Here is a 112,935-nt window from a genome sequence, read left to right as displayed (position 1 = left end):
GATCCTGCTCGTACGAATCGTTGGCCTGCGCGCCTTTTCGAAGATGACCGCGTTCGACTTCGTGACGACGATTGCCACGGGGTCGCTCATCGCGCAGGCGGGCACCCGCTCCGAGTGGCCGGCATTCGCCCAGTCGCTCGCGGCGATCGCCGGCGTGTTCCTCGTCCAGTGGCTGCTCGCAAAGGCGCGGCTCTCGTCGGAGCGTTTCCAGAGCGTCATCACGAACAAGCCGGTCCTCCTGATGGAAGATGGCGTATTCATCGAAAGGGCGATGAGCGAGACCCGCGTATCCCGCTCCAGCATCATGGAGAAGCTTCGCGCGGCAGATGTCAGCAGCCCGTCCCGCGTCAAGGCAGTCGTCCTGGAGACGACGGGCGATATTTCGGTGATGAAGTCGGAAGAGTTCGACGAGTGCCTGCTGGAGGGCGTGGAGCGCATGGACTAGCGCACTGTTTGGCCGCACCTCTATCGGCAAAGGTTGTAGCGCAGCCCGAGCGCCCGCCGGTGACCGCCGTTCGGGGTCCGTACATCCCGCCGCTGCAAAGTGAACAGCGTAGAAGGAGAGCGTGAACTTGGTGCTACGCAGAAGTGTCCTGGCGATCGCAGTGGCCGCCACCATTCTAGGCCAACCGTCCGCGGCAATCGAGCAAATCGCTGTCCCGCCCAGCCGGCAGCAAGGACTGGACATGATCCTCATCGACGAGGACGCGATGCCGCCGGAGCCGGAGCTGGCAAGAGCTTCCGCTGCGGAGGAGGACGTGAGCTGGAGCGGGGCGGCGATCGATCTACGCTCCCCCGTTCACCACCTCTATGGCGACATGCGGCGACATCTGGAGCGCTATCGCGATCGTTGGGGCCAGTTGCCGCAAGTTCTCGTGAGCTCGCAAGGGCCGGCGATCGGTACGGGTTCGGCGGACCCGCGTATCCCGGCCTTGCGCCATCGGCTGGGGCTGCCTCGCCAAGGCGGGTTCGATGCGGCTCTCCGCAGCCGCCTCAGCGAATACCAGCAGGCTCATGGCCTTCGTGCGGACGGCAAGGCGGGCCCCGAGACCATCGCCTCGCTCAACAAGGGCGCCGCTCACTTCGAGCGGGTTATCCTGGTCAACATGGAGCGCGCCCGCCGCCTCCCTGCGCCCGGGTTCGCCGGCAGGTACCTGCTGGTGGACGCCGGATCCGCGCGGCTGTGGATGTACGAAAACGGTCAGCCGGTCGGAAGCATGAAGGTGGTTGTGGGCGCACCGGACTCGGAGACCCCGATGATGGCCGCGCTGATGCGCTTTTCGAGCGTGAACCCGTATTGGAACGTCCCGACGGACCTCACGGCGAGATTGATCGCCCCGCGCGTTCTCGCGGACGGCCCCACGTATCTCGCTGATCGGGGCTACCAGGTGCTGGATGGATGGACCGAGGACGCGGGCCTTGTCGACCCGGCAACCGTCGACTGGCGTGCCGTTGCCGCAGGCGACGTGGAGCTCCGCGTCCGCCAGCTTCCCGGCGGCGGCAACTCGATGGGCGAGATCAAGTTCATGATGCCCAACGAATACGGCATCTATCTGCATGACACGCCAGGCAAGGCGCTGTTCGACAAAGACGAGCGCTGGGTCAGCAATGGGTGCGTACGGGTCGAGGACGCGCGTCGGCTGGCCAAGTGGCTCTATGGGTATATGCCGACGGGCCGTTCAGCCGACCGCGAGGAGCGCGTGGACCTCGAAGATCCGGTGCCGGTCTATATCACCTACTTCACCATCGCCGCCGACGGTGACTCCCTGTCTTTCAGGAACGATCGCTACGGCCGCGATGCTTCTCTGCTGGCGAGGTTCAGGGCTGAAGATAGCCGCATGGTCGATCCGGATGAGCAGTTTCGGCGCGCCATGACCCTCTAGAACTTGGCCGGCAGGCCTCATCGCCGCCGGCAGTTCTTATCGCTGGGCCTCGACAGGCTCCGCGTCCTGAGGAAGCTCCTCGTCCGGTGTCGGGATAGCGGGGGCAGGGCGGGGCTCGATCCTCGGGGCGGCCGGCCCGGGCAGGTCGACGACCGGAGGAACCGCGACGATCGGAACCTGCGCCGTCGGACCGTCGAGCGGCCGCGCGATGGGCGCATCCTCGCCCGCGAGGCCCTGCTCGACATCGTACTCGCGGCTGACCACCGGCGCGCGAGCGGCGGATGGCGGTGGCGGCATCTCGCGCGGCGCGCGGGCGGGAGCCGGCGCTTCATCCGCCGGGGTCAGCGCCCGCGTCATGAAATTGCGCCAGATCGCCGCCGGAACTCCGCCGCCTTGCGCTCCGGGCATCGGCCGATTGTCGTCGTGGCCGATCCACACGCCGGTAATCAGGTCACCCGAGAATCCGATGAAGTAAGCGTCCCGGCTGTCCTGCGAAGTGCCGGTCTTGCCGAAGGCTTGCGTGCTCAGGCGGGCGCCGCGGGCGCTGCCCTCGTTCACCGCCGCCCGCAGCAGTTCAAGCATCTGCGCGCGCACCCTGGGTTCCATGGCGGTGGTGCCGTCTGCGACATTCTCGCGCGGGAGCCCGTGGGGACGCACCGGATGGCGGCCGGCGGAAACGGCCGCGTAGGCGGCAACCAGGTCGATCAGCGACACGCCCGAAGTGCCGAGGGCCATGGTCGGCCCCCGCTCCAGCTCGCCGCGCATGCCAAGATCACGGGCCGCCGCGATGACCTTGTCGCGCCCGACCTCTTCGGCCAGCCGCACCGCGGCGACGTTGCTGGAGACCGCGAATGCCTCCCGCAGCGTGATCTCGCCCCGGTACTCGTCGTTGTAGTTGGCAGGCGTCCAGTTCCCTATCCGCAGCGGTCTGTCCTCCACGCGCGTACCGGGCGTGTAGCCTTCGCGCAGGGCGGCGAGGTAGACGAACAGCTTGAAGGTCGAACCCGGCTGGCGCAGCGCCTGCGTGGCGCGGTTGAACGGGCTGCGTTCATAGCTATTGCCGCCGACCATCGCCACGACCCGCCCATCCCGGCGCATCGCCACCAGCGCAACTTGCGCCCCGCCGGTGCCGACGTTGCGGATCGCCGCGACCGCCTCGCGCTGAAGGCGATCCTCGAGCGTGGTTGTGAGCGTGTGGGCGGGGTACTTGTCATCGAGCGCCGCTTCGGCTTGCGCGAAGGCCCAGTCGGCGAAGTAGCTGCCGCTCGGCACTTCCGGCAGGCCTCCGACGTCGAGCGTCACCTCTGGTAGTTCTTCGGCCTCCGCCTTGCTCAGCATCCCTGCGTCGACCATCGCTGCGATCACCACCGCCGCGCGCTCGCGCGCCCCGTCGAGGTTGTCGGTCGGCGCCAGAGTGGAGGGGGCCTTCAGCAGCCCGGCCAGCATCGCCGCCTGCTCGACGCTGAGCTCCTCGGGCTCGCGGCTGAAGTAGTGCCGCGCCGCCGCCCGCAGGCCGAACACGTTGTCGCCGAAGTAGACGCTGGAGAGATAGCGCGAGAGGATCTCGTTCTTGCCCAGCCGGGCTTCCAGCCAGAACGCCAGCACCGCTTCCTGCAGCTTGCGCCAGATGGTCTGCTCGGGCGACAGGAACGACAGCTTGGCGAGCTGCTGGGTGATCGTGCTTCCGCCTTCCACGACCTCGCCTTCGCGCAGGTTGGCGAGGAATGCCCGGGCGAGGCCCTGCGGATCGACGCCGAAGTGACCGAAGAAGCGCCGGTCCTCGATCGCCAGGAACGGCTGGACGACATGGTCCGGCAGCTCTGCAGCGTCGACCGGCCCTTCGACCACGGCTCCGCGGCGCGCGATGGGCGCGCCCTCGGCCGAAAGCAGCGTCAGGCTGGGGGCCGTGATCGGTTGCAGCGACTTCGACAACGGCGCCGTGATCACGAGCACGAGGATCAGTGCGAGGAACGCCCCGACGATGCCGAGGCCTGTCCACTTCAGCCGCTCGCGCGTAATCCATCGTCCAGGGGGAGGCGGACCTGGTGCATACGCGAGGGACGGTTCTGCCGCCGTGTCCTCGAGACCGAGCGCTTCGTCGCTATCGGGGCGAAGATGCGGATCCCTCAGCACGGAGCGGAGGGGCGCTGCTGGAACGAACGGATCGGAGGCATTGGGAAGTTGTCGAGCAGGTCCATGTCGCCCCACAACGACCCTGCGCGCCGCTGGTTTCCCAGCACCTGCACGGCTGAGCGTCAGCCGCGATCAGATGACTCCATCCTTCTTCGCAGCGGTCGCGGGGGCGCTAACGCACCCCATTAAGGTTCACCGCCGCGCTCCGGGCAGGAGCCGCCGTTGCCAACTGGGTGCTGAAGGTGTCGTAGATCGCGCGTGCGGCGGTGGCGATCACTGCCGGGCGGTTTTCTCCTCCGCGGGCGAAGAACGCGACTGCGACGCGGCGTCCATCGGGGAGGGTCAGGAAGCCGACATCGCTGGTGTACTGGTTGAGAGTGCCGGTCTTGTTCTCGACCTTGGCTCCGTAAGGCATCAGACCTCTGATCCGGTTCGAGCCGGTGGCGCAGCGGCGCATCATGTCCAGCAGCAGGGCGCGGCTTTGCGGCGCGAGCGCGCGATCGCTATCGATCAGGCGGAGCAGTTCGAGCATCGCAAGGGGCGTGCTCGAGTCCCGGATGTCCCATAAGTCACGGCGGTCGCCGAGAAGCTGGGCGATATTGCGGTCGACGCGAATGCCGCTCAGCCCCTGGGCGCGCAGCCAATAGTCCACCGCGCCCGGGCCGCCGAGCGCGCCGATGAGCAGATCGGTGGCGCGATTGTCGCTGCGCACCATCATCCGGTCCATGAGGCTCAGGGCCGATGCGCCGGCGATATGATCGTAAAGCGAGCGGCGGCCGGCATCGACATCCGCCAGGTAAGCCGCTGCGACCGCGATCTTCATCGTGCTGGCCATCGGAAACGGCCGCTGGCCGTTGACCGAGATCGCGCGGCCGGTCGTAAGATCGAGTGCGGCGATGCCGTACTCGCCCGGGTTTTCAAGCGCGGTGGCCGTGAGCCGCTGTTCGAGATGCTGGAGTTCCGGGAATCCCGATGCCGCAGCAGGCTGGACGGCGAGCAGGCTGGCCAGCCAAACGGCGACCACGGTTTTCCACATAGCATCTCTCCACCATTCGGTCCCGCGAAGGATCCGCAGATCGGTAGCTTACTCCAGTTTGCATCGTGAACGAAGGCTGATCGAGCGGCTTTTGCGGCTTTCCCGACTGCGCGTTTCTGTCCTTCTGACATATCGCTCGCGACGCATCTCGCGAACTTGCTCGAGATGTGGAACCGGCCCAGTAATCGAGCGTTCAGATTTCAGCTGGTCTTATACTAGCAACGGTTCACCGCAGAGAACGGAGATTGCAATGTCGCCTGGATGCTTCCGCAGTAGTCGCCCTGACGCCTGGTCCGTTCCGCGGCCGTACAGCGATGCGAACCTTCGCCTGATGAAGCATGGGCCGATTAGACCCATGGAAGACGAAAGTGGCATTTTTTGGCGTCTCTGGAGGAAGTGAGAAGCCTGGCTTCGCTGCGTACGATCGGGCCGAGTAATAGCGTTGCCAGGAAAGGGCACAGCCATAGCCAGTGAAAACATCGCTTCGCACGAGCGGAACGCGGGCCTCCTCCTGATCGCGGCGGCCGGCCTCGCGCTGGTTCTGGCGAACACGCCGGTCGGAGAAACGTACCACGCCATTCTCCACGCGAAGCTGGGCCCACTGACCGTCCACTACTGGATAGCGGACGCTCTGATGGCGGTGTTTTTCCTGCTGGTCGGCCTGGAGGTGAAGCGGGAGTGGTTCGACGGGCAACTCGCGACGGCGTCGGCGCGCCGCTTGCCGATGGTTGCCGCTGTCGGCGGCATGGCGGTCCCGGCCTTGGTCTATCTCCTGATCGCCGGCTCCGACGCGGCTTTGACCAACGGCTGGGCTATCCCGGCAGCCACGGATATCGCTTTCGCGCTGGGTGTACTGGCCCTGATCGGAAGCAGGGCTCCCGCATCGATCAAGCTGCTCCTCGTCACGATAGCGATCATCGATGACATCGGTGCGGTTGCGATCATCGCAGTGTTCTACACAGCCGAGCTGGACCTCGTTGCCCTTCTCGCGAGCGCGCTCATCCTCGGGGCGATGTTCGGCCTGAACAGGGCTGGGGTGTGCAAACTGTGGCCATATCTCGTCGGCTTCGTTTTGCTCTGGCTGGCGGTCTACCAGTCCGGAGTTCACGCAACGATAGCGGGCGTCCTGGCGGCCCTCACTGTTCCGCTTGGCCAGGGCCAAGCCCACAGCCCCCTCAAGAAGCTGGAGCACAAGATCCACCCGCTCGTGATGTTCGGTGTGGTGCCGCTGTTCGGCTTCGCAAGTGCCGGTGTTACGATAGGCAGCGGAAACTCGCTGTTCTCCACCCTGCCGCTTGCCATCGCTTCGGGGCTTTTCCTCGGGAAGCAGCTCGGTGTGCTGGGAGCAGTGTGGCTCGCGCACCGGACTGGCTTTGCCCGCAAGCCGGCGGAGCTGGGCTGGTGGCACATGTATGCCGCAGCGCTGCTATGCGGCATCGGCTTCACGATGAGCCTGTTCATCGGCGATCTGGCCTTCGATGACAGTGCCCTCGTCGATGCCGCGAAGATAGGTACGCTGGCAGGATCAGTGCTCGCCATTGCGGCGGCGATCATCGTCTTGCGCCTGGCGCCTGCACGCGTCTCGGCTGTCTCCGACCAGGACGAGGCGGACGAGATCTTCGGAGAGAATTTCCCGGAGGAGCCGCAACTCGATCAGACGTGACTTCGAGCGTCTGCAGCCGCGGTCTGCCGGCAGGAGAGTCAGAGCCTCAGCGAATTCATCACTGCGTGATAGCGCCGGCTCATCAGCGTGCCCAGTTGACGCAGCCTGCTGCCCTCGTGCGGGTCGCCGTAATGGAAAATCACAGTGAAGCGGCGCTGTTCGCCGATGCATCGCGCGTTCGAATGGAGCGAGGTGTGGCCGATGAAGAGGTAGCCTTGGCCGGTTCTCATCGGCAGATGGGCGGTTCGGCCATCGTGGACTGCGGAGGCCAGCCTCTTCTGCATGAAGCGCGTGTCGCAGAGCGCCTTCTGAACGGCGCTGACGATGTAGGGCTGATGCAGTGGGCGGGCATTGGGCAACAGGACGAACTCGCCTCCCAGGCCGTCGGCCGGCATCAGGATCGGGACGATCAGGCTGATCACGTAACTGTCGAAGTGATAGTATCCCGCAAGCTTGTTGTGGGATGCGCCGGCCAGGAACCGTGACGACTGCCGGATGCGGGTTGGCGCCCCGGGCCGGCCCAGGATCGCCTCGAACAGTTCCCGCAGGAAGGGGTCCAGATCGCTGTGAAGCTCCGATAGCAGGTATCCCGAAAGGCCGTTCTGTCCTCCCTTGAGGACCGATTCGTTGCCGTTTTCGACGACCAGCCGTTCCGCGAGTTCGGAGGCATGGCGAACATCCTCGTCCGTCACGAGCTTGTCCAGCACGGCACACCCGTGCGTCTTCATGGCGCTGGCGATAAGCGCGATCTCGGAGGCGTGGAGGCGCTGCCAGTCGAACACTGTTTGTGGCTGCTCTGCCTTGCCGAGGGGCCGCTCTTCCATCTGAACCTCCTGCGCATCGCATTCAGCCTGGAGAGGAGCGATGAGCGATCCTGTATCCTCAAGAGTTCGGCGGTCAGTGCCGCTGCTGGCGGTTGCCCGTCAGCGTCTTCGTTCAGGCCGCCTCAGCCGTGCCCGCTTGCGCTCGATAGCTCCGGGACAGGTGCCTTCTTATCCTGGATAACAACTCACCTTGGCCGTGCGGGAAGCGAGGCGCGCCGATACTGTGATCCAGCCTCGGCCTTGCAGTATGCGCGCCTGGTCCTTCGCCCGGCCTGGCACCCGAACATCCGCTCTCCCTCCGATGATCGCAACGGCGCAACGGGGGTAGCGCCTGTCAGCTTCGGCTAGCTCTCGACCGGCCTTCGATGATTCCGAGGGAAGGGGTTGGGATTACCTCGCAAGAGGAAGCTGCGATGGCTTTGGTCGCCTCTGCAACAGCTTGCGGAGGCTGGCGCCAGTTCCCGCGACAGATTCGGTTGACGCCTCGTCCGAGAGTGCTGCGGAACGGACCTAAAAGCACCGGCATGCCCGCCAGCGGAGAAGTCCTCCATCCGCGGCCGCTTCCCGCCCGACGTAGCCAGGTTCGCTGAACAGCGGGAACGAGGCTGCCCGGGGAACGGTGCCGCTGCAAATGTCCGGCAGTTGGGGTTTCACAATGTTTGCGGAGCCGAACCGCAATGAGGCCTCCCGGACCGGCCAAATCTCGCGAAGAAAGATTGCATGACCGAGCGTGCCATGTTCAGAAGGAGCATCCATCCAGCTTAAGCCCGGAGATTCAAGCGCATGCGCGACGCCACAATCATCCCTGCGAGCGAGTCAGAGCGCATCGCCGCCGTGCGCCGCTATGACATCCTGGACACGCCGCCAGACGGCGCTTTCGACCGTATCACAGCCCTTGCGGCGAGACGCTTCGGCGTTCCCATTTCCATCATCAGCATCGTCGACGAGGATCGCATCTGGTTCAAGTCGCGCCACGGAGTGCCGGTTGAACAGATTGGGCGAGATCCGGGGCTCTGCGCCTCGGCCATTCTGGCTGACGACCCTTATGTCCTGACCGACGCGAGCGTCGATCCTCGATCGCTGGCCAACCCGCTTGTTGCAGGGGAGTTCGGTCTGCGCTTCTACGCAGGCGTGCCCCTCACGACGGCCGATGGTCACAACCTCGGGACCTTGTGCGTCATCGACAAGGAGCCCAGGCCGATCGATGACGCGCAGATCGAGGATCTGAAGGACCTTGCCTCGGTGGTGCTGGACCAGATGGAGATGAGACTTGCCGCTCGGCGGGCAGTTTCCAAGGCCGAGCTCTTGGCGAAGGAGATCGATCATCGTGTGATGAACAGCCTTCAGTTCGTCTCTTCCTTGCTTTCCATGCAGAGCCGATCGGCCGACGTGGGAGAAGCAGCCCATCACTTGCGGTTGGCGGCCAATCGAGTTGCTGCCGTTGCGCAGGTGCATAGGCACTATACGTTCGAAGGCGCCGACGTGACCTCCTGCATCGCCTTCCTGCGGAAGCTCTGTTCAGATCTCGAGCAAGTGCTGGGGCAGCCAATCTCCGTCCAGGGGGACGAGGGCGACGTGCCGACCACCGCGATCCAGCCGATCGGTCTGCTCGTAAACGAACTGGTGACCAATGCCGCGAAGCACGGCGGTGGGACCATCGAAGTCGGCTATTCGGTGAACGGCGGTGTTCACCGGCTGAGCGTTTGCGATGGCGGGAAAGGCCTGCCGGCCGATTTCAGCCTGGCCGAGGCAAGGGCCAGCCTCGGCATGCGCGTGGTCAGCGTGCTGGTCAGCGAGCTTGGGGGCGATCTCCGGGCCGGCCCCAGGCCGGACGGCTCGGGAGCCTGCTTCACGATCTCCTTCGTCCCCGGCGCTCCGCGGCCCAGCACGTTGCAGTAGGTACGCGGGGGGCGCAGCCAATCGGCCGCCCGAAGGGCTCGGACGACGATCCTCTTTCCGGCGGTTCCCAGGAGGCTGCTTCCGCGGCCCGCTCGGTAGCCGGGGCGCAGGATCGTCGCCGCCATGCTATGTTCGGTGTGAGGAAGACGGGGGCTCCCGCGTCTTACCTGTGAATTCGCCGAATGAGAGCACGCGCGATCATGAGGAAGGCAGAGGCAGACCCGCTTGCACAGTTCCACAGGGAGTTTCGCCCTGCGCTCATGGCGTTCTTCCCCCGGCGCAGCCAGAGCCACAGCGAGGCCGAGGATCTCACCCAGGAGGTCTTCATCCGCATCGCCGGCAAGTCCGACGTCAGCTTGCGATCGGCCGAGGCCTACGTCTTCCAGGTCGCCGCGAACCTGCTGCGGGACCGCGGGCGGCGGGCGAAAGTGGCCGCACCCCCTCTGATCCCCCATTGGTGCCCCGCCAGAAGGCGGTTCTCAAATATGCCGTCTAAGTCATTGAAAAATGGTGCCGGCTGCAGGATTCGAACCCGCGGCCCCCTGATTACAAATCAGGTGCTCTACCAACTGAGCTAAGCCGGCATCGTTGCGCCTTTGCGCTATGCGGCGCCGAAGGTCCAGCCCTCGGTGCGGGCGATTTGGGGGGTGAGGGCGTTCGGGCGCCACAATTCCTCGCGCGGGGCGGCGGTGCGGAGCCAGGCGGCGGCGAGGAGGGCGTCGGCGCTGTGGTCGTCCAGCGGGCCTGTTTCGCGCACGGGGGGCGAGCCGAGGACGGCGAGGGCTTCGTTCAAGTCGGCGTAGGAGTTCATCTTGCTGCGGGCCGCGGTGCGGCCACCGGCCATGGCGGCGATCGCGGTGTAGATCTCGACCACCACGGGACCGCGCGGCGGCACGGGATCGAACGGCCAGATCGCCACCTGCCCGGCCAGCCGGTGGAGCACGCGCATGCCGGTGAGGCTCGACTTGCCGACTTGCGCCGCGCCGACGAGGTTGAAGTTGGAGTAAGGCTTGCAGCCCATCGCCGCCTGCGCCTGTTCGGTCACGCGGAAGCGGCCCTGCCGGTGGGCGGCGTCCCGGTGGTGGAACAAGGCCCCTTCGCGCCCCCCGTGGCGGCGGAAGTAGCGGCTCGCCTGCTCGTGATCGACGAAGCTCGACGCGGCCAGGTGCGGGTCGTCGCGGCAGATCTCCTCGACCAAGGCCCAGAGGGAACGCGCATCGGGCGGGCTGTCGGCCCAGCCCGGGAAGAACGCGCCGCAGTCGGCGAACGGCAGCGAGGCGCCGAGGTCGAGGCCGGCGAGCGTGCCCGCGGGCATCTCCTGGAGCAGCCACTCGAGCACCTCCGGGCGCGACCAGCGGTGGCCCGGCCGCACCAGCCGCGGCGCGTCGCCGCCGGCCTCGCAGATCGCTACCGCGATGCCCTTGTGCCGCTCCCCCACGGCGCCCGACCAGTCGATCGCCGCGAAGTGCGCGAAGCGGTCAGCCACGTTGCTCGCGCAGCTTGTTCCAGTAGGCGATGCGCTCCTTCACCTGCCGCTCGAAACCGCGCTCGACCGGCTCGTAATAGGTCTGCGGCTCCATCTCCTCGGGCCAGTAATTGGCGCCCGAGAAGCCTTCCTCCGCATCGTGGTCGTAGGCATAGCCTTTGCCGTAGCCGATGTCCTTCATCAGCTTGGTCGGGGCGTTGAGGATGTTCTGCGGCGGCATCAGGCTGCCGGTTTCCCGGGCGCTTTTCCACGCGGCCTTCTGCGCCTTGTAGGCGGCATTCGATTTGGGCGCGGTGGCGCAGTAGAGGCAGGCCTGGACGATCGCCAGCTCGCCTTCGGGGCTGCCGAGGAACTGATAGGCTTCCTTGGCCGCAATGCACTGGGCGAGCGCCTGAGGGTCGGCCAGGCCGATGTCCTCGACCGCCGCGCGCGTCAGCCGGCGCAGGACGAACAGCGGCTCCTCCCCGGCGACCAGCATCCGCGCGACGTAGTACAGCGTCGCCTGCGGATCGGAGCCGCGCAGCGCTTTGTGGAAGGCGCTGATGATGTTGTAATGGCCCTCGCGGTCCTTGTCGTAGACGGCGACGCGGCGCTGCAGGAACGCGCCGAGCTCGGCCGGGCCGAGCGGCTCAGGAATCTGCGCGGAGTAGAGCGTTTCGGCCTGGTTCAGGAGGAAGCGCCCGTCGCCGTCGGCGCTGGCGATCAGCGCCTCGCGCGCCTCGGGCGTGAGGGGGAGGGGTCCTTCCAGGGCCTCGGCCCGCGCCAGCAGCTGCCCGAGCGCTTCGGCGTCGAGCCGGTGGAGGATCAGCACTTGCGCGCGGCTCAGCAGCGCGGCGTTGAGCTCGAAGCTCGGGTTCTCGGTCGTGGCGCCGACCAGGGTGACCGTCCCGCGCTCGACATAAGGCAGGAAGCCGTCCTGCTGGGCGCGGTTGAAGCGGTGGATCTCGTCCACGAACAGCAGCGTGCGCTGCCCTGCGGCGCGCATCCTCTCCGCCTCAGCGAAGGCCTTCTTGAGGTCGGCGACGCCGGAGAACACCGCGCTGATCGCCACGAAGCGCATTCCCACGGCATCCGCGAGCAGGCGGGCCATGCTGGTCTTGCCGGTGCCGGGCGGGCCCCACAGGATCATGCTGGAAAGCTTACCGGCCGCCACCATTCGCCCGATCGCCCCTTGCGGTCCGGTCAGGTGGTCCTGCCCGATCACCTCGTCGAGCGAGCGCGGGCGCAGGCGGTCGGCCAGCGGTGCGTCCTCCCGCGCCACGTCTTCCGGCGCTGCGGGAGGGAGGTCGTCTGCGAACAAGTCAGCCATCGCCGCAGGAGATAGGCGCTGGCGCCGCGCCGCGCGAGCCTCTTGTGATCCGGGCATTCCGTCGGTGAGGGGCAGAATTGAGGTCCCCGCCAAGACCGTCATGCTGAACTCGTTTCAGCATCCATCTCTCCCCCCGCGCCGACGGTGCCTGAGGAGAGATGGACCCTGAAACAAGTTCAGGGTGACGAGCAAGAGGTAGGCGAGTTCCCTTTGCCGCGATCGCGTGGTATTCTCGCCCCCGGGTCGCGCATGAGGGGAGAAACTCATGAACGCCACTGTTGCGCCCGAACGGGCAAGCGTTCCCTGGCATCTCTGGGTCATCGGTCTCGTGTCGCTCTGCTGGCACGGCTTCGGCGGATACGACTATATCCAGAGCCAGCTCGGCAATCGGGAATACATCGCCTCCATGACCGAACCCTTCGGCTATGACGCCGATACGGCGGTCGCATATTTCCAGAGCTTCCCGCTATGGGCCGACACCGCCTGGGCCCTGGGCGTGTGGGGAGCGGTTGCCGGTTCCGTCCTGCTGCTGCTGCGCAGCCGCTTCGCCTTCCATGCCTTCGTGGTGTCGCTGGTGGGGATGCTGGCGGGGATGGGCTACCAGTTCATGAACCCGCTGCCGGGGGCGACCACTTCGGCGGTCGCGGTCAGCTTCACCCTGCTGATCCTCGCGGTCATACTTCTGCTGATCTGGTACGCGAAGCGGATGACCGCCCTCGGCGTGCTACGCTGAGGCGCGGGCTTTCCGCGCCTCGATCAACCGCCGGTAAGTGTCGGCCACGGCCTGGTTGATCGCGTCCCAGGAATAGGCGCGGCTCTTCTCCTCGCCGGCCCGGCCGTGCGCGGCGCGTTGCGCCGGGTCCGCGACGTAGCGCGCCAAAGCGTCGGCGAATCCGGCGATATCGCCTGGTGATACCAGCGTGCCGTTCACGCCGTCGGCGACCAGGCTCGTGCTGCCGGTCGCCCGCGCGGCGACCACCGGAACGCCGCAGGCCATGGCCTCCAGGGTCACGTTGCCGAACGTCTCCGTGATGGAGGGATTGAACAGAACGTCCATCGCCGCCACCGCGCGGCCCAGGTCGGCGCCTTGTTGAAAGCCGACGAAAGCGGCGCCCGGCAGCTGTTCCTCGAACGCGCTGCGTGCCGGACCGTTGCCGATCACCAGCACTTTGTGGGGCACGCCGCGGCACCGCAGCTCGGCCATCGCCGCAGCGAAGGCGTCGAGTCCCTTCTCCATCACCAGGCGGCCGAGAAATCCGATCGCCACGTCGCCATCGGCAATGCCGTGCTCCCGCCGCCAGGCATTGTCGCGCCGTCCGGAGTTGAACAGCTCGCGGTCGACGCCGCGCTCCCACAGCGTGATATCGTCGTTCATGCCCTGCTGGCGCAGGATCTCGACCATTCCGGCCGAAGGCGTGACCAGGGCGTCGCAGCGCCGGTAGAGGCCGCGGATCCAGCTCTCCAGCACGCCTTCGAGGAAGCCCAGCTTATAGTAGCGCGGGTAGGTTTCGAAGCGGGTGTGGACGGAGGCGAGCACCGGCGTGCCGCGTTGCCGCGCCCAGCGGACCGCGGCGCGCGCGGCAAAGTCGGGCGAGGCGATGTGCAGCACATCGGGGGCGAACCGCTCCAGGTCCTGGCGAACTTCGCCGGAAAGGCCCAGCGCCAGGCGGTATTCCGCCCGGGTGGGAATGGCGATCGACGGGACGGAAACGAGCGTACCTTGCGGCTCGAACGCGGGTTCGTCGCTCGTCGGCGAATAGACCCGCACGACGGCGCCCTGGCGCTGCAGGAACTCGACCAGCCGGTTGAGCGCCTTGTTCGCGCCGTCCACGGTCATGTTGTAGTTGCCGCTGAACAGGGCGATGCGCAGGCCGTCGATCGTCATCGCAGGGGGCAATAGGGCGGTTGCAGGCGCTTGGCGAGGGGGTGAAACGACGCTTCTCCCCCCTGGCCCCCGCGGTCGGTGCCGATCCGGTGTGTGTGACACGTACGCAACACAGTTCCCTGCACGGAAGCGGTTCCGCTCAGGCCGATTGAGTCGGCCTCGATAGGCCACTATTCCGCGGCGGCGATAACGGGGCGCCGGGCGACGGACGGGCTGCAATTCCGTCCGCGTCATAGAACAGACGGGAGAACACGAAGTGATCAGCTTCAACACCGGCGTGGCCGGCCGATTCCACACATTCCTGATGAGCAGCGCCGCCACGGCGGCGCTTCTGGTGCCCGGCGCAGCATTCGCGCAGGACGAAGCGCAGCCGGTCGAACAAGCCGCAGCGTCCGCCGACGACTATGCCGCCGGCGAGGATTCCAGCACCGGCAACCAGATCGTCGTCACCGCCACCAAGCGTGAGCAGACCCTGCAGGACGTGCCCGTCGCCGTAACCGTCACCACGGCCGAAACGATCGAGCGTGGCCAGATCCGCGATCTGCGCGACCTGCAGACCGTCGTCCCCTCGCTGATCGTCGGGCAGCGGCAGAGCGTCGCCAATACCAACTTCTTCATCCGCGGCTTCGGCAACGGCGCCAACAACGCCGGGATCGAGCCGTCGGTCGGCGTGTTCGTGGACGGCGTCTACCGCTCGCGCACCGCGGCGCAGATCACCGACCTGCCGGACGTGCAGCGCATCGAAGTACTGCGCGGGCCGCAATCGACCCTGTTCGGCAAGAACGCCTCGGCCGGCGTGATCTCGATCACCACCCAGCGGCCCGCGTTCGACTTCGGCGGTTCGGCCGAACTGACGTACGGCAACTATGACGCGGTCATCGGAAAGGCATATGTCACCGGCCCGATCAGCCAGGACACCGCCTTCAGCCTCGCCGCGGGCTTCAACAAGCGCGACGGGTTCTACCGCGATCTCGGCACCGGCGACCGGACCAACGAGCGCGACCGCTGGTTCACCCGGGGGCAGCTCTACTTCGATCCGGGCACCGATATCACCGTCCGCCTGATCGGCGACTATGACCGGATCGACGAGAACTGCTGCGCCGTGGTCAACATCCAGAGCGGCCCGGCTACTCTGGCGCTGCAGGCGCTCGGCGGACGGGTGAACGCCCCGGCCGACCGTTTCGGCAATGTCGTCTACAACAACTTCAACTCGACTAACGATATCGAGAACTATGGCGGTTCCGCACAGGTCGACTGGCAGCTCGGCGGGGCGACGGTCACGTCGATCACCGCTTATCGCGGCACCGACGCCGTCAGCGACCAGGATCCGGATTTCACCAGCGCCGATCTGGTCTATCCGAACTTCGGCGACCTGAAGATCGGCACGTTCACGCAGGAACTGCGCCTGACCAGCGAGCTGTCGCAGGGTGTCGACCTGCTGCTGGGCGCGTTCTACATCAACGAGCGCGTCGATCAGCAGAACCTGCTGCGCTACGGCACGCAGTTCCGGCCATACGCCAACATCCTGATCAACCAGGCTTCGGGCGGGGCGCTCAACGTCAACACGCTGGAGCAGACTTTCGGCGCGCTCGACGGACGGAGCTATGCCGGGCAGTTCTTCGCCGCAGGGCAGGGCTTCACCGAAGAGTACACCCTCAAGAGCAATGCCCTGTCGCTGTTCGGCCAGGTCGATTTCGAAGTGGCGGACGGGCTGGTGCTGACCCTCGGCGGCAATTGGACGAAGGACCGCAAGCGGTTCCGCGCCGATGTCGAAGCGACGGACGTGTTCTCCGCGCTCAACTTCAACGCGCCGCAGTATGCGCCCTTCCGGCGGCAGCTCCTGCTCGCCGGTGCGCTGCAGCAGGCTGGGGTCAATCCCGCGGATCCCGCGGCAGTGTTCGCGTTCGCGACCAATCCTGCCACCGCCGCTACGTTCGCCGCTTTCCAGGCTTTCGCTGCCGGCAATGCGAACAATCCCGCGGCCAACCCGCTCAACCCGCTGCGGGCGCTGCAATTCCTGCCGCCGTTCCAGAACATTCCCAACGCGGTGGAAGATGGCGCGACCAGCGACAGCGACTTCAGCTACACCGCCCGGCTCGCCTACGATCTGAACGACCAGTTCAACATCTACGCAAGCTACGCCACCGGCTTCAAGGCCAGCTCGATCAATCTCTCGCGCGACAGCCGGCCGACCGCCGCCGATCGCCTGGAGCTGATCTCGCGCGGTCTCGCCGTGCCGAACCTCACCTCCGGCAGCCGCTTCGCCTCGCCCGAAGAATCGCGCGTGATCGAAGCCGGCGTGAAGGCCAACCTCGGTTGGCTCTCCGCCAACCTCGCGGTGTTCGACCAGGTCATCAAGGGCTTCCAGTCGAACATCTTCACCGGCGCGGGCTTCGCCCTGATCAACGCCGGCAAGCAGAGCACCTTCGGCGTGGAATTCGAGAGTCTCGCCACGATCGGCGAGGCGCTGACCCTGAACTTCGGCGCCACTTACCTCGATCCGACGTACGACAGCTTCGTCGCTTCGGCGGTCGGCGACATCAGCGGGCGGCGCCCGGCCGGCATCCCGAAGTGGAGCGTGATCGTCGGCGCGCAGTACCAAGCGCAAGTCGGGCCGGGCACGCTGGTGCCGCGCGTGTCCTACTTGTTCCAGTCGGACGTCCAGGTGGAAGACGGGCTGCCGCGCTTCGCCGTGCGCGGGCCGGACGGTTCGATCGTCAACCCCGCGCCGGCGCTCGCTGCCGCGGAGCCGTTCCGGCGGGAGGTCAACAACCTCACCGCTTCGCTCGGGTACGAGCTGGATTACGGGCTGACGCTGGAAGTCTGGGGCCGCAACCTGCTCGACGACCGCAACCTGGAATCGATCTTCGATTCCGTGGCTCAGCCCGGCGGGGTCTCTGCCTATCCCAGCGAACCGCGCACTTATGGCCTGACCGGCCGCTTCAAATGGTGAACTGACGGAAGGGGGCTTTGCGGCCCCCTTCCTCTTACAGCGTCCGCAGGGCCTGCGCCGGCCGCGCCTGCAGCAGCGGCAGCGAGGCGCCAAGCGCGAACGCGAGCACCAGCGCCACGCCGGCGCCGAGCACGCCCAGGATGCGTGGCCAGTCCGGCAGCCAGTCGAACTCGAACATCTGCACCACCACCAGCCAGGCCAGCAGCGAACCGAGACCCAGCGCCACCAAGGCAAGCACGAGGCTCAGCGCACCGAACTCGGCGAGCTGCAGCAGGAGCAGTTGCCTCCTGCTCGCGCCGAGCACGCGCAGTATGACGCTGTCGTAGAGCCGGGCCGCGCGCGCCGCGGCGATCGCGCCCAGCAGCACGGCGATGCCGGCCAGCACCGCGACCGACGCAGCCGCGAGGATCGCCAGCGAGACCTGGTCGAGGATGTCCCGCGCCTGGGTCAGCAGCGGCCCGACTTCGATCACGGAGCTGGCCGGGAAGGCCCCGACGAGATCGCGCAGCAGCGATCCGGCGGTCTGCCCCTCCGGCAGGTCGATCGTCGCCGCGAGGTTGTGCGGCGCGTCCTGCAGGGCGTTGGGAGAGAACACGAGCACGTAGTTGAAGCCGAGGCTCTCCCAGTCGATCCGCCGCAAGCTGGCGATCCGCGCGGTGCGCTCGACACCGAGTAGGCCGATGGTCAGGTAGTCGCCGACTGCCAGTCCGGTTGCTTCGGCCAGTTCCTCGTCGATCGAGACCAGCGGCTCGCCCGAATAGTCCCGGGGCCACCACTCGCCGGCGGTGACCGTGTTCCCCGGGGGGATCGCTTCCGCGTAAGTCAGCCCGCGCTCCCCGCGCAGCGCCCAGGCGCCCTCGGGCAGCTCCTCCAGCGTGCTCACTCGGATCATCGAGTCCCTCGGGCCGTACGCCAGGATCGCGCCGCGCAAGGTCGGGACGGCCTGGATTTCAGCCTCGGGCGCGTGCCGGCGCACCATTGCCTCGAATTCGCCTGCTCCGGTGCGCGGCACGTCGAGCACGAAGTAATCGGGCGCACGCTCCGGCACGGAGCGGGAGATGTTGCCCTCGAGGCTGGTTTGCACGCCTGCCAGCAGCACGAAAGCGCTCAGCCCGAAGCCGAGCGCCGTGACGAGCGCGGCGGTCGAGGCGCCGGGGCGGTGCAAGTTGGCTAGCGCGGAGCGCAGCAGCGGGTCCGCCGGGCGAGGGATCTGCGCTGCGCCCTTGCGGATCAGAAAGCCGAGCAGGGTGAGCAGGCCGAGCAGGGCCACCGCGCCGCCGAGGAAGGTTGCTGTCAGCAAGGGCTGCGGCGCGCCGAGGAAAGCGAGGGCGGCTATTCCTGCAAGGCCCAGCGCCACCGGAACCGTCCCCCCGCGCCCGAGCTGCTTCAGCGGCGAGACCCGCGCCCGCATCAGCGCCATGGCCGGGTAGCGGCGGGCGCGCGCCAGCGGCGGCGCGGCGAAGACCAGCGCCACGAGCAGGCCGAACAGCGCCGCGCGCAGCAGGGCCCAGCCGTCCACCACCAGCCCGCTGCGCACCGGCAGGAGCTCGCCCAGAGCTTGCGCGAACAGCGGCGTCACAAGCACCCCGGCGGCGAGGCCGGCGAGTGCGCCTACCAAGGCCGCGGCGCCGAGCTGCAGGGCGTAGATGCGCGCGATATCGCCGCCCGTCGCGCCGAGGATTTTGAGCGTGGCGATGCTCGTCCGCCGCGCTTCGAGGTACGACGAAACGCCGCCGCCGATGCCGATCCCGGCGATCGCCAGAGCGGCGAGGCCGACCAGCGTCAGGAACTCGCCCATGCGGCTGACGAAGCGCTCGGCTCCCGGTGAGGCCCGCTCCCGCGTGCGCGTGTCGAAGCCGGCCTCCGGGAACTCGGCTTCCAGCGCTTCCTCGACCGCCTCCGGATCGGCGGCGCCGGCGAACCGCACGCGCGTCTTGGATTCGTACATCGATCCCGGCGCGGTCAGCCCCGCGCGCCCGGGCACGTCCAGCGGCACGATGACAGTCTGGCCGAGCTGGAAGCCTTCGCTGAGGCGGTCGGGCTCTTCGCCGATGATCCCGCCGACAGTGAGCGTGGCGGTGCCAAGGGTGAAGCGGTCACCCGGCTCCAGGTCGAGCCGCTCCGCCGCGCCCGATGCGAGCCAGGCCTGTCCTGCGGGCGGAGCCGCCGACTCGGTCCCGTCGGCCAGGGTGAAAGTGCCGTAGAGCGGCCAGCGCGCGTCGACGGCCTTCAGTTCGACCGGCGCGGCAGCCTCTTCGCTGCGCGCCATCGCCTGCAGGCGCAACCCCTCCGACAACTCGCCGTAGCGCTCCAGAAAGGCGCGCTCCTCCTCGTTCAGAGTGCGCTGCCAGACCTCGACCTCGAGATCGCCGCCGAGGATCGTGCGCCCCTGCGCATCGAGCTCCCCGCGGATCGCGGAAGTCAGCGTGCCGATCGCGGCCAGCGCGCCGACGCCCAGGAACAGGCACACCAGCAGCAGCCGCAGCCCGCGGAACTGCCGATGAAGATCCCGCCGGGCGATCGTCCAGGCGGTGGACCAGGGGAGGGCGGTCATCAGATCCTCCCCGGGACGGGGAGGACTTTGGAAGCCTCACTCACCACTATCGCTCGCGATCCGTCCATCGGCCAGCGTCACGATCCGCTCGCAGCGCTGCGCAAGCGCCGGATCATGGGTGATAACGATCAGCGTGGCGCCGGTTTCTGCACGGCGGGCGAAAAGCAGGTCGGCGATCTGCTCGCCGGTCACGGTGTCGAGATTGCCGGTCGGCTCGTCGGCGAAGATCAGCGGCGGGCGCGGAGCCATCGCGCGGGCGACGGCGACGCGTTGCTGCTCCCCGCCCGAGAGCTGCGCAGGATAGTGCGACAGCCGGTGGCCCAGGCCGACCGCTTCCAACTCGGCAGCAGCGCGTGGCCAGGCATCGCGCTCTCCGGCCAGCTCAAGCGGCGTGGCGACGTTCTCCTGCGCGGTCATCGTCGGCAGCAGGTGGAAGGCCTGCAGCACGATGCCGATGCGGCCGCGCCTGGCGCGGGCGAGGGCATCCTCGCCGAGCCGCTCGAAGTCCTCCCCCGCCACGTTCAGCGATCCGCTGCTCGCCCGCTCCAGGCCGGAGAGCACCGCCATCAGCGAGCTTTTGCCGGAGCCTGAAGGGCCGAGCAGCGCCAAAGTCTGGCCTTGCGGCACGTCGAGATCGATGCCGCGGAGGATTTCCACGGCGGCCGCGCCTTCGCCGAGCGTGAGCCGGACGTCGCGAGCTTGGATTACGGGGGGGCTTGTCACACGTCAGCGATGGCATAGCTAAGCCGGCCCAACAAGGAGCCCTCGCCGATGCGCAACACACTTTGGTCGATCTTGCCGCTGCCCGCGCTGGCCGCTTGCGGCGGCGATGCGCCGGCCCCGGCGCCGACGGAAACCGCCGTGGCGACGGTCCCGGCGGCGGCGGCCGAGGTCACCGGACCGGAGCGGCGCATCCTGGCGTTCGGCGACAGCCTGTTCGCCGGCTACGGCCTGGCCGAGGACGAGGGATACCCCGAAAAGCTCGAAGCGGCGCTGCGGGCGCGCGGCATCGACGCGCAGGTGACCGACGCCGGCGTATCAGGCGATACCACGGCGGCGGGCCGCCAGCGGATCGGCTTCGTGCTGGACTCGCTGGCGGAGAAGCCCGACCTTGCCCTCGTCGAGTTGGGCGGCAACGATCTGCTCCGCGGGCTGAGCCCCACCGAGGCGCGGGCCAATCTCGCCGCCATCCTCGACGAGCTGCGCAAGCGCGAGATACCCGCGGTCCTGTTCGGCATGCGCGCCCCGCCGAATGCCGGCCCGGAATACCAGGCGGAGTTCGACGCGATGTACCCCGCGCTGGCGAACGAATACGGCGCGGCACTGGTGCCGTTCTTCCTTGAGTCGGTCTACGGCCGCCCCGAGATGATCCAGCAGGACCGTGTCCACCCGACCGCCAAGGGCATCGACGCGATGGTTGCGGCGACCGTCGACGAGGTGATGGCGGCGCTGCCCGAGGTGGAGGTGGAGTAAAGGCGCTCGCAGAGGCGCAGAGGCGCGGAGTACTCTCCCGCGAAAGCGGGACCCCATGACCGAACAGTGCCTGAGTCTCCGCGTTCGCGGGGATGACGAAGGGTAGGGTGAGACCCTCTGCGCCTCCGCGCCTCTGCGTGTGAAAACCCTCAGCCCACCGGCTCAGCCACACCGCCGCTGACCCGCCAGACCGCTGCCTCGCCTTTGATGCCGGCGAAAGGAGCCAGTTCCGTGCCGGTCAGCCAGACCTGAGCCTTGCCCGCGCGCAGGCGGTCGAACAGGGCTTCGCGGCGGATCGGATCGAGGTGGGCGGCGACTTCGTCGAGCAGCAGGAGCCCGGGACGGCCGCCGGCGGCGAGGCCGGCGTGGGCCAGGGTGATGGCGATCAGCATCGCCTTCTGCTCGCCGGTCGAGCAGCTTGCGGCAGGCATGGCCTTGCCTGAGAGGGTGACTTCCAGATCGTCGCGGTGCGGGCCGGTGAGCGTGCGCTGCGCCGCCCGATCGCGCGCTCGCTGCCGCGCGAATTCGCTCAGCAGGGCGTCGCGCTCGGCAGGGCCGCCGGGGGCGAGGGACAAGGCCGGGCGGGCGAACGGATGGTCCGGCAGAGTGACGAGCTCGGTCGAAAGCCGCTCGACCAGCATCGCGCGCCCTGCCGCCAGCGCCGCGCCGGCTTCCGCGAGCTGCGCTTCGATCGAATCGAGCCACTGCGGGTCAGGCTCCATCTCGTCGGACAGCAGCCGGTTCCGCTCGCGAAGCGCCACGTCGTAGCGCGTGGCCTGGCGCGCGTGGGCGGGATCGAGCGCCAGCGCGAGGCGGTCCATGTAGCGCCGCCGGGCGCCCGCGCTGTCGGTGAAGAGCCCGTCCATCGCCGGGGTGAGCCAGCCCACCGCGAGCCATTCGCCCAGGCCGACCGCGCTCGTCTCGGCGCCGTTGACCTGCACGATCCGCCGGTTCGGGCGATCGGGGCGGGTGCCGGTGCCGAGCATCACGGGCTCGTTCCCATCGCCGCTGTCGAGCGCGGCGCTGACCGAGAAGCCTCCCGGGCCGCCGCTGCCGGCCATCTCCGCCAGGGCCGCCCGGCGCAGCCCACGGCCGGGGGCGAACAGCGACAGCGCCTCCAACACGTTGGTCTTGCCGGCGCCGTTTTCGCCCACGAGCAGGTTGATCTGCGCGGCACCGTCGAGCCGGCTGGCCGTGTGATTGCGAAAGTGGCCGAGAGTGATGCGGTCGAGCGTCATGGAATGCCGCAGGGTTAGGGCAGCAGGGCCCGGCGTTCTATCGGAAATGTCCGATCCTGAAAGTTGGTGGGGAATCCCAAAGTTGCGCGGAGATGTTCGGAGCGTTGCGGGAAGAAATTTACGAAGACCGCGGATTTCCGCGGTTTTCCGCATTTGGCACGCCTCATGCAAAACATCGTTCATCGGGCAGACAGGCTGCTCGGAGATTCCAAAGGGGATTAGACATGAATGCTTCCACCACTTTCGGCCAGCGCGTTCTCGCCGCCGTCGCCGCTTTTGGCATGACCACCTTCCTGGTCGTCGTCAGCTTCTCCACCCCCTCGGCGTTCATCGTCCAGGGCATCGTTGCATGAGCGCGCTGCAGCACGGCAACTCGGGCGGGGCACCTGCCGGTTTCCAGCTCGACAAGCAGAACGGCAAGCTGATGGGCGTTTGCGCCGGGCTGGCCGACTACATCGGGATGAGCCCGCTCGCCTGGCGGCTGATCTTCGTCGCCGGCACGCTGATCGGCTTCGGCAGCTTCATCCTGATCTACCTTGCGATCGGCCTGCTGGCGGACTGACCGTCAGCGGGCCATCGCCCCGCCGCTGCGGGCGAACGGCGAGAAGTCGGTATCGGTGTCGAATACTTCGACCCCCTCGCGCCGCTTGAGGAAGCCGACGACCGCGTAAGTCACGGGGGTCAGCAGCGCTTCCCACGCGGTCTTGATCAGCCACTGCGACAGCACGACCTGCCAGAGCTGCTCGATCGGCCAGCCGGCCAGGCCGTAGAACGCCAGCGGGTAGAAGATCAGGCTGTCGAGCCCCTGGCCGACCACGGTCGATCCGATCGTCCGCATCCACAGGAAGCGCCCGCCGGTCATCACCTTCATTCGGGCGAGCACGAAGCTGTTGGCGAACTCGCCGGCCCAGAACGCCACCATCGATGCGAGCACGATGCGCCAGCTGTTGCCGAACACGAACTCGTAGGCGCTCTGCCCGGGCCAGCCTTCAGCCGGCGGCAGGGCTACCACGACCGCGGCCATGAAGGCCATGAACAGCAGCGCCGCGAAGCCGGTCCAGATCACCCGCCGCGCGCGGGCATAACCGTAGACCTCGGTCAGAACGTCGCCGATGATGTAGCTGACCGGGAAGAACAGCACTCCGGCGCCGAACGACCACTGTCCGCCGCCCGGCAACAGGATGTAGCTCGGCTTGGCTGCCCCGATGATGTTGGACAGCAGCAGGATGGCGACGAAAGCCGCCATGACCAGGTCGAAATAGCGGAAAGGCCGCGCCGCCCCCTCCTGGCTGTCGATCCTGGCCGGTTCCCCCGTCATGCCTGTGGACTATCGCGATTTGCGGCGCGCGCAAAGCGCGCTATGCACGCCCCGCGCGCGCCCGTAGCTCAGCCGGATAGAGCACGAGCCTTCTAAGCTTGGGGCCGCAGGTTCGAGTCCTGCCGGGCGCGCCATAAGCCTCTGACTTTGTGATAAAGTTTTTGATTTCGACTCTTGGCTGTCCCGGCTGGTATCCTTCCGGGACAAGGCAGGGACAAGATCACGACTAATGAGCATCATTCACGGGCTTACTGACCAACAGGTGCGGGCACTGAAACCGAGGAACAAGCGGTACGAAATCAAAGATGGGTATTACCCGCTCTATATCATCGTGCAGCCATCTGGAGCGATATCGTTCCAATCGAGATACGGCGGAAAAAGGCGGAAGCTTGGAGACTTCGGAGCCCTCCAACATCAGGTATCGCTCCGTCAAGCTCGCGAGGCCGCGCTCTCCATCAAAGCGGCAAGAGGTGAGGTCCCGAACACGGTAGCGGCAGCTTTGCCAATTAGCCCATCGTCGTGGCGGGCGGCTCAGACGCTCGAAGATTGCTATCGGCTTTATATGGCGGATGTGAGCCCGAACCTAACGGAAGCCGTGGTGAAAGAACGGTGGCGGCTAATGGAGAAGGACCTGCCTCCCGGCTTGCGATCTCAGCCCATCAGCGATGTAACGGCGGACGAACTGGCTGTTGCTGTGCGGGCCAAGTTCGACGCCCTCAGGAAGCGGCCTAATGGCAAGGGGGTTGGGGCTAACCGACTCCATACTAATCTCATGACCTTCTTCCAGTGGTGCAGACGAGAGGGTAGACCGTTGCTCGAAACGAAACTCACGGCCAATCCAATGACTGAGGTACCGAAGCCCCTCAGGCACGAGAAGCCGCGGGACCGTTGGCTAGAGCCGCACGAGATAGTGTGGCTTTTTCGAGCGCTATCCGAGATGGGAACAACGCGCTGGAACGATCAGAGCGATCTACACGCGCGAGCAATCGAGGGCCTGCTACGGCTCGTCGCTCGCCGGGGCGAGGTGTATTGGGCTCGTTGGGACTGGGTCAAAGGAGATCGCTTGATCGTCCCTGAGACCAAGAACAGCACTCCGAACCTCCTGTGGCTTCATCCGTCAGTTCTCGCGCTCTTCGGCGAGCGGCCCGACGTCCCGGAGGCCCGCATCCTGCCGGTGTTCCCAACCAGCAAGCCCATTGCTCGTTTACGGCAGGCGATGAACCGGATCGCGAGCGAGGCAGGCTACGCCTATGACTACAATGACCCCTCGCGACCGGAGTATTGGACCCTACATGACCTTCGGACAACGGCGACCACGCTCCTGGCTGGCGAGGTCAAATTCTTCCGCAATAAGGATGAGAGCCCGAAAGTTTCAGCGGACACGCGCGACCGCCTACTTAACCACAAGGATGTGACGGTGCGGGGCAGGCACTACGACTTCCACGACAGCTATCCGCAGAAGCGAGCGGCGCTTCTTCTCTGGAACGACTGGCTCGACGAGTTGAAAGCGAAGGCGACCGGCAGTTCCAAAGATTCGTCTCTGGCAGCGAACGACAATTTCGACTTCGGCACTCCGAATCAGGTATAAGATAGGGATGCTAATCACAGAGCCCCAGCTTCGTAAGAAGCTCCAAGTCAGCCGACAGACGCTATTTCGATGGCGCACTGACCCCACACGGAAATTCCCGAAGCCGGTGGAGGCTTATAGGCGCAGCCTTCGCTGGGTTGAAGCAGAGATTGACGAATTCATCGCGAGTCTACCTCGGCGCGCATACTGACAATCGTACCGACCGAAAAGGTCAGGTGCGCAGAGGAATGTTGGTGAGGATCACTCTGTCCACTGCGTCGAATACACCGACAGATTTCAGTTCGGCGATCAAAGCTTGAGCAATGGCGTGGGCGTCAGGAGAGGGGCCAACCAGGACCCGGTCCAGTATTTCGGGTATCGTCGCGCCTACGAACCCCTCATCAGGATAGTTTTTGAACGGAATCGCGTGAACGCGCTGTGGCACTCCGCCTATAGTCCTGATGTCCTCCGGAACTCGTTCAAGCTGCTGTTGCCAAACCGGCGGGTCGGACCGGAGCATAGTAGGGTTATAAATGATCCGCCATTCTCGTTCCTCACGAAAAGCAGGGTGCTTCGTTGATTGAGTTGCGAACCTGAACGCGCCGATGAGAAGCTCTAGAAGAAAGGCACCGCCTAGTGGTGCGACAATGTCCATGCACGATTCCAGCCCATCTACCACTTCCGCGAAATGTGGCTCGAAAGATTCTGGGGTTGCGTACACTACCGGGCTTGTGAATGCATTCAGCGCATTGCTCTCCGTCACAAACGGTGAGTTATTGAACACGAAGGCGACACCGTTACGGTTTGCGTAAGCTCGCCACATGGAGAGTCGCCCGAACTCGTCTTCGAATTCGTCGCCGTGTTCCCGATCACCATGCTCCGACACTGACAGGAGATAAGTGTCACTTTTCATCGCAGAGAATATTTGGCTGTAGGTCTGCGCGAAGAGGTCGGGCAGGTCGGCTTGCACACCGCACATGAGGGAGTTCAGCTTCTCGCCAGCGGAGGAGTTAAGCTGGGCGTGAGCCAAACAGGCCCTGCCATGCTCAACCTCGGAGAAATCGTTCAAGAGCGATGAATTTCGAAGTAGCATGCGCCCGGACCGAAGGATTGCGACCGCGCTCTCCGCACTGGTGTAGTGCACAAATCGAGTGCCATCCTGGCGGATACGCGTGACCTGCCTGTCTGTCTCCGGATGCAGCGCCTTCCAGATGCGGTCATAGTTGTCTTCGCTCATGGGCTCGCTGTCAGTCGCCCAGCAAGAAAGGTCAACTGGAACAGCGGCGAAAAGCGTGAATTCCGACGCGGCAATTGAGCACGAGACCTCATTTCAATTTCGACTTTTTGCGCCGCGATCCCGCATAAGCTTGAAATGAAGCGATTCCTTACCTTGCGCAGCATGCCGATTGCTGGACGGCCCTTAGCACTTCAAAGCCCGATAAACACTTGTCCTTCCGATCTGAAGCAGAGCAGCGATCTCGCTCGGCGACACACCCTTGTCATGCAGCTTTCGAACTTGCGCGTAGTTGATGCTTGGCGAGCGACCGCGATATTTGCCGGGCACCTCACGAGCCTTCGCGATGCCTTCACGCTGACGTTCGGCACGAAGATCAGTTTCGAAGGCTGCGACAGCGCCGAGGATCGCCAGCACCAGCTTGCCGGTGCTGTTTGTTGTGTCCACCCCGCTCTGGGCGAGACAAGTGAAGCCGACACCTTTCTCGTCCAGCCGAGCGAGCAGATTGTGCAGGTCTTGGGTGGACCTCGCCCACCGGTCGAGCCGAGTGACCAGAATGGTGTCCCCGGACCTCGCGAACTCGATAGCCTCTTGCAAGGCAGGCCGATCCGAGGCGCTTCTCCCAGAGCGTTTCTCGCTGAAAATCCGATCACATCCAGCCGAACGCAGCGCTTCTTCTTGGACGGCAAGGTCCTGACCAGTGCTGCTGACCCTAGCGTATCCAACGAGCATCTATTGTTCCATTTTCTTCTAAGACCCAATAGGCATGTTCCGCTAGGGTCGTACTGTCAACACAATTCGGAACAAAAACCGAACACTCGTGTTGCCGCCAGAACAGTATACTCAATCGGCGCACCACTGAGAGCACGCCTAAATACCCGCGGGAACAGCGGAGTGGGCGCGTGATGGAGTGGGACGGCATTCTAAAGGCTACGGGGCGTGAGCGCTTCGCTCGCCTGCGGCAGGCACTACGCGACCGGCGGTCAGCCGCTGCTGACGCCTTGTCTGCGGAGTATTCCAGTTGCGGCTCCAAGTGGAAGGGTCGTTACGAGTGTGGCTCCCCTGGCTGTCCCGACTGTCGTCGGCGCATGGGGAGCCGAGAGGGCGCGCGCGCTGTGCGTGCGTTCACGGGAGCCGATAATGAAGACCTCGGACTCCTCACGCTGGTTCATGCCGCTACTCTAGATGTCGAGGAGATCGGTGATCTCCAGCGCAAGAGCCACGACGTTATGCGAAAGCGCATAGGCACGCTGCGAAGCCCTTGCAGTCCGTTCAACGGGTTTGCTGCGAACGGGTGGTTCGAAGTCGATGCGGTCTCCGCTGAGCACATGGCCTACCTCTTCCCTCAGCGCAGGCAACTCCTAGAGGAGCTTGCCATTCCACTGCGCTACAGCGACCCAACATGGATCGTGACTTCTCACAGCATCGTCTACCTCAACGGCATGCCGCTCGCGGAGGTGAAGAAGAGCCTCTCTACGATGTGGGAGTTGCCCTCCCAAATGGACCTGCGCGGGCTGCGCGATTGGAATCGCGTCGAGGACAACCTTGAGGGCATCGCTGGCTACGCCACGAAATTCTGTTGCACAGTAGAGCTAAAGGCCGACGTGGAGGGTGGTAAGGTGTTCATGCCTTGGCCGATGAACTGGGAAGCTGACCTGTGCGCATGGATGAACAGTTACCAGCGCGACACACGTGAGCTTTTGAGGTTTAGCATTGGGCAGGCTAGAGTTCCTGTTGAACCTGCTTCTGTGCCGTTGATAGAGCCTATGCCATTCACATGGTCTATTTCCTGACTTCCCACGCATATATTACTGGTATGGCGATGAATCCGTTCGACTGGTCCTTCGTTGACAAGATCTTCATGCGGAGGGCAAAAAACATCGTCGTCTGCGTGGTCCTAAGGGACTGGGAGCAGCTAGATGAAGCGACTGGCTGGTGTGATAACATGTGGCAGGAGAGAGGACTCAAATGGAGTCGGTGCACGGACCGCGAGCGTGAACAGGCTACTTTCATGTTTGATGATGATACGCATGCGGTAGAATTTAGGCTCCGATTTGGATGATTTTAGTCAACCGAAAATAAAAGGTGAGGTGTTTAGTCAACTAAATTAGTAAAAAGCCGTTGACGTCATGCAATTCGTCTAATTAATAGGCTGCGTTTCTCAAGCGAAAGGAGATTCGCATGGCTGGTTACAATTACGCTATCACAGATATCGAGTGGGACGCTCCCGAGGGGCACGGCCTTCCGGGCGAAACGAACGTGATACTCCCGTCGTGGCTCGTCTGCGCGGATGGCGATGTCGATGACAGTGAGTGGGAAGAAGTGATAAACGAGCGTCTGCTCGCGAAGCACGGCCACAAGGCAAAGGACTTTGGCTTTACGCTCGACGAATAATCACCTTCACTGGCGAGCGTCGGCGAGGCTACTCGGCGGGTTCGGCGCTCGCTTTCACCAGAGCAGATTTAGCCCGCGCCTCAGAACGATGCGCCTCTCCTGAAGCTGCATTGAAGGACCGCCTGGCGGCGCTCCCTTCTTCCGGGTTCCCCGACCGGACCGCCCTTTGTTGGCGGTCTTGGCACTTGCGGAAGGCATCGGTCTGTTTCTGCCGTGAGTGCTGTAGGCGCTCTCTGGTCAGCCTCTCCTTCTGCTGGACCTTGGCGGCAGCATCTGGTGAGACCGAGCTTGTCGCCTTTACCGGACCCTCGATCTCGAACATTCGCACATTGTATTTAGCTGCCGAGGCCCCATGCGGGACAACTGGTAGACCGCTATTCTGAGCGGAAAGCGGCAGGGCAGCGGATCGATGTCCCAGCCGAACTCCGGGTTCAGCGAAATCGGCTTAGCTGGTGCCTACAGCGCCTTTACCATTGCGGAAGTTCGTCGCAGCCTTAGGATAGTGACCGAAGAGGGGAGCCCATGCGCGAACGATTTGAACTTTTTCGGTTGTCCTTGTTACAGAGGCAACAAATCGACGCCTTCGAGGCAAGGAGAACGCGAGAAGAGTATCTCCGCGCAGTCTTCTTGGACCGTTGGGTTTTCGAGTATTACGGCAACGAGTTCCACTACGTCCCTGATGAGCAACAACCACGCTCTGACGTGATCCTCGCGCGGATTGGCCGCAAGCTCACCACTACAGAGAACTTGCCGCCGGACGAGGGGTTCGCCGACACGCTACATCAGGGCTGGAAGGCCCTTGCAGTTCTTATAGACCCGCGAGAGCACCGAGACGGCCAGAAGGCCGCCGTCGCTCTGAACGAGCGCGTGGGTAGCCCTCAGCGGCTCATCGCTGAGGTGGTTCGGACCATCAACTCGAAACTGCCCAACACGGACTGGCACATAGAGGTGGAGCCGATCCCGGATACGGAGTCCTTCTGGCAATATGCGCGCAAGCACGAAGGGGAGATAACTAACCTCGCCTTCGAATTCGTCCCGCCGAACATGTTCGGCGGATCAGACGACCTCTCCGAAGAACTGCGGCAATTCCGGAAAGCGGAGCACGCTGAGAAGGTGACACTCATCCTGAAGGCGCAGGAGGGCCTTGATGCGGTCACGAAGCGGACGAAGGAGGCGGTTGACTACATCTCGAAAGCTGGAGGCACAATACGTGCACGGTCAAAGCGTGGGCGCGCGTTCTCCTCAACCCGCAAAACGGCTACAACCAGAATAGACGAGCCTGATGTTCCGGAGGAGACTAAAGCCAGCGCGCTGGCAAGGCTAGCTAGCAGGATCCTTGGCCATGAGTAGGCTCCTGGCCCGCTCCACGATGCTCTTGGCGATCTTCGCTTGGCTGCTGGTCTCACTCAGGCACCCTGATCTTCTGAGCGACCGCAACACTTTCCTAAAGAGTCTCGTCGGCCCCGATTTGTTGGCGGTGCTCGGAATCATGGTCACGATTGCCCTTGGATCGGCGGCGAACATCCACTTCGAACTTAACAAGCTTGAGGAGCGAGCGAAGAGCAAAGGCAGCTTCCCCAAAGCTCGGCGCGCGCTTCACCGAAGTGCCTATTCGCTGATCCTCCTGTTCGTCGCGGCAGTCGTTTTGCTCGTGGTAAAAGGGGACCTCTCCGCAAGTCAGTCGGCTCAGCAGTCGTTAGTGAACGGCGGCGCTCTGCTGATCGTGTTGTTCAATGCGCTCGTGCTCTTCGACATAACCCGGATGGCTTTCGTGATGGGTCCTCAACTCGGGACGAGGGCGGACGACTCTACTGGGACAACGGGGACAAGTCCGAGCGATACTCACTGAGACACGGTGGGACCTAGAGGGATCCACATGCAGGGAGACGGCGCGACTCACCGTCTCAGGTTGTCTCACTTGGCACCCGATCTTTCCCTTCTAAGCTTGGGGCCGCAGGTTCGAGTCCTGCCGGGCGCGCCAGCCTTCCCATGCGTAGTTTCATGGGACGCGCTGGTCGGGAACCGGTGCAAGTTCAACCGCCTACCGTCCGGCCAGTGGGTCAGATCGCGTTTGCACTGTTGGTCATCTCACCTTACGCTCCCGCTGCGAGTGCATCGTTCGTCTCCAGGAACAGGGGAGGTGACATTGGATAACCAGGGAGCGCTTGTCGGCTGGCATCATCAGGATCTCGGCGACCGGGTCCTGCTTGCACTGCAGACCCGGCAAAGAGCGGGCGATCCGGACGATTTCGATGTGCTGCGGGTGCTCATGACCAAGAACCAGGCGGCCGTGCTCGGCAACTACCTATTCCAGGTGTCCGGACAAACTCCGCCGTCGGCTGACGAGCGCAGCTGGTTTCGTCGGATGTTCGGCTGAACATCTGCCGCCGTGGAGGCCGCGCCGGCACGATTGCAATCGAGGTTACACGCCGGCCTTGCGGTGCGCGCCTCGGCTTGAGGCCGGCCTCAGGCCAGGGCGGCGATTACGATGATCTCGACCTTGTACTCGGGCGCTGCAAGCTTCGCTTCGCCGGTAGCGCGGGCGGGCGGATTGGCCATGTCGACCCAGGTGTCCCAAACGCTGTTCATCTCCGCGAAGTCCGCCATGTCCGCCAGCCAGATCGTGGCGGAGAGGATCGTGGACTTGTCGGTGCCGGCTTCGGCGAGCAGCGCGTCGATCTGCCCGAGGACGGCCTTGGTCTGAGCCGCCACGCTTTCGCCGGGGGCGCCGACCTGGCCCGCCAGGTAGACGGTGTTCCCGTGGACTACGGCCTGGCTCATGCGGGCGCCCGGCTCGATTCTGCGGATGGTCATGCAATTTCCTCCCATGGGCCGGGCCTGCTGGCCGCTGGACGTCGGCCTGCTGCGCAGCTCAGTTGCAAGCCGCCCCCATACTGCAGCGCGCGCGCCGGTCCAGTGCAACAATGCGAAAGGCCCGGCCTGCAGTCAGAAAAGATGATGGCAGTGCAGGGGCCTTTTGCTTTCGCTTAACCATCGCCCGGTAGCACGGACGCCATGACAGCGATCGGGGCCTGCAATGAAGCATCGGATTGATCCCACGGACGTGGTGCTGGGGATGTATGTCTGCGGCTTTGGCGGCTCGTGGTTCGATCACCCGTTCTGGCGCGTCAAGTTCGTGCTCAAGACGCCGGAGCAGCTCGCGCGGGTGCGGCAGTCCGACGTTCCGTTCGTCGAGATCGACGACGAACTGGGCGCCGGGCCGGCAGCGCAGGCGGCAGCGGATGAGCCTGAGCGCACCTCCGCCGCACAGGCGCTGGACAGCGATCGCCGCAAAAGCGGCGATTGCTGCGCGCAAAGCCCCGCGAAGGCGCCTGCCCCCGCTGCGCCCAACGCTTCGGAGCGCCAGCGCGCCCGGGCGCTCGTCTCCCGATCGCTGAAGGTGGTCAAGACCGCGTGCCAGGATGTTCGGCTCGGCCGGGCCGTGCGGCTGGGCGACGTGAACGCGGTCGTCCACGACGTCATCGAAACGGTCGAGCGCAGTCCGCGCGCCTTGCTCGACGTCCTGCGCCTGAAGCGAAAGGACGAATACACCTACCTCCATTCGGTGGCGGTGTGCACTTTGATGATCAACGCCGCCGTTCATCTGGGCAAGAGCGCGGCCGAGACGCGGGAGTATGGCCTCGGCGGCCTGCTGCACGACCTGGGCAAGATGGGCACCCCCGACGAGATACTGAACAAGCAGGGTCGCCTTACAGACGGCGAGTTCGCCGCGGTGCAGGCGCATCCGGAATTCGGCTACCAGGTGCTTGCGCAGTCCGAAGGCATGCCGGAGGTGGCCCTGGACGTGTGCCGCCACCATCACGAGAAGATCGACGGAACCGGTTACCCGTTCGGCCTTGCGGCGGACTCCATCTCCGAAGTCGCCCGGCTGGGCGCGATCTGCGACGTCTACGACGCGCTGACCTCCGAACGGGTGTACAAGAGCGCCGTGCCGCCGCTCGAAGCACTCGCCGAGATGTGGGGCTGGAAAGGCCACTTCGATCAGCACCTTCTGTTCAAGTTCATGCAGAGCGTCGGGTTCTTCCCCCCCGGTCTGCTGGTCCGCCTGCGGAGCAACCGCATGGCTTTCGTACGCACACCCAAGGCCCGCAAGCCAGCCACCCGGCTCCTGGCATTCTACGCCACGCGGGAGAACCGCCCGATCCCGCCGCAGGAGATCCTCATCCAGGAAGACCTCGCGAACGACAGCGTCGTCGCGTTCTCGGAGCTCGCGGCCTGGCACCCGGCCGACCTCCAGCCCGCGCTGGACCTTCTGACACCCGAAGAACTCGACGCGGTCGCGAGGCTCAACGGCTAAGCCCGATCCGCGCCTTGCGGCCAAACCGCTGGACTCGCTTTCAAATCTATTACATACCGCTCGATATGGAAAAGGTTGCCGTGAGAGGACGCCCGCGCGAGTTCGACGTGGAGGAGGCGCTTGCCGCGGCGCTGCGCGTGTTCTGGACCAAAGGCTATGAAGGCGCTTCGCTGAGCGACCTGACCGAAGCGATGGGCATAACCCGGCCCAGCCTTTACGCCGCTTTCGGCAACAAGGAAGCGCTCTTCAAGCAGGCGCTCGATCTCTACGAGCGCGAGAAGCTCGCCTATGCCCGCAGCGCGCTGGAAGCGCCGACCGCGCGGGGCGTGGCCCGGCGCATGCTGGACGGGACCATCGAGAACATCACCAGCGAATGCCGCGGCTGCCTGGGCGTGATCGCCTCCGTAAGTTGCAGCAACCCGGATTCGCCGATCGGCCAGGAAATGCGCGACCGCACGCAGCACGTGCGCACAGCGCTAGTGGAACGCCTGCAGAAGGCGATCGACGATGGCGATTTTACAATCCCCGTCGAAGCCGAAGCGATGACTCGGTACTTGCTGGCGGTGATGCAGGGCATTGCCGTGCAGGCCGGGGCCGGCGCGAGTCGCGATGAGCTGCAGGAGGTTGCGGAGGCCACTTTGGCGATTTGGCCGGGCCGCTGAACCCGTTGATTTTGCTGCACTGCAGAAAAAAGTATCGAGCGGTATAGAAGTATCGCTTGTACCTGAACCTCAGATAACATACTTAGCGGTACAGAACGCTGCAGGCGGCGTGGCGCACGGGCATATTCTCACCCGGTGACCCGCTGCTCGGCGCTCGCCGAAAACCACAAGCCCGGGTGTCCGGGCCATCAATGCCGGATCATATCGCTTTTCCCGAAGCCCTCGCTTCCGGGTGCGGCGATCTGCGCCCGGCGAAACGACGCCGAAGCAAGGACCGTCCGATGAACGACCTCTCTCCCATTGAGATGCACGAGCTGCGCAGGCTCGAAGAAGCAGAACGGCCGCAGAAGGGACGGCGGAGCCGGATCCTGTGGATCGTGGTGCTCGCCGCAGCGGTAGCGCTCGCCTGGTACATGCTGCGCGGCGGAAGCGCCCCGGCCGCTGCCCCGCCGCCCCCGGTCGTCACCGTCGCCGTGCCGCTGCAGCGAGAGATCACCGAATGGGACGAATACATCGGCCGCTTCGAGGCGAGCCGCAGCGTCGAGCTGCGTCCGCGCGTCTCGGGCCAGCTCACTGCGGTGCACTTCCGCGACGGCGACTTCGTCCGCCAGGGGCAGCCGCTCTTCACGATCGATCCGCGCCCCTACCGCGCCGCCCTGGCCGAAGCGCAAGCCGGCGTTGCCAGTGCCCGCAGCGATCTCGCGCTCGCCCAGGCAGACCTCGCCCGGGCACTGCGCCTGGTCGAGGATGACGCCGTCGCCAGGAGCGAGGTCGATGCGCTCCGGGCGCGGGTCACCGCGGCCCAGGCCGGTCTCGCTGCCGCCCAGGCGCGGGTCCGCTCGCGCAGCCTCGATGTGGAGTTCACCACAGTGTGCGCCCCGATCAGCGGGCGGATTTCCGACCGCCGGGTCGACCCGGGCAACCTCGTCGCCGCCGGCGACGGGCCCGCGGCCACCCTGCTGACCACGATCAACGCCACCGACACGCTCTACTTCACCTTCGACGGTTCGGAAGGGCTGTTCCTGAAGGCCCGGCGCGAGGGGCTCAGCCGCGGCGCGCAAGTCGACATCCGCCTGCAGGACGAGACCGAGTATCGCTGGCACGGCACGCTCGATTTCACCGACAACGGGCTGGACCCCAACTCCGGCACGATCCGCGCCCGGGCCGTGGTTCGCAATCCGAGCAACTTCCTCACCCCCGGCATGTTCGGCAACATGCGCCTGGCGACCGGCGGGACGGAGAAGGCCCTGCTCGTGCCCGATACCGCCGTCCAGGCCGACCAGACGCGCAAGCTGCTGCTCGTCGTGGGGCAGGACGGCACCGTCGCCGCCAAGGAAGTCGTGCTCGGCCCCGTGATCGCCGGCGGCCTGCGCGTGGTCCGCAGCGGTCTCGCGCCTGCCGACCGCGTGGTGATCGAAGGCACCCAGATGGCGTTCCCCGGCAGCAAGGTGACCGCGCGGCGCGGCCGGATCGACCGGCCCGAAAGCGCGGCCGAGCCCAAGGCAGCCAAGGCCGCCGCACCTCCCGGCAAGGCGACGCTCGCGGGCTGACGCCGTCCCAATCCGACCTGAGCCGCCCAAGCCGACCCTCGATTCCAATCGGAGCCCGAAATGCGCCTGTCCCGCTTCTTCATCGACCGGCCGATCTTCGCCGCGGTGATCGCCATCATCATCACGCTCGTCGGCGCGATCTCGTACTTCTTCCTGCCGGTGTCGCAGTACCCCGAGGTCGTGCCGCCGACGGTGACGGTCACCGCCACTTACCCGGGCGCCTCGGCCGAGACGGTGGCGGACACCGTCGCCAACCCGATCGAGCAGGAGATCAACGGCGTCGACGGGATGCTCTACCTCTCCAGCCAGTCGACGGGCGACGGGCGGGTGACGATCACCGTCACTTTCGAGCAGGGCACCGACCTCGATGAGGCGCAGGTCCTGGTGCAGAACCGAGTCGCCATCGCCGAGCCGCGCCTGCCCGAAGAGGTCCGCCGCCTCGGCATCGTCACTCTCAAGACGACGCCCGACTTCCTGCTGATCGTCAACCTCATATCGCCCGACGGCTCGCTGAGCCGCGAGTACATCTCGAACTACGCGCAGACCCAGATCCGCGATCGCCTCGCCCGCATCGAAGGGGTCGGCGACGTACGGCTGTTCGGCCAGCGCGAGCTTGCCATGCGCGTGTGGATCGATCCCGGCCGCGCCGCCGGGCTGAACCTTACCGCGGGCGACATCGTCTCGGCATTGCGGGCGCAGAACGTGCAGGTCGCCGCGGGCACGCTGGGTCAGCCGCCGAGCGCGGGCAGCGCCTTCCAGCTCAACGTCGAGACGCAGGGCCGCTTCACCGATCCGCAGCAGTTCGAGGACGTGGTGATCCGCACCGACGCCAGCGGGCGCCAGGTCCGCGTCGGCGACGTGGCGCGGGTGGAGATCGGCGCCGCGGACTACAGCACCTCGGCCTATCTCGACGACCGCGACTCCGTCATCGTCCCCGTGCTGCAGGAGCCCGGCTCCAACGCGCTCGCCTCCGCCGAAGCGGTCCAGGCAGCAATGGAGGAACTGTCCGCCGAATTCCCCGCGGGCCTTGAATACCGCATCGTCTACAACCCGACCGAGTTCATCCAGCAGTCGGTCGACGCGGTGGTCGAGACCCTGCTCGAAGCGATCGTCCTGGTCGTGCTGGTGATCGTGGTGTTCCTGCAGAAGTGGCGCGCCTCGCTGATCCCGGTGCTGGCGATCCCGGTCTCGCTGATCGGCACGTTCGCGGTGCTGGCGATGCTCGGCTACTCGCTCAACAACCTCTCGCTGTTCGGGCTGGTGCTGGCGATCGGCATCGTCGTCGACGACGCGATCGTGGTGGTCGAGAACGTCGAGCGGAACCTCGAAAGCGGAATGAGCCCGCTCCAGGCGGCGCGCACGTCGATGGACGAAGTCGGCGCCGCGCTGATCGCCATCGTCCTCGTGCTCTGCGCGGTGTTCGTGCCGACGCTCTTCATCGGCGGCATGTCGGGCGCGTTCTACCAGCAGTTCGCCGTGACCATCTCGGCGGCGACGGTGATCTCGCTGATCGTCTCGCTGACGCTCTCCCCGGCGCTGTCCGCGATCCTACTCCGTCCGCACGAGCGTGCGCCGGACGGTGCTTACTGGCGCCAATTGGCCGAGCGAGCAGGCGACAAGTTCAACCGCGCGTTCGACCGCTTCAGCGAAGCCTATGGCCGGCGGACCGCCAAAGTCGTGGCGATGCCCCGGCGCATGATGGCCGCTTATGCCGGCCTGATCGCGCTGACCGGTGCGGCGCTATGGATGACGCCGACGGGCTTCATCCCCCAGCAGGACCAGGGCTACTTCCTGACCGTGATCCAGCTTCCGCCGGGCTCCGCCACTTCGCGCACCGACACGGTGATGAAGAAAGTCGCCGAACGCATGCTGCCGATCGACGGCGTGAAGGGCACCGTCATGCTCTCCGGCTTCGACGGCACGTCCGAGACGCAGTCTGCCAGCGCCGCCGCAGCGTACTGGATCCTCGACGATTTCGAGGAACGGGGCGCCAAGGGCCAGACCGTCGATGCGCTGATCGCCGAAGCGCAGAAGGCCACCGCCGATATCAACGAAGCGCGCCTGATGATCGTCAAGCCGCCGGTGATCCGCGGCATCGGCTCCGCCGGCGGCTTCCGCATGATGATCGAGGACAAGAATGGCCAGGGTTACCGCGAGCTGCAGGACATGGTGAACGCGGTGATCGCCGAGGCCAACCAGCAGGAAGGCCTGGCCGGGGTCTACACGTTCTTCGACACCGGGACCCCGCGCGTCCGCGCCGACATCGATCGCGACAAGGCGCAGATCCTCGGCGTGTCGCCTTCGCGCGTGTTCGAGACTCTGCAGGTCTACCTCGGCTCGGCTTTCATCAACGACTTCAACCTGCTCGGCCGCACCTACCGGGTGACCGCACAGGCCGATGCACCATACCGTGAGAGCGCTTCGGACATCGCCAACCTGCAGACCCGTTCCGACAACGGCTCGATGGTGCCGATCGGCTCGGTCGCCACGCTGAGCGACACCACCGGGCCGTACCGCGTGACCCGCTACAACCTCTCGCCCGCGGTGGCCGTCGACGGCGACACGGCTCCGGGCTTCTCCACGGGCCAGTCGCTGGAGACGATGGAAAGAGTGGCGGACGAGGTGATGGCGCGCGGGTACGACCACGAATGGACCGGCATCGCCTACCAGCAGAAGTATGCCGGCAACACCGCCGTGCTGGTCTTCGCGCTCGCCGTGCTGCTCGTCTTCCTCGTGCTCGCCGCGCAGTACGAAAGCCTGGTCATGCCGCTGGCGATCATCCTGATCGTGCCGATGTGCATCCTGGCGGCGATGGTCGGGGTGAACCTGAGAGGCATGGACAACAACGTGCTGACCCAGATCGGCCTCGTTGTGCTGATCGCGCTGGCGGCCAAGAACGCGATCCTGATCGTGGAGTTCGCCCGTCAGGGAGAACTGCAGGACGGGCTCACCCCGGCTGAGGCCGCGGTCCAGGCGGCCAAGACCCGGCTGCGGCCGATCCTGATGACCAGCTTCGCCTTCATCCTCGGCTCCGTGCCGCTGGTAATCGCGACCGGCGCTGGCGCGGAGCTGCGCCAGGCGCTCGGCACGGCGGTCTGTTTCGGCATGCTCGGGGTCACCGGCTTCGGCCTGATCTTCACGCCGACTTTCTACGTCGTCAGCCGCGCCCTGGGCGACCGTATCGACCGCCTGCGCGGCGGCAGCGGCCGCCACCAGGCCGTCCTCCAGCCTGCCGAATAGGTGCCATGATGAGATACCGCCACTTCGCTCTCGCGTCCCTTTCCGCGCTCGCCCTTTCGGGGTGCGCGGTGGGGCCGGACTATGCTGCGTCTTCCCCCCGCCCAGCGTCTTCCGGCCCCTTCATTTCCGCCGGCGATCCCGCCTTCGCCGCCGCGCCGCTGCCCGCCGACTGGTGGCGGCTCTACAACGATCCCGTGCTCGACACGCTGGTGGCCGAAGCGCTGGCGGCGAACACCGATGTCCGCCAGGCGGTCGCCCGCATCGAGCGAGCGAGGGCCGGCCTGCGCGGCGCGCGCGGTGACCGCCTGCCGCAGGGCTCGGTCGGGGCGGGCGCAAGCTACGGCCGCGTTCCCGAAAGCCAGGTTCCGGCCGGCGCCGATCGCCAGGACTGGTCTTACGACGCCGGGATCGACGTCGCTTACGAGGTCGACCTGTTCGCCCGCGTCAGCCGGGGCGTCGAAGCGGCACGCGCCGATCTCGCGGCCAGCGAAGCCGAGGCCGATGCCGTGCGCGTCATGGTCGTCGCCGATACGACCCGCGCTTATGCCGACGCCGCATCCGGGGCGGCCCGGCTGCGCGTGGCGCGGGAGATCGTCGAGCTGCTGAGCCAGTCGCTCGAGCTTACGCGCAAGCGCCATGCCGCCGGGCTCGAAAGCGGCCTGGCCGTGGCCCGCATCGCCACTTTGCGGGACCAGCGCGCCGCCGACATTCCCGCGCTGGAAGCGGCCCGCGCCGCCGCGCTGTTCCGCCTCGCCACGCTGACCGGCCGCGCGCCGGCGGAACTGCCGCCGATCGCCGGCGAGCGCAGCATCGTGCTGGAGATCGAGCAGGCGATCCCGATCGGCGACGGCGCCACGCTTCTCGCGCGCCGGCCAGACATCCGCTCCGCCGAACGGCGCCTCGCGGCCGATACGGCGCGGATCGGGGTCGCCACGGCGGACCTCTACCCGCGCATCACCCTCGGCGGCTCGCTCGGTTCGACCGGGCCTGACATCGGGGACATCTTCACCGGCGGCCCACTGCGCTGGCTGGTCGGCTCGCTGCTGAACTGGTCCTTCCCCAACCAGGAGGCGATCCGCGCCCGCATCGATGCGGCGGAGGCGGACACGCAGGGCTCGCTCGCCGCGTTCGACGGCGCCGTGCTGACCGCGCTGGAGGAAACCGAAACCGCCCTGTCCAACTATGTCCACGCCATCGAGCGCCGCGCGGCGCTCCAGTCCGCCAGCCAGGAAGCCGAACGCGCCGCGCGCATCGTCCGCGCCCAGCAGCGGGAGGGCACCACCAACTCCCTCGACCGTCTCGACGCCGAGCGGACCCTGGCGGAAGCAAGGGCCCAACTCGCCGCGCAAGATGCCGAAGTCTCCCGCGCGCAAGTCGACGTGTTCCGGGCGCTGGGCGGAGGGTGGTCGTAGCGGGGCGATCCGTCGCCGCTGGGGCGGAGTTTTGCTGATGGGCAAGGCGGCCCGCTCGTGCCCGTCCGGGCGCACCGGCCCCGGCTGAGGGATGGATGCTGAAACAAGTTCAGCATGACGGGTTGGGGAGGGAGGTGAGGAGGGGCGGCACCCTGCTCGCCTATCGTCACCTAGTTCCCTCCTCGTCACCCTGAACTTGTTTCAGGGCCCATTTCACCGCTGGGGCGGAGCTTGCTCATGGGCAAAGCGGGACCCGCTCGAGTTCGTCCGGCACACCGCTAGCTGAAGGCCGTGTCGGAAAACCTTACAACCATTCCGCCGGCCCCCATCGCGTTAACCATCGTCATCCGCGGAAAGGCTGGGGAGCTGCAGCCTGGCACGCACCGTGCTACTATAGAACCGTCTTCGACAAGAGGCGGGGCTGCTCCCTGGTTACGCGGCTCCGCCTCCCCGAAGCCACCGGACACAAAAAAAGCCCCGCGGAAGCGGGGCTTTTTGTTTGCGGAGGCGAAGCGGTCAGTTGGCCTTGGTGACCTGCTTTTCCTCGAGCAGTTGCTTCAGCTCCCCGGCCTCGTACATCTCCATCATGATGTCGCTGCCGCCGACGAACTCGCCCTTCACGTAAAGCTGGGGGATCGTCGGCCAGTCGGAGAACGCCTTGATGCCCTGGCGGATCTCGCTGTCCTGCAGCACGTCGACGCTGTCGAAGTCGACGCCGCAATGCTCGAGGATCGCCACGGCGCGGCTGGAGAAGCCGCACTGCGGAAACAGCGGGGTGCCCTTCATGAACAGGACGACGTCGTGCTCGTTGACGATCTTGGCAATGCGTTCGTTGGTATCGGACATTTTGTTTACGGCCCCGGTGGGTTAGTGACTGGTTGTCTGTCAGTTGGGGACGGCGGTTGTCAGTTGCAAGGCGTGGAGTTCGCCGCCCATCCGCCCGCCGAGCGCTTCGTAGACCAGCTTGTGCTGCTGGACGCGGCTCTTGCCCGCGAAGGCGCTGCTGACGACGTGCGCGCGGTAGTGGTCGCCGTCGCCGGCGAGGTCCTCGATCTCCACTTTCGCATCAGGCAGGGCCGCCTCGATCAGGGCCTGGATCTGCGCGGCGGGCATCGCCATCAGGCTTCGCCCATGAGCTGCCGGCGGGCCTCGACGGATTTCTCTTCCAGCACCGCGCGGACTGTCGCTTCGTCGACATCGCAGCCGGCGCTGGTAAGGTCGCCCAGCACTTTGCGGATCACGTCCTCGTCACCGACTTCCTCGAAATCGGCCTGGACGACTTCCTTGGCATAGGCGTCGGTCTCTTCGGGCGTCAGGCTCATCTTCTCGGCTGCCCAGTGGCCGAGCAGGCGGTTGCGGCGGGCGGCGACGCGAAAGGCGGTTTCCTCGTCCATCGCGAACTTGCGTTCCTCGCCGCGCTCACGATCCTTGAAGTCGGTCATTTTGGCCTCGCTTTGAATGGACGGAATAGGGTGGCTGGACTCACGCGGCCAGTGACGTTCCGCGGGCGATCCAGGGCATCTCTGCCTGCTGGCGCGCCTCGTATGCTTCGATCTGTGCCGCGCGGCCGAGCGTCAGGCCGACTTCGTCCAGCCCTTCCAGCAGGCAGTGCTTGCGGAACGGGTCGATTTCGAACGTGAAGCGGTCCTGGAACGGGGTGGTCACCGTCTGGCTGTCGAGGTCGATCGCGATCGGATCGGTCTCCGCCACTGCCAGCAGGCGGTCGACGGCCTCCTGCGGCAGCGCGACGGTCAGGATCCCGTTCTTGAAGGCGTTACCGGCGAAGATGTCGGAGAAGCTCGGCGCGATCACCGCCGTCACGCCCATGTCCAGCAGCGCCCAGGCGGCATGCTCGCGGCTCGATCCGCAGCCGAAGTTGTCGCCGGCGATGATGATCGGCGCACCGGCGAAGCGCGGATCGTCGAACACGTTGCCTTCCTCGCCGCGCAGCGCTTCGAAAGCCCCGCGGCCGAGGCCCTCGCGCGTGACGGTCTTCAGCCAGCGCGCCGGGATGATCAGGTCGGTGTCGACGTTGTTGCGGCCGAACGGGTAGGCGCGGCCTTCGACTTGGCGGAGCGGTTCCATCAGTCGGTCTCCGGCGGTTCGCCCGAGGGGATCGGCGGAAGCTGGTCCGGCGTCTTCTTCTTGCGCCGGTTCGCATAAAGCAGCGCCGCGGCGATCGCCGCCGAGCCGATGGCGCCGGCGATGGCCGCTTTGCCTGAAGTCGGGATGCGTTTGGTCATGGGAGGATTTGTGGCGCTGCGCGGCTCCGGAGACAAGGGGTCATGGGAGGAATTCGCCTATCGCGCGCCACAGCCTGCGTTTCTCGGCCAGCGGCATGGCCGCGTAGGCCGGGCTGGAGGAGGGCAGGGGAAGCAGCGCCAGCCCGCTGTTCGCTAGCAACACGCCGGCGATCCTGGCCGACGTCGCGCCGTTGAAGGCGACGGCGCGAAGTTGGGGCAGCGAAGCGGCGAGATCGGCAAGCGGATTGTGCTCCGCCTCCCGGATCGCGGCATCCAGGCTGCCGCTGCGCTGCGCGGAGGCGACGGTGTCCCACAGCCCGATGCGGGCGGCGAGCAGCGCGGCCAGCCGTGCGTCGTAGTCGAGCACCTCCAGGTCGCGCCCGATTACCTCGCCGATCAAGCGCCAGAACAGGTTGCGCGGATGGGCATAGTATCGCTGCTCCGCCAGCGAGCGCTCCCCCGGCAGGCTGCCGAGGATGAGCACCCGCGTGTCCGGCGCCACGACCGGCGGGAAAGAGGACTTGCGGATCATTGCTCGCGAAACGCCCCGGGCACCCTTGCCGGCGCCCGGCTCAGGTGTCGGAGGTGAAGCGCTTCACCTTAACCGGCAGCTTCTTCCCCTTGGTCCGCCGCGAGGGGATCTGCACCGGGTTCTTCTTCTTCCACTCCGCCCAGGTCATCGGCCCGTCCGGCGTTTCGACAATCTCGTCATCCAGCGCCATGTCTGCTCCTCAAGATCGTGCCGGCCGGGCCCTGTGCCAGCTTACTGGTGCATGTAGATGGCCCGCTCGTGCGAGAAGGCCTTGAAGCCGAAATAGCCGTGATAGCTGCCCGTGCCGCTCTGGTTCACGCCGCCGAACGGAAGCTGGTTCTCCAGGTAGTGCGAGAACACGCCGTTCACAGTCACCCCGCCGGAGGAGGTGCGGCTGAGGATCTTCTGAACGTTGCCCTCGTCGTTGCTGAAGATGTACAGCGCCAGCGGCTTGTCGCGCGCTGCGATGTAGCTGATCACCTGGTCGATGTCGTCGTAGGTCATCACCGGCAGGACCGGGGCGAAGATCTCTTCCTGCAGGATCTTCATCTGCGGCGTGACGTCGGTCAGCATCGTGGGGTGGATCGTCAGGTCGTCCTCCTCCAGCTCGCCGCCGGCGGCCACCGTCGCGCCCTGGGCCACCGCATCGTCAAAAAGTGCCTTCACACGGGCAAAGTTGCCTGCGTTGACGATCTGCGCGATGCTTTCCTTCTTGATCTTGCCGTCCTCGTAGAGGTTCTTCACGACGTTGGCTTTGAAGGCTTCCACCAGGCGGTCCTTCTGGTCTTCCCGAACGAAGACATAGTCCGGGCTGATGCAGGCCTGGCCGCCATTGAACTGCTTGGCGGCGGCGAGGTGAGCGGCGATCTCCTCGACGTTCGCGCCCTCGTCGACGATGACCGGGGACTTGCCGCCCAGCTCCAGCGTCACCGAGGCGAGGTGCTTGGCCGCCGCGGCCATGACGATCTTGCCGACGCGTGTGCTGCCGGTGAAGAAGATGTGGTTGAACGGCAGCTCGAGCAGCTCCTGCGCCACTTCCACGCCGCCTTCGAACAGGGCCACTTCGTTCTCGTCGAACACTTCGCGGACGATCACCCCGGCGATGCGGGCGGTGTTGGGGCAGAGGTCGGTGAGCTTGACCATACAGCAGTTGCCGGCGGAGACGGCCGCCGCGAGCGGGCCGAAGGTCAGGCCAAGCGGGAAGTTCCACGGGCCGAGGATCAGGCACACGCCGCGCGCCTCGTAGGCGATCATCGCCTTGTCGTTCGGGTTCTTCGAGGGGGTTACCTCGGTCGGCTTCATCCAGTCGTCGAGGCTGTCGATGTTGAGCTGGATGTTGGCCACGACGTTCATCACTTCGGTGACGCGGATCTCGCCTTCGGGCTTGCGGGTGTCCTCCCGCACGGCCGCGACGATGTCGTCGGCGTGGGCTTCCACGGCGGCCTTCAGCTTCTGGAGCTTCGCCCTGCGCTCTTCGGCGGTCGAGGCTTTCACATCCCACTGATGCTGCTGCTGCAACGCGAACACGCGCGCCAGTTCCTGGGAGCTTGCCGGGGCGGTCTGGGTGATAGTGGACATGGGTCTTCTGCCTATGATTCTGGGGGTTGGGCGCCTTGTAGGTGGTCCCTCCACAACAAGACAAGAGACGGTTTCTTTTCGGCCCCGGCCCCTCCGACACCTCATCCTCGCGCGAATAGGTAGGAGGGTGAGAGCCTGCGCGCCACCCCGCTTCCGTTCGTGGTGAGCTTGTCGAACCACGACCTGGCGCGTGCCTCGCGTCCTTCGACAGGCTCAGGACGAACGGGACCGAGGCATGACGCTCGAATGGCAGCGCCGCTCCGCATGAAAAAGGGCCGCGGGGATTGCTCCCCACGGCCCTGATTTTCGCTCCTAAGGCTTAGCCTTAGTCGTCCTTGAGGAACGCGGGCATGTGATCGGGATCGCTGCCGCCTTCCTTGTCCTCACGCGGGCCGCGGTCGTTGCGGGGACCACGGCCACCGCCGCCACCGCCGCTGCGACCACCACGGTCGCCGTCACGGCGCGGACGGCGATCGCCGTCGCCGCGGGGACCGCGATCGCTACGCTCGCCGCGCGGTTCGCGCGGTTCGCGTGCCGGACGCGTGTCTTCCAGCTCTTCGCCGGTTTCCTGGTCCACCACACGCATCGACAGACGGACTTTGCCGCGGCTGTCTACCTCGAGGACCTTGACCTTCACTTCCTGGCCTTCGGAGACGACATCGGTCGGCTTCTCGACCCGCTCATTGCGCATCTCGGACACGTGCACGAGACCGTCCTTGCCGCCCATGAAGTTCACGAACGCGCCGAAGTCGACGATGTTCACGACCTTGCCGGTGTAGACCTTGCCCACTTCGGCTTCCTCGACGATGCCGAGGATCCACTTCTTCGCGGCTTCGATCTGGTCGAGGTCGGAAGAGGAGATCTTGATCACGCCTTCGTCGTCGATGTCGACCTTGGCGCCGGTCTCCGCGACGATCTCGCGGATCACCTTGCCGCCGGTGCCGATGACGTCACGGATCTTCGACTTGTCGATCTGGATCGTCTCGATGCGCGGGGCATGGGCCGAAAGCTCGCTGCGAGCCGAGCCCAGGGCCTTGGTCATCTCGCCAAGGATGTGCGCGCGGCCGGCCTTCGCCTGCTCGAGCGCCTTGGTCATGATCTCCTGCGTGATGCCGGCGATCTTGATGTCCATCTGCAGGCTGGTGATGCCCGCTTCGGTACCGGCAACCTTGAAGTCCATGTCGCCGAGGTGATCCTCGTCGCCGAGGATGTCGGAGAGGACTGCGAACTCGTCGCCTTCCAGGATCAGGCCCATCGCGATGCCCGAAACCGGGCGTTCGATCGGCACGCCGGCGTCCATCATCGACAGACAGCCGCCGCAGACCGTCGCCATCGAACTCGAGCCGTTGGACTCGGTGATGTCGGACAGGATGCGGATCGTGTAGGGGAAGTCCTCATGCTTCGGCAGGAGCGGGTGCAGGGCGCGCCACGCCAGCTTGCCGTGGCCGATCTCGCGGCGCCCGGGAGCACCGAAGCGGCCCACTTCACCAACCGAGTAGGGCGGGAAGTTGTAGTGCAGCATGAAGCGCTGGTAGCTCAGCCCTTCCAGCCCGTCGATCATCTGCTCGGACTCCTTGGTGCCGAGCGTGGTCGTGCAGATCGCCTGCGTCTCGCCGCGGGTGAACAGCGCCGAACCGTGGGTGCGCGGCAGGAAGCCGACCATCGCTTCGATCGGGCGGACCTGGTCGAGCGCGCGGCCGTCGATGCGGCTGCCGTCCTTGAGGATCGCGGTGCGGACGACGTCCGCTTCGACCTTCTTGACCAGCTTGTTGGCGGTCATGCTCGTCTGTCCGTCGGCGTCGGCGTAGTGCGCCTTCACTTTGGCACGGGCTTCGTTGAGCGCGTTGGAGCGGGCCGACTTGTCGGTCAGCTTGTAGGCGGCGGCAATGTCGTCGCCGATCAGCTTCTTGATCTCGGCCTTCATCGCCGAGTTGTCGGTGGTGTCGAGTTCCCACGGATCCTTGGCGGCCTGCTCGGCCAGATCGATGATCGCGCCGATGACCTTGCGCGATTCCTCGTGCGCGAACATGATCGCACCGAGCATCTCTTCTTCGCTCAGTTCGCGAGCTTCGGATTCCACCATCATCACCGCGTCTTGCGTGGCGGCAACGATGAGGTCGAGACGGCCTTCGGAAAGCGCGGCGTCCTGCTTCGGGTTGAGCACGTACTCGCCGTCGACGAAGCCGACGCGGCAGGCGCCGATCGGGCCCATGAAGGGCACGCCGGAAATGGTCAGGGCAGCGGAAGCGGCGACCATTGCCACGATGTCCGCCTCGGTCTCGCCGTCATAGGACAGCACCTGGCAGATCACGTTGATCTCGTTGTAGAACCCTTCGGGGAACAGCGGACGGATCGGACGGTCGATAAGGCGGCTGGTCAGCGTTTCCTTCTCAGTCGCCCCGCGCTCGCGCTTGAAGAAGCCGCCCGGGATGCGCCCGGCCGACGAGAATTTTTCCTGGTAGTGAACGGTCAGCGGGAAGAAGTCCTGGCCTTCCTTGACGCTCTTCGCGGCGGTGACGGCGCACAGCACCACGGTTTCGCCGTAAGTGGCGAGGACCGCGCCGTCTGCCTGACGGGCAATGCGGCCGGTTTCCAGAGTGAGGGTCTTGCCGCCCCACTCCAGCGATACGGTTTTCGTGTCGAACATTGGATTTCCTTCGTGAACCCGCCGTGCCCTATTGCAGGGCGGGGCCTCTGTGCCGGGGTTTCCGTCCCGGTCCGGTGCGGGGCCTTTTCATGCCCCAAAGGCCCCTCCGCCGAAATGCGAAGGACGACCCTGTCACGTGGTCGCAGCGCGGAAGCGGAAATCCTGTTCCCGGCTTTGCGCTGGTTCCATATGCGAAAAGGGCGGCCCGATTGAGCCGCCCTTCGCTAAACTCTTACTTACGCAGACCCAGCTTCTGGATCAGCGCGTTGTAGCGCTCGACATCTATCTTCTTGAGATAGGCGAGCAGGCTGCGGCGCTTGTTGACCATCATCAGCAGGCCGCGGCGCGAATGGTTGTCCTTGTGGTGGCCCTTGAAGTGCTCGGTCAGGTTGCGGATGCGCTCGGTGAGGATCGCGACCTGGACTTCGGGGCTGCCCGTGTCGTTCGGATCGCGTGCGTGATCCTTGATGACTTCCTGCTTCTTTTCAGCTGTAACCGACATTCTCTTACTCCGCGGTATCGGGAAGGTTGAATCCCCTGACGACTTTCGCCGTCCCCTCGGAAAGCTCCATCAGCGCCACCGGAACAGTGCCGGCCTTGGCAAGATAGAGCCCGTCGGGTTGGGGCAATCCGGATAGGACCCGGCCCTGGCGGGCCGCCTGCGCACTATCCGGATCGAGGGGGAGGGCCGGGATACCGTCCAGCCCCGCCTCGAGCGGCAGGAGGTGGTCTTCAAGGCGCGCGCCCTGACCGATCGTGTTCAATTTGTCCAGCGAAATCGCCTGGGTTTCACCGAACGGCCCGGCCCTGGTGCGGCGCAGGAACGTGACGTAGCCGACCGTCCCGAGCGCATGCGCGATGTCGCGCGCCAGGCTGCGGATATAGGTGCCCTTGCTGACATTCGCCACCAGGGTGACGCTGTCGGCGAGTTCCAGCGGCATGCGCGGGTCGAACGGATCGGGCCGCCCGGCGGTGGTGGCGAAAGTGGACCAAACATCCTCCCCGGCACGGGGAGGGGGACCAGCTGCAGGCTGGTGGAGGGGGCCCGCCGCCAGGTGCTGCGCTTGCGGCAAGCCCCCTCCACCACCGAGTTCTGCCTCCGGCAGAGCTTCGCTTCCGTCGGCGGTCCCCCTTCCCGTGCCGGGGAGGATCTCCAGCGAATGGATCGTCACCCGCCTCGCCACCATCTCGACCTGCTCGCCGGCCCGGGCGCGGTCGTAAGCGCGCTCGCCGTCGATCTTGAGCGCGGAATAGGCCGGCGGGACCTGCTCGATCTCGCCAGTGAAGTGCTCCAGCACCGCGGCGACGGCGGCCAGCGGCGGCCGGCGGTCGCTGGTGAGCACGACCTCCCCTTCGGCATCCAGCGTGCTGGTCTCCGTGCCGAACTCGATCGTGAACTCGTAGACCTTGCTGGCATCGAGCATGCGCCCGGCCAGCTTGGTCGCTTCGCCCAGCGCAATCGGCAGCACGCCTTCGGCCAGAGGGTCGAGCGTGCCGCCGTGGCCGATCTTCACCTTCGGGTAGCCGCCCTGGCGCAGATTGCGCTTCACCGCGGCGACCGCTTGGGTCGAGCCGAGGCCGCGCGGCTTGTCGAGGATGAGCCAGCCGTGCGGCGCCGGCTTCGCGGCGTCAGGCACCGGCGAACATGTCCGCCAGCGACAGATACTGCCCCAGCGCCCAGTTGACCGGCGGGCCGATCGTGTTCTCCAGCACGCCAAGCCCGGGTGCGAACCAGGTCAGCGCAATCAGCGCGACGAGGAGCAGCATTCCGAACGGGCGCAGCCGCTCGTAATGATGGACCCACCGGCGAGGCAGCGCGCCCTCGACGATGTGCGATCCGTCGAACGGCGGGATCGGCAGCAGGTTGAACATGCCGAGGAACACGTTGGTTAGGATGAAGTAGAACAGGCCGGTGGCGAAGAGATCGGCGGTGCCGTCGGCTCCCCCCAGCATCGACAGGCCGGTCTCCGTGCCCAGGAACTGCGCGCCGAGGGGCAGCGTCAGGCCCAGTGCCACAGCGGCGATGGCGGCGAGTACAAAGTTTGTGCCAGGCCCGGCCGCGGCGACCGCCATCATCCCGAAGCGAGGATTGTCGAGGCGCCCTTTCACCACCGGCACGGGCTTGGCCCAGCCGAAGATCGGACCGCCAACCAGCGCGAGGAATCCGGGCACGAGCAGCGTTCCGATCGGATCGACATGGCGGATCGGATTGAGGGTGAGGCGGCGCCGCTCCTTCGCGGTCGGATCCCCGAGCGCGAGCGCAGCCCAGCCGTGGGCGACTTCGTGGAAGACGATGGCGATGACCAGCGCCGGGATCAGCACCATGGCGGCGACGAGAGTTTCGTTCATCGGCAGGCAGATAGGCAGATGCGCCGGCGGGTGCCAGCTTTCTCGGCCCTGCGGACGCCGGCTACTTCTCGCCCAGGTCCCGCGCCACGCGCGGGTTCGACAGCAGCCGATCGATCTTATCGGCCACGTCGAAGCTCTCGTCGTTACGGAACTGGAGCTTCGGCGCGAACTTGAGGCCGAGCCGCTGGGCCACTTCGCGCTGGAAGAACGCGGTGTTCCGCTGCAGCGCCTTGAGCACTACCGCCTCGTCCTCACCCAGCAGGGGCTTCACGTAAGCGGCGGCCTGGCGCAAGTCGGGCGTCATCCGCACTTCGGTGACGCTGACCGAATGGGCGCTGAGCGTGTCGTCGTGCACTTCACCGCGGGCGAGCAGCTCGGACAGGATGTGCCGCACGCGCTCACCCACCTTGAGGACGCGAACCGACTGCTGTTCGGGTTGTCCGGCCATGTTCAATCTCCCATCTTCTGGAGCATTCGCCGCAGCGAACGCAAGTTGCGCGCGGTGGAGCGGAAATCGAAGAGCTTGGTCCTGGCCATGGCCTGGGTCAGCTTCGAGTTGCCGACCCCTTCGCGGAAATCGACGAAGAACTCGCGCTCGCCGGGGGCGATCCGCTCCGGCCCGGTATAGCCGGCGGCGAAACGTTCGAACGCCTCCCGGTCGAGCGGCCGATCGAGAAACACCGTGTGCACCTGGTTCTCCTCGCCGTCCGCTACGAAAGGATTGCCCTCGATCGCGGCCTCCAGCTCGTCTTTGCTCCGCACGGCCGCGAAGGTGTCGATGTCGAACCGGTCCTTGACGATCCAGGCGAGCATCTCGGCCAGGCCGTCGGACGGCCGTTCGTCATACGAGAACAAGATGTTCCCGCTGGCGACGACCGTCTCCACGTCCTCGAAATCCTCGCGCTCGAGCGCCTCGCGCAATTCGCCCATCGTGACGCGGTTGCCGCCGACATTGATGCTGCCGAGCAGGGCCAGATAGCGGGCCATTGGTTGCAGTTTCCGGCGTTACAGCGTCCGTTCGCGCTCCTCGACCTCGAACACCTCGAGCATGTCGCCCGGCTTGATGTCGTTGGTGTCGGCCAGGACCACGCCGCATTCGAGACCGGAGCGGACTTCGTCCACATCGTCCTTGAAGCGCCGCAGCGAAGCGATCGTCGTCGCCGAGACGATGACGTCCTGGCGGGTGAGACGGGCGTAAAGACCCTTGCGGATCGTCCCTTCGGTGACCAGCAGACCGGCAGCCTTGTCCTTCTTGCCGGCCGGGAAGACCTGCTTGACCTCGGCACGGCCGAGCACGTTCTCGATCTTGAGCGGGCCGAGCACGCCGGCCATCTCTTTCGCGATCTCGTCGGTCAGGTGATAGATGACGTCGAAGTACTTCATCTCCACCTTGTCGCGGGCGACGAGCTGGCGCGCCTTGGGGTTGGGGCGCACGTTGAAGCCGATGATCGGCGCGCCCGTGGCGGCCGCCAGCGTAACGTCGCTCTCGGTGATCGCACCGACGCCGGCGTGCAGCACGCGGACCTTGATGTCGTCGTTCGAGAGGTTGTGCAGCGCGGTGTTGATCGCTTCGACCGAACCCTGGACGTCGGCCTTCACCACGACGGGGAACTCGACCACGTCGCTCTGCAGGCTGGTGAACATCGTATCGAAGTTCGTCGGCGCCAGAGCGGTGCGCTTCTCGGTCGCCTTCTCCTGGCGGTACTGCGCGGCTTCGCGGGCCCGCTGCTCGTTCTCGACCACGGACAGCTGGTCGCCGGCCATCGGCACGCCGCCGAGGCCGAGGACCTCGACCGCCATGGACGGGCCGGCTTCCTTCACCTGCTTGCCCTTGTCGTCGATCAGCGCGCGCACGCGGCCGCTCTCGGTGCCGACGACGAACACGTCGCCGCGCTTGAGCGTGCCGCGGGTGACGAGTACGGTCGCGACCGGGCCGCGGCCCTTGTCGAGCTGCGCTTCGATCACGGTCGCTTCTGCGTCGCGATCCGGGTTGGCCTTGAGCTCGAGCAGTTCGGCCTGGAGCAGGATCTTCTCGATCAAGTCGTCGAGGCCCTGGCCGGTCTTGGCCGAGACTTCCACGTCCTGCACGTCACCGCTCATCGCCTCGACCACGACTTCGTGCTCGAGCAGGCGCTCGCGGATGCGCTTGGGATTGGCTTCCGGCTTGTCGATCTTGTTGATCGCCACGATCATCGGCACGCCCGCCGCTCTCGTGTGATTGATGGCCTCGATCGTCTGCGGCATGATCCCGTCGTCGGCCGCGACGACCAGCACGACGATGTCCGTCACATTGGCGCCGCGGGCACGCATTTCGGTGAATGCCGCGTGGCCCGGAGTGTCGAGGACGGTGATCTTGTCCTTGCTCTTGGTCGTGATCTGGTAGGCGCCGATGTGCTGGGTGATGCCGCCGGCTTCTCCCTTGACCACGTCGGTGCCGCGCAGCGCGTCGAGCAGCGAAGTCTTGCCGTGATCGACGTGGCCCATGATCGTGACGACCGGCGGGCGCGGCTGCAGCGTCTCTTCCGGATCGACATCCGTCGTCGTGTCGACGTCGGCGTCGCTTTCGGACACGCGCTTGATGTTGTGGCCGAACTCTTCGACCAGTAGCTCCGCGGTGTCCTGGTCGATCGTCTGGTTGACGGTCACCATCATGCCGAGGTTGAACAGCGCCTTCACCAGGTCGGCGCCCTTTTCGGCCATGCGGTTGGCCAGTTCCTGCACCGTGATCGCCTCGGGAACGACGACGTCGCGGACCTGCTTGTCACGTGCCTTGGCCTGGCCGCCGAAGTGGGCCCGGCGTTCCTTCTCACGGGCGCGCTTGAGCGCTGCGAGCGAACGGGCGCGGGCGCCTTCGTCCTCATTGAACGCGGTCTTGACCGAAAGCTTGCCGCCGCGGCGCTTGTCCGCGCGGTCGGGAACGCGGGCTTCGACACGGCCCGGCTTCTTTTCTTCGCGCTTCTTCTCCGGGCGCTTGACCTCCGGCCGGGCGACCGGGGTGAAGCGGCGCGGGGCGGGGGCGGAAGTGGCTTCCTCGCCACCTTCCGCCGGCGTGGCCGCCGGTGCGGCAGCCTCAGGCTCCGCGGCCTGCGGTTCGGGCTGCGCTTCGGCTTCCTTCGCAGCGGGCTCTATGGCCGCGGGTGCTGCGGGAGCTTCTTCGGCCATGCGCTTTTCCTGCGCACGGCGCTTCTCTTCCTCGATCGCGCGGGCTTTTTCCTCTTCCTCGCGGCGGCGCATTTCCTCGGCCTGGCGCAGGCGATCCTCTTCGGCCTCGCGCTGCAGGCGGGCGACGCGCTCCTGCGGCGTTTCGGCGGCCGAGCTGGCCGGCACGCGCCGGGGCGGGGGGGCCGGAGCGGGAGCCGGGGCTGCGACCGGAGCGGGCGCAGGCGCGGGCGTGGGTTCAGGCGCCGGAGCGGCGGCTTCGCCGGGCTTGCTCAGCTTGCGGCGACGCTTCACCTCCACCGCCACCTTGTTGGTGCGGCCGTGGCTGAAGGTCTGCTTGACCTCGCCCGCATCGACCGCGCGCTTCAGGCCGAGCGGCTTGCGGGGGGCGGGGGTCTCGTTGTTGTCGCTCATACGCGTTTGTCAGTCCTTCAAAATCAGTTCGTCGTCACGGCCATGCGCGCCGGCTTCGCCAGCCGCTTGCTTGCCGCATCCATCGGCCGCATCGGCAGCCCCCAGAAAGTTCAACAGGCGCTGGAGCGGGGCCGCAACCCGCTCGGCCGACTTGGCGTCGGCCAGCGCCAGATGGACGACATTGTCGCGGCCCAATGCCACAGACAGTGCCGTGCGGTCCAGTGGCAGTCGGATGCCGCAAAGGCCAGAGCCTTCGGCGTCCTCGCCCACGCGCCACGCCTGGTCGAGCTTGCGGCTGCCGTCGTCGCTCGCGTCGGCCGCATGATAGAGAGCGGCGATAGCGCCGCTGCGCGCCTCGCCGGCGATCCGGTCCGATCCCAAGATAAGGCTTCCGGTGCGCATTTCGAGCCCCAGCCGGTCCAGGAAGGCGCGGCGCAGGGCGTTCTCGATCATGTCCGGCAAGGCTTCGGGAATCGCCAGGCGGCCGCTCTTGAAGGCGCGCTGCAAGGCGCCCTTCAGCTTGCCGTTGTCCAGCGCAGCCTGCAGCTCCGGCTTGGTGACGCCGATCCACGCGCCGCGCCCAGGGGCGCGGGCAAGGGCGTCGGGCAGCACGTCGCCATCGGGCGAGATCGCCAGACGCACGAGTTCATCGCGCGCAGCGGTTCGCCCAGTCAGGACACAGCGCCGCTCGGGCGTGTCGCCACGCCCTGCGGTGCCGTCGATGTCAGGGTCGGCTAGCGGCTCATTGCGAGGATTCCGCATCGGCGGCCTCCTCTGTTACGGGCGCTTCGGAAGCGGCCGGAGCCTCTTCCTTGCCGTCGGACACGCCGTCTTCGTCGTCGAACCAGTGGGCGCGGGCGGCCATGATGATCTCGTTGCCCTGCTCTTCCGAGAGGCCGAATTCACCGAGCACGCCGCCCTTGTCTTCCGTGCGCTGCGAATTGCGGCGCAGCGGCGGGCCGTCGGCGGCGGGCTGGCGCCGGCGCGGCGCTTCGCGCTTCTTGGCGATCAGTTCGTCCGTGGCGAGATCCGCCAGGTCGTCGAGCGTCTTGATGCCGGCCTTGCCCAGCGCCACGAGCATCTGCTCGTTCAGGTGCGGGATTTCGGCCAGCGCGTCCTCGACACCAAGTTCGCGGCGCTGCGCGCGGTGCGCTTCTTCCTGCCGCTCGAGCGCATCCTTGGCGCGGTTCTGCAGTTCTTCGGCCAGTTCGTCGTCGAAGCCTTCGATGCTGGCGAGCTCGTCGAGCTCGACATAGGCGACTTCCTCGAGTTCGGCGAAGCCTTCGGCCACGAGGAGCTGCGAGAGCGTCTCGTCGACGTCGAGCTCTTCCTCGAACATCTTAGAACGCTCGGAGAACTCGCGCTGGCGCTTCTCCGAGGCTTCTTCCTCGGTCATGATGTCGATCTGGCTGTCGGTGAGCTGGCTGGCCAGGCGCACGTTCTGGCCGCGGCGGCCGATCGCCAGCGAAAGCTGGTCGTCGGGCACCACCACCTCGATGCGGCCTTCTTCCTCGTCGAGCACGACGCGGCTGACGGTGGCCGGCTGAAGCGCGTTGACCACGAACGTCGCGGTGTCCTCGCTCCACGGGATGATGTCGATCTTCTCGCCCTGCAGTTCCTGCACGACCGCCTGGACGCGGCTGCCCTTCATGCCGACGCAGGCGCCGACAGGGTCGATCGAGCTGTCGTGGCTGATCACGCCGATCTTGGCGCGGCTGCCCGGATCGCGGGCGGCGGCCTTGATCTCGATGATGCCGTCGTAGATCTCGGGCACTTCCTGCGCGAACAGCTTCTTCATGAAGTCCGGGTGCGCGCGGCTGAGGAAGATCTGCGGGCCGCGGTTGTTGCGCTCCACCTTCATGATCAGCGCGCGGACGCGCTCGCCGACGCGGGCGGCTTCGCGGGGGATCTGCTGGTCGCGGCGGATGACGCCCTCGGCGCGGCCGAGGTTGACGATCACGTGGCCGAATTCGACCGACTTGATCACGCCGGTGATCACTTCGCCGGCGCGGTCCTTGAACTCTTCGTACTGGCGCTCGCGCTCGGCATCGCGGACCTTCTGGAAGATCACCTGCTTGGCGCTCTGCGCGTCGATGCGGCCGAGATCGACCGGCGGCAGCGGGTCGACGATGAAGTCGCCCACGGCGGCGCCGGGCTGGAGCTTCTCGGCCTGCTTCAGGTCGACCTGCTTGAAGTAGTCCTCGACTTCCTCGACCACTTCCACGACCCGCCACAGGCGCAAGTCGCCGGTCACCGGATCGAGCTTCGCGCGGATGTCGTTCTCGGCGCCATAGCGGCTGCGCGCGCTCTTCTGGATGGCTTCTTCCATCGCCTCGATGACGATCGACTTGTCGATCATCTTCTCGGAAGCGACCGCAGTTGCGATCGCGAGCAGTTCAGCCTTGTTGGCGGAAATCGGACTGGCCATCAGTCGTCAACCTTCTCTTCGTCTGTGAATTCTTCGATTTGCTCGGCGCCGCTCGTATCGAGCGGCTTCGTCGCGGCGATCAGCCTGTCGGTCAGAACCAGCTTGGCCGAGTTTATCTGGGTGAATGCTACCGCAAAACGCCCGTGCTTGCGATCTTCGATCTGCACTTCGCCGTCTTCGACGCCGAGCAGGTCCCCGCGCAGCTTGCGGTGGCCGCCCACCGGCTCGGTGAGCGAGATGTTGACCTCGTGCCCGGCCCAGTTCTCGAAATCCTTGGGGCGGGTCAGCGGGCGGTCGATCCCGGGGGAGCTGACTTCGAGGTGGTAGGCGCCTTCGATCAGTTCCTCGCCGCTTTCCTCGATCGCGTCGATCGCGTCGGAGATGCGGCGCGACAGCGCCATGCACTGTTCGACGATCATCTGCCCGGTCGCCGGATCTTCGGCCATGACCTGCAGCGTCCGCTCTTCGTCCGTGCCCATCAGCTTTACCCGCACGAGTTCGAAGCCGAGCGCTTTCGCTTCGGGTTCGATCACTTGTGTCAGGCGCTCGATGTCGGCCATTCGGACTCCAGATTAGCACATCATGTCGGTCAAAGCGCTTGTGGGCCGGCCCCCGAGGGCGCCAGCACCAGACCTTGTAACGACAATGTCGGGATGAACGGCCAAATAGGCGCGAGTCCGCCGATTTGCAACCGATATTCGTTCAGTTTTGCCCGGCGGCGAAGCGGGCCGCGGTTTCGCGTACGAGGGCGATCATGTTGGGCACGCCCTGGGTGCGGTTGGAGCTGAGCTGGTTCCTAAGATCGAACGGCGCGAGCGCGGCCATGATATCGGTCTCGGCCACTTCGGTGGCGGGCTTGTCCTGCACGGCGGACAGCACCAGCGCGACGATTCCCTTGGTGATCGCGGCGTTGCTGTCGGCGAGGAAGTGGAGCTTATCGCCGTCCTGCACGGGGTAGACCCACACGCTGGCGGAACAGCCGCGGACCAGCGTGGCATCGGTCTTGAGCGCGTCCGGCATCGCGTCGAGCTCGCGCCCGAGTTCGATCAGCAGCCGATAACGTTCGTCCCCGTCGAGGAACTCGTATTCTTCGCGAATGTCTTCGAGGCTGCGCATGGGACGCGGCCCTTACCGATTTCGTCACCCCAGCGAAAGCCAGGATCGCGTCATCCCGGCGAACGCCGGGATCGCTGGCCTCCCAGGTCGGACCCAGCGGCCAGCGGTCCCGGATCAAGTCCGGGACGACGCAAGTCGAAGTGGCGGCCGGCGGTCCCGTCATCCCGGCGAACGCCGGGATCGCTGGCCTCGCAGGTCGGACCCAGCGGCCAGCGGTTCCGGATCAAGTCCGGGACGACGTAAGCTAAAGATCCACTCCGCTGGCGATCGCCTCCAGCTTGCGGATACGCTCCTTGAGGTCCGCGAGCTCGATCCGCGCCGCGCCTTCGCCGGCGCCGCCTTCGATCTCGCGCGGGGGGCGGGCGACCTGCAGCTCGCGATCCTTGAGCGCCAGCCAGCCCTGCCAGCCCTTCAGCACGGTCGCGGCGATCACGGCCAGGCCGAGGAGGGCGCAGGCGGCGATCAGAAGGTCCTGGGTCAATATCATCCGGTTCCTCCCTTCGAAGTCACTTGTCCCGAAGCTTCTCGATCTCGTCCGACAGCAGGCGCGTGTCGCGCCCGTCGGTGGCGATGCGCTCGAGCACTTTCACCCGCTCGCGCAGTTCCTCGACCTCGCGCTTGAGGGCCGGGTCTTCACGCTGCGCCAGGGGTTGGTGCTCGGAACCGTCCGCCACGCTCCCGTGCCGGGCGCGGTGCTTCGCCTTGAGCACTTCCGCCACGGCCAGGATCGCCACGATAACGACGATGGCGGTCCAGAAGCTCATTGCACTTTCTCCCCTTGGTCGCGCAGGCGCTCGATCTCGTGTCCGATGTGATAGCCGCTGTCGGTGACGATCCGCTCGACGTTGGCCATGCGGTCCTGCAGCGATCCGATCTCGGCCCGTAGCTGCGCGTTCTCCTGGGTCAGCAGCTTGATCCGCTCCTTCGCCTCGGCATCGGTGCTCGGCCGCAAGGCCTGGCCCCACATACCTTCCAGCGGATAGCCGTGCTTGATCTTGAGCTTGGTCGTGTGGACCCAGCCCCAGGTGCCGGCCATCGCCACAACGAAACCGCCGCCGATCAGCCAGGGCAGGTACTCGAGCAGAACTTGCGGCTCCATCAGTTCAACTCCTCGCTGGTCGCCTTGGCCGGCTCGAGCCGGGCTTCGACCTGGCGCTGGTCGCGCAGCGCCTCGATCTGCAGGGCGACGTCGTAGCCGCGGTCGGTCACGATGCGTTCGAGGACCTGGATGCGGTCCTCCAGTTCGGTGATGCGGCTGGCATATTGCGCCGCCTTCTCCGCGCTGTTCTCCGCTGTCACGGCGATGCGTTTTTCCTCGAGCTTGGCCTGGCTTTTTACCCAAACGATACCGATCACCATCAGGAACGGCGCAAGCGGTATCAGAATCCCAAGGTCCATCATCTCAGTCCTCCAGTCCGGCGCCGCTCAGCGCAGCCGTTCGATCTCTGCCGAAAGGCGCGGGTTGCTGCTGACATAGTGGCTTTCGACTTCCGCCAGGCGGCGGTCGATGTCGCGAAACCGGGCGCGGATCTCCCGGGCCGTGCGCTGTGGCGACTGGCGGACGCGCTGCCAATACCTCTGCTCCTGCGCGTCGACGTAGAGGTGCTCCGGCTTCTTGTTCAGCAGGATCCCGGCGATGAAGTAGAGCGGAATGCCGAAGCCCGTGCTGAGCGTCAGGACCACGGCGCCAAGCCGGATCCAGATCGCGTCGATCCCCGTGTAGTCGGCGATCCCGGCGCAGACGCCCATCAGCTTGGCGTTCTGCTTGTCGCGGTAGAGCCTGGTGCGTTCGCTGGTCACTTGCGGCCTCCCTTCTCGGCGAGCATGCGGTCGAGCTCGCGCAGCGGCTGGTTGTCGATTTCGCGGTCGGCCTGGAGCCGGGCCGGGCGGAACTCGGGATTGTCGCTGGCGACGAGCCGCTCGACCGTGTCCATCCGCTCGTCGAGCCGCTTGGCGAGCTGGTAGAGCTCTTCCAGCAAGACCTCGTCGTCGCTGGTGATGGTCGCAGCCGTCTTCCACTTGGTGATGTAGTGCATGATGACCCATGGGAGGCCGATGAAAAGCACCGCCACGATGATGATTGCTTCGAAGTCCACGGATCAGTCCTCCTGCCTGTCGGCCGTCGCACCCTTGCCGAGCGCGCGCTTCATTTCCTCGAGTTCGGCGTCGATCTTGTCCGCTCCTTCGAGAGCGGCAATCTCGTCGGCCAGGCTCGCCTTCTCGTTCCCTTCGGCGATCGACAGCGCGTCGGCGCGGCCTTCCGCATAGTCGACCCGGCGTTCGAGCTGGTCGAAGCGGGCCAGCGCATCGTCCACCCGGTCGCTGGTCATCAGGCTGCGCAGCTTGACCCGGTTCTCGGCGCTTTCCAGCCGCGCGGCGATCTGGCTCTGCCGGCTGCGCGCTTCCCGCAGGCGGTTCTGCAGCTTGGCGATGTCCTGCTCGTAGGCGCGCAGGGCATCGTCGAGCACGGCGATTTCCTGCTTGAGCTGATCGGCCATATCGGCGGCCTTCTTCTTCTCCATCAGCGCCGCGCGGGCGAGATCCTCGCGGTCCTTGGACAGCGCCAGCTGCGCCTTCTCGCCCCAGTCCGCCTGGAGCTTGTCCAGCTTCACCGTGTGGCGATGCATCTCCTTCTGGTCGGCGATGGTGCGCGCCGCGCTGGCGCGGACTTCCACCAGGGTTTCCTCCATCTCCATGATGATCATGCGGATCATCTTGGACGGATCGTCCGCCTGCTCGAGAAGCTCGTTGAAGTTGGCCGCGATGATATCGCGGGTACGCGAGAAGATACCCATCCAGACGCCTCCGGCAGAAAGGGAATTACGAGTAGGGGTCGGGCTCGTCCGCAGCCGTTCGATCTCGAGATCGATCCGGCTTGCGGCCGACCGCCCGCGCCGGCGGGAACCGAGGGGATCGTCCGCCTCGCCGCTCATGCCAGCACGACCAGCGCAATGCCGACGGACGAAGCGCCAGCGGTGCTCGCTCCGGCGGCCCCGCCGAGCTGAGTGCTCAGCGCGTAGGCGTTGAAAGCGAGCATCATGGCCACGCTTACCAGCGCGGATGCTCCGAGCTTGCTGGCGAAGAAGTGGCGATCGAACATCGGGTTTCCTCCTGATCCAAACCTTATGTTCACCTATCAGCAAGGGGCATGCCAGTTCGCAAAACCGGCGGATTTCCAGCAGTTATACGGGTCTCGGACCGACAGGCACATGGCAAATGTTGCCAGTTGTTGGGAATTTGCGCTAAACATCGGGCGTGGAACGGGGCAATCAGTTCATTGGCCAGTCCGGGGCCTTCCTCGACGCGGTAGAGCGGGCGAGCCGCGCCGCCCCGATGCGCCGGCCGGTGCTGGTGATCGGCGAGCGCGGGACGGGCAAGGAACTGATCGCCGAACGCCTTCACCGCCTGTCTCCCCGCTGGGACGAGCCGCTCGTCACCCTCAACTGCGCGGCGCTTCCCGAAACGCTGATCGAAGCCGAGCTGTTCGGGCACGAGGCCGGCGCGTTCACCGGAGCTACCAAAGCGCGCGCCGGGAGGTTCGAGGAAGCCGACCGGGGTACGCTGTTCCTCGACGAACTGGCTACTTTGTCGATGGGTGCGCAGGAGCGCCTGCTGCGCGCCGTCGAATATGGCGAAGTCACCCGCATTGGATCCTCGCGCCCGGTCCAGGTGGACGTGCGGATCGTCGGCGCGACCAACGAGGATCTGCCGCGCCTGGCGGAGGAGGGCCGCTTTCGCCCCGACCTGCTCGACCGGCTGAGCTTCGAGGTGATCACCCTGCCGCCACTGCGCGTGCGCGAGGGCGACATCCCGGTGCTGGCGGACTACTTCGGGCGTCGCATGGCGGCGGAGATCGGCTGGGAGCACTGGCCGGGTTTCGCGGAACATGTTGCGCGGCAGATCGAAGAGCATCACTGGCCGGGCAATGTCAGGGAGCTGCGCAACGTCATCGAGCGCGCGGTCTATCGCTGGGATAGCTGGGAGGAGCCGATCGGACACGTCCAGTTCGATCCGTTCGACAGTCCCTGGAAGCCGGTCGGGGAGCGGCGCCCGAAAAGCGACGAGGGCGATCGCCCGGATACCCCGCCACCGCAGCGCGCTCCGGATTACGACAGCATCGCCGACTTGCGCGCGGCGGTGGAAGCGCACGAGCGGGCCATCGTCGAGCACCACCTCGGGCGCAACCGATGGAACCAGCGGCAGACCGCCAAGGCGCTCGGCCTGACCTACGACCAGTTGCGGCACTGCATCCGCAAGCACGGGCTGGCGGATCAGGAGTAGCATGCGGCGGCAGCTGTTCCTCGCCGCCGGCATCGCCAGCGTGGCGCTGGGGGCGGTGGGGGCGGTCCTGCCGGTCCTGCCGACAGTGCCGTTCCTGATCCTGGCGGCGTTCTGCTTCGCCCGCAGCAACCCCCAGTGGGAGGCGCGCCTGCTTCAGCATCCCCGTTGGGGCCCGCCGATCCGCAACTGGCGCGAACGGGGCGCGATCTCGCGCAAGGCCAAGTGGGCGGCCACCGTTGCAATGACCGGCAGCGCCGCGCTCGCCCTGCTGACTCTCCCATGGCCCTGGGCCGCACTGCCGCTCGTCCCGCTCACCATCGCCGCCGCCTGGATCTGGTCCCGGCCCGATTGAGCATCGCACCGGCAACCCAGGCTTTGGTCGGCCCAAGATAGGCCTGCCTTGCCTTGGCCGCGCGCTCGCGCCATCTCCTCGCCATGACCGGAAAACCCCGCACCCTCTACGAAAAGATCTGGGACGCGCACGTGATCGAACGGCGCGACGACGGCACTTGCCTGCTGTTCATCGACCGCCACCTGGTTCACGAAGTGACCAGCCCGCAAGCGTTCGAGGCGCTGCGGCTGAACGGGCGCAAGGTCCGAAGGCCGGAACTGACTCTGGCGGTTCCCGACCACAACGTTCCGACGACCGCCCGCATAGATGCCGACGGAAACCGCATTCCCATCGCCGATGCCGAAAGCCGCCAGCAGCTCGAAGCGCTCGAGCGGAATGCCCCTGCGTTCGGCGTGCGATACTTCGGCGCCACCGCCCGGGAACAGGGCATCGTCCACGTCGTCGGGCCGGAGCAGGGGTTCTCCCTGCCGGGCACGACGATCGTCTGCGGGGACAGCCATACGGCGGCCCACGGCGGCATCGGCGCGCTGGCCTTCGGCATCGGCACCAGCGAAGTCGAGCACGTGCTCGCCACCCAGACGCTGCAACTGCGCAAGTCCAAGACGATGGAGATCGTCGTCGATGGCGAGCTCGGCCCCGGGATCACCTCCAAGGACCTGATCCTGCACATCATCGGGACGATCGGCACGGCCGGCGGCACCGCTCACGTGATCGAGTACCGCGGCGAAGTGTTCGAGCGGATGAGCGTCGAGAGCCGCCTGACGGTGTGCAACATGAGCATCGAAGGCGGCGCCCGCGCGGGCATCATCGCCCCCGACGAGACGACGTTCGCCTACCTCAAGGGCCGTCCGCTCGCGCCCAAGGGCGAGGAATGGGACAAGGCGGTCGCCTACTGGCGCACGCTGAAGACCGACGAGGGCGCCACGTTCGACAAGTCGGTGCGGATCGACGCGGCCGACGTCGAGCCGACCGTGACTTGGGGCACCAGCCCGGAAGACACGGTCGCCATCGGCGGCACCGTGCCCGCGCCCGAAAGCTTCGCCGATCCGTCCAAGCAGAAAGCCGCCCGGGCCAGCCTGGACTACATGGGCCTCGAACCCGGCCAGCGCATGGACCAGGTCGAAGTGCAGAACGTCTTCATCGGCTCGTGCACCAACAGCCGGATCGAGGATCTGCGGGCCGCGGCCGCGGTGCTGAAGGGCCGCAAGAAGGCGGACAACGTGAAGTGGGCGATCGTCGTCCCCGGCTCGGGCCTGGTGAAGGCCCAGGCCGAGGAAGAAGGGCTCGACCGGATCTTCACAGAAGCCGGCCTCGAGTGGCGCGAGCCCGGCTGTTCGGCGTGCCTCGGCATGAACCCGGACAAAGTGCCGGCGGGGGAGCGCTGCGCTTCCACCTCGAACCGCAACTTCGTCGGCCGCCAGGGCCCCGGCGCGCGCACGCACCTCGTCAGCCCGGCGATGGCCGCCGCGGCGGCGGTCACCGGCAAGCTCACGGACGTCCGCGAGCTCACCGGCTGATCGGCCTCAGGCAGTCGGCGCCTTGATGCGCAGGGCGCCGAGGTAATCCAGCTTGCCGACCTGCACGCCCTTGGCGCGCAGCACGCCGTAGGCGGTCGTCGCGTGGAAGTAGAAGTTCGGCTGGCTGAAGGTCAGCAGGAAGTCTTCCGCGGTGAACGGCAGCTTCTTCTCACCGATCTCGAAGCGCATGTCGCGGCCGACGAACGATTCCAGCTCGTCCTCGGTCACGCCCTCAAGGAATGCGATGGCACCGTCGATCTTCGAGCGCAGCTCGGCGATCGAAGTGGGCAGGGGCTCGCCGAACTTGGGCGTGAACACGCCGGCGCGAAGGCCCTCGATCGCGCCCTGGCTGTGGTTGGCCATTGCCTTCATCTGGTAAGCGAACGGCAGCATGTCGTCGATCAGCCGCGCCTCCAGCAGCTCCGTTTCGGCGATGCCGCAGGTCTCGGCCTTGTCGAGCCAACCGCGGCCGGCGCCGAGGATCTGGAGGAAGCTGGGGATGGTGGCGGAGTGAAGCGAAATCGGCATGTCGTGGTCTCCCTTGGATGACGTGTCACCGGGCCCATAGACGGGCGCGGGTACCTCTGCCAAACCTCTTCGAAACAGCATTGGGAGAACACATGCCGATCAGCAGCTTCGAAGGGAAAATCGCGTTCGTCACCGGCGGGGCCAGCGGCATAGGGCTGGGTATCGCCAAGGTGCTGGTGGAGCGCGGCGCCCAAGTGGTCCTGGCCGATCTTCGGCAGGACCACATCGAGGATGCCCTGGCCGAATTCGCCGGGAACGGCAGGTCGAACGCGGTCAGCGCGCTGCAGCTCGATGTCACGAATCGTGAGAAATACCGCGAGGCTGCGCGGCGGATGCAGGACGAGTTCGGCGGCATCGACATCTTGGTGAACAATGCCGGCGTCGGGCTTGAAGGGCCGCTGCTCGAAGCGACGTATGCCGACTACGACTTCGGGTTCGGGGTGAACCTTGGCGGCGTGATCAACGGCTTCACCGAGTTCCTGCCACAGATGGTCGCGCACGGCCGCGGAGGGCACATCGTTTCGACTGCGAGCCTGGCCTCGGAAGTGGTCATGCCGCCGCACCTGGCGATCTACGCGGCGAGCAAGGCGGCGGTGTGTCATTTCTGCGAAGCGGCCAAGGCGGAACTGGCGGAGCACGGCATCGGCGTGTCGATCCTGCTGCCCGGCCCGGTAAAGAGCCGTATCCACGAAACGCACCAGAACCGCCCCGATCACCTGCGCGAGGCGAGCGGCTTCAAGGCGACCGAGCAGAAGCTCGCCCGGCGGATCGTCGGCGAAAACTGGATGGAAGCGGAGCAGGTTGGGCGCCTGGTGGCCGACGGCATCCTCGCGGACACGACCTACATCGTGACCCACGGCTACTACAAAGACGGGATGCGCGCCCGGGCGGAAGCGGTGCTCGCCGCGACGCCGGATACGCAGGAAGAAGCGCCCGACTTCGGGCAGTTTCGCGAGGACTAAACCCTCCCCGGGACGGGGAGGGGGACCACCCGAAGGGTGGTGGAGGGGGCGGCCCCCCTCCGTCAGTCGCTCCGCGGCTGCCACCCTCCCCCAAAGGGGGAGGATTGTTTGAGAATGGGAGAAACAACATGCAGGACCTTACCGGAAGAGTCGCTTTCATCACCGGGGGTGCCAGCGGCATCGGCCTGGGCATGGCGCGCGCATTCCTGGCGGAAGGGATGAAGGTCGCGCTGGCCGACTGGAACGATGCGCACATCGCCGGCGCCAGGGAGCAGCTCGCGGGGAACAACGCCGCGCACTTCATCAAGACCAACGTCGCCGACCGGGACTCGCTGCGCGCAGCCGCCGCCGAGACCCTGGAGGTCTTCGGCAAGATCCACGTGCTGTGCAACAACGCCGGGGTGAACGGCGGCGGCACCGCGGCGAGCGAGGACTTCGACGACTGGGACCGGGCGCTGTCGGTCAACCTCGGCGGCGTGGTCAACGGAACCAAGATCATCGTGCCGATCATCCGCGCGCAGGGGGAGGGCGGCCACGTGGTCAACACCAGCTCGATGGCCGGCGTCGTCCCGCTGCCGGGCCTGGCGGCCTATTCGACGGCCAAGTACGCGGTGCGCGGGTTCTCGGAGAGCCTGCGGATGCAGCTCGCGCCCAAGGGCATCGGCGTCTCCTGCCTGTTCCCCGGCGCCACGCGCACGGCGCTCGTGCCGCTGCCGGAGGACGATCCGGAGAACATCCGGGAAGAGGGCGCTCCGCAGTTCCTGAAGGACCTGTGGGATGCGATGCGCGGTGCGATAGACCCGCTCGATACCGGCAAGGCGGTCGTCGCGGCGATCAAGGAAAACCGCTTCTACATCTTCACCAACCGGGAGTTCCTGGAAGAGGTGAAGCAGCGCCACCGCGAGATCGAGGAGGCGTTCCCCTCCGACGAGCCGACGCCCGGCCGCGTCAAGTTCGAGAGCATGCGGGCCGAGATGGTCCGCAATCTCATGGCTCCCGGCAACCGCCCGGTGCCGCAGGAAACCGCCGAGGACATGAAGCTGGACCTCGGCTCGCGCAGCCCCGCCGGCGGGCAGTGAGGTAGCAAGGCCCGGCGATTGCCGGGCATGAGCGGGGCCGCCCCTTGCGGAGCGGCCCCGCTGCCGTAGCGTCTTAGAAGCGAACGCCTACGCCGGCTACGACCTGGTCGGTCGTCGCATTGCCGTAAGTGCCGTCATTGACGTCCTTGTAGCGCGAGCGGCGGTATTCGACCCGGCCCTCGAGCGGTCCGGGCAGCTGGACCTGCAGGCCGCCGCCGAAGCGCAGGCCGCCGGCGTTGTCCTCCAGTTCGTCGAGCGAACCGGAAGAGGTGAAGGCCTTGGTGTCGAGCGCCGTGTAGCCGACCTTGCCGTAAGCAGCGATGCCCGGCGTCAGCGCCACGCCGGCGCGGGCGCCGACGTAGTACTGGCCGCCGGATTCGAGGCCGTCGCGGGCGCCGGAGAAGCTGTCGGGAAACTGGGTGGAACCGTCGCTGGTCGACAGTTCGCCCTCGACGCCGACAAAGGCGCTGCCAAGGCTGAGATCGTATCCGCCGTTGATCCCGTAGACTGCGGAATCGGCGTCGGCGGTGACAGAACCATCGGCGGATTCGACATCCAGACCCTCATAGCCGCCCAGGACGCCCACATAGAGCCCGCCCGGTGCGCTGCTCTGCGCCAGGGCCGGGCTGGAAGCCAAGCCGGCGGCGAGTGCGGTCAGTGCGATGATTTTCTTCATTGCCATTCCTTCTGTCCTATCATTTGTAACCCCCGTGCGGCGCGTTCGGCCCTGACGGCTTGCGCTGGGATGAACCGCGCGACGGTGCGTGCCCGGAACGGGAGAGAAGGCGCTGGCCTTTTTCGGCCGGAACAGGAAGGATCGGCGGCGGAGAGGGGATTCGACCCATGACAATGAGTTTCAACGAGGCGATTTCGCGCGAACCGCTCAAGGCGTTCTCGGTGGCGACGTTCGCGATCTGCCTGCTGGTGCTGATCTGCGACGGAATGGACGCGCAGCTGCTGGGCATCGTCGCGCCCAAGGTGATCGAGGACTTCGGCGTCGACCGCGGCACGTTCGGCATCGCGATGAGCGCCGCTTTGGTAGGCTTCGGCTTCGGCTCGTGGGGCGGGGGATGGCTCGGCGACACGATCGGCCGCCGCTGGTCCCTGGCGCTGGCGACGGTCGTGTTCTCCCTCGCCACGATCGGCGCGAGCTGGTCCGAAGGCGTGTGGGACATGGCCGCCTGGCGGCTTGTCGGCGGGCTGGGCTTCGGATCGGCTTATGCCAATGCGATAACCCTGGCCGGCGAATGGCTGCCCGAGAGGTGGCGTTCGGTCGGGGTGACCACGCTTTCGGTCGGCACGCCGGCCGGCGGGCTCGTGGTGGCCTCGCTCGCCCCCACGCTGGTGGACGCATTCGGCTGGCGCGGGTCGTTCGTGGCGATCGGGGCCGGCACCTTCCTGGTGGTGTTCCTCATCCTGGCGCTGCTGCGTGACAGCCCTTCGTACCTGATGGCCCGCGGCAAGCCGGACGAGGCCCGCCGCGCTGCCGGCAAGGTGCTGAGCGGCGATGTGGAGCTGGCGCCGGACCGGCACCACAGCGACCGCGGCGGGGCCGCCGTCGGCGTGTTCGACGCCAGCAACCGGCGGCTCAATCTGGGGATCGGCATTGCCTTCGCGGCCGGCACCCTGGTGGCCTACGGGATCCTCAACTGGTCGACCACGTTCCTCACCGCCCAGGGCTTCACGTTCGAGCAGGCGTCCTACGCCGTGTCGGTCGCGGGGCTGACCTCGATCGCGTCCTCCATCGCCGCCGGCCTGCTGGTCCAGCGCTTCGGTTCGCGCGTCGTGGTCGGCGGCGTCAGCGCGAGCTTGTTCTTGACGCTGCTGGTGCTGGCCTACGCACTGGAGGCAATGCCTGCGGTTCCCGGCGAGAGCTACCGCTACATGGTCGTGGCGCTGATCGGGCTCTCGGCTGCGATCTTCAGCGCCGGGATCGCGAGTTTCTATGCGATCATGACGTATGGCTACCCGTCGTCGTGCCGCTCCGCCGGGATCGGCTTCGGCATTTTCGTCGGCCGGGTCGGCGCGATCGCCGCGAGCGGGCTGGGCGGGGCGCTGATCGACCTCGGCGAGGGGAGCTTGGTGCCGTTCTTCGCCGTGCTCTGCCTCAGCGCTCTGCTGATCTCCGCGGCGGCTTTCGTCGTCGACCGGCACGTTCCGCCGGCGCGGGTCACGAAAAAGCCCGCTGCCCTTGCAGGCAGCGGGCTTTCCTAAGCCTCGGGTTTCTCTGCCTTAGCGGACCCGCGGGCCGCCGAACGGCAGCGGCGGCGGGGGACGGCGGGCGCCGCGCGGAAGCTGCGCCTGATAGGCCCGCCCGCAGTGCTCGACGCAGTACGGGAAGCCGGGGTTCACCTTCTCGCCGCAGAAATGGAAGTCGGGCTCCCCCGGGTGGCCCATCGGCCAGCGGCACACGCGATCGTTGAGATCGAGCAGGCTTGTCTTGTCGGCGATCTCCGGGCTCGGCCGGGCCGGGACCAGGCGGCGCGGCGGAGCCGGCGGGATCGGCGCCTGCTGGTCGCCGGGGCCCTGGCGAAGGAATCCGCCGGGACCGACGGACACGATCTTGGGCATTCCCGCGCGCGGCTCGGGCAGCGGCTGGCTCGGCGTTTCGCCGGCGGGCCGCGCCACGGGCGCGGATGCCGGAGCCGGAGCGGCGGCTGCAGGGCTTTCTTGCGCCTCAGTGCTGGAGGGAGCGGGGGTGGGCGTGGGAGCCTTGGGCCGGGGCTTGGCCTTGATCGGCGGCGCCGCCGCCTCCTTCTTGGCGGTGTCCTTGACTTCGTTGGCCTTCACCGGCGAAGGGCGCGACTTCAGCCCCAGGCGATGGGCCTTGCCGATCACCGCATTGCGCGAGACGCCGCCGAGCTCGTCGGCGATCTGGCTCGCGGTCGCTCCGCCCTCCCACATCTTGGTCAGTGTGGCGATGCGTTCTTCGGTCCAGCTCATCGAGTATCCGTTACCTTACAATAATCGCAAAACGTAGCCCAACAGCCGCGCGCGATGCCTGGCAGCGCTTGCCAGCATGCGGCGCAGCCGATAGTCGGCGCCCCATGGCCGATCAAGCCCAACCCACGCTGCCTGCCGGGCCCGGGAACACGCCGGGACCTGGCGAAACAAGCAGGAACACGCGACGCCGGTTTGCGCCCAAGGGGCAGCCGCTCATCACCGGGATCAACCGGATAGGGCTGTGGAGTCTCTATATTAAGGAGGTCCGCCGTTTTCTCAAGGTCCAGACGCAAACGATCTGGGCTCCGGCGGTCACCACCCTGCTGTTTCTGGTGATTTTCTCCGTGGCGATGGGCCGCGGCGGGCGCGAGGTGCTGGGCGTCAACTTCGCCACGTTCGTGGCGCCCGGGCTGATCATGATGGGCATGATGCAGAACGCCTTCGCCAATTCCAGCTTCTCGCTGCTGGCCGGAAAGATCCAGGGCACGATCATCGACCTGCTGATGCCGCCGCTGAGCGAGGCCGAGCTGATGATCGGCATCATCGCCGCGGCGATCACCCGCGCAGTCATGGTCGGCGGTGCGCTGGCCCTGGCAATGGCGCTCTGGCCTGGCGTCGACATGCAGGCCGCGCACCCTTGGGCGATCGTCTGGTTCGGCCTGATGGGATCCACGTTCCTGTCGCTGATCGGCCTGCTGACCAGCCTGTGGGGCGAGAAGTTCGATCACAACGCGGCCGTGACCAACTTCGTCGTGACCCCGCTGGCTCTGCTTTCGGGCACGTTCTACGTGATCAGCAACCTTTCGCCGCTGTTTCAGACGATCAGCCGGGCGAACCCGTTCTTCTACATGATCAGCGGCTTCCGCTTCGGCTTCCTCGGGCAGAGCGACATCGGCAACACCAACGAAGCGGTGATCGGCGCCGCCGTAGGCGTCGGCATGCTCAACCTGGTGCTCGGCGTGCTGACTTACCGCATTCTCAAGAGCGGCTGGAAGCTGAAGAGCTGATTCCCCGTTCGCGGTGGACGCGAACCTCAGTGAGTCAGGCTGCGGCGCAGGCGGTAGCGGCCGTCCGCGAAATCGTCGAACAGCTCGTCCACGCTCGGATGGCCGATCGGCCCCCCTTCGCTGTCTTCGAGCAGGTTCTGCTGGCTGACATAGGCAACGTAGGACGAATCCTCGTTCTCGGCGAGCAGGTGGTAGAACGGCTGATCGCGCCGCGGCCGCAGTTCCTTGGGGATGGCTTCGTACCAGTCTTCGCTGTTGGCGAAGACCGGATCGACGTCGAACACCACCCCGCGGAAGTCGAACAGCTTGTGGCGGACGACGTCGCCGATGCCGAAGCGCGCCTCGGCATGGCGCGGAGCTTCGATCCGGCGGCCGGCTTGCGGCGAGTAGAAGTGGGAGCGGTCCATAGGCACAGGATATAGATTACCGAAGAGGCGAAACAAGGTTCCCCCCGGCGCAATGCACAGCGATCTTCGCCATTGCCGCCCGGGACGCCACAAAAAGGCCGACGATGGGCTTGGCAAGCCGCGGCGCTTCCGCTAACCGCCGCGCCCAGCCGACCGGACGCCGATGCGCGTCCAACGCGCGCCGCGGAGAGGTGCCGGAGTGGTCGAACGGGACGGTCTCGAAAACCGTTGTGCCCTCACGGGTACCGTGGGTTCGAATCCCACCCTCTCCGCCATTACTTTCCCTAAGGCACTGTATTTCCGGGGATTATTCCCTGGCCTGTCAGCGAGCCCCACACTCACCCCCACATCTCCAGACCGGCGGCGATGCTCGGCTGAGTACGACTCGATTGTCGCTGGCGGTTTGGCCTGTGCGTGCTCTCGCCGCTGAAGGCTCCTCATCTCGGCCCGCCAGACGACCGGCGACACCGTGGTGGGCGAATTCCGAGAGACGGGAGTACAGTTGATCGAGGTCAGCAGCTAGCCGCGATGGCTTTTGGACCGATGCGTCCGCCAACCGGGCGCCCGGCGGACATGGGGCTGCCAGAGGGGCTTCTCGAGCCGCCTTCATCGCTAGCCTTTACTTCGGCGAAACAGAAGGACTACGCCAGCGGACACACCGGCGAACACGGCCGCTTTCGTCAGAAAGCCTTGGCGGTTGTGCTCCCATTCAGCGCGGGCGCCCATTTCCGCGGGGACGTTGGGCACTTTGCCCCGGGCGAGATCCTCCACCAGGCCTTCCACGACGTTCACCCGGTCCGCGCCCATCAGCATCAGCCAATGCAGCCAGTGGGATTCGCTCCACCTGAAAGCGGCTCGGCGGATCGCGCCGCTGACGCCGCGAGGCGGCACGGTGGTGCCGTAAACGGCCGGGAAGTGCTTGTATTCGATCGACTGCAGCACCTCGACATCGGAGCGCTGCTGGGTCGGCCGCTGCCAGTCGGTCGACAGCCCGTGGTCGCGGCTGCGGTCGCGGTATGGATAGGTCGGATCGTTCTCCGGATCGGCATCGACTCCCCACCCGGCGATCTTCGACGTGTCGACGGGGGTGCGGGCGGTCCTCGCTTCGGACATGGCGTTCCTCTTCGGCATCAGGCGCCCCCCGGCACGAGAACGGGCTTGATGCATCCATCGAGCTTCGCCGCAAAGATGTGATAGGCATCCGCGACGTCCTCCAGCGGCACCCTGTGCGTAATCAGCGCCTTCGGGTCGATGTGACCCGCGCGGACGTGCTCGATCAACCTGGGCAGCAGGCGGGCAACCGACGCCTGGTTGGCGCGGATGGTAAGCCCTTTGTTCAAGACATTGCCGATGGGCACCATATTCCCGGTCGGCCCATAGACCCCGACGATGGAGACGATGCCGCCCTTCTTGGCCGAGTTGATCGCCCAGTGCAGCGCGATCGCACTGCCGGCTTCGAGCTTGAGCTTGTTCCCGAACAGGGTGTGCAGCGCGTTGCCCTTGGCGTCCCCGCCGACGGCGTCGATCACCACGTCGGCGCCCAGGCCGTCGGTGGTGTGCTTCAGGAACGTCACGACATCGTCGAGCTCCTTGAAATTGTACACTTCGGCCGGCGCGTAAGCCTTCACAAACTCGAGCCGGTAGTCGAAGTGATCGATGACGATGACCCGGCCCGCGCCAAACAGCCAGGCGCAGCGCGCGGCCATGATGCCGACCGGGCCGGCCCCGAACACGACGACGGTATCGCCCTTCTGGATCCCTCCCATCTCGGCCGCCTGGTAGCCGGTGGGAACCACGTCGGTCAGCAGCACCGCGTCGTCCGGATCCATCCAGTCCGGAAACACCATCGGGCCGACGTCCGCGTAAGGCACGCGCACATATTCGGCCTGTCCGCCCTGGTAGCCGCCGGCGGTGTGCGAATAGCCGTAGATCCCGCCCACCGCAGTGGCGTGCGGATTGACCTCGTGGCAGTTGCCGAACAGGCTCTGCTTGCAGAAGTGGCACTGCCCGCAGGCGATGTTGAACGGCACGAGGACGTGGTCACCGACCTGCAGGTTCGACACTTCGGGGCCGAGTTCCTCCACGACCCCGGTGAACTCGTGCCCGAACGTGCTTCCGACGCGCGTGTCCGGAACCATCCCGTGATAGAGGTGAAGGTCGGATCCGCAGATGCACGAGCGCGTGACCCGTACGATCGCGTCTTGCGGATGCTCGATCCGCGGCATCGGTTTTTCCTCCAGCCGCACTCTGTAGGGTCCGCGGTAATCCATCGCCAGCATGGAGCTTCCTCTCCTCGGATCCAAAGTGAACCGGAGGAAGCACGCTTCGTTCCCACGGCCGGAACGCACTGCTCGGCCGCGACAGTTCGGCAGCTCGATATCGAAGAGCGCACCGCCGGCTGGAGCGGCCGTTTTTTCAACACCCCTAGAACTTGAGCTCATTCCTGACTGGCCGGTTACGCCAGAAGCGGTGCGGCAGCCCCTCGGCTTGAGCGGGCGTTCAAGGCGCTGTTTCTCGTTTTCTCGTTCCGGATCGGTGCTCGCTGTGTGGGGGATCGATCTCGGAGCGCTTCTCACCAGCGCCAGCCCCCTGGATATCGTGCGAGCTCAAGTCCGCCGCGAAATGGGGCGTCATGATCGGCTGCGGCTCGAAGTTGACAAGCAATTGCAGAACGTCTGGCCTGGCGTAGTGACCAGCCGCGTCCGAGACGTACTTGAAGTGCGCTATCAGCGAGAGATCTAGCTCCGCGTGAAGGATGGCTTCATCATCACGGTTGGGGCCGGCAAGGATCTGCCCCGTGGGGGCAATGATGGCGGTCCAACCGCCTCCTTCGCGGACCATTTCCGGCCGCCCTTCGAAGCCGAGATCCTTGACGGTTGCGGCATCGAGGCACGATTGAACGTTGATGACGAAGCACTGGCCCGCTGCCGCGTGATGCCGTGCAGCGGCCTCGGTCAAATCGTCGAACACTCCGGAACTTGGGTCGTGGGTCACTGCGGAACCGGCTGGCCAGGCGGCGATATGGATCTGCTCGCCTTGGCTGGTCAGAGCGTAGCGGGCGAGATCCATGGAGTGCTCCCAGCAGATCAGCCCACCCAGTTTGCCAAAGGGTGTCTCGATCAGTTTGAGGCCTGAACCGTCCCCACGGCCCCACACCGTCCGCTCAACGCATGTAGGTACCAGCTTTCGGTGCTTGCCTACGATGCGGCCGGAATCGTCGAAGTAAAGCAACGTATTGTAGAGCGTTCCGCCGTCCCGCTCTGAGATGCCGACCGCCACCCACGCGCTGGCCTTTCGGGCCGCGGCCCCGATCCGATCAGTTGCTTCGCTCGGCACCACGATACTGTTGGCATACAATCGGATGAAAAACGCAGAGCCCTGGGCAGGGGTGTGGGTCCATATCCACACAGGATAACCCGGAATGAACGTCTCCGGGAAAACGATCAGTTCGGCTCCACCAGCTGCGGCTTCGGCGATGAGGGCACAGGTCTTTTCCACACCGGCTTCGCGATCCAAAAAGGGCGATGCTGCATGGACAGCTGCTACTTTCACCTTCGGAAACTGATCGCCCATCTTCGACTCTCCCAGTCAGCAATGTTGTTGGTAGCCGCGTTGATCGCGGCACGCGTCAATTCTGGGCCGAAGTAGCGCGACGCGCAACGCAGGAGACCACGATCTTCCGAGGCTCGTCAGGACGAAAGATGAGCGAGCGGCCATCGGTGCTGACGCGGTGGTGGATGTCCGGCAGGCCAACTCGGCTGGGCTCTACTCCACCGTAGCGAAAGCATGACTGTCGGATGCGCAATTCCTGCGCTGCCATGAGAGCATGGCTCTGCGGCCCCAGGCAGTTCGACCTTCGCACAAAGCTGACAAAGCGGAAGCCGGCGGCTTGGCTGCCGGAGTTTTGCCCGCGACAGGCGCTAACAGCTTACTCAACTTCTCTGATCCCGCAGCTGCAGTAGTCTCAAGGGAGCCGCTCGGGGCTTGAGGTTTGCCGCAACTGCGTTGTGAATGGTGACACACTCTGGCTCGCCGGCGAGAAGATCGGGTTCACCGCCATCGACACACCGGAGATCAACGGGAAGTACGCCAGCGAGGACGAACTAGCGAAATAGCCTTCTCGAGCTCCGATTGTTAGCGGGACCAGATCTCCGGACCACTACAGTGTTCGGTGTTGAAGTTTCTGCTCCCACATTCCTGACACTTGAGGCGCTCATTAAGCCGATCGAGCCGGGTGCTTGCTCTCGCACGCGCTAGCCGTTCAAGCAGCTTCAACGGATCCACCCGAGCTGTGTGGCCGCACTCGCAGATCAGCTTTACCCAGTAGCCATGCCGAGCAACGTCAGAGAGTGACTCGAGGCGATATCTGACCATGAGGCGGGCTAGAACATACACGGAACATTCCGCAAGGGTTGCTCCGTTAACCAGCGCGAGTCTGGGCGCCTTTCCACGGCCACGGCTCGGCAATTTCGCTGACCATCAGCTCTGGATGCGAACGGCACACCACAGTGGAACCGCCTGGAGACCCGCTCAACCAGCCCGACCAGTCATGCCCCCAGAGGGTCAGTGGCACGTGATCATTCACTTCGCCACATGGATGCAGGCTCAGTCCACGAGTGATAGGCAGGCTCCGCCCAGTGTTGGAGCGGAGTTCCCGCGCCCACAACGGTTCCGGGGCGATGTGGCTGTTGGCGTCTCGTTCGCGATGTCGACAGCTCCATCTCAGATGATGACGAGGCAGTCCTTAGGTGTCATCATCCCTCCAGACCCAAACAGGGCGCGGAGAGGATGTATGAGATTTTCTACGGGTTGGGCAGCTGCTTGCGTTCTAGCGCTTCTCGCGCCGGCGGCGCAGGCACATCACAGCATGGCGATGTTCGACAACACCAGGGAGGTTAAGGTCTCCGGGAAGGTTCGCGAGTTCCAGTGGACAAACCCGCACGCGTACATCCAAGTGGTTTCGCAAGACGGATCGGGCAAGAGCGTCGAGTGGAGCCTCGAGATGGGCGCTCCGATGTACCTCTATGCGCGAGGCTGGCGACCCAAGACGCTCAAAGCCGGCAACGATGTCGTGGTGACGATCTACCCGCTGCGCAACGGCCACCCTGGCGGGGTGGTGCTCGACGTCACGACACCGGATGGCAAGAAGATCGGAGGGAAGGTCTAGGATGAGCCGCGCAAACGTGCTGGCCGGCGCGCTGCTCCTCGTCTGCGGCAGCGCCGCAGCCGGGCAGAGCTCGCCGCCAAGCCGCGTCGAGACCTTCGCCGATCTGCCCTATTGGCCGGGCTACTGGGTCAGCGAGTACACCTTGGGCACTGAGATCAGCGGTATCGCTCCGTCAATCCGCCAGGCGCGCGAAAAAGGCGAACCATTGCGCAACTTCATGAACCTCGCCGGTGCGAGTGCCCCGTGGAACGAGGAGGGCCGCAGACGCTGGGCGGAAGTGCGCGAGATCGCCCGCGGCCGCAAAGCGCAAGGATGGGGATTTCCGATGATGATGAACGCCGCGACGCCGGTGCAATTTCTCATCACACCGGAAGAGGTGCAGATCTCCAACTCCTACAACGAAGTCCGCCACATCTACACCGACGGCCGCGCCATGCCGCCCGAGGCGGATATGTGGCCCACGGTCTACGGAACTTCGATCGGGCGCTGGGAAGGCTCCACTCTGGTGATCGAGACCGCAATGGTCAGCAACCCGTCCGATTACTTCCACGGTGCGCCGCCGTTCTCCGAACAGGCGCGTTATCTCGAGCGGATCCGGCTCGAAGATGACCGGCTCGTTGCGGACGTGACGGTGACCGATCCCCTGACTTTGCGCGAGCCGTGGACCGTCACCGTCTCCTGGCTGCGAGACGCGGGCTTCGACCGGATGATCCAGATCGACTGGAACAACGACCGGACTAGTTTCGACGGCGACTACAACACGATCGAGGCAGAGGTGGTGGAATGATCTTGCAACGTATCAGCATAATGGCCGCAGCTCTGTCTCTCGCGGCTCCGGCAGCCGCGCAGACGCTGCCGGGTGAAAAGGCTGCCGAGATTTCAGCCATCCCCGGTGTGGTGGCCGACGGAGCCGAGTGGCGGATCGCCTGGTCCGGGCCGATGACCGCCGACGGGATGGCAGTCGCCGCCGACGGCCACCTGCTGTTCGCGCAGGAGCAAAGCAACGCGATCTGGAAGCTGTGGGCCGACGGACGCGCATTTGTCGAAGTGCCCTATGTGCTCGGCGCCGGAGCGGCGTCGGTCGATGGCCGAGGCAACATCTACGCGGTGGAGCGCGCTTGCACCGATCCTGGGTTGAACAAGCTGGAGTGCAACCGCCCCCCGGCCGTCATGCAGCTCACGCCGGAGCGCACGGTGTTAGCGGACAAGTTTGCCGACGGCAGCGGGCTTGGCCGCCTAAACGACCTGATCGTAGACGGCCGCGGCGGGGCCTATTTCACGCAGGGCGCGCTCTACCACACGACGGCCAATGGCAACGTAACTAAGGTCATGGATGCCGAGGCGTTCACCAATGGGGTTGTGCTCAGTCCGGACGGCGACACGCTCTACGTCACCGACATGCGCGATGTGATCGCGTTCGATCTCGCGGAGGACGGTACGCCGTCGAACAAGCGGACCTTCGCGACCCTTTCGCAGGATACCCAGGGCTTCGGCGGCGACGGCATGGCGGTGGATTCTCAGGGTCGTCTTTACGTCACCGGCGATGCGGGCATCTACGTCTTCGCCGAAGACGGCGCGGAGCTCGGCCTCGTGCCCGTGCCCCGCCGCGCTATCACACTTGCTTTTGCGGGGCCCGAGAGGAAGATCCTCTATGTCGGCGCGATGGGTGCAGTCACGCCGGATGCGGCAGCATGGCAAACCCCTGAAGGTGTGCGCAACGTAGCGATGACGATCTACCGGGTGCCGGTGCTGACGGCAGGGCCGCGGTAGAGGCGCCCACAGGACTGGCGGAACTGCCGGAGGGCAGCGACGCGCCGCCCATATGGGCTGGTGATGTCGCCGGGCGGGGCATTGCCAGAAGGGCGACGGATTACCCGATCCTCCGGTGCCGCTGCTTGCAGCGTGCGCATCATCCAGTTTCCGGCCATAATCCGACCGGGCACCATAGTGGCGGCTCTCGGTTCTATCGCTAATGTCTGGGAACAAACTTCTCGGCGAAGCCGCCGAACCGCTGCTGCAAGTGGACCGGACAGTCCGCAGCGTCTTCCTGCCTTATCGGGGCACTCTCCCGGTGAGAATCCTCTCCTGGTTCAGCGGGCTGGGAGATCAGCCGCAACTGCGTCTGCTCGCAGGGGGAATGCTCGCCGCCGGGCTACTTCGTTCAGATCCGCGCATGGCGCGCGCAGGTGCACGCATGCTCCTCGCGCACGAGGCGGCGACCAGTGCAAAGGACATGATCAAGGAAAGGATCATCCGTTCGCGGCCCCGCCATGCAAGAACGGAAGCCGAGCAGGAACCGCGCCCCGGCCGTGACGAACGCAAGGAGCAGTCCAGCTTTCCCTCGGGTCATACGGCAGGCGCTGTCGCGGTAGCGCGTGCGTTTTCCGCAGAGTACCCGGAGCATCGGCAAGCCGTGATCCGAGGTGCGGGCCTGGTCGCTCTCGCGCGCGTTCCTGGCTGCGCTCACTACCCGACCGACATTGCCGCTGGCGCTTTCATTGGGGCGGTGGCCGAAGCTGCCTTGGGGATACTCTGGCAATCTGCGATCCGCTTGTTCTCGCGCCAAGAGGGCGCTTCCAACAACCATGAATGTTGAAGTGGCCGCCCGGCGTTGCAGCCCTCGCTCTGCACTCTCACGATGGTGCTGTGCGAGTTCCAAACCCGGTTTAGGGGGCATTCCGTCGGCGACCGCCGGTCGCGGAGCTGCGAAAAGAAAGCAGAGCGACTGACGGCCGGAGAGCGGGGTTGTACGTCCGCCCATTTTCTATTCAGCGAGATCGCCCGACACAGTGTCACGCAATGTATGGCGCGACCTGCCTTAGTGGGTTCTCTGCGCTAGCACTGCCGTAGATCGACAAATTCCATACCTGAGCAACCAACAAGCACTTTGGATTTGCGTCGGCTGTCCGTGACGGACACCCTTCGTTTCCGGGATCTCTGAACGGGGGTTCCGATGAGGCACCAGAGGCACACCCGCTGCAGAGCGAAGCGAACCGCGCGGAGAAGGATCGGTTAGTTGAACTGCCGGATGCACATGTCCCGGGCGCTCAATCCTCCCCGACCCCGCCGTTCCTCCCGCTTCATGCAGCCGAGCACTTGTTGCCAAGCCTGCCGGTACGACAATGAGTTTGCTCGTGCGTAGTCGGCGACCCACTCGGGCGAGGGAAGGCTGAAGAGACGCTCACTTTGCGGCTCGGCAACATTCGTGATCGGATCGCCGCCGCAATGCTGACGGAGTTCTCGCACGTCTGGGTCGGAGTCGTCGATAGAGTTTGGCCCTGGCCAGGAGCCGATCTCCCCGATCCTGTAGCGCCGGCTCTCGTCCTCGCTCGACACGACCAAATACCCTTGATCGTCGAGGCCGAGCTGCGTTTGCCGGCCGAACAAGACGAGAGGGCCACGCTCGTCCGACCGACGAGGCTGTAGCCGAAAACAACCGTCCTCGAGAACGATGCGCCCGCTGTATCCACCGGTCAGCTGAATGCCCTTGGCTTTGCTCTCGCGTGGAAAAACTCGAACGTGCCGGGCCAGTGAAGGCTCCGCGAACGCTGGCGGCCGCGGCTGCGGGAATATCAGCTTCAAACTCGGGCCGAGCTCCCAGCCACGTTCCGCGGCAATCCTCCGGAACTCGGCCTCCTCAACCGCTGACCCGATCTCAAGCATGCCGGTGATCGGATCGATCGCCAGCATGTTGATGACATCGCCTCCGTCCATCCGGCCGGCCCACAGCGATCGAAGATGCTCCTGTTCGGCGCGGCTGACGCCGCCTTCGTGAGGGCGGAACAATGGATTGGAAGTGTAGCGCGCAAGCGTCGCTACTGCGTCGTGCTTGAACCAAACCTCGGCTGCCACTTCGGGCTCGCGCACTATGCGCAGCTCTACGAAGTTTTCCGCCTCTCGAGCCGCGAGGACCTGCATCAGCCGCTGAAGTTCCTGCTGGAATGCGGGAGAGCCATTCGCACTTTCCCAAGCTCTCGCCCTCACCTCCGGATCGGCGGAGCTCGTATCGCGCGCTAGGCCGTCTACCGCCCGGGGTTCTGGAGGCGGATCATCGGGCCAAGGCGAGGGTGGTACTTCGTCGATCGTAAGAAAACCGGCGGCGGACAGGCGAGAGGCGGTGGGCAGGTGCCTCTCTTGCACCAAAGATGGGTCGCCTGGAGCCGTAGAGGCTACACATGCGGGCGCAAGAAGTGCAGCGAGCAGTGCAGAGGCGCGGCCGATCACGGCCGATCAACGGTATAAGCTGGAGTCAGGTTCCTCAGCAGCGGACGCGGCTTGCGGCGCCTGATCCTGCAGTCTGCCCGCGACGACAAGGTCGTCGGAGCCGTTCGGTGCCTCGGCCGTTTTTCCGCAAGGCGCTCCGCCGTTCTCATGCTTGTCTTGCTGCCTCTCGCCGCCTGCACAGCCCCTGCAGACACCACCGCGCCGCCGGAGACCGCGGCCCCGACGCCGCGCATCACCGCCGAGATCGCCGACGACGGCACCTTTTTGCGACGGATCGATCCACTGGGCGGTCAGTGGAAGGTCGGACAGCTGGGAGAAGCAGACTATCGTCGCTTCGATGCCTGGATCGGGTTCAGCGGCGGCGGCTTCCTGAACCTTGGCGCCGGCTGCGGCGGCGGGTACCCGGCGCTCTACCGCCTCGAGGGCGCAGATATCTCCGTCACCCGGCTCGAGTCGATCCGCACGGGTAAGTGCGCTGGATCCGCCGAACTGGCCAGCGGTTCGGCTGCAGCGCGCGAAGCCGCGGCCGAGAGCGAGCGCCAGCTGGGCGCCTTCATCGATCAGCTGAGCCGTTGGGAGCGACACGGCAACACGCTGCTCCTGGTTGCGCGCGACGGCACCCGTGCCGTGCTCACCAGGCCTCACGAACCACACCCGGAGCTTGCCGGCCGTTGGCGCATCGAGAGCATCGGCGGTGAGCCGCTGGTGACGGAGCGGCGCCCGGCGACCCTGTCGATCGGCTTCAATTCAATCAGCGCACATGCGGATTGCAACAGCATGGGCAGTTCATTCACGACGCCTGCGCCCGGGCGCATCTCGGCCTCCGCCGTTCGGCGGCTGAGCGGCGAAACCACGTGAACGGCGAGTGGCCGCTTTACCAGGGGATGCGGTCTTCAGTAACCGGCTTCACGTCGCTCATCTTCTCGTGGGCGATCAGCCACAGGCCGCCATGGTTGCGCCACATGGTGCTGAATGTCTGCCGCACCGGTATGCCATCTTCCTCCCAACGCAGCTCATGAGTCGTGTAAAAGACGTGCTTCGCCTGTTGGTTCGTGCTTACGATCCGCTCCACCCTCAGACGTCTGTCCGCTTCGGAATAGGGTGCATCCCAGTCCTGTAGGTGCCGCGCCCAGTCCACAACCATCTTGCGCCCCCGGTGGGTGCCAAATGGGCCTTCCAGGACAACGTCCGGAGCGTAAGGGTCGACGAATCCCGCCAAGGTCTTGCGCTCCCAGGCGGCGGCCATATCGAACAGCTGCCCCGAGACCGCATTTGAGGCCTGGAAATAGTCGGGAGACGCCCCCGATGGACGCCGACGCTCTTGCTGCCGGGGAGCGGTGGTTTGCGGTTCCCCTGAGAGTACTCGACCCTTTTCGGCGGTTCGCGCCAGTCGCGCAGCGAGGCCATCTACCCCGCAGCCGAGGCGGCCGAACTTGTCCTGCCCGGCGTGCATGATCACGAACAATCGCGACGTCCCCTCACACTTCGCAGCATGATCGTAGGTGTCCTCCGCCCAAAGCTCTTGCCTGTGGAGGAGCCGGTTGATCTCCAGGCCGAGCTCAACCGAGAGCCGCTTGGTCTCCCCTGAGCGCATCTCGTACCAGCCGTATTCGTCTTTGATCAGCAACCTTGGCGGCCTTTGAGATCCTTCTTCTCCGACGAGGATGAACCCCCAGGTCCTCCGCCAATCCCGCAGCTTTTCGATCAGGGCGATGTCGCCGAACGCAGCGCGGGCGCGGTTCTCGAGACCTTCCCGCTTGTCCATCATGATGATCTGTTCGAGTGTGGGCGGCGCTACCGTCGCCTGAACCGGTAAGGTGAGGCCCAGCGCTGCTAGTGCAGCGACCAGTGAGGGATGTTTAGGCAATCATTCGGTCCCGTGCAGCCGGCCTTGAGACATACTTTGCGTGTCGCGTACTGAACCGGGCCTGAGCTGGAGTTCACCCTCAAGGCTCAGCCAAAGTGCCTCGAACGCTTCAGCTACCTTATCAAGCTTGCGCTACATGCCGCGCCGCCAGGCGAAGTACTCGTCGAGTGCCGCTAGCCGCTGAGCTCCGGGAAGCGGGATCGGCTTGGCCTCAGCGCCGAGCTGCATTACCGTCTCGCGTCCTGCGGCGAATTGTGGCCACAGCGGCAGGCCAGCGCCGTTGGGATTGCCGGTCTTGGCAAAGTTGATCCAATAGCTCTGCAACTGGCGGCTGAGCGCGCGGTCCTCTGCGGTCCAGGCGGTGCGCCGCGCGTCCTCGTTGCCAAACACCAGCGCCACTTCAGCGCCGTGAGCTGAACCGTCCGGGCTCTGTGCGGTCGGCCGATGAAACCAGTAGGTGAAGACCGGCGCCTTGCCGTTCCCGCTCTGCAGCCGCGCCCACGTGTAAGCGGGCCACAGGAAGGTGCTGTCGCTGTTCAGCATTCCGGTCGAGCGCTGGGCCTCGGCATCGGTTGCGTGCGGGTAGGCTCGCAAGACCGCCTCGGCGCGGTCGCCGTAGTTGGTGCGCACCATCTGCTCGAACGCGGCGGGAGTGATGTGCGTACGAGAGGGGGCTTCAAACGAGTTGGCGCCGAGCAGCACCGGCACGTCGTTGAACTTCTTGGATTTCCAGAGTTCGTAATGATCCCCCGGGATAAGGTTTCCGTCAGCCACCGGAGCGAAGCGCGGAGATCCTTGTGCTCGTTGCGCTTCGTCGAGCGCGGCCGCCGGAAATGCGCGGGCCTCGGCAAGCGTGCGCACGCCGAGCCGCTCGAGCCAAGCTTTGCCGCCCGCTTCAGCGAACGGAAGCGCGGCGATAATTGCTCCGCCCCAGGGCGCGGAAGTCTGCACCGGCTGGAAGCTTGAGCCGCTTTCGGCGATGACTTTGTGGAACAGACCTCGGGCGAGCGGCGACGCTGCGAGATTGCTCACCGCCTGCCCCCCGGCCGAGTGCCCCATCATCGTGACGTTGGTAGGATCGCCGCCGAAGTTCGCGACGTTGTCCCGCACCCACTCGAGACCCCTGATCTGATCGAGCAGACCGTAGTTGCCCGAACCTTGACCGCCTTCCGCGCTGAGCTCGGGCGTGGCTAGGAAGCCGAACGGCCCGAGGCGGTAGTTGATCGAGACGAACACAATGCCCTGCCGAGCAAGGTTCGCCCCGTCATAAAGCGGCACGCTGCTCATGCCCGAGTTGAAGCCGCCGCCGTGAATCCAGGCGATGACGGGCAGCTTGTCCGTGGCTGCGCCGGCCGGCGTCCACACGTCGATGTAGAGGCAGTCCTCGCTGAGCGGGGCTGTTGAACCCATCTGCCGGGCCAGCGTCTCGCCCTGCATGCAGGCGGGGCCGAACTCGACCGTGCGGCGCACGCCGACCCAAGGGATCACCGGCTGCGGCGCGCGCCAGCGGTTGGCACCCGCGGGCGGCGCGGCGAACGGGATGCCCTTGAACATGGACAGGCCGTTTGCAGATTCGCCTTCGACAGTGCCGCCGGTCGTTGCCGCTTGCTTGATCTCGGCCGCAGCCGGGGCCGCTAAAACCGTCAAAGCCAACCCTGCCCAGAAGCCCCTCATCCACGCTCTCCCCTTCTTCTTGAGAGATGATCTGCCTGCGTGCGAAGGCTGACGCCAGCCTGAAATGACGCTCCCCAATGTAGAGGCACGAACCGCCACCAAAACCATGAGTGTCAATCTGCGTCGGCCGCCGCAAGTTACGAGTCCCCGCCGAATATTCGTTCGCTGACCAGCACGCTGACCACGCGCATGCCGAGGCTGGCCCTTGCCTCGGCCAGGCTGAGCTCGGCCGGCAGGCCTTTCCCCCCATCGCGAACGCTCAGCCGGTGACCACCGTCCTTCACCGAATAGCCGACTTCGATGGTCCCTCGACCCGAGGCAAGGTCCTTAAGATCCTCGATCTGGGCCTCGTCGATCGGCCTGGGCTCCTTGTCGATGACTCGCAAAGTCCCGAGGTTGTGACCATCGGCCGTCGTGAGGGGCACGCCTGCGTAGAAGCGCAGACCGAACTCCCCTGCAACGAGGGACTTGCGCGGACCGGAGCGGGAGGTGAGAAGCGCGGCGCTGACTTGCGGGGCCCGAGGAAGTCACCCCGATCGCCTTGGACGTCTTTGGGCTGCACGATCTGGCGACCATCTGCTTGGGCAGCTCGACGCGCCCCGCTCAGCTTTTTCGCAGCGTATGCGCGGTCTGCGTGGACGAACATCAACCGCTGCAACTTGTTTCCAGGACGATATCGAAACACGCGCTGGGCATAACCTTCGTGAAGTAGAACTCCTCCGCTTCATGCCACTGCCGCTCCCAGCGTCCGATCTGTCCCTCCCTAGTGGCCAGTCGGGCCTCGCGAACTGCGTCGGGCACGAGGAGCAGCACTCGCACATTCAGCAAATCACTTAGCTCCGGGCGTGCTGCGTAGACACCTTCCAAGATCACGATAGACTTTGCTTCGACAGTCGTTAGCTCGTTGCGCAGCCGTCCGTCAAAGGCGTCCCAATCAAAGGCCCGCCAAGCGGCGTCACGCCCCGCCGCCAACGCCTCCAGTATGGAGCGCTGGCGCGTCCAATCGATACAGGCGGCGGCGCGCGACTCTGGACCATCGCTTCGGAGCGCAGCGCCGCCAGCATAGAAGTCGTCTCCCTCGATCAAGGCAGCACCGAGCCTGTCCGCAAGCATCAGCGCCAGTGTCGACTTGCCCGCGCCACTCCGGCCATCGAGAGCAACTAGCAGGGGGCGGGGCGAGCGAAGTGCGCGCGCGGTGATCAAGGTCGAGACTTCATCCGGGTTGCTTGTCCACACGCTCATTTCAGGCGCGCTCATTCAGAGGTGCGATGTGATCAGTGAAACCAGTTCCACTTGGCCGCGCGCGCCTGTCTTATCGAATATACGCTTCAGGTGGGTGCGTACAGTTCCAGTGGAGATGCCACACAAGTCGGCAATGCGCTGCGGCGACTTCCCCTGTGCTAAGTAGCTTGCGATGAGCGCCTCAGTCGGGGTTAGAGCGAAAAGTTCCCTCCCGAGTGACATCACTAGCGCGTCGCGTTGGCGCGGCGGTCGGGCAATGAGAAGCACGTTTGCTCGGAACGGCAGCGCGTGTCTGGCGGGAAGCCGCAGCACCTCCAAGTAGAGAGGAATACCAAGGTCGTCGCGCACCACCACCGCATCCTGATCGTTTGCGCCACTCACGGACGATAGAGCCGAAAATAGGCTCTCCTGCGAGGACAACTGAGCTGCGGCAAGTTGGCCGTTTCGGGCTGTTAACCACCGACCCTCGCTCACCAACTGTTCGGCCGGTGCCGACATGCCAAGGATCTTGCCCTCACTGGTGCATATGAACGCATGCGCATCCATGGCGTCGAAGGTGCCGGCGAGTATACTTGCTTGCTGACCTTCGAGGGCGATCTGCAGCCTGATGGATCGGCGTAGAGCGCCTGCGAGATGCGCGAAGGCACGCTTCTCCTGCGCCGTCATCGGGTCCTGCGAAGCGTCGCGGAAGATTGCGGCGCCGACTACAAGATCGTCGTGCTTGAGCAGGTTCGTGATGCAGGTGTAGCCGATCGCGTACCTGTCGATCCACTCGCCAAACTCAGGCGATCGTTGCCGATCCTGCTCAAGGGTGAAATCGCGATCGTCTAAGATCGCCAGTTCGGGGGCAGCGACACCCAAGCGCACTCGCGAGTTTATCCACGGGTCTGCGCCGCCCGCTTCTTGAAATTCAACCGCAGCTTCCGGCGGCATATTGGTCATGAGATTGTACGGTAGCGTAGATCGGCTACCAATGCCGATCAGCTGGCCATTACGTGAGTTCAAGGTGGTCGCGAAGGACTCGATCGCACGGTCCCACCCCGCCAGTCCCAGCGCCGCATCATCGAAAAGTTCAACGGTATGGCAAAGGTTTCCCTCAGCAGCTCTCAAGGCGCGCCCCCCAGCAGTTCGCGTTGTTAAAACAATCTGCTGCGCCCGAAGTCCAGAGCGAAAATCGTCTTGGGTATACCATTTGAGAGACGACGCGAGCTTCGCGCCGCGGCAGGAGCGGCGCCTCGACTTAACGCGACGGGGGGCTGATCTCCCTCGTCATGGGGGACCATCAAAATGTCGCTTTCTGCAAAATCTCGCCTGCTCGCAACCAGCGCCGTCGCCGGACTGTGCGTCTGGCAAACTCATCTGCCCGCCGCCGCTCAGGATGCATTTGGGATACACGTCGACACGCCGGAAGGGCAGGTCATCGTGATCGAGAACGGAGAGATCGTCGAGGGCGATAGGATTGGGGTCTATGCCGAACAAGGCGCACTGGATCTGACGGTTGAAACAGGCGCCCGCGTGCGTGGCAACGGCTTCTACGACGGCTTCGGCGCGCCGCCGGAGGCGGGTGTCACGATCGCCACGGCAGGATCGAGCGTCGATAATTCGGGCAGCATTTCTGGTGCGGGTGCGGGTATCACCACTGCATACGTATACGACAGCGCGGCCGACATGCTGGTCGGGCAAGCGATCGGCACGGTGGTCGTCAATAACGGTACGATCGCGGGCGACAGCAACGACGGCGTCCGCCTGATCGGCGGCGGCAGCGTAACCAACAGCGGCACGATCCTGGGTGCGAACTGGGATTTCGCCGACGGCATCTCGATGTACGCCTACGCCGACCAGGCGAAGGAGGACTACAGCGCGCTCGTGACCAACGAGGCAGGGGGCGAGATCGCCGGTCAGCGTTTCGGTGTGATCCTCTCGGGCGGCGGCGACGTCGTCAACGACGGCGATATCACCGGCGTCGCCGGCGGCGTCCTGGTCCAGGGAACTGCTCTCGACAGCGAGGAGCGCAGCGGATTGACCGCCAGTGTGGTCAACAGCGGCACCATCAGTGGAACCGGCAGCTTTGGAGGCACCTACACAGGTGGGCAGGGTGTCGCCTTCGGCAGCGACATGGCGGCCGCGACCCTAGTCAACAGCGGCACGATCACCAGCGCGTTCGCCGAAGCGGTCAGCCAGGGTTCGCTCGCTGACCTCACGATCACCAACGAGCAGTCGGGCGTGATCGAAGGCGGCACCTCCGGCATCTACGGCGGATCGAGCGGCACGATGAGCATCATCAACGCCGGGACTATCCGTGGCAACGGCTCTTACGACGGCTTCGGCGCGCCGCCGGACGCGGGGATCACCATCGCCACGGCAGGATCGAGCGTCGATAACTCGGGCACCATTTCCGGTGCGGGTGCGGGTATCACCACTGCATACGTATACGACAGCGCGACCGACACGCTGGTTGGGCAAGCGATCGGCACGGTGGTCGTCAATAGCGGTACGATCGCCGGCGACAGCAACGACGGCGTCCGCCTGATCGGCGGCGGCAGCGTAACCAACAGCGGCACGATCCTGGGTGCGAACTGGGATTTCGCCGACGGCATCTCGATGTACGCCTACGCCGACCAGGCGAAGGAGGACTACAGCGCGCTCGTGACCAACGAGGCAGGGGGCGAGATCGCCGGTCAGCGTTTCGGTGTGATCCTCTCGGGCGGCGGCGACGTCGTCAACGACGGCGATATCACCGGCGTCGCCGGCGGCGTCCTGGTCCAGGGAACTGCTCTCGACAGCGAGGAGCGCAGCGGATTGACCGCCAGTGTGGTCAACAGCGGCACCATCAGTGGAACCGGCAGCTTGGCCAGCGGCGTCGCGTTCGGCAGCGATATGGCAGCCGCAACGCTGGTCAACAGCGGCACCATCAATGGCGCCGCGGCAGGTATCGAAGCCTATTTCAGCGGCGCGTTCTCGCTCGCTAACACCGGAACCGTCACCGGGGAAAGCATCGGCGTCGACAGCGGTGCGCTTGGTGCAGTGACGTTGAACAACAGCGGCTCGATCACTGGCGAATCCGGCCCTGCAGTTGTCTCCGCCTCGCAGACGACGCTGATCAATTCGGGCTCGTTGCACGGTGCTGGAGGAGTGGCTGTCCAGCTCGCTGAGTACGATGACAGCGTGACCTTGCGCACCGGCAGCTCGGTTGTGGGTACCATCGACGCCGGAGATGGTACCGACATCCTGATCCTGGAGGGCGACGTTCTTGGGCTCACCTCCACGCAGGTCATCGGAAGTGCTGAGAACTTCGAGACCTTGCGCGTAGCCACGGGCTACTGGACGACCGCCAGCTACGTTGGGGACTTCGAACAGGTCGCAATCCTTGAGGGAGCGTCGCTGCAGGTCAATGAAGTCACGGTGGACGCGCAGGTCACCTCCCCGATCCTGACCTCCGATGTTCTCAACGACGGCACGCTTGTCCTGAATTTCGATCACGTAGAAATCGACGAACTGGCGATCTCCGGGTCCGGAGGGGTCACGCTCATCGGGGAAGCGGTGTACGAGGTGACCGGCAACTCGCTGACGTACACCGGTGACACGGTGATCGCGAACGGCGGCGTGATCCTGTCTGGATCCCTCGATAGCGACGTCGTAACCCAGGGCGACGGGTTCTTCACCCTTGGCCTCGGCGGAACCGCAGGGACTTATGTCGGCAGCATCGTCAACAACGGCGTGTTCAATTTCGACCGGTCCGACAACTACGAGTTCCTCGGCGACTTCTCGGGTTCGGGTACGCTGAACAAGTTCGGCGCCGGCACGCTGACCTTCAGCGGCCTCTATGATTTCGGGGGCACCACGACGATCAACGCTGGCGCGATCGCTTTTGCCGGTCAGCTCGCGGAAGACACGCAGCTCGACCTTTCCGAGGGCGGCACATTCGACCTGTCCCAGATTGAGAGCGGGGAACAGACGATCGCCGAGCTATCGGGGACGGGCGGCACCCTGCTCCTTGGTGATACAGACCTCACCGTCCAGCAGACCGCCGACAGCGTGTTCGCTGGTGCGGTTACCGGCACCGGGACCCTCTTGAAGGACGGCTCGGGCGACCTCAAGCTCAACGGCGATGGCACCGGGTTCACCGGCACCGGGCAGGTCGATGGCGGCACGCTTTCGGTCAACGGCGACTTCTCCAACGCGAACTTCCTCGTCAACGACGGCGGAACTCTCGGCGGCGCGGGTACGCTCGGCAGCACGACGGTGAGCGGCGGTACACTCGCGCCGGGTAACTCGATCGACACCATCACGTTTGTCGGCGACCTGACGCTCACCGCTGCCTCGGTTTACGAAGTCGAGGTCGATCCGGCCGGCAACTCCGACCGTACCAACGTCACTGGCACGGCAACGCTCGGCAATGCCACGGTGAACGTGCTGGCGGAGAGCGGACTCTACGGGCCGGCCACCGATTACACGATCCTTACGGCCGAGAACGGCATCTCCGGCCAATTCGGCGAAGTGCAGACCAACCTCGCCTATCTCGTGCCGCTGCTCAGCTACACGGTCGATACCGTCTCGCTGCGGCTAAGCCGCAACGACATCGACTTCTCGACTTATGCTGCCACGCCGAACCAGGCTACCGTTGGCGCCCTCATAGAGGGCCTCGAGTTCGGTACGCCCCTGTACGACGCCACGCTCGTCCTCGCTCGTGATCAGGTGGCTACCAACTTCGAGACGCTCACCGGCGGCGTGTATCCGACCTACGGTGCATCGCTGGTCGAGACCGCCTACATGTTGCGCCGCCAGGCCGCACCGCAGCCGCAAGCGGCTGTCGGAGCCTTCGTCTGGGGTACAGGCCTTGCAGGTGAGCTTAGCGCTTCAGGCAGCGACGGTGTCACGGGCTTCAAAACCGACAACGCCGGCGCGGCTGGCGGTCTGGGCTACGCCGCCGATGGGTTCGACTTCACGGTTGGGCTGGGCAAGCTCTGGCAGGACCCGGACCGGAGCCAGATCAGCGACAGCGACGTGAAGTTCGCGCTGGCACAGGCATCTTATGCGAGCACGATGGGCCTGTCGGCCCGCGCCGGCGTGCAGTTCGGCTGGATCGATGGGGCTGCCAGCCGCAACACGAGGCTGGGCACGATCTCGGCGACCGTCAGCAGCGCGTTCGAAGGAGAGTACACCTCGTACTACGGCGAAATCGGCTATGCGCTTCCGATGGGTGTCGCTTCGATCGAGCCTTTCGCTGGGCTCAATCACGTCTCGCTGGACATGGACCGGTTCACCGAGGTCGGCGGCGCGACGGCGCTGACTGTCGACGGCCTGGACCGTGACGTGACGTTCGCCGATCTTGGTCTTCGTCTCGCAGCCAACCCGGTCGGCGGCGTCGCGCCGTATCTCTCGGGCGCATATCGGCGCGCCTGGGGCGACCGCATGTCCGAGGCGACGATCGCCTTCACCGGCAACTCGGCCGGGGGAACGATCACCGGCCTGCCGATTGCCAGGAGCGCTGCAGAACTCGAGGCGGGCGTTCGTTATTCGGGAGGCGTGGTTGATCTCGAGCTGGGATACACCGGCAGCTTCTCGAAAACCTTCGACAGCAACAGCGTGAAGGTCTCGGCGTCGATCCACTTCTGAGTTTCAGAAGCCAGGTGCCCCGCCGTGCTGCCTTGCACGGCGGGGCACTTTCGTCATGTGCGTTGCTGACATCGAACCGAGCCGAAGTCGGCGTACCCTTCGGCGTGTCCGGCGGATCTCCCGACGGACTTCTGGCTAACTTGGCCTCGCCAGCACCGGTGTCCGCTTCTTAGCGGTCCTCACTGCTAGCGAATCCGCCGGAGTTGGGCGCTTAGCTGCCCGGCGGCTCAGCCATGAGCAGCCTGGCGGCTCCTGGGCCGTAAGCGGACGGCAGCTTTCGGACTTATGGCGCGGAAAAGCGGACTGGCGGGAGCCGACCAACAGCGGACATTTCCCTGGTTGGATGCTATGCGAACTGCTCAATCGGAAGGAAGCGGATGATCAGATTCGCATTTGCAGCCTGTCTCTTGCTTGTGACCGGAACGACCGCAGCGGCCGAGCGCCTGCCAATTATCGACATGCATCTTCACGCGCGGCACGTAAGCCAATACGGCGACAATCCTATGGCGCTGTGTGCGCCTTTCCTTGTCATGCCCCGGTCTGATCCGCAGAACGGGGTCGAGGCGGGAATGGCCATGAACATCGACCCGCCTTGCGCGAACCCCATTCCGGCGCTGGACAGCGACGAGCAGGTGATGCGGGAAACGGTTGCGATCATGGAGCGGCATAACATCATTGGCATGGTCAGCGGTGAGCCCGGACTAATGCGGGTATGGCGAGCCGCTGCGCCGCGTCGCATCATTCCCGGCATCGACTTTCGGCTGCCGGGAACTCCTTGCTGCCGATACGTGGAACCGAAATCAGTTGCGCAGCTCCGGAGCCTCCACGCCAGTGGAGAGCTTCGCGTGCTCGGTGAAATCAACGCGCAGTACGAAGGGGTGGTCGTAACTGATCCGCGTCTCGAACCATATTGGGCACTTGCTGAAGAACTGGACATCCCGGTCGCGATTCACATGGGGTCAGCTGCTCCGGGCACACCCTATGGCGACAACGGCTATCGGGCAGCGCTTGGCAATCCGCTCTTGCTTGAGGAGGTGCTCGTCCGGCACCCGCGGCTTCGCCTTTACATCATGCACGCGGGCTATCCGATGGCCGACCAACTGCGCGCGCTGATGTTCAGTCACCCGCAAGTCTATGTCGATCTTGGAGGGATTATCTACACAGAGCCGCGGGCGGCATTTTACCGCTTCCTGCAAGAGATCGTTGACGCCGGATATGCGGACCGGATCATGTTCGGTTCGGATCAAATGATCTGGCCCGGTGTCATTGAGCCTGCCATCAGCGTGATCGAGGAGGCGCCTTTCCTCACCAGCACAGAAAAGCGCGACATTCTCTACAACAACGCGGCACGGTTCCTCCGCCTCAGCCCAGAAGAGATTGCTCGGCACCACGCGATGTGACAGCCAAACGCTCGGGAACGTCCGCTTCCACCCACTATAGGTCGTGTACTGGATGATGCTGTCGTCCGCGAAGCGGTCCTTCAGACGAGCTGAAGGACCGCCTCAAGATCAGATCTCTGTTCGCTCGGCGAGCAACAGGGCGTCTTCGCTGTAATCCCCAGGGAGCGCGCTCCTGCACGCTAGGATCATACTGTGATTAGCCCGTGCTCTTACTCCTCGGCCTGAATGGCTAAGCGAGAGAATGGGCTCGGCTGGAGCGGCATGTCTTGGGCCGATAGCGGACGGGCAGCTTGCGAGCGGGCTTAATCTGAAGCTGCGATTTGCTCAGGCCGTTCGGAGGCTTGTCGCCAGCACGGAGCAGATCCCTCATGCTTGATGGCTCAAGCGAAGGCCTCCTTCGCGTTAGCCTGAAGCTGCTCCATCAGCGTTCTGAAAGGGAATGGGCCGTGGCTGATCCGGGCGACGCCAGCGGCCGCCCATTCCTGCTTTGAGGGGGCTCCGGGAAAGGCAATGAGGTTCAAAGGCAGCGGAACCTCGCGGACCACTCGCTCAACGTGCCTCGGGTCTGAAAGGCGCGGCACAAATAACCCGCTTGCACCGGCATCGGCGAAGGCTTGCCCGCGCTCGATGATCTGGTCTACCAAAGCCTCGTCGTGCACCTTCGCCTTGAGCATCAGGTCGGTCCTGGCGTTGATGAAGAAGTCCTCGCCGACCTTACTCCGGATGGAAGTGATCCTGTCGACCTGGTCTCCTATAGGGTGGAGACCTTCACCTCCGATGACCTGATCTTTCAGGTTGCAGCCAACCACCCCCGTCTCTTTCAGGCGGGCGACGTTGGCGGCGCCTTCTTCCGGGTCAGTCGAGTATGCTCCTTCGAAGTCTACGGTGAGGGGAAGGTCCGTAGCTGCAATGATCCGGCGCGCATTGTCGAACACGTAACTCAGCGGCACTCTCTGACCGTCGCCAAACCCGCTCGCGTCCCCAACTGGATGGCTACCCGTCGCCAGAGCTTTGGCTCCGGCCCCTGCGACAGCTTTGGCGCTGCCAGGGTCCCAAATGTTGTAAAGAACGAGAGGATCGCCAGCGACGTGAAGAGCAGCAAACGTTGCGAAGTCGGAAGACATACGGCGGTCCTGAAACTGGATGTGCGGATCCCCTAGCTATCGAATGAGCGAGAGCCGCGAAAGGGTGACATTGACGAGCAGCTGAGCTCGGCTTCGGGGCGGAACGGGTCCTTAGCGGACGACCACCCCTCACTTCGCTTCTTGGGTCTTATCCCTCCCGTCCTTCGGCCAGCATCGCATGGACGTGCCGCAGCTTGTCTGGGTTGCGCACGATATAGAGAGCGGTGATCTTTCCGTCGCGGACTTCGATCGCCGTAGTCTGCAGAGCCGCCCCGCGATCGATGCTGACGAAGCCGGGAAGGCCGTCGATCATCACGGTCGCAAGCAATTTCGGCCGGTACGCCGCCTTGCGCGCCAGCCCTCGGAACAGGCGGAGCACCCGATCCATTCCTCGGACGACATTGCGGAAAGCGAGGATCTTGCCGCCGCCGTCGGAAAAGACCGTAACCTGGTCGGAAAGAATTCCACTCAAGGCTTCGATATCGCCCTTCGTGCTGGCCTCATGAAAAGCGCGCACGAGATCCGCCGCTCCTTGCGGCGATAGCGTATAGCGCGGTCGTGCCTCACGCAGGTGGCGGCGTGCGCGCGACGCAAGCTGGCGAACCGCTGCGGGCTCGCGCTCAAGTATTGCCGCTACCTCGTCTAACGGCGTGTCGAAGATGTCATGCAACAGGAAGGCAGCGCGCTCGAGAGGGGAAAGCCGCTCCATCGCCATCATGAGCGTCAGAGTGACGTCGTCGGCGACTGCCTCCTCGCCAGCATGCTGCATAAGCGGGTCGGGCAACCAGGGGCCGACATACTCCTCGCGCCGTGCCCGTGCCGATTTGAGCTGGTCGAGGCACAGACGAGTCACGATCCGGGTGAGGTATGCCGCCGGCACGTCGACCTCGCCGGTTACAGAGCTCCAGCGCGGCCAAGCGTCTTGGATCACATCCTCCGCTTCACTGTGTGAACCCAGCATGCGGTATGCGAGGCGCAACAATCGCGGCCGCTGCGCCTCGAAATCGGCCAGGCGCTCGTTAGGCGGCATCGGCATGCATTGCTGCACCGCGCGGCGGGTGGGCGACGTGGAAGCCGACTTGAAGCCGGTTCCAGACGTTAATCGCGCCGATGGCGAAGGTCAGTTGCACCCGCTCTTTCTCGCTGAATTGCTCGGCCAGGGCGATGTACTCGTCATCCGGTGCGCCGTCGTCCGCGACCCGTGTCAGGGCTTCGGTCCAAGCAAGAGCCGCTCGCTCGCGTTTGGAAAAGAGATAAGAGTCCCGCCAAGCGTTGAGCAGGTACAACTTCATCTCGTCCACTCCGCGCTTACGTAAGTCAGTGGTGTGCATGTAAATGCAAAAGGCGCAGCCATTGATTTGCGATGCGCGCAGTTTGACCAGCTCCAACAACTCTGGATCGATAGCCTGTGCGAGCGCCTGCTCGAGTGCGACCATTGCCTCAAAGCCGGCGGGGAACAGTGCGGACGGGTTGTCGAGGCGAGGGGTCATCATAGGTCTCCTGTCATGAGCATCGAAGCGCTCGGAACTATGACGAGGCAGACTCCGACGGATGTGACATCGGCTCGAAAACTAATGAAATAGAACGAAGGTCAAGCCGTGGAAGCCAGCAAGGGCCACGAATGGGCGGATAGCGGCCAGGCAGCTCTGAAACGTCATTCTGGTAAAAGCGGACTTAAACAACTCCGGTCCTCGTGGCCGAAGATAGAGCCTGCCCGCGATCAAGCTGAGCGTCGAGATAGGACCAGATCGCGCTCACCACCACCGACCCTTCGCCGACGGCCGACGCCACGCGCTTGACGGATCCGGAGCGCACGTCGCCGACGGCGAATATGCCGGGATGCGTGGTTTCGTAAGAACTAGCAACTCCGGCTTCCGGACCGGTCCTGACAAAGCCTTTCTCGTCCAGCTCGACGAGACCCGACAGCCAATCGGTGTTCGGCGCCGCGCCGATCATGATGAACAACGCTTTTGCGCCGAGCCGCACCTGTCCGGTAGGCTCGGCGCAGATTACGGCTTCGAGCTGCTCGTCGCCCTCGAGGGCGCAGAGCTGCGAGCCGTAGCGGATGGTGATCGCCGGATCTGCCTCGAGCCGGCGGCGCAAGTAGTCGCTCATCGTCGCGGACAAGTCGTGCCCCCGCACCAGCAAGTGGACGTGCAGGGCGTGACGTGAAAGGAACATCGCCGCCTGCCCGGCTGAGTTGCCGCCGCCGATCACCACCGCCTCGGTATTGCGGCAGAAGCGCGCCTCCATCTCGGTAGCGGCGTAATAAACCCCTGCACCCTCAAGGGCCTCGAGCCGGTCGATTGGCAGCCGCCGGTACTGCACGCCTGTCGCCACAAGCACGGCGCGAGCGCATAGTGTACTGCCGTCTTCGAGCGTGGCGCAGAACCCGTCCTCGATGCGCGACAGGCTCTGCACGCGGCGCGGCATGGCAAAGCGCGTGCCGAACTTCATCGCCTGGATCTGCCCGCGGAACACGAGGTCCGCACCCGAGATGCCGCTCGGGAAGCCCATATAGTTCTCGATCCGGCTGCTAGTGCCGGCTTGGCCGCCGATCGCGGTGTCCTCGATCACCAGCGCCTTGAGGCCCTCAGACCCGGCGTAGACCGCCGCCGCCACGCCCGCCGGCCCGCCGCCCACGATGAGTAGGTCGAGCTGCTCGACTTCGGTTGTCTCCAGGTCGAGGCCGAGCAATGCCGCGACCTTGCGGGGTGTCGGGTTCTCGATGCGGGTGCCCATGTCGGTCACCACCGACGGCCGGTGCCGGACCAGCTCGCACAGCGCGATCGCCGTCTCGGACTTCTCGTCGAGGTCGTAGTTCTGGAACGGGATACGATTCCGAGACAGAAACACCGCGACGCGCTGCACCGCTGGATCGCGGTCCGCCCCGATCACGGTAACCGCGCTGCGCTTGTCCTCCAGCAGCCTCCGCCGACGCGCCGCGAAGACGGTGATGATGTGATCGCCGAGTTCCGGGATACGAGCCATCAGCTCCAGCATTTCGGTTCGCGGCACCTCGAGCATCAGCGTGTCGGCCCCGGCGCGGATCGGGGTGGTGTTGGTACCGGCGTTGAGGAAGTTGAGCTCGCCAAGGAACTGGCCTGAGCTCATCGCGCCGGCGATCAGCGTTTCCCCGGTGAACGGGTGGACGATGTCGACCCGGCCGTCGAGCACCAGCAGAAAGCGATCCATGCGCTGGCCGACGGGGGTGATGATCTCGCCCGCCTGATAAAGCCGTTCCTGCCCCACCTGGCGCATCGCCTCGAGATACTCGGGCACGAATGGCTGAGGGCTCATCGCCCGGAGATCGTCGCCGATCGTTTCCATAAAGAAGCCTGAATGCCGTGCGGTGGGCTTGTGTCAAGCGTGGCTGGGTGTAGCCGTCCGAGCTTCAGGGCCGATGTAGCCGCCGCGCGAGGATGATCCGTTTCCAGGGATCCAATTTCGGCCGGTAGCAGACCGTTTCCTCTGATGCGGCAATTGGGCCGGGAGCGGACTGTCGGTTTCCGGTGGACCAACCGTGTAAGCAGACATCTTTTTTCGAGCAGAGCGGCCGCGCCCAAAACCTTTGATGCTGATCTAGGGCGCGCTGCGCGAACCCGCGAAGCGCTGGACAACCCAATCAATGAAGAGCCTCACGCGCGGGGATAACTGCCGACTGCGCGGATAGAGCACCGACACAGGAGCCGAGGGGACCTTGTAGTCGGCGAGCACGCGTACGAGCTTCCCTTCAGCGAGGTCGCGCTCGACGTGGAAGACCGGCATCTGTGCAAGCCCAAGTTCCAACAGGACGGCGCTGCGGAAGGTTTCCGTACCGGTAGCCGAGAAGGGCGTGCTCAGTTCCACCTGCTTCACGCTCCCGGCGTGCACGAATTCGAACGGGGTGAGCGCTCCGGTCGTGACGAGGCGGATTCCAACCGCGCGATGATGGACGAGATCGTCGGGCGTTTGCGGTCGACCATATCGCCTTAGATAGGCGGGCGCGGCGCAGGTGATACGCTCGAGGGTGGCGACCTTCCTGGCGACCAGGTCGCTATCCGGCAGCGACCCGTAGCGAAGCACGCAGTCGACACCTTCGCGGATCACGTCCACCCAGCGGTCGCTTTCGCTCATGGCGATCTCAATGCCCGGATAGGCTTCGAGGAAGTCGGGAAGGTCCGGCAGCAGGAAGTGCCGCGCGATCGTCCCCTGCACCTCGACCCGCAGCATCCCCTTCGGCGCCGCTCCGCGAAACGCGCCTTCCGCATCCTCGATATCGTCGAGAATGGCCAGGCAGCGCCGATAATAGGCTTCCCCATCCAGCGTCGGCCGGACCGTTCGCGTGGTGCGCTGGAGCAGGCTGACGCCGAGACGGGACTCCAGCTGCTGGATCACCTGGGTGGCGGTCGATCGAGGAATTCCGAGGTCATGGGCAGCCTCGGTGAAGCTGCGTCGGTCGGCCACCCGCGTGAACAGCCGCATTGCATCGATACGATCCATAGTCGCTCTATTGTTTGCGTTTCTAGAACAGAGTTGGCCATTTTAGCCTGATTATCTCCAGGCCTCCAGAGAGTACCTGTCCTGCACCCGCTCGACAGGGCGGCTCTAGCAGGAGGAGAACGAAGGTGGATGGAGACACAAGCAAGGTTGCGATCGTCACCGGCGCGTCCCGAGGGATCGGCGCTGCGATCGCGAAGCGGCTTGCGGCGGACGGCTTCACCGTCGTCATCAATTATGCCGGACGTGCGGCGGAAGCCGAGGCGCTGGTGTCCAAGATTGATGCGGCCGGCGGCAAGGTCATCGCCGCCCAGGCCGACATCAGTGACCCAGCCGCTGTGGCCCGCATGTTCGATGCGGCGCAGACTGCGTTCGGCGGCGTCGACGTGCTGGTCAACAATGCCGGCATCATGAAGCTGGCGAGCATCGCCGACAGCGACGATGCCTTGTTCAACTCCCAGGTGGCGACTAATCTCAAGGGCAGCTTCAACACGCTACGGGAAGCGGCGAAGCGGCTGCGCTGGGGAGGACGGATCGTCAATCTCTCCTCCAGCGTCGTCGGCCTCTATCAGCCGACCTATGCGGTCTATGCCGCCACCAAGGCAGGCGTCGAGGCGATGACCCACGTCCTCGCCAAGGAGCTGCGGGGCCGGAACATCGCCGTCAACGCCGTCGCCCCCGGGCCGACCGCCACCGCATTGTTCCTCGACGGCAAACCGCAACAGGTGATCGAATCTCTCGCCAAGCTCGCGCCGCTGGAACGGCTCGGCCAGCCCGAGGACATCGCCAATGCCGTGGCCTTCCTCGCCGGACCCGACGGCGCTTGGATCAACGGCCAGGTGCTGCGGGTCAACGGCGGGATCATCTGAAACGCCAAACTCTCGGAGACTGAAGATGAAGCATGACCAGCTGGCGCTGAGCCGTCGTGAACTTTGGCTTGGTGGCCTCGGCGCAGTCACGGCGGCAGGCGCCATTCTTCCGCTTACCGGATCATCAGCCGCTGATCTGCCCGCGCCAGGTCCCGGTTGCGCTGGCGACAACCGCAGGAGCGTGGAGATCGTTGAAGCCTTCTGGCACGAGGTCTGGCAGGGCCTCAACCCGGATGCCATCGACCGACTCGTCCACAGCGATTTCGTCATCACGTCGGGCGGCAACGACATCGTCGGCCGAGAGAAGTTCAAGGCGTGGGTGCGGCGCTTCCAGTCGGAGGTGAACGACTTTCGGTTCTACATCGTCGAGACCTTCCAGAATCAAGATGGGAGCAGGGTTACTTCGCGCTGGCGAGTGACCGGCCGCAACAACGGCCTGATGAACACCAGGCCGAACGATGCGCCCTTCGAGATGTTCGGTACCGCCGTCCTTGAAGTGGGGCCGGACGGCCTGCTGAACGTAGTGTCCACGCGGACCCGTGCCGACACGAAACCCTGTCACCCCGGCTGAGACGCCAATGCCGCTCTCGACAGGTTGAAGCGGAATGGCCCAGCCTTGATGGATTTACGAATGTAGAACGGCACAAGGGTCCTCCCGTTAGCTCACTCGCAGCCGATGCCATCCCCGTCCCGGTCCAGGTGACGCCCATATCCCGGATCGCCGCTGTAGACTGACGCAGCACCCGCTGCTCGAGCTGCACTACAGTTGGCATAAGAAGCTGAGGCCCGTCGGCCGCTGTTGCTGCTGATTGACGCCTTCGCCTTCGCAGTCCCGGCGCTCGGCCCACTGTGGCAGTGCCTTCCGCCGTGTTACGGTCATTATGGCAGCCGTCCGCCGCCAGCCCTCCGCCATGTGCGACAGCAGGCGAAGCTACAGAGAATTGCGCGATGGCACACTGACAGTGCCGGCGAGGCCGAATTTGAGCGCATGCGTTGCCCGCTTTGAGTGCGCAGCTCTATGGCAAGCAACCCTAAGCAATCTCGCGTTCTGGACAGCTGACAGCGATGTCATTATGTCCGGGGCGCAAGCGGCTCGCGCAGTTCAAGCCGCGGCGGGGAGAGGAAGCAGGTATGTGGAAGCTGGCGTTGATGGCCGGGATTGCGCTCGCGGGCGTGGGCGGGGGAACTGCTTCGGCACAAGTCGTGGCGATCGACAGCGGCCGAGTCGAGGGCGCGACCGAGGGCGGCATCTCCTCGTGGAAAGGCATCCCTTTCGCGCAGCCGCCGGTTGGCGACTTGCGCTGGCGTGCCCCGCAGCCGGTGAAGCCGTGGCAGGGGGTGCGGCAGGCGACGGCGTTCAGCAACGATTGCATGCAGATCCCGTTCGCGCGGGACGCTGCCCCGCTCGGCACTCCGCCGGCGGAAGACTGCCTCTACGTGAACGTCTGGCGGCCGGCCGGCGCCCAGCCCGGCGACAAGCTGCCGGTGATGTTCTGGATCTACGGCGGCGGATTGGTGAACGGCGGCGCTTCTCCGGCAGTCTACGACGGGTCCGAGCTGGCGCGGCAGGGCGTTGTGCTGGTCAGCTTCAACTACCGCCTCGGACGGTTCGGGTTCTTCGCTCACCCGGCGCTGACCGAGGCGAACGAGGACAACGGCCTGCTCGGCAACTACGGCTATCTCGACCAGATCGCCGCACTGGACTGGGTCCAGCGCAATATCGCCGCTTTCGGCGGGGATCCGAACAATGTCACGGTGTTCGGCGAGAGTGCGGGCGGCGGCTCCGTGAGCATGATGATGGCTTCGCCGATGGCGCGGGGCAAGTTCCACAAGGCGATCGTGATGTCGGGTGGCGGGCGGCGGCTGCGCGCCGAGCTGCCGGTCCGATCGGAAGCCGGGCCTGACGGGGAGGACGCCGGGCTCGGCTTCGCTCAGTGGGCCGGCGTCGAAGGGACGGGGCCGGAGGCGCTGGCAAAGCTCCGCGCATTGCCGGCCGAAAAGGTGGTCGCGGGGATCGGCATCGCCCAGAAGCCTGTCGCTCCGAGCTCCGGGCCGCTGGTCGACGGGTTCCTGCTGCAAGCTCCGCCGCCGGACGTGTACCGGGCCGGCAACGCTGCTCCGGTGCCGTTCATGGCCGGCGCGAACACCGCCGACATCGGCTTCGCACCGCCGGCGGAAGGCGATCTGTTCGAAGCGCGTTTCGGCCAGTTCGCGCAGCAGGCGCGCGAAGCTTACGCCGGGTTTGACGGGAAAGAGCTGGAGGCGGCGATCAATGCCGATGCCGGGATGGTCGAGCCGGCGCGACACATGGTCCAGCAGATGACCAAGGCGGGGCAGCCCGCCTGGCATTACCGCGCGGGGTATGTGCCGCAAGCGATGCGCGCGGAGTGGCCCGGGCTGCCTCACGCGACGGAGATCCCGTTCTTCTTCAAGACGATCGAGGCACGCTATCCCGGCGAGACGACGCCGGAGGACCATGCGATGGCGGCGACCATGAGCGCCTACTTCGTCAACTTCGCCCAGACCGGCAATCCGAATGCCGCAACTTTGCCGCAGTGGCCGGTCTATGACGACGAGAGCCGGCCGGTCATGCTGTTCGGGATGAGCGAAGCGCAGGGTGGCCCCGACCCGTGGCGCGCGCGTCTGGACGTGACCGAGGCCGCCAGCGAGCAGCGGGCTGCCGCGGGCGAGTAGGCCCCAGTTCGGCGGCATAGGAGAATGAAGTTGGTGCGTTCTTTCGTGAAGCCCCTCGCGGCGGGTGCCGCGCTGCTGGTGTCGGCAGCCTGCGTGCAGAGCGGGGTGCCGGAGTCCGCGCTCGGCGCGTCGCCGCCTCTGGACGCGCGGGTGAAGCCGCTGCTGAGGGTCGGAGGGCTTCAGTTCCGCGATCTCAACCGGGACGGGACGCTGAACGCCTACGAGGACTGGCGCCTGCCGGCGGAGCAGCGGGCGGAGGACCTGGTCGGCCGCATGACGGTGGCCGAGAAAGTCGGCGCGCTGATGCATTCGACCTTGCCGGGGAAGGGCGGGGTGCTCGGGCGCGCCGACGGCTACGACCTCGAAGCTCTGTCCAGGCTCGTGGGGGAGAAGCATGTCACCAGCTTCATCACGCGCCTGACGCTCGCGCCCGCGGAGCTCGCCGCGCAGAACAACGCGGTGCAGGAGCTGGCGGAGGGCAGCCGGCTCGGCATCCCGCTGACGATCAGCACCGACCCGCGCAGCCACTTCCAATATGTTCTTGGCGCGGCGGAAAGCGGCACGGGTACGACCCAGTGGCCCGAGCTGCTCGGCTTCGCCGCCCTGCGCGATCCCGAACTCGTCAGGCGCTTCGGCGATATCGCCCGCAAGGAATACCGCGCTGTCGGCATCCACATGGCGCTGTCCCCGCAGCTCGATCTCGCGACCGAGCCGCGCTGGGGCCGCACCAGCGGCACGTTCGGCAGCGATGCGGAGCTGACCAGCGTGCTCGGCGGCGCTTACGTTGCCGGACTGCAGGGCGGAAGCGAGGGACTGCAGGCGAATGGCGTGGCGACCGTGGTCAAGCACTGGGTCGGCTACGGGGCGCAGCCCGAGGGCTTCGACGCGCACAACTACTATGGCCGCTTCGCCCGGCCCGGCGCTGCGCTGGCGTTGCATGTCGCGGCCTTCCGCGGTGCCTTCCAGGCCAAGGCCGCCGGGCTGATGCCGGCTTACCCGATCCTGGTCGGCGCTACGCTAGATGGCGAGCCGATCGAGGAGGTCAGCCCCGGGTTCAGCCGGCAGATCCTGACCGATGTCCTGCGCGGCCGGCTCGCATACGACGGGCTCGTGCTGTCCGATTGGGCGATCACGCGCAATTGTAACGAGCGCTGCCGCGCCCCCACGGCGGAAGCTCCGCAGCGGCCGGAGGATATCTCCACCGCGTGGGGTGTCGAAGATCTCACCGTACGGCAGCGCTATGTGAAGGGGCTCCAGGCCGGCCTGGACCAGTTCGGCGGGACCGATGAGGTCGCGCCGCTGGTCGAAGCGGTTCAGGCTGGCGAGATCTCCGCGAGCCGGCTCAATGAGTCGGTCCGGCGCGTGCTGATCCCGAAGTTCCGCCTGGGTCTGTTCGAGAACCCTTACGTCGATCCGGCCCAGGCCGACGCCCTGATCGCCACGCCCGACGATCTCGCCCTCGCCGCCAAAGTCCAGCGCGAGGCGCAAGTGCTGCTGCAGGATCGCGGAACCTGGCCAGCCGCAGGCAAGAAGGTCTGGCTGTTCGGAATGGACCGGGCGGCGGCGGAAAGCGCCGGTCTGACCGTGGTGAGCGACCCCGCCGATGCCGATTTCGCCATCGTGCGTTCGGAAGCGCCTTCGGAGATGCTGCACCCGAACCACTTCTTCGGCAGCCGCTACAAGGAAGGGCGGCTCGACTTCCGCGACGGCGATACGGCGTACGAGGCGCTCAGGCAGGCGAGCCGGCATGTGCCCACGGCGCTGGCGATCTTCCTCGACCGGCCGGCTATCCTCACCAACGTGCAGGACAAGGCGGCGGTGATCCTCGCGAACTTCGGGGCGAGCGACGCAGCGGTGCTCGACGTGCTGCTCGGGAAAGCAGTGGCGCGCGGCACATTGCCGTTCGAGCTGCCGCGTTCCATGGCTGCGGTCGAGGCTCAGGACCCGGGTATTCCGGACGACAGCGTGGAACCGCTCTATTCCCGCGGTGCGGGCATCGTGAGAAAGTAAGGCGACAGACATGGCCATTGCTCCCCAGATCTCCTCCTCGACCGACCCGCTGCCGCTGGAGGACGAGGGGACCCACGTGAACGCGCCGGGGCTGCCGCCCTTCGTGTTCGCGCTGTTCTTCATCTTCGGCGGAATCACTTCGCTCAACGACGTGCTGATCCCGAAGCTCAAGGAGCTGTTCACGCTTAGCTACTTCGAAGCGATGCTGATCCAGTCAGCGTTCTTCGGGGCGTACCTGCTGGTCTCGCTGCCGGGTGCGGCGCTGGTGAAGCGGATCGGCTACATGCGCGGGGCAGTGGTCGGGCTGCTGACGATGATGGCCGGCTGCCTGCTGTTCATCCCCGCCTCGCAAACCGCCGTCTACGGGCTGTTCCTGCTGGCCCTGTTCGTGCTGGCGAGCGGCGTCACCATCGTCCAGGTCGTCGCCAATCCGCTGATCTCGCTGCTCGGGCCGGCGCGCACCGCGCACAGCCGGCTGACGTTCGCCCAGGCGTTCAACTCGCTGGGCACGACGGTCTTTCCGTACTTCGGCTCGATCCTGATCCTGGGCAGCCTCGCGACCGTGAGCGCGGCGGAACTCTCCGGCCCAGCCCTGCGGGCGTATCAGACCGCCGAGAGCCAGGCGATCGTCAACGGCTACCTCGGCCTCGCCCTGGCGCTGGCTGTGGTGGCAGGCGCCGTGTGGCTGTTCCGCCATCGCCTGCAGGGAGAGCGGCACGAGCCCGGGAACCTTCTCGGCGGGTTCCAGCTCCTGAAGCGGCCGCGGTTCGGCTACGGCGCAGCGTCGATCTTTCTTTACGTCGGGGCCGAAGTCGCGATCGGCTCCCTGATCGTCAACTACCTGATGCAAGCCGACGTGCTCGACCTCGGCGAAGAAGCGGCGGGCAAGCTGATCGCGCTCTACTGGGGCGGGGCGCTGGTCGGGCGCTTCATCGGATCGGGCATCTTGCGGGTCGTGAGCCCAGGGAAGGTGCTGGCTTTCAACGCCCTTGCCGCCATCGCGCTGATTGCCATCTCGGCCAATACGACCGGGGTCGTATCGGGATACTCGCTGCTCGCCGTCGGCCTGATGAACTCGATCATGTTCCCGACGATCTTCACCCTGGCGAGCGAGGGTCTCGGCCCCCGCGCGGCCGACGGATCGGGGGTGATCTGCGTCGCCATCGTGGGCGGCGCGGTGATCCCACCGCTCACCGGCTGGCTGGCCGACATCTCCGGCAGCCTCGCCTTCGCGCTGATCCTGCCGGCGCTCTGCTACGCGCTCATTGCCGGTTTCGGGATGTTCGCCAGGAGGCCGCTGGGGAAGGCCGCATGAGCGATGCCGTTCGTACCCGCATCACCATGGAAGACGTCGCCGAGCGGGCCGGCGTCTCGCTCAAGAGCGTCTCGCGCGTGGTCAACGGCGAAGCCCACGTCTCGGAGAAGCTGCGCGCGAAAGTGACCGCGGCGGTCGAGGCGCTCGGCTACGTGCCGGACGTCGCGGCGCGCTCACTGGCAGGGTCCCGGTCGTTCGTGGTCGGCGTGCTGTTCGACAACCCCTCGCCGAACTACAACATGAAGGTCCAGGCGGGCGCCTACGAAGCCTGCCGGGACGCGGGCTATCACCTGCGGATCGACGAGATCGATTCCAGCTGTTCGGACGAAGAGCTGGCCGCCCAGATCGGCGCGGTCCTGCAGAAGGGGCGCTGCGACGGCTTCGTGCTGACGCCCCCGCTCGCGGACGACCCGCGCGTGCTCGGCATGCTGGAGCGGGAGCGGAAGCGTTACGTGCGCATCGCTCCGGTGCTCGATCCGGAGCGGTCCAGCGCGGTCGAGACGGACGACTTCCAGGCAGCGGGCGAGGTAGCCAGCCTGTTCCGCCGCCTGGGTCACAAGCGCATCGGCCTGGTGAACGGGCCGGAGAGCCACGGGCGCGCCGCGCACCGGCGCGAGGGCTTCCTTCAGGAATTGCGCCTGCTCGATCCCGAGGCGATCGTGTGCGAAGAATTCGGCGACTTCACGTTCTACAGCGGCATACAGGCCGGCAAGCGCCTGCTCAGGGCCTGCGAGCCGCCGTTGGCGGTGTTCGCGACCAACGACGACATGGCGGCGGGGGTGATGAACGCAGCGCAGCAGATGGGCTATCGCGTGCCGCAGGACGTTTCCGTGTGCGGCTTCGACGACGGCATCATCGCGACGACCGTCTGGCCCTACCTCACCACGATACACCAGCCAATCGCGCGGATGGCCTTCGCCGCCGTCAGGATGCTGATCGACGGCGTGGAGGAGACGCCGGTGACGCAGCGGATCGGCTCGCATCTCGTGGAGCGGGACTCGGTGGCCCCTCCCGGCGCGCGCTGACCGGACGCGCCGCCGGGCAGGCTCACTCCACGCTGGTGAGCCGGCTGCGGAGGAAATCGAGCAGCGCGATCACGCTCGGCTTCGCGGCTTTCTGGGTGGACACTTGCGCCTTGATCCACATCGGCGGCGGACGGTACCGCGGCAGGACCGCGTGGAGCGTACCGGCCGCGAGATCGTCCTCGACCAGGAACGACGGGAGGACGGCGATGCCGAGGCCCCGGCGAACGGATTCGCGCAGGACGATCGTGTCGTTCACCGCCAAGCGCGGCTTCACGGTGATCCCGAAGTCCCCTTCGTCGCTGTAGAAGTGCCAGGTCTTGCCGTGGAGCAGCGAAACCAGACAGCGATGCTGGACCACCTCGCGCGGATGGTCCGGGCATCCGTGCTGCTCCACATAGGCGCGGCTGGCATAGGCGGCGCACGGATAGGGCATCAGCGGGTAGTCGCGAATATTCTCATGCGTCGAGGGCCGAGCCCCGACCGTGAGATCGCAGCTCCGCGCGAGCGGATTGTCGAGCCGGTCGGTCAGGCGAAGATCGAGATCGACCGCCGGGTACTGCGTCAGGAAGTCGCAGAAGATCGGCCCCAGGATCATCGCCGTGACCGAACCCGGCGCCTCCACCCGTAAAAGGCCGCTGATCTCATCCCGGGAGGCGTCGCGCATGTCGTCGTATTCGGCCACCAGCTTCATGCAGCGGGGCAGGAGGCGGGTGCCTTCGTCGGTCAGCCGCAGGTCCCGGGTGGAGCGGTGGAACAGCGGAACCCGGAACTCGTGCTCCAGCTGACCGATGCGCTTCGACACGACGGACGGTGAGATCGAGAACGAGCGCGCGGCGGCTGCGAAGCTACCCAGGCGGGCGGCGGCCACGAACGTGCGGACGTTGAGCAGGTTATCCATTGTTCTCGAATCGTGAATGCTGAAGTCGCACCAAGCACTATTCCGGTTATATCGCGATTGGCCTACGCAAAAGGGTGAGATCGACCAGAAATATGGCGATCCGATGGGAGAGAGAGCAGGTCATGATCGAAACCGTCACAGGTACGCGTGTATCCGCCTGGGCCCTGGCTATCGCAACATGCGCGATGAGCTTCGCCCCCGCCAGCGCACAAGACGAAGCCGCTGAAGCAAGCGCCGCTGCCGCCGCTGACGCCGATGCTAACGCCGATGCATCCGCGGGAAGCACGGGCCAGGCGATCGTGGTCACCGGGTCGCGCATCCGGTCCAGCTTCGACCAGCCGACCCCGGTCACCATGCTCGACGCGGAGCGGCTCGATCAGCGGGGCATCACCAACGTCGGTGACGCGCTGAACGAGCTTCCTTCGTTCAGCCCCACCCAGTCGCCGGCCACCGCGGGCCTCACGCCCGGCCCCGGGCTGAACGTGGGCGGCCGTATCCTCGATCTCCGCGGGCTCGGCGCCGTCCGGACGCTGACCCTGGTCGACGGGAAGAGGTTCGTTCCATCGACGACCCAGGCCACCGTCGATACGAACATGATCCCTTCGATCCTTCTGTCGCGAGCCGAAGTGGTCACCGGGGGCGCCTCCGCAGTCTATGGCTCCGACGCCGTTACCGGCGTGGCCAACCTTATCCTCAATCGCGACCTCACCGGCTACCGGGTGAACGGCCAGCTCGGCATCACCGACAAGGACGACAACTTCACGCGGCAGATCGGCGCGGCCGGTGGCTGGGACATCGCCTCCAACCTGCACCTCGTCGTCGGCGGCGAGTGGGAGAAGGCGGACGGCATCGATGCGTGCCGTGAGCGCGACTGGTGCGTCGACGGCTTCACCATCGTCGGCCGCAATCCGCTGAGGGCCGGGCAGCAGCCAACGATCCCCGCCACCCTGATCGTACCCAACGCTTCAGTCTGGTCCGCCGATTTCCAGGGCGTCACCACGCCCCCGGCAAGTGCGTTCGTGGGGAGGGACCTGCCTGCCCTGCGGCCGATCGACGGCATCACATTCAACAACGACGGAACGCCGCGCCGCTATCAGTTCGGTTCCTATGCGAACCGCATCTGGATGATCGGCGGCGAGACCGGCACGCCTGCCGAAGAAAACGTCTACTTCGACTTCCCGATCGTGTCGCCGACCGAACGCTACAGCACGATGGGACTTCTGACGTACGATCCGACCCCGGATCTCTCGCTCGAGCTTGGGGTCACGCTGGGTGGCAGCGAGGGGCGGCACCGCAGCACCGCCTACCGAAACATCGCGCTGGAAATCCAGAGCGACAACCCCTTCATCCCGCGCTCGTCCGACCCGACGCTCGACATCCCCACGATCCTTGCGCAGAGCGGGGCGACCAGCTTCACCCTGGGCAAAGGGTTCGACGATGTCGGACCTGTGCAGATCGAGGCGAAGAACCGGGTGTTCCGCATCGTCGGCGGTGCCGAGTATCAGATCGGCGGAGGCTGGGTCGTCGACGGGTACTACCAGTTCGGGCGCAACAAATTCCGCAGCGACCTGCGGAACAACACGATCACCGCGAACATCCTTCGGGCGCTCGACGCCACGACCTTGAACGGGCAGCCGGTCTGCCGGGTGAACGCAGATGCCAATCCGAACAACAACGATCCGAACTGCGTTCCGCTGAACCCGTTCGGCTATGCCAACGGCCCGCTTTTCGCGGCGGCTGCGGACTACGTCACCGCCGACGGGTTCCAGACCAGCGTCACCAAGCAGCACGTGCTGGCCGCGAACATCGCCGGCACGCTGTTCGAAATGCCCGGCGGACCGGTCGGCGTCGCTTTCGGCGCTGAGTTCCGGAACGACAGCCTCACCGGCGATACCGATCCGATCTCCAAGACCGGCGGGTTCTTCAATGCCGGCAACGGCTCGGCCATCTCCGGCGAGATCCAGGTTCTCGAAGGCTACGGCGAAATCGACGTTCCGCTGCTGCGCGACGTGGCCTTCGCCAGCGAACTGGGTGTCAGCGCGGCCGTCCGCCAGACCCACTACAAGCGGTCGAGCGACTTCGCGGATTCGTCGGAAGTCGACGCGACGACCTGGAAGCTCGGCGCCGTCTGGGCCCCGATCGAAGCCGTGCGCTTCCGGGTGACCCGCTCGCGCGATATCCGCGCTCCCAACATCCCGGAGCTCTTCGGGCCGCAAACCATAAGGACCGGTATCCTGACCGACGTCGGCAACGGCGGCGTCCAGGTAATCGTGCCGATCACGAGCGGCTCCAACCCCGAACTGAGGCCGGAGAAAGCCGATACGTTCACCGCCGGCGTGGTCATTCAGCCGACGGGCGGATTCCTGAGCCGGTTCCGCGCTTCGATGGACTATTACGACATCGACATCGCCGACGCGATCGGCGTGCTGGGCCAGCAGAACATCGTGCAGCGCTGCGCCGACGGCGACGCCCTGAGCTGTTCGCTGGTGACTCGCGATGCCAACAACAACGTCACCAACATCCAAGACACCGTCCAGAACGTGAACCGCCTGATCGCGCGGGGCATCGATTTCCAGCTGAACTACAGGCAGCCGCTGGGAGCCGACAATGCGCTCAACCTGGTGGTGCTGGCGAACTATGCCGACGACCTGATCACGGTGGACGCGGTCGGCGCCACCGAGCGTGCCGGCCAGACCGGCCTGCGTGGCGGTACGCCCCCGGGCGTGCCGGACTGGACCGTCGACGCGACTGCCAGCCTCGACATCGGGGAGAGCTTCACGTTCAACACGCACGTGCGCTGGATCAACAGCGGGTTCTTCTTCCCCACGTTCGTCGAGCCGGGCGATCCCGACTTCGCGTTCACGAACCCGAACAGCGCCAACACCAACTCGGTCCCGTCGCGCACTTACGTCGATCTCATGGCCACTTACCGGATGGACCTGGGCTTCGCCGAACGGACGGAGATCTACTTCGGCGTGGACAACGTCTTCGACCAGGATCCGCCCAAGTTCCCGGGTGCGAACGGCGCCGGCAACAACGTGCTGTTCAACCCGATCGGGCGCTTCTTCAAGGGCGGCGTCCGCGCCAAGTTCTGACGATGGCGCGCCGGCCGGGTCCACGGATCCGGCCAGCGCTTTCGGTTGGCCGGGGCGGCGACTGGCTTGGGAATCCCAGCCTGCCCGTCCGGCTACATTCCGCACCTAACGAAAGGTCTCGCACTTGAAACTCCGCAGCATCGCCGCAAACTCGCCGGTCCGCCGCGCACACTGGCAGGCGCTGGGCCTGAGCGAGGAAGACTTGCTCAAGCCGAAGATCGCCGTGGTCAATTCGTCGTCCGAGCTGGCGGTGTGCTTCGCCCATCTCGATGGCGTGGCCAAAGTGGTGAAGGAAGCGATCCGCGAAGCCGGCGGCGTTCCCTTCGAAGTCCGCACGACCGCTCCTTCGGACTTCATCACCGGCGCGGCCAAGACCGGGAGCTACATCCTCGGGGCGCGCGATCTCGTGACCAACGACATCGAGGCGCAAGTCGAGGCGGCCCTGCTCGACGGGATGGTGTGCCTGACGAGCTGCGACAAGACCCCTCCGGGCCACCTGATGGCGGCGATGCGGCTGAATATCCCCACGCTCCTGGTCATCGGCGGATACCAGGCGTCCGGCATGATCGACGGCGATCACGTGGATATCGAGGACCTGTTCTCCGGCGGCGTGCGCGAGGCGCTGGGCGGAGAGATGAAGCACTCGGTCGCGGACATGACCAAGCAGGCGGTGCGCGGCCCGGGCGTCTGCGCCGGCATGGCCACGGCGAACACGATGCACTGCGTGGTCGAGGCGCTCGGCATGTGCATGCCGGGATCGGCGCCGGTCCGGGCGAACAGCGAGAAGATGTTCGATTTCGCGCGCGCTGCCGGGCGCCGCATCGTCGGCATGGTCGAAGAGGACCTGACGCCGCGCAAGATCATGACCGAAGGCGCGTTCCGCAATGCCGCGGCGATGGTCCTGGCGGTGTCCGGTTCCATCAACGCGATCAAGCATCTGCAGGCGACCGCCACCGAGGGCGGGCTGCCGGTCGATCTCTATGCGATCTGGGACGAGATGGGCCGCAAGGTGCCGACCCTGTCGGCGGTGCGCCCGAACGGCGCGGTCCGCATCGAACAGTTCGAAGATGCCGGCGGCGCGCGGGCGATGCTCAAGCAGCTCGAGCCCGTGCTCGACCTGGATGTGCTGGTCGCTTCGGGCAAGCCGATGTCCGAGGACCTGGCAGATGCTGCAGTGGGTGACGCCGATATCATTCGCCCGCTCGAGAGGCCGATCTCCGATGGCCCATCGATCGCCATCCTGAAGGGCTCGCTCGCGCCGGAAAGCGCCGTGGTGAAGCTCGGCATCAGGGACGGATCGCGGCCGGAGAGCTTTGCCGGCACCGCCCGGGTGTTCGAAAGCACGCAGGCTGCGATGGCGGCGATCTCCGAAGGCAAGATCCAGAAGGGCGATGTCATGGTCCTGCGCGGGCAAGGGCTGAAGGGCGGACCCGCCATGGGAGGCGGCGCGTCCTTCGTCCTGTTCGGGATCGACGCTGCCGGGCTGGCCAAGGACGTGGCGATGGTCACCGACGGGCAGCTGTCCGGCCTGTGCCTCAAGGGCCTAACGGTCGCCGAAGTCGCGCCCGAGGCGGCGGCGGGCGGCCCGATCGGCAAAGTGCGCGACGGCGACCGGATCGAGATCGATCTCGACACCAGGCGCATCGACCTGATGGTTCCGGCCGAGGAACTGGCCGGCAGGGACGCGGTCGGCACGGATTTCCCTGTCCATGCAGATGGTTGGCTTGGGATATACCGCGAGATCGTTCAGCCGATGTCCACCGGTGCCGTTCTAGTCGATGTGAAGAGGTAGGCCATGGTCATGCGGCTGAGCGATGAAGAAAAGGCAATGCGCGACGGCGCGCAGGGCCAGGCTGTCGCCAAGGCGATGGACCTGCTGATCCGCTACGGAGAGGCGCTGGGCGCCGAGGACTTCGTCTACACCGACAACATCGCCGGGGTTCCCGGTTCCTCCCCAAAATGGGTGAAGGAGTACTACGCGGCGGACGGCGGCGACTACCGCGCCGTGTTCTCCCGCTTCGACCTCGATTCCGACGAAGTGGTCGACGTGCCGCGGATCCAGGGCTTCAGCTGCCACCTCCAGGGTGGAATGGACCCCGAGCTCTGGCGCGAGCAGGGCATGACCGAGGAGGCGTTCGCCAACTTCCAGGCGGACGAGCAGGAAGTCGCCGGCCACGGCATTCAGGTGCTGAAGACTTGCACGCCCTATCTGGCCGGCAACGTGCCGGTGATGGGCGAACACTGCGCCTGGATGGAATCCAGCGCGGTGGTGTTCTGCAACTCGGTCATCGGCGGGCGCACCAACTGCGAAGGGCGCGAATCCACCAGCGCGGCGATGCTGGCCAAGCGGGTCCCAAACTGGGGCTTCCATCGGGACGAATTCCGCAAAGGGCAGCACCTGATCCAGGTGGAAACGCCGGTGGACTCGGTCTTCGAGTGGGGCATGCTCGGCTATTTCACCGGCGCCGCCGTGGAGGATGCGATCCCCGTGCTCGACGGCGCGATCTCCGACCCTGCGCTGATCAAGCACAAGCACTTCGGCGCGGCCGCCGCGTCCTCGGGCGGGGTCGAGATGTACCACATGGCCGGCATCACGCCGGAAGCGCCGAGCGTGGAGGCGGCGTTCGGCGGCGCGCCCAAAGGCGAGCGTTTCACTTATGGTCCGAATGAGCGGCGCGCGATCTACGAGCGGCTCAACGCCATCGGCGAGAGCCGCGACGTGGATTACGTCATGCTCGGCTGCCCGCACTACTCGGCCGAGCAACTCGCCGAAGCCGCGCGCCTGCTCGAAGGCCGCCGCGTGCACGAGAACAGCAGCCTGTGGATCTTCACCAGCCGCGCGGTGAAGGCGACCGCCGAAGCCAGCGGCTATGCCGACGTCATCCGCAAGGCCGGGGCGCACCTGATGACCGACACCTGCTCGGCGATCAGCCAGGCCGTGCCGCCAGGCACCAGGGTGGCGGCGTTCGACAGCGCCAAGCAGACCCACTACCTCCCCGCGATCATGGGCATCGAAGGATGGTTCGGCACGACGCAGGACTGCATCGATGCCGCTTGCACCGGGCGTTGGGAAGGGAGGCTGAATTGATGGCGACTTTGGCGACGAGGGCGCCCGACGTGCTGATCCGCGGCCGCACGGTGGTCGGTGGCGTGACTGAGGGAGAAGCTCTCGTGACGCACCAGACGATCTCCGGCTGGGGCGGCGTCAACCCGATGAAGGGCGAGGTGATCGAGAACCGCCACGAGCTGCAGGGCCGCAGCTTCGCCGGCAAGATCCTGGTCTTTCCTGGGGCCAAGGGCTCCTCCGGGTGGTCGGCCGTGTTCCACACTACGCGGCTGACCGGAAAGGCCCCGCTCGGCCTGCTGTTCAACATCATGACCACCAAGGCCGCCCTCGGCGCCGTGGTGCTGCGCGTGCCCAGCATGACTGATTTCGACAGCGACCCGCTGGAGCACATCGAGACCGGCGACTGGGTGCGGATCGATGCCGACAGCGGCACTGTCGCGGTGTGGAAGGGCGGACGGCCCTGACGGCCGGTAGGAGATACGAAGTGAGCGACAACGACCGCAAGGACGATCTTCCCCGCATGAAGCGGATCGAAGGGCACAGCGAGGACCGCTTCCTCGGCTCCGACGTGTTCGAGAGCACGCGCCACACGCTGCCGCCGCCGCGGCGCGGGGGCACGGTGCGCGAGGATGCGCGCGAGATCGACGTCTACCACAAGTGCGACGTGGTGGTGATCGGCGGCGGCCCGGCGGGCTGCGCGGCGGCCTGGGCCGCGGCGAAGGCCGGGGCCGACGTGACCCTGGTCGAGCGCTACAACTGCCTCGGCGGGCTTTCCACCGGCGGGCTGGTCATGTGGATCGACCGCATGACCGACTGGCAGGGCAACCACGTGATCCAGGGCTTCGCACGGCATTTCATCGACCGCATGCCGCCCGAAGCCGTCGCCGGTCCGCCGCGCGAGGACTGGGGCAGCCAGGACCAGACGAAAGTCGGCTACTGGGGCCAGCGGACCACCGCCTTCCACGGCATCGTCCAGTGGGCCCCAACGCTCGATCCCGAGCGGATGAAATTGAACAACCAGGAGATGCTGCTCGAAGCCGGGGTGCGGATCGTGTTCCACGCCTGGGCCGCGCGCCCGATCGTCGAGGACGGGATCGCCAAAGGCGTGGTGTTCGAGAGCAAGGCCGGGCGCCAGGCGCTCATGGCCAAAGTCGTGGTCGACACCACCGGCGACGGCGACATGTTCGCCCGTGCCGGGGCGGCGTTCGACACCGACATCGAGGAAGGCGACGTCCACCATTCGATGAACACCGGCTGGGTGCTCGGCGGGGTCGACATGAACCGCTGGATCAACTGGAAGGTGCTCTACCCCGAGCAGCTGCGCGAGTTCATGGCCAGGGGCCGGGAGGAGCTCGGCTTCTTCCAAACGCCGTACGTCAGCTGGCGGCCGGACATCGCGCTGTTCCTCGGGCCCCGCCAGTCGGGCCTATCGGCGCTCGATCCTGACGACATGACCGAAGTCGAGATCCGCAGCCACCGCCTGATGGAAGGGCACTGCCAGTTCTTCCGCAAGCATGCGCCCGGCTTCGAGAGCGTCTACAGCCTGCAGAGCGCCAGCCAGCTCGGCGTGCGGCACACGCGGCGGCTGGCGGGCCT

General features: G+C 65.7%; 105 protein-coding genes, 3 tRNA genes and 2 pseudogenes (1 of these 110 only partly in view). 49 read left to right on the top strand and 61 right to left on the bottom strand.

Going from position 1 to position 112,935, the window contains the following annotated elements; genetic code table 11:
- On the top strand, positions 1-445 hold the 3' portion of the coding sequence (locus tag GRI75_RS12970) for a DUF421 domain-containing protein (RefSeq protein ID WP_160747413.1). 74 nt of this gene lie to the left of the window's left edge; 445 of the gene's 519 nt are visible here — the last part of the coding sequence; the start codon falls outside the window, past its left edge; the stop codon is at positions 443-445.
- Positions 446-605: 160 nt separating this feature from the next.
- Positions 606-1,883, top strand: coding sequence for a L,D-transpeptidase family protein (locus GRI75_RS14640; RefSeq protein WP_160747412.1), 1,278 nt, complete (start codon positions 606-608; stop codon positions 1,881-1,883).
- A 36-nt stretch (positions 1,884-1,919) separates the two neighbouring features.
- Here GRI75_RS14640 and GRI75_RS12960 read toward each other — a convergent pair whose 3' ends face one another.
- Both GRI75_RS12960 and GRI75_RS12955 read right to left on the bottom strand, forming a co-directional pair.
- A complete protein-coding gene (locus GRI75_RS12960) occupies positions 1,920-4,016 on the bottom strand; it encodes a transglycosylase domain-containing protein (protein ID WP_160747411.1) in 2,097 nt (698 codons plus the stop codon).
- 172 nt (positions 4,017-4,188) lie between these two features.
- A complete protein-coding gene (locus GRI75_RS12955) occupies positions 4,189-5,052 on the bottom strand; it encodes a serine hydrolase (protein ID WP_160747410.1) in 864 nt (287 codons plus the stop codon).
- 442 nt (positions 5,053-5,494) lie between these two features.
- Between GRI75_RS12955 and nhaA the strand changes: the two genes are divergently transcribed.
- Positions 5,495-6,715 carry a Na+/H+ antiporter NhaA gene (gene nhaA, locus GRI75_RS12950; RefSeq protein ID WP_202389760.1) on the top strand — a complete coding sequence of 407 codons (1,221 nt, stop codon included), beginning with the start codon at positions 5,495-5,497 and terminating at the stop codon, positions 6,713-6,715.
- A gap of 38 nt (positions 6,716-6,753) precedes the next feature.
- Here nhaA and GRI75_RS12945 read toward each other — a convergent pair whose 3' ends face one another.
- A complete protein-coding gene (locus GRI75_RS12945; protein WP_160747409.1) occupies positions 6,754-7,497 on the bottom strand; it encodes a hypothetical protein in 744 nt (247 codons plus the stop codon).
- 825 nt (positions 7,498-8,322) lie between these two features.
- Between GRI75_RS12945 and GRI75_RS12940 the strand changes: the two genes are divergently transcribed.
- On the top strand, positions 8,323-9,438 hold the full coding sequence (locus GRI75_RS12940; RefSeq protein ID WP_160747408.1) for a sensor histidine kinase: 1,116 nt from the start codon (positions 8,323-8,325) through the stop codon (positions 9,436-9,438).
- Between the two features lie 182 nt (positions 9,439-9,620).
- A pseudogene (locus tag GRI75_RS14845) lies at positions 9,621-9,854 on the top strand (RNA polymerase sigma factor); the annotation flags it as partial.
- 92 nt (positions 9,855-9,946) lie between these two features.
- Here the strand turns inward: GRI75_RS14845 and GRI75_RS12930 are convergent.
- From GRI75_RS12930 to GRI75_RS12920, 3 genes are all read right to left on the bottom strand, one after another.
- Positions 9,947-10,022, bottom strand: a tRNA-Thr gene (locus GRI75_RS12930).
- 17 nt (positions 10,023-10,039) lie between these two features.
- Complete coding sequence (locus GRI75_RS12925; RefSeq protein ID WP_160747407.1) at positions 10,040-10,924, bottom strand: hypothetical protein; 885 nt, start codon at positions 10,922-10,924, stop codon at positions 10,040-10,042.
- A complete protein-coding gene (locus tag GRI75_RS12920; protein WP_160747406.1) occupies positions 10,917-12,233 on the bottom strand; it encodes a replication-associated recombination protein A in 1,317 nt (438 codons plus the stop codon). The genes GRI75_RS12925 and GRI75_RS12920 overlap by 8 nt, the downstream gene beginning before the upstream one ends.
- Positions 12,234-12,498: 265 nt before the next feature.
- Between GRI75_RS12920 and GRI75_RS12915 the strand changes: the two genes are divergently transcribed.
- The gene (locus tag GRI75_RS12915; protein WP_160747405.1) at positions 12,499-12,966 is read left to right on the top strand and encodes a hypothetical protein; all 468 of its coding nucleotides are present in this window, start codon (positions 12,499-12,501) and stop codon (positions 12,964-12,966) included.
- Here GRI75_RS12915 and GRI75_RS12910 read toward each other — a convergent pair.
- The gene (locus tag GRI75_RS12910) at positions 12,958-14,118 is read right to left on the bottom strand and encodes a glycosyltransferase family 4 protein (protein ID WP_160747404.1); all 1,161 of its coding nucleotides are present in this window, start codon (positions 14,116-14,118) and stop codon (positions 12,958-12,960) included. The genes GRI75_RS12915 and GRI75_RS12910 overlap by 9 nt on opposite strands.
- A gap of 256 nt (positions 14,119-14,374) precedes the next feature.
- Between GRI75_RS12910 and GRI75_RS12905 the strand changes: the two genes are divergently transcribed.
- Positions 14,375-17,071: a TonB-dependent receptor gene (locus GRI75_RS12905; RefSeq protein WP_328597985.1), complete on the top strand. Its 2,697-nt coding sequence runs from the start codon at positions 14,375-14,377 to the stop codon at positions 17,069-17,071.
- 34 nt (positions 17,072-17,105) lie between these two features.
- On the opposite strand, the gene GRI75_RS12900 is transcribed toward GRI75_RS12905, so the two are convergent.
- Both GRI75_RS12900 and GRI75_RS12895 read right to left on the bottom strand, forming a co-directional pair.
- Positions 17,106-19,625: an ABC transporter permease gene (locus tag GRI75_RS12900; RefSeq protein ID WP_202389759.1), complete on the bottom strand. Its 2,520-nt coding sequence runs from the start codon at positions 19,623-19,625 to the stop codon at positions 17,106-17,108.
- A 36-nt stretch (positions 19,626-19,661) separates the two neighbouring features.
- Entirely contained in the window at positions 19,662-20,348 is a 687-nt protein-coding gene (locus GRI75_RS12895) for an ABC transporter ATP-binding protein (protein WP_160747403.1), read from the bottom strand.
- A gap of 48 nt (positions 20,349-20,396) precedes the next feature.
- Here GRI75_RS12895 and GRI75_RS12890 point away from each other — a divergent pair, with 48 nt between their 5' ends.
- On the top strand, positions 20,397-21,098 hold the full coding sequence (locus GRI75_RS12890; RefSeq protein ID WP_160747402.1) for an arylesterase: 702 nt from the start codon (positions 20,397-20,399) through the stop codon (positions 21,096-21,098).
- Positions 21,099-21,247: 149 nt separating this feature from the next.
- Here the strand turns inward: GRI75_RS12890 and recF are convergent, their stop codons facing one another.
- Positions 21,248-22,336, bottom strand: coding sequence for a DNA replication/repair protein RecF (gene recF / locus GRI75_RS12885; protein ID WP_160747401.1), 1,089 nt, complete (start codon positions 22,334-22,336; stop codon positions 21,248-21,250).
- Positions 22,337-22,560: 224 nt separating this feature from the next.
- Between recF and GRI75_RS14705 the strand changes: the two genes are divergently transcribed.
- Entirely contained in the window at positions 22,561-22,689 is a 129-nt protein-coding gene (locus GRI75_RS14705) for a hypothetical protein (RefSeq protein WP_268891535.1), read from the top strand.
- A complete protein-coding gene (locus GRI75_RS12880; protein ID WP_160747400.1) occupies positions 22,686-22,898 on the top strand; it encodes a PspC domain-containing protein in 213 nt (70 codons plus the stop codon). Before GRI75_RS14705 ends, GRI75_RS12880 begins: the two co-directional genes overlap by 4 nt.
- A 3-nt stretch (positions 22,899-22,901) precedes the next feature.
- Here the strand turns inward: GRI75_RS12880 and GRI75_RS12875 are convergent, their stop codons facing one another.
- Positions 22,902-23,654 carry a queuosine precursor transporter gene (locus GRI75_RS12875; protein ID WP_160747399.1) on the bottom strand — a complete coding sequence of 251 codons (753 nt, stop codon included), beginning with the start codon at positions 23,652-23,654 and terminating at the stop codon, positions 22,902-22,904.
- A gap of 57 nt (positions 23,655-23,711) precedes the next feature.
- On the opposite strand from GRI75_RS12875, the gene GRI75_RS12870 reads away from it, so the two are divergent.
- From GRI75_RS12870 to GRI75_RS14840, 3 genes are all read left to right on the top strand, one after another.
- Positions 23,712-23,788 (top strand) — tRNA-Arg (locus tag GRI75_RS12870).
- A 95-nt stretch (positions 23,789-23,883) separates the two neighbouring features.
- Positions 23,884-25,242 carry a tyrosine-type recombinase/integrase gene (locus GRI75_RS12865; protein ID WP_160747398.1) on the top strand — a complete coding sequence of 453 codons (1,359 nt, stop codon included), beginning with the start codon at positions 23,884-23,886 and terminating at the stop codon, positions 25,240-25,242.
- A gap of 7 nt (positions 25,243-25,249) precedes the next feature.
- On the top strand, positions 25,250-25,432 hold the full coding sequence (locus tag GRI75_RS14840) for a helix-turn-helix transcriptional regulator (protein ID WP_160747397.1): 183 nt from the start codon (positions 25,250-25,252) through the stop codon (positions 25,430-25,432).
- 21 nt (positions 25,433-25,453) lie between these two features.
- Here the strand turns inward: GRI75_RS14840 and GRI75_RS12855 are convergent, their stop codons facing one another.
- Positions 25,454-26,458: a DUF2971 domain-containing protein gene (locus GRI75_RS12855; protein ID WP_160747396.1), complete on the bottom strand. Its 1,005-nt coding sequence runs from the start codon at positions 26,456-26,458 to the stop codon at positions 25,454-25,456.
- 183 nt (positions 26,459-26,641) lie between these two features.
- On the bottom strand, positions 26,642-27,187 hold the full coding sequence (locus GRI75_RS12850; RefSeq protein WP_160747395.1) for a recombinase family protein: 546 nt from the start codon (positions 27,185-27,187) through the stop codon (positions 26,642-26,644).
- A 383-nt stretch (positions 27,188-27,570) separates the two neighbouring features.
- Between GRI75_RS12850 and GRI75_RS12845 the strand changes: the two genes are divergently transcribed.
- The 5 genes from GRI75_RS12845 to GRI75_RS12825 all read left to right on the top strand — a co-directional run bounded on the left by GRI75_RS12845 (position 27,571) and on the right by GRI75_RS12825 (position 31,226).
- Positions 27,571-28,248, top strand: coding sequence for a hypothetical protein (locus GRI75_RS12845; protein WP_160747394.1), 678 nt, complete (start codon positions 27,571-27,573; stop codon positions 28,246-28,248).
- A 388-nt stretch (positions 28,249-28,636) separates the two neighbouring features.
- Entirely contained in the window at positions 28,637-28,849 is a 213-nt protein-coding gene (locus GRI75_RS12840) for a hypothetical protein (protein ID WP_160747393.1), read from the top strand.
- Between the two features lie 522 nt (positions 28,850-29,371).
- Positions 29,372-30,199 carry a hypothetical protein gene (locus GRI75_RS12835; protein ID WP_160747392.1) on the top strand — a complete coding sequence of 276 codons (828 nt, stop codon included), beginning with the start codon at positions 29,372-29,374 and terminating at the stop codon, positions 30,197-30,199.
- The gene (locus GRI75_RS12830; protein WP_160747391.1) at positions 30,192-30,698 is read left to right on the top strand and encodes a hypothetical protein; all 507 of its coding nucleotides are present in this window, start codon (positions 30,192-30,194) and stop codon (positions 30,696-30,698) included. Before GRI75_RS12835 ends, GRI75_RS12830 begins: the two co-directional genes overlap by 8 nt.
- 297 nt (positions 30,699-30,995) lie before the next feature.
- Positions 30,996-31,226, top strand: coding sequence for a hypothetical protein (locus tag GRI75_RS12825; protein ID WP_160747390.1), 231 nt, complete (start codon positions 30,996-30,998; stop codon positions 31,224-31,226).
- A gap of 89 nt (positions 31,227-31,315) precedes the next feature.
- On the opposite strand, the gene GRI75_RS12820 is transcribed toward GRI75_RS12825, so the two are convergent.
- Positions 31,316-31,663, bottom strand: a complete 348-nt coding sequence (locus GRI75_RS12820) for a RidA family protein (protein WP_160747389.1) — start codon at positions 31,661-31,663, stop codon at positions 31,316-31,318.
- 223 nt (positions 31,664-31,886) lie between these two features.
- Between GRI75_RS12820 and GRI75_RS12815 the strand changes: the two genes are divergently transcribed.
- The 5 genes from GRI75_RS12815 to GRI75_RS12795 all read left to right on the top strand — a co-directional run bounded on the left by GRI75_RS12815 (position 31,887) and on the right by GRI75_RS12795 (position 40,031).
- Entirely contained in the window at positions 31,887-33,167 is a 1,281-nt protein-coding gene (locus GRI75_RS12815) for an HD-GYP domain-containing protein (RefSeq protein ID WP_160747388.1), read from the top strand.
- A gap of 65 nt (positions 33,168-33,232) precedes the next feature.
- A complete protein-coding gene (locus GRI75_RS12810) occupies positions 33,233-33,829 on the top strand; it encodes a TetR/AcrR family transcriptional regulator (RefSeq protein ID WP_160747387.1) in 597 nt (198 codons plus the stop codon).
- A 281-nt stretch (positions 33,830-34,110) separates the two neighbouring features.
- The gene (locus GRI75_RS12805; RefSeq protein WP_160747386.1) at positions 34,111-35,379 is read left to right on the top strand and encodes an efflux RND transporter periplasmic adaptor subunit; all 1,269 of its coding nucleotides are present in this window, start codon (positions 34,111-34,113) and stop codon (positions 35,377-35,379) included.
- A gap of 60 nt (positions 35,380-35,439) precedes the next feature.
- A complete protein-coding gene (locus tag GRI75_RS12800) occupies positions 35,440-38,619 on the top strand; it encodes an efflux RND transporter permease subunit (protein WP_160747385.1) in 3,180 nt (1,059 codons plus the stop codon).
- 5 nt (positions 38,620-38,624) lie between these two features.
- Positions 38,625-40,031: an efflux transporter outer membrane subunit gene (locus GRI75_RS12795; RefSeq protein ID WP_407925147.1), complete on the top strand. Its 1,407-nt coding sequence runs from the start codon at positions 38,625-38,627 to the stop codon at positions 40,029-40,031.
- A gap of 516 nt (positions 40,032-40,547) precedes the next feature.
- Here GRI75_RS12795 and grxD read toward each other — a convergent pair.
- The 27 genes from grxD to GRI75_RS12665 all read right to left on the bottom strand — a co-directional run bounded on the left by grxD (position 40,548) and on the right by GRI75_RS12665 (position 59,597).
- Positions 40,548-40,877, bottom strand: coding sequence for a Grx4 family monothiol glutaredoxin (grxD, locus tag GRI75_RS12790; RefSeq protein WP_160747384.1), 330 nt, complete (start codon positions 40,875-40,877; stop codon positions 40,548-40,550).
- A 39-nt stretch (positions 40,878-40,916) separates the two neighbouring features.
- Positions 40,917-41,150, bottom strand: a complete 234-nt coding sequence (locus GRI75_RS12785) for a BolA family protein (RefSeq protein ID WP_160747383.1) — start codon at positions 41,148-41,150, stop codon at positions 40,917-40,919.
- Positions 41,150-41,473: a DUF1476 domain-containing protein gene (locus GRI75_RS12780; RefSeq protein WP_160747382.1), complete on the bottom strand. Its 324-nt coding sequence runs from the start codon at positions 41,471-41,473 to the stop codon at positions 41,150-41,152. The genes GRI75_RS12785 and GRI75_RS12780 overlap by 1 nt, the downstream gene beginning before the upstream one ends.
- A 40-nt stretch (positions 41,474-41,513) precedes the next feature.
- On the bottom strand, positions 41,514-42,116 hold the full coding sequence (gene leuD / locus GRI75_RS12775; RefSeq protein ID WP_160747381.1) for a 3-isopropylmalate dehydratase small subunit: 603 nt from the start codon (positions 42,114-42,116) through the stop codon (positions 41,514-41,516).
- Positions 42,116-42,274, bottom strand: coding sequence for an isopropylmalate isomerase (locus tag GRI75_RS12770; RefSeq protein ID WP_160747380.1), 159 nt, complete (start codon positions 42,272-42,274; stop codon positions 42,116-42,118). Before GRI75_RS12770 ends, leuD begins: the two co-directional genes overlap by 1 nt.
- Before the next feature lie 40 nt (positions 42,275-42,314).
- Positions 42,315-42,806: a DNA-deoxyinosine glycosylase gene (locus GRI75_RS12765; protein ID WP_160747379.1), complete on the bottom strand. Its 492-nt coding sequence runs from the start codon at positions 42,804-42,806 to the stop codon at positions 42,315-42,317.
- Positions 42,807-42,846: 40 nt separating this feature from the next.
- Positions 42,847-42,996 carry a hypothetical protein gene (locus GRI75_RS14485; RefSeq protein ID WP_202389758.1) on the bottom strand — a complete coding sequence of 50 codons (150 nt, stop codon included), beginning with the start codon at positions 42,994-42,996 and terminating at the stop codon, positions 42,847-42,849.
- A 41-nt stretch (positions 42,997-43,037) separates the two neighbouring features.
- A complete protein-coding gene (locus tag GRI75_RS12760; protein WP_160747378.1) occupies positions 43,038-44,384 on the bottom strand; it encodes an aldehyde dehydrogenase family protein in 1,347 nt (448 codons plus the stop codon).
- Between the two features lie 325 nt (positions 44,385-44,709).
- Complete coding sequence (gene pnp, locus GRI75_RS12755; protein WP_160747377.1) at positions 44,710-47,031, bottom strand: polyribonucleotide nucleotidyltransferase; 2,322 nt, start codon at positions 47,029-47,031, stop codon at positions 44,710-44,712.
- Positions 47,032-47,263: 232 nt separating this feature from the next.
- The gene (gene rpsO / locus GRI75_RS12750; protein ID WP_160747376.1) at positions 47,264-47,533 is read right to left on the bottom strand and encodes a 30S ribosomal protein S15; all 270 of its coding nucleotides are present in this window, start codon (positions 47,531-47,533) and stop codon (positions 47,264-47,266) included.
- A gap of 4 nt (positions 47,534-47,537) precedes the next feature.
- The gene (gene truB / locus GRI75_RS12745) at positions 47,538-48,668 is read right to left on the bottom strand and encodes a tRNA pseudouridine(55) synthase TruB (protein WP_160747375.1); all 1,131 of its coding nucleotides are present in this window, start codon (positions 48,666-48,668) and stop codon (positions 47,538-47,540) included.
- Positions 48,661-49,380, bottom strand: coding sequence for a site-2 protease family protein (locus GRI75_RS12740; RefSeq protein WP_160747374.1), 720 nt, complete (start codon positions 49,378-49,380; stop codon positions 48,661-48,663). Before GRI75_RS12740 ends, truB begins: the two co-directional genes overlap by 8 nt.
- 61 nt (positions 49,381-49,441) lie before the next feature.
- Complete coding sequence (rbfA, locus tag GRI75_RS12735) at positions 49,442-49,828, bottom strand: 30S ribosome-binding factor RbfA (protein WP_160747373.1); 387 nt, start codon at positions 49,826-49,828, stop codon at positions 49,442-49,444.
- A 2-nt stretch (positions 49,829-49,830) separates the two neighbouring features.
- Complete coding sequence (locus tag GRI75_RS12730; RefSeq protein ID WP_160747372.1) at positions 49,831-50,367, bottom strand: DUF1697 domain-containing protein; 537 nt, start codon at positions 50,365-50,367, stop codon at positions 49,831-49,833.
- A gap of 18 nt (positions 50,368-50,385) precedes the next feature.
- Positions 50,386-52,953, bottom strand: a complete 2,568-nt coding sequence (gene infB, locus GRI75_RS12725; RefSeq protein WP_160747371.1) for a translation initiation factor IF-2 — start codon at positions 52,951-52,953, stop codon at positions 50,386-50,388.
- Between the two features lie 9 nt (positions 52,954-52,962).
- Positions 52,963-53,715: a DUF448 domain-containing protein gene (locus tag GRI75_RS12720; protein ID WP_160747370.1), complete on the bottom strand. Its 753-nt coding sequence runs from the start codon at positions 53,713-53,715 to the stop codon at positions 52,963-52,965.
- Positions 53,696-55,381, bottom strand: a complete 1,686-nt coding sequence (nusA, locus tag GRI75_RS12715; RefSeq protein WP_160747369.1) for a transcription termination factor NusA — start codon at positions 55,379-55,381, stop codon at positions 53,696-53,698. Before nusA ends, GRI75_RS12720 begins: the two co-directional genes overlap by 20 nt.
- Positions 55,381-55,941 carry a ribosome maturation protein RimP gene (gene rimP / locus GRI75_RS12710; RefSeq protein WP_160747368.1) on the bottom strand — a complete coding sequence of 187 codons (561 nt, stop codon included), beginning with the start codon at positions 55,939-55,941 and terminating at the stop codon, positions 55,381-55,383. Before rimP ends, nusA begins: the two co-directional genes overlap by 1 nt.
- Before the next feature lie 142 nt (positions 55,942-56,083).
- Positions 56,084-56,497: a SufE family protein gene (locus tag GRI75_RS12705; RefSeq protein WP_160747367.1), complete on the bottom strand. Its 414-nt coding sequence runs from the start codon at positions 56,495-56,497 to the stop codon at positions 56,084-56,086.
- A 244-nt stretch (positions 56,498-56,741) separates the two neighbouring features.
- On the bottom strand, positions 56,742-56,984 hold the full coding sequence (locus GRI75_RS12700; protein ID WP_160747366.1) for a hypothetical protein: 243 nt from the start codon (positions 56,982-56,984) through the stop codon (positions 56,742-56,744).
- Positions 56,985-57,003: 19 nt separating this feature from the next.
- Positions 57,004-57,261, bottom strand: coding sequence for a hypothetical protein (locus tag GRI75_RS12695; protein WP_160747365.1), 258 nt, complete (start codon positions 57,259-57,261; stop codon positions 57,004-57,006).
- Positions 57,258-57,596, bottom strand: a complete 339-nt coding sequence (locus tag GRI75_RS12690; RefSeq protein ID WP_160747364.1) for a hypothetical protein — start codon at positions 57,594-57,596, stop codon at positions 57,258-57,260. Before GRI75_RS12690 ends, GRI75_RS12695 begins: the two co-directional genes overlap by 4 nt.
- Positions 57,596-57,856 (bottom strand): hypothetical protein, encoded by a 261-nt coding sequence (locus GRI75_RS12685; RefSeq protein WP_407925146.1) that lies wholly within the window; start codon positions 57,854-57,856, stop codon positions 57,596-57,598. The genes GRI75_RS12690 and GRI75_RS12685 overlap by 1 nt, the downstream gene beginning before the upstream one ends.
- Positions 57,857-57,922: 66 nt before the next feature.
- Positions 57,923-58,297 carry an envelope stress response membrane protein PspC gene (gene pspC / locus GRI75_RS12680; RefSeq protein ID WP_160747362.1) on the bottom strand — a complete coding sequence of 125 codons (375 nt, stop codon included), beginning with the start codon at positions 58,295-58,297 and terminating at the stop codon, positions 57,923-57,925.
- Positions 58,294-58,593, bottom strand: coding sequence for an envelope stress response membrane protein PspB (gene pspB / locus GRI75_RS12675; protein ID WP_160747361.1), 300 nt, complete (start codon positions 58,591-58,593; stop codon positions 58,294-58,296). The genes pspC and pspB overlap by 4 nt, the downstream gene beginning before the upstream one ends.
- Positions 58,594-58,596: 3 nt before the next feature.
- A complete protein-coding gene (gene pspA / locus GRI75_RS12670; protein ID WP_160747360.1) occupies positions 58,597-59,292 on the bottom strand; it encodes a phage shock protein PspA in 696 nt (231 codons plus the stop codon).
- A gap of 134 nt (positions 59,293-59,426) precedes the next feature.
- Positions 59,427-59,597: a hypothetical protein gene (locus GRI75_RS12665; protein ID WP_160747359.1), complete on the bottom strand. Its 171-nt coding sequence runs from the start codon at positions 59,595-59,597 to the stop codon at positions 59,427-59,429.
- Between the two features lie 155 nt (positions 59,598-59,752).
- Here GRI75_RS12665 and pspF point away from each other — a divergent pair, with 155 nt between their 5' ends.
- From pspF to leuC, 3 genes are all read left to right on the top strand, one after another.
- The gene (pspF, locus tag GRI75_RS12660; RefSeq protein ID WP_160747358.1) at positions 59,753-60,778 is read left to right on the top strand and encodes a phage shock protein operon transcriptional activator; all 1,026 of its coding nucleotides are present in this window, start codon (positions 59,753-59,755) and stop codon (positions 60,776-60,778) included.
- 1 nt (position 60,779) lies between these two features.
- Positions 60,780-61,130 carry a YbaN family protein gene (locus GRI75_RS12655; RefSeq protein WP_160747357.1) on the top strand — a complete coding sequence of 117 codons (351 nt, stop codon included), beginning with the start codon at positions 60,780-60,782 and terminating at the stop codon, positions 61,128-61,130.
- A gap of 83 nt (positions 61,131-61,213) precedes the next feature.
- Positions 61,214-62,647 carry a 3-isopropylmalate dehydratase large subunit gene (gene leuC / locus GRI75_RS12650; RefSeq protein WP_160747356.1) on the top strand — a complete coding sequence of 478 codons (1,434 nt, stop codon included), beginning with the start codon at positions 61,214-61,216 and terminating at the stop codon, positions 62,645-62,647.
- A gap of 6 nt (positions 62,648-62,653) precedes the next feature.
- On the opposite strand, the gene GRI75_RS12645 is transcribed toward leuC, so the two are convergent.
- Entirely contained in the window at positions 62,654-63,175 is a 522-nt protein-coding gene (locus tag GRI75_RS12645) for a DUF1993 domain-containing protein (RefSeq protein ID WP_160747355.1), read from the bottom strand.
- A gap of 92 nt (positions 63,176-63,267) precedes the next feature.
- Here GRI75_RS12645 and GRI75_RS12640 point away from each other — a divergent pair, with 92 nt between their 5' ends.
- Together GRI75_RS12640 and GRI75_RS12635 are read left to right on the top strand one after the other, a co-directional pair.
- Positions 63,268-64,137: an SDR family NAD(P)-dependent oxidoreductase gene (locus GRI75_RS12640; protein WP_160747354.1), complete on the top strand. Its 870-nt coding sequence runs from the start codon at positions 63,268-63,270 to the stop codon at positions 64,135-64,137.
- Positions 64,138-64,265: 128 nt separating this feature from the next.
- Positions 64,266-65,216, top strand: coding sequence for an SDR family oxidoreductase (locus GRI75_RS12635; RefSeq protein ID WP_160747353.1), 951 nt, complete (start codon positions 64,266-64,268; stop codon positions 65,214-65,216).
- Between the two features lie 73 nt (positions 65,217-65,289).
- Here the strand turns inward: GRI75_RS12635 and GRI75_RS12630 are convergent, their stop codons facing one another.
- A complete protein-coding gene (locus GRI75_RS12630; RefSeq protein WP_160747352.1) occupies positions 65,290-65,892 on the bottom strand; it encodes an outer membrane protein in 603 nt (200 codons plus the stop codon).
- Positions 65,893-66,059: 167 nt separating this feature from the next.
- Between GRI75_RS12630 and GRI75_RS12625 the strand changes: the two genes are divergently transcribed.
- On the top strand, positions 66,060-67,430 hold the full coding sequence (locus GRI75_RS12625; RefSeq protein WP_160747351.1) for an MFS transporter: 1,371 nt from the start codon (positions 66,060-66,062) through the stop codon (positions 67,428-67,430).
- A gap of 18 nt (positions 67,431-67,448) precedes the next feature.
- Here the strand turns inward: GRI75_RS12625 and GRI75_RS12620 are convergent, their stop codons facing one another.
- Positions 67,449-68,159 (bottom strand): GcrA family cell cycle regulator, encoded by a 711-nt coding sequence (locus GRI75_RS12620; RefSeq protein ID WP_160747350.1) that lies wholly within the window; start codon positions 68,157-68,159, stop codon positions 67,449-67,451.
- 104 nt (positions 68,160-68,263) lie between these two features.
- Here GRI75_RS12620 and GRI75_RS12615 point away from each other — a divergent pair, with 104 nt between their 5' ends.
- Positions 68,264-69,166, top strand: a complete 903-nt coding sequence (locus tag GRI75_RS12615) for an ABC transporter permease (RefSeq protein WP_160747349.1) — start codon at positions 68,264-68,266, stop codon at positions 69,164-69,166.
- Between the two features lie 26 nt (positions 69,167-69,192).
- Here the strand turns inward: GRI75_RS12615 and hspQ are convergent, their stop codons facing one another.
- Positions 69,193-69,573 (bottom strand): heat shock protein HspQ, encoded by a 381-nt coding sequence (gene hspQ / locus GRI75_RS12610; RefSeq protein ID WP_160747348.1) that lies wholly within the window; start codon positions 69,571-69,573, stop codon positions 69,193-69,195.
- A gap of 185 nt (positions 69,574-69,758) precedes the next feature.
- Here hspQ and GRI75_RS12605 point away from each other — a divergent pair.
- A tRNA-Ser gene (locus GRI75_RS12605) sits at positions 69,759-69,848 on the top strand.
- 337 nt (positions 69,849-70,185) lie between these two features.
- On the opposite strand, the gene GRI75_RS12600 is transcribed toward GRI75_RS12605, so the two are convergent.
- From GRI75_RS12600 to GRI75_RS12590, 3 genes are all read right to left on the bottom strand, one after another.
- Positions 70,186-70,686, bottom strand: coding sequence for a hypothetical protein (locus GRI75_RS12600; protein ID WP_160747347.1), 501 nt, complete (start codon positions 70,684-70,686; stop codon positions 70,186-70,188).
- 17 nt (positions 70,687-70,703) lie between these two features.
- Positions 70,704-71,852: a zinc-dependent alcohol dehydrogenase gene (locus GRI75_RS12595; RefSeq protein ID WP_160747346.1), complete on the bottom strand. Its 1,149-nt coding sequence runs from the start codon at positions 71,850-71,852 to the stop codon at positions 70,704-70,706.
- A gap of 220 nt (positions 71,853-72,072) precedes the next feature.
- Positions 72,073-73,146, bottom strand: coding sequence for a carbon-nitrogen hydrolase family protein (locus GRI75_RS12590; RefSeq protein ID WP_160747345.1), 1,074 nt, complete (start codon positions 73,144-73,146; stop codon positions 72,073-72,075).
- A gap of 799 nt (positions 73,147-73,945) precedes the next feature.
- On the opposite strand from GRI75_RS12590, the gene GRI75_RS14790 reads away from it, so the two are divergent.
- From GRI75_RS14790 to GRI75_RS12570, 4 genes are all read left to right on the top strand, one after another.
- Positions 73,946-74,740: a DUF6152 family protein gene (locus GRI75_RS14790; RefSeq protein WP_328597984.1), complete on the top strand. Its 795-nt coding sequence runs from the start codon at positions 73,946-73,948 to the stop codon at positions 74,738-74,740.
- A gap of 1 nt (position 74,741) precedes the next feature.
- A complete protein-coding gene (locus GRI75_RS12580; RefSeq protein ID WP_160747343.1) occupies positions 74,742-75,527 on the top strand; it encodes a hypothetical protein in 786 nt (261 codons plus the stop codon).
- A 20-nt stretch (positions 75,528-75,547) separates the two neighbouring features.
- On the top strand, positions 75,548-76,510 hold the full coding sequence (locus tag GRI75_RS12575; protein ID WP_160747342.1) for an SMP-30/gluconolactonase/LRE family protein: 963 nt from the start codon (positions 75,548-75,550) through the stop codon (positions 76,508-76,510).
- 202 nt (positions 76,511-76,712) lie between these two features.
- Complete coding sequence (locus GRI75_RS12570; RefSeq protein WP_160747341.1) at positions 76,713-77,336, top strand: phosphatase PAP2 family protein; 624 nt, start codon at positions 76,713-76,715, stop codon at positions 77,334-77,336.
- Positions 77,337-77,752: 416 nt separating this feature from the next.
- Here GRI75_RS12570 and GRI75_RS12565 read toward each other — a convergent pair whose 3' ends face one another.
- Positions 77,753-78,658, bottom strand: coding sequence for a hypothetical protein (locus GRI75_RS12565; RefSeq protein WP_160747340.1), 906 nt, complete (start codon positions 78,656-78,658; stop codon positions 77,753-77,755).
- A 357-nt stretch (positions 78,659-79,015) separates the two neighbouring features.
- Here GRI75_RS12565 and GRI75_RS12560 point away from each other — a divergent pair, with 357 nt between their 5' ends.
- The gene (locus GRI75_RS12560; protein ID WP_160747339.1) at positions 79,016-79,822 is read left to right on the top strand and encodes an META domain-containing protein; all 807 of its coding nucleotides are present in this window, start codon (positions 79,016-79,018) and stop codon (positions 79,820-79,822) included.
- Positions 79,823-79,838: 16 nt separating this feature from the next.
- Here GRI75_RS12560 and GRI75_RS12555 read toward each other — a convergent pair whose 3' ends face one another.
- The 5 genes and pseudogenes from GRI75_RS12555 to GRI75_RS12535 all read right to left on the bottom strand — a co-directional run bounded on the left by GRI75_RS12555 (position 79,839) and on the right by GRI75_RS12535 (position 84,857).
- The gene (locus tag GRI75_RS12555; protein WP_160747338.1) at positions 79,839-80,831 is read right to left on the bottom strand and encodes a nuclear transport factor 2 family protein; all 993 of its coding nucleotides are present in this window, start codon (positions 80,829-80,831) and stop codon (positions 79,839-79,841) included.
- 132 nt (positions 80,832-80,963) lie between these two features.
- The gene (locus tag GRI75_RS12550) at positions 80,964-82,478 is read right to left on the bottom strand and encodes a carboxylesterase/lipase family protein (RefSeq protein ID WP_160747337.1); all 1,515 of its coding nucleotides are present in this window, start codon (positions 82,476-82,478) and stop codon (positions 80,964-80,966) included.
- Positions 82,479-82,642: 164 nt separating this feature from the next.
- Positions 82,643-82,960 (bottom strand): annotated as a pseudogene (locus tag GRI75_RS14785) (hypothetical protein); the annotation flags it as partial.
- A gap of 190 nt (positions 82,961-83,150) precedes the next feature.
- A complete protein-coding gene (locus GRI75_RS12540; protein ID WP_160747336.1) occupies positions 83,151-83,762 on the bottom strand; it encodes a uridine kinase family protein in 612 nt (203 codons plus the stop codon).
- Positions 83,763-84,857: a helix-turn-helix transcriptional regulator gene (locus tag GRI75_RS12535; RefSeq protein WP_160747335.1), complete on the bottom strand. Its 1,095-nt coding sequence runs from the start codon at positions 84,855-84,857 to the stop codon at positions 83,763-83,765.
- Positions 84,858-85,034: 177 nt separating this feature from the next.
- Between GRI75_RS12535 and GRI75_RS12530 the strand changes: the two genes are divergently transcribed.
- Positions 85,035-89,363 (top strand): autotransporter domain-containing protein, encoded by a 4,329-nt coding sequence (locus tag GRI75_RS12530; protein ID WP_160747334.1) that lies wholly within the window; start codon positions 85,035-85,037, stop codon positions 89,361-89,363.
- 377 nt (positions 89,364-89,740) lie between these two features.
- Positions 89,741-90,763, top strand: coding sequence for an amidohydrolase family protein (locus tag GRI75_RS12525; protein WP_160747333.1), 1,023 nt, complete (start codon positions 89,741-89,743; stop codon positions 90,761-90,763).
- 380 nt (positions 90,764-91,143) lie between these two features.
- Here the strand turns inward: GRI75_RS12525 and GRI75_RS12520 are convergent, their stop codons facing one another.
- The 5 genes from GRI75_RS12520 to GRI75_RS12500 all read right to left on the bottom strand — a co-directional run bounded on the left by GRI75_RS12520 (position 91,144) and on the right by GRI75_RS12500 (position 96,369).
- Positions 91,144-91,887, bottom strand: a complete 744-nt coding sequence (locus GRI75_RS12520; protein ID WP_160747332.1) for an isocitrate lyase/PEP mutase family protein — start codon at positions 91,885-91,887, stop codon at positions 91,144-91,146.
- Positions 91,888-92,035: 148 nt separating this feature from the next.
- On the bottom strand, positions 92,036-92,923 hold the full coding sequence (locus tag GRI75_RS12515; RefSeq protein WP_202389755.1) for a sigma-70 family RNA polymerase sigma factor: 888 nt from the start codon (positions 92,921-92,923) through the stop codon (positions 92,036-92,038).
- Positions 92,907-93,380: a carboxymuconolactone decarboxylase family protein gene (locus GRI75_RS12510; protein ID WP_235911493.1), complete on the bottom strand. Its 474-nt coding sequence runs from the start codon at positions 93,378-93,380 to the stop codon at positions 92,907-92,909. Before GRI75_RS12510 ends, GRI75_RS12515 begins: the two co-directional genes overlap by 17 nt.
- A gap of 181 nt (positions 93,381-93,561) precedes the next feature.
- Positions 93,562-95,217 (bottom strand): FAD-dependent oxidoreductase, encoded by a 1,656-nt coding sequence (locus GRI75_RS12505; protein WP_160747331.1) that lies wholly within the window; start codon positions 95,215-95,217, stop codon positions 93,562-93,564.
- Positions 95,218-95,469: 252 nt separating this feature from the next.
- Positions 95,470-96,369, bottom strand: coding sequence for a LysR family transcriptional regulator (locus tag GRI75_RS12500; RefSeq protein WP_160747330.1), 900 nt, complete (start codon positions 96,367-96,369; stop codon positions 95,470-95,472).
- Positions 96,370-96,494: 125 nt separating this feature from the next.
- On the opposite strand from GRI75_RS12500, the gene GRI75_RS12495 reads away from it, so the two are divergent.
- Together GRI75_RS12495 and GRI75_RS12490 are read left to right on the top strand one after the other, a co-directional pair.
- Complete coding sequence (locus GRI75_RS12495; protein ID WP_160747329.1) at positions 96,495-97,235, top strand: SDR family oxidoreductase; 741 nt, start codon at positions 96,495-96,497, stop codon at positions 97,233-97,235.
- A gap of 25 nt (positions 97,236-97,260) precedes the next feature.
- Entirely contained in the window at positions 97,261-97,806 is a 546-nt protein-coding gene (locus GRI75_RS12490) for an ester cyclase (protein WP_160747328.1), read from the top strand.
- Positions 97,807-97,898: 92 nt separating this feature from the next.
- Here the strand turns inward: GRI75_RS12490 and GRI75_RS14780 are convergent, their stop codons facing one another.
- Complete coding sequence (locus tag GRI75_RS14780; RefSeq protein WP_160747447.1) at positions 97,899-98,045, bottom strand: excalibur calcium-binding domain-containing protein; 147 nt, start codon at positions 98,043-98,045, stop codon at positions 97,899-97,901.
- 321 nt (positions 98,046-98,366) lie between these two features.
- On the opposite strand from GRI75_RS14780, the gene GRI75_RS12480 reads away from it, so the two are divergent.
- From GRI75_RS12480 to GRI75_RS12465, 4 genes are read left to right on the top strand one after another with little or no spacing between them, the layout of a single operon-like run.
- Positions 98,367-99,929 (top strand): carboxylesterase/lipase family protein, encoded by a 1,563-nt coding sequence (locus tag GRI75_RS12480; RefSeq protein ID WP_160747327.1) that lies wholly within the window; start codon positions 98,367-98,369, stop codon positions 99,927-99,929.
- A 33-nt stretch (positions 99,930-99,962) separates the two neighbouring features.
- Positions 99,963-101,939 carry a glycoside hydrolase family 3 protein gene (locus GRI75_RS12475; RefSeq protein ID WP_328597989.1) on the top strand — a complete coding sequence of 659 codons (1,977 nt, stop codon included), beginning with the start codon at positions 99,963-99,965 and terminating at the stop codon, positions 101,937-101,939.
- 10 nt (positions 101,940-101,949) lie between these two features.
- A complete protein-coding gene (locus GRI75_RS12470) occupies positions 101,950-103,254 on the top strand; it encodes a sugar MFS transporter (RefSeq protein ID WP_160747325.1) in 1,305 nt (434 codons plus the stop codon).
- Positions 103,251-104,279 carry a LacI family DNA-binding transcriptional regulator gene (locus GRI75_RS12465; RefSeq protein ID WP_160747324.1) on the top strand — a complete coding sequence of 343 codons (1,029 nt, stop codon included), beginning with the start codon at positions 103,251-103,253 and terminating at the stop codon, positions 104,277-104,279. The genes GRI75_RS12470 and GRI75_RS12465 overlap by 4 nt, the downstream gene beginning before the upstream one ends.
- Before the next feature lie 22 nt (positions 104,280-104,301).
- On the opposite strand, the gene GRI75_RS12460 is transcribed toward GRI75_RS12465, so the two are convergent.
- On the bottom strand, positions 104,302-105,177 hold the full coding sequence (locus tag GRI75_RS12460) for a LysR family transcriptional regulator (protein ID WP_160747323.1): 876 nt from the start codon (positions 105,175-105,177) through the stop codon (positions 104,302-104,304).
- A gap of 122 nt (positions 105,178-105,299) precedes the next feature.
- On the opposite strand from GRI75_RS12460, the gene GRI75_RS12455 reads away from it, so the two are divergent.
- The 5 genes from GRI75_RS12455 to GRI75_RS12435 all read left to right on the top strand — a co-directional run.
- Positions 105,300-108,272, top strand: coding sequence for a TonB-dependent receptor domain-containing protein (locus GRI75_RS12455; protein ID WP_160747322.1), 2,973 nt, complete (start codon positions 105,300-105,302; stop codon positions 108,270-108,272).
- A 124-nt stretch (positions 108,273-108,396) separates the two neighbouring features.
- On the top strand, positions 108,397-110,064 hold the full coding sequence (locus GRI75_RS12450) for a dihydroxy-acid dehydratase (protein ID WP_160747321.1): 1,668 nt from the start codon (positions 108,397-108,399) through the stop codon (positions 110,062-110,064).
- A 3-nt stretch (positions 110,065-110,067) separates the two neighbouring features.
- Positions 110,068-111,360, top strand: a complete 1,293-nt coding sequence (locus GRI75_RS12445; RefSeq protein WP_235911491.1) for an aconitase X — start codon at positions 110,068-110,070, stop codon at positions 111,358-111,360.
- Positions 111,360-111,803, top strand: a complete 444-nt coding sequence (locus GRI75_RS12440) for an aconitase X swivel domain-containing protein (RefSeq protein WP_160747320.1) — start codon at positions 111,360-111,362, stop codon at positions 111,801-111,803. Before GRI75_RS12445 ends, GRI75_RS12440 begins: the two co-directional genes overlap by 1 nt.
- Before the next feature lie 20 nt (positions 111,804-111,823).
- On the top strand, positions 111,824-112,935 hold a 1,112-nt coding region (locus tag GRI75_RS12435), incomplete at its 3' end, for an FAD-dependent oxidoreductase (RefSeq protein WP_328597983.1).

This window comes from Croceibacterium soli (assembly GCF_009828065.1).
Taxonomy (GTDB): domain Bacteria; phylum Pseudomonadota; class Alphaproteobacteria; order Sphingomonadales; family Sphingomonadaceae; genus Croceibacterium_B; species Croceibacterium_B soli.
This window is presented reverse-complemented; position numbering and strand designations above follow the sequence as displayed.

Bases quoted from the DNA above. Each gene is read 5' to 3' on its own strand.
- GRI75_RS12955 (WP_160747410.1), bottom strand. From the start codon at position 5,052: ATGTGGAAAACCGTGGTCGCCGTTTGGCTGGCCAGCCTGCTCGCCGTC.
- GRI75_RS12940 (WP_160747408.1), top strand. From the start codon at position 8,323: ATGCGCGACGCCACAATCATCCCTGCGAGCGAGTCAGAGCGCATCGCC.
- GRI75_RS12920 (WP_160747406.1), bottom strand. From the start codon at position 12,233: ATGGCTGACTTGTTCGCAGACGACCTCCCTCCCGCAGCGCCGGAAGAC.
- GRI75_RS12915 (WP_160747405.1), top strand. From the start codon at position 12,499: ATGAACGCCACTGTTGCGCCCGAACGGGCAAGCGTTCCCTGGCATCTC.
- GRI75_RS12910 (WP_160747404.1), bottom strand. From the start codon at position 14,118: ATGACGATCGACGGCCTGCGCATCGCCCTGTTCAGCGGCAACTACAAC.
- GRI75_RS12900 (WP_202389759.1), bottom strand. From the start codon at position 19,625: ATGACCGCCCTCCCCTGGTCCACCGCCTGGACGATCGCCCGGCGGGAT.
- GRI75_RS12890 (WP_160747402.1), top strand. From the start codon at position 20,397: ATGCGCAACACACTTTGGTCGATCTTGCCGCTGCCCGCGCTGGCCGCT.
- recF (WP_160747401.1), bottom strand. From the start codon at position 22,336: ATGACGCTCGACCGCATCACTCTCGGCCACTTTCGCAATCACACGGCC.
- GRI75_RS14705 (WP_268891535.1), top strand. From the start codon at position 22,561: ATGAATGCTTCCACCACTTTCGGCCAGCGCGTTCTCGCCGCCGTCGCC.
- GRI75_RS12880 (WP_160747400.1), top strand. From the start codon at position 22,686: ATGAGCGCGCTGCAGCACGGCAACTCGGGCGGGGCACCTGCCGGTTTC.
- GRI75_RS12875 (WP_160747399.1), bottom strand. From the start codon at position 23,654: ATGACGGGGGAACCGGCCAGGATCGACAGCCAGGAGGGGGCGGCGCGG.
- GRI75_RS12865 (WP_160747398.1), top strand. From the start codon at position 23,884: ATGAGCATCATTCACGGGCTTACTGACCAACAGGTGCGGGCACTGAAA.
- GRI75_RS14840 (WP_160747397.1), top strand. From the start codon at position 25,250: ATGCTAATCACAGAGCCCCAGCTTCGTAAGAAGCTCCAAGTCAGCCGA.
- GRI75_RS12855 (WP_160747396.1), bottom strand. From the start codon at position 26,458: ATGAGCGAAGACAACTATGACCGCATCTGGAAGGCGCTGCATCCGGAG.
- GRI75_RS12850 (WP_160747395.1), bottom strand. From the start codon at position 27,187: ATGCTCGTTGGATACGCTAGGGTCAGCAGCACTGGTCAGGACCTTGCC.
- GRI75_RS12840 (WP_160747393.1), top strand. From the start codon at position 28,637: ATGGCTGGTTACAATTACGCTATCACAGATATCGAGTGGGACGCTCCC.
- GRI75_RS12835 (WP_160747392.1), top strand. From the start codon at position 29,372: ATGCGCGAACGATTTGAACTTTTTCGGTTGTCCTTGTTACAGAGGCAA.
- GRI75_RS12830 (WP_160747391.1), top strand. From the start codon at position 30,192: ATGAGTAGGCTCCTGGCCCGCTCCACGATGCTCTTGGCGATCTTCGCT.
- GRI75_RS12820 (WP_160747389.1), bottom strand. From the start codon at position 31,663: ATGACCATCCGCAGAATCGAGCCGGGCGCCCGCATGAGCCAGGCCGTA.
- GRI75_RS12815 (WP_160747388.1), top strand. From the start codon at position 31,887: ATGAAGCATCGGATTGATCCCACGGACGTGGTGCTGGGGATGTATGTC.
- GRI75_RS12810 (WP_160747387.1), top strand. From the start codon at position 33,233: ATGGAAAAGGTTGCCGTGAGAGGACGCCCGCGCGAGTTCGACGTGGAG.
- GRI75_RS12805 (WP_160747386.1), top strand. From the start codon at position 34,111: ATGAACGACCTCTCTCCCATTGAGATGCACGAGCTGCGCAGGCTCGAA.
- GRI75_RS12800 (WP_160747385.1), top strand. From the start codon at position 35,440: ATGCGCCTGTCCCGCTTCTTCATCGACCGGCCGATCTTCGCCGCGGTG.
- GRI75_RS12795 (WP_407925147.1), top strand. From the start codon at position 38,625: ATGATGAGATACCGCCACTTCGCTCTCGCGTCCCTTTCCGCGCTCGCC.
- grxD (WP_160747384.1), bottom strand. From the start codon at position 40,877: ATGTCCGATACCAACGAACGCATTGCCAAGATCGTCAACGAGCACGAC.
- GRI75_RS12785 (WP_160747383.1), bottom strand. From the start codon at position 41,150: ATGGCGATGCCCGCCGCGCAGATCCAGGCCCTGATCGAGGCGGCCCTG.
- GRI75_RS12780 (WP_160747382.1), bottom strand. From the start codon at position 41,473: ATGACCGACTTCAAGGATCGTGAGCGCGGCGAGGAACGCAAGTTCGCG.
- leuD (WP_160747381.1), bottom strand. From the start codon at position 42,116: ATGGAACCGCTCCGCCAAGTCGAAGGCCGCGCCTACCCGTTCGGCCGC.
- GRI75_RS12770 (WP_160747380.1), bottom strand. From the start codon at position 42,274: ATGACCAAACGCATCCCGACTTCAGGCAAAGCGGCCATCGCCGGCGCC.
- GRI75_RS12765 (WP_160747379.1), bottom strand. From the start codon at position 42,806: ATGATCCGCAAGTCCTCTTTCCCGCCGGTCGTGGCGCCGGACACGCGG.
- GRI75_RS14485 (WP_202389758.1), bottom strand. From the start codon at position 42,996: ATGGCGCTGGATGACGAGATTGTCGAAACGCCGGACGGGCCGATGACC.
- GRI75_RS12760 (WP_160747378.1), bottom strand. From the start codon at position 44,384: ATGTCCACTATCACCCAGACCGCCCCGGCAAGCTCCCAGGAACTGGCG.
- pnp (WP_160747377.1), bottom strand. From the start codon at position 47,031: ATGTTCGACACGAAAACCGTATCGCTGGAGTGGGGCGGCAAGACCCTC.
- rpsO (WP_160747376.1), bottom strand. From the start codon at position 47,533: ATGTCGGTTACAGCTGAAAAGAAGCAGGAAGTCATCAAGGATCACGCA.
- GRI75_RS12740 (WP_160747374.1), bottom strand. From the start codon at position 49,380: ATGAACGAAACTCTCGTCGCCGCCATGGTGCTGATCCCGGCGCTGGTC.
- rbfA (WP_160747373.1), bottom strand. From the start codon at position 49,828: ATGGCCGGACAACCCGAACAGCAGTCGGTTCGCGTCCTCAAGGTGGGT.
- GRI75_RS12730 (WP_160747372.1), bottom strand. From the start codon at position 50,367: ATGGCCCGCTATCTGGCCCTGCTCGGCAGCATCAATGTCGGCGGCAAC.
- infB (WP_160747371.1), bottom strand. From the start codon at position 52,953: ATGAGCGACAACAACGAGACCCCCGCCCCCCGCAAGCCGCTCGGCCTG.
- GRI75_RS12720 (WP_160747370.1), bottom strand. From the start codon at position 53,715: ATGCGGAATCCTCGCAATGAGCCGCTAGCCGACCCTGACATCGACGGC.
- nusA (WP_160747369.1), bottom strand. From the start codon at position 55,381: ATGGCCAGTCCGATTTCCGCCAACAAGGCTGAACTGCTCGCGATCGCA.
- rimP (WP_160747368.1), bottom strand. From the start codon at position 55,941: ATGGCCGACATCGAGCGCCTGACACAAGTGATCGAACCCGAAGCGAAA.
- GRI75_RS12705 (WP_160747367.1), bottom strand. From the start codon at position 56,497: ATGCGCAGCCTCGAAGACATTCGCGAAGAATACGAGTTCCTCGACGGG.
- GRI75_RS12700 (WP_160747366.1), bottom strand. From the start codon at position 56,984: ATGATATTGACCCAGGACCTTCTGATCGCCGCCTGCGCCCTCCTCGGC.
- GRI75_RS12695 (WP_160747365.1), bottom strand. From the start codon at position 57,261: ATGAGCTTCTGGACCGCCATCGTCGTTATCGTGGCGATCCTGGCCGTG.
- GRI75_RS12690 (WP_160747364.1), bottom strand. From the start codon at position 57,596: ATGGAGCCGCAAGTTCTGCTCGAGTACCTGCCCTGGCTGATCGGCGGC.
- GRI75_RS12685 (WP_407925146.1), bottom strand. From the start codon at position 57,856: ATGGTGATCGGTATCGTTTGGGTAAAAAGCCAGGCCAAGCTCGAGGAA.
- pspA (WP_160747360.1), bottom strand. From the start codon at position 59,292: ATGGGTATCTTCTCGCGTACCCGCGATATCATCGCGGCCAACTTCAAC.
- GRI75_RS12665 (WP_160747359.1), bottom strand. From the start codon at position 59,597: ATGTTCGATCGCCACTTCTTCGCCAGCAAGCTCGGAGCATCCGCGCTG.
- GRI75_RS12655 (WP_160747357.1), top strand. From the start codon at position 60,780: ATGCGGCGGCAGCTGTTCCTCGCCGCCGGCATCGCCAGCGTGGCGCTG.
- leuC (WP_160747356.1), top strand. From the start codon at position 61,214: ATGACCGGAAAACCCCGCACCCTCTACGAAAAGATCTGGGACGCGCAC.
- GRI75_RS12645 (WP_160747355.1), bottom strand. From the start codon at position 63,175: ATGCCGATTTCGCTTCACTCCGCCACCATCCCCAGCTTCCTCCAGATC.
- GRI75_RS12640 (WP_160747354.1), top strand. From the start codon at position 63,268: ATGCCGATCAGCAGCTTCGAAGGGAAAATCGCGTTCGTCACCGGCGGG.
- GRI75_RS12635 (WP_160747353.1), top strand. From the start codon at position 64,266: ATGCAGGACCTTACCGGAAGAGTCGCTTTCATCACCGGGGGTGCCAGC.
- GRI75_RS12630 (WP_160747352.1), bottom strand. From the start codon at position 65,892: ATGAAGAAAATCATCGCACTGACCGCACTCGCCGCCGGCTTGGCTTCC.
- GRI75_RS12625 (WP_160747351.1), top strand. From the start codon at position 66,060: ATGACAATGAGTTTCAACGAGGCGATTTCGCGCGAACCGCTCAAGGCG.
- GRI75_RS12620 (WP_160747350.1), bottom strand. From the start codon at position 68,159: ATGAGCTGGACCGAAGAACGCATCGCCACACTGACCAAGATGTGGGAG.
- GRI75_RS12615 (WP_160747349.1), top strand. From the start codon at position 68,264: ATGGCCGATCAAGCCCAACCCACGCTGCCTGCCGGGCCCGGGAACACG.
- hspQ (WP_160747348.1), bottom strand. From the start codon at position 69,573: ATGGACCGCTCCCACTTCTACTCGCCGCAAGCCGGCCGCCGGATCGAA.
- GRI75_RS12600 (WP_160747347.1), bottom strand. From the start codon at position 70,686: ATGTCCGAAGCGAGGACCGCCCGCACCCCCGTCGACACGTCGAAGATC.
- GRI75_RS12595 (WP_160747346.1), bottom strand. From the start codon at position 71,852: ATGCTGGCGATGGATTACCGCGGACCCTACAGAGTGCGGCTGGAGGAA.
- GRI75_RS12590 (WP_160747345.1), bottom strand. From the start codon at position 73,146: ATGGGCGATCAGTTTCCGAAGGTGAAAGTAGCAGCTGTCCATGCAGCA.
- GRI75_RS14790 (WP_328597984.1), top strand. From the start codon at position 73,946: ATGAGGCGGGCTAGAACATACACGGAACATTCCGCAAGGGTTGCTCCG.
- GRI75_RS12580 (WP_160747343.1), top strand. From the start codon at position 74,742: ATGAGCCGCGCAAACGTGCTGGCCGGCGCGCTGCTCCTCGTCTGCGGC.
- GRI75_RS12575 (WP_160747342.1), top strand. From the start codon at position 75,548: ATGGCCGCAGCTCTGTCTCTCGCGGCTCCGGCAGCCGCGCAGACGCTG.
- GRI75_RS12570 (WP_160747341.1), top strand. From the start codon at position 76,713: ATGTCTGGGAACAAACTTCTCGGCGAAGCCGCCGAACCGCTGCTGCAA.
- GRI75_RS12565 (WP_160747340.1), bottom strand. From the start codon at position 78,658: ATGCAGGTCCTCGCGGCTCGAGAGGCGGAAAACTTCGTAGAGCTGCGC.
- GRI75_RS12540 (WP_160747336.1), bottom strand. From the start codon at position 83,762: ATGAGCGCGCCTGAAATGAGCGTGTGGACAAGCAACCCGGATGAAGTC.
- GRI75_RS12530 (WP_160747334.1), top strand. From the start codon at position 85,035: ATGTCGCTTTCTGCAAAATCTCGCCTGCTCGCAACCAGCGCCGTCGCC.
- GRI75_RS12525 (WP_160747333.1), top strand. From the start codon at position 89,741: ATGATCAGATTCGCATTTGCAGCCTGTCTCTTGCTTGTGACCGGAACG.
- GRI75_RS12520 (WP_160747332.1), bottom strand. From the start codon at position 91,887: ATGTCTTCCGACTTCGCAACGTTTGCTGCTCTTCACGTCGCTGGCGAT.
- GRI75_RS12515 (WP_202389755.1), bottom strand. From the start codon at position 92,923: ATGCCGATGCCGCCTAACGAGCGCCTGGCCGATTTCGAGGCGCAGCGG.
- GRI75_RS12510 (WP_235911493.1), bottom strand. From the start codon at position 93,380: ATGATGACCCCTCGCCTCGACAACCCGTCCGCACTGTTCCCCGCCGGC.
- GRI75_RS12505 (WP_160747331.1), bottom strand. From the start codon at position 95,217: ATGGAAACGATCGGCGACGATCTCCGGGCGATGAGCCCTCAGCCATTC.
- GRI75_RS12500 (WP_160747330.1), bottom strand. From the start codon at position 96,369: ATGGATCGTATCGATGCAATGCGGCTGTTCACGCGGGTGGCCGACCGA.
- GRI75_RS12490 (WP_160747328.1), top strand. From the start codon at position 97,261: ATGAAGCATGACCAGCTGGCGCTGAGCCGTCGTGAACTTTGGCTTGGT.
- GRI75_RS12480 (WP_160747327.1), top strand. From the start codon at position 98,367: ATGTGGAAGCTGGCGTTGATGGCCGGGATTGCGCTCGCGGGCGTGGGC.
- GRI75_RS12470 (WP_160747325.1), top strand. From the start codon at position 101,950: ATGGCCATTGCTCCCCAGATCTCCTCCTCGACCGACCCGCTGCCGCTG.
- GRI75_RS12465 (WP_160747324.1), top strand. From the start codon at position 103,251: ATGAGCGATGCCGTTCGTACCCGCATCACCATGGAAGACGTCGCCGAG.
- GRI75_RS12460 (WP_160747323.1), bottom strand. From the start codon at position 105,177: ATGGATAACCTGCTCAACGTCCGCACGTTCGTGGCCGCCGCCCGCCTG.
- GRI75_RS12455 (WP_160747322.1), top strand. From the start codon at position 105,300: ATGATCGAAACCGTCACAGGTACGCGTGTATCCGCCTGGGCCCTGGCT.
- GRI75_RS12445 (WP_235911491.1), top strand. From the start codon at position 110,068: ATGGTCATGCGGCTGAGCGATGAAGAAAAGGCAATGCGCGACGGCGCG.
- GRI75_RS12440 (WP_160747320.1), top strand. From the start codon at position 111,360: ATGGCGACTTTGGCGACGAGGGCGCCCGACGTGCTGATCCGCGGCCGC.